The organism is Pseudoalteromonas sp. BZB3, from assembly GCF_040104455.1.
Lineage (GTDB): Bacteria > Pseudomonadota > Gammaproteobacteria > Enterobacterales > Alteromonadaceae > Pseudoalteromonas.
Map to the genome: position 1 here is coordinate 173,015 of NZ_JBECOS010000008.1, position 115,343 is coordinate 288,357.

At 42.0% G+C, this 115,343-nt stretch carries 110 protein-coding genes, 11 tRNA genes and 1 riboswitch (2 of these 122 running past the window's edge); of the genes, 68 read left to right on the forward strand and 53 right to left on the reverse strand.

Features of this window, described 5'->3' with window-relative positions; translation table 11 throughout:
• The 19 genes from fabV to ung all read left to right on the forward strand — a co-directional run.
• Window positions 1-283: the 3' end of an enoyl-ACP reductase FabV gene (gene fabV, locus ABMY35_RS06480; RefSeq protein WP_349285499.1), read on the forward strand. It extends 908 nt beyond the left edge of the window; the window shows 283 of its 1,191 coding nt (coding positions 909-1,191); its start codon lies off the left edge, out of view; the stop codon is at window positions 281-283.
• 390 nt (window positions 284-673) lie between these two features.
• Window positions 674-2,017, forward strand: a complete 1,344-nt coding sequence (locus tag ABMY35_RS06485; protein WP_349285500.1) for a Na(+)-translocating NADH-quinone reductase subunit A — start codon at window positions 674-676, stop codon at window positions 2,015-2,017.
• Window positions 2,018-2,021: 4 nt separating this feature from the next.
• Window positions 2,022-3,221 carry an NADH:ubiquinone reductase (Na(+)-transporting) subunit B gene (locus ABMY35_RS06490; RefSeq protein ID WP_138629530.1) on the forward strand — a complete coding sequence of 400 codons (1,200 nt, stop codon included), beginning with the start codon at window positions 2,022-2,024 and terminating at the stop codon, window positions 3,219-3,221.
• Window positions 3,214-3,960 carry a Na(+)-translocating NADH-quinone reductase subunit C gene (locus ABMY35_RS06495; RefSeq protein ID WP_349285501.1) on the forward strand — a complete coding sequence of 249 codons (747 nt, stop codon included), beginning with the start codon at window positions 3,214-3,216 and terminating at the stop codon, window positions 3,958-3,960. The genes ABMY35_RS06490 and ABMY35_RS06495 overlap by 8 nt, the downstream gene beginning before the upstream one ends.
• A complete protein-coding gene (locus ABMY35_RS06500) occupies window positions 3,960-4,592 on the forward strand; it encodes an NADH:ubiquinone reductase (Na(+)-transporting) subunit D (RefSeq protein WP_349285502.1) in 633 nt (210 codons plus the stop codon). Before ABMY35_RS06495 ends, ABMY35_RS06500 begins: the two co-directional genes overlap by 1 nt.
• Before the next feature lie 10 nt (window positions 4,593-4,602).
• Window positions 4,603-5,211, forward strand: a complete 609-nt coding sequence (gene nqrE, locus ABMY35_RS06505; protein WP_349285503.1) for an NADH:ubiquinone reductase (Na(+)-transporting) subunit E — start codon at window positions 4,603-4,605, stop codon at window positions 5,209-5,211.
• Between the two features lie 17 nt (window positions 5,212-5,228).
• The gene (nqrF, locus tag ABMY35_RS06510) at window positions 5,229-6,455 is read left to right on the forward strand and encodes an NADH:ubiquinone reductase (Na(+)-transporting) subunit F (RefSeq protein ID WP_130254698.1); all 1,227 of its coding nucleotides are present in this window, start codon (window positions 5,229-5,231) and stop codon (window positions 6,453-6,455) included.
• A 92-nt stretch (window positions 6,456-6,547) separates the two neighbouring features.
• Window positions 6,548-7,564 carry an FAD:protein FMN transferase gene (locus ABMY35_RS06515; RefSeq protein WP_349285504.1) on the forward strand — a complete coding sequence of 339 codons (1,017 nt, stop codon included), beginning with the start codon at window positions 6,548-6,550 and terminating at the stop codon, window positions 7,562-7,564.
• 122 nt (window positions 7,565-7,686) lie between these two features.
• Window positions 7,687-7,899 carry a (Na+)-NQR maturation NqrM gene (gene nqrM, locus ABMY35_RS06520; RefSeq protein ID WP_058030883.1) on the forward strand — a complete coding sequence of 71 codons (213 nt, stop codon included), beginning with the start codon at window positions 7,687-7,689 and terminating at the stop codon, window positions 7,897-7,899.
• Window positions 7,900-7,966: 67 nt separating this feature from the next.
• Window positions 7,967-8,569, forward strand: coding sequence for a histidine phosphatase family protein (locus ABMY35_RS06525; RefSeq protein WP_349285505.1), 603 nt, complete (start codon window positions 7,967-7,969; stop codon window positions 8,567-8,569).
• A riboswitch (cobalamin riboswitch) is annotated at window positions 8,559-8,703 on the forward strand. Its footprint overlaps the gene before it by 11 nt.
• 85 nt (window positions 8,704-8,788) lie before the next feature.
• Window positions 8,789-9,604, forward strand: a complete 816-nt coding sequence (locus tag ABMY35_RS06530) for an ABC transporter ATP-binding protein (protein ID WP_349285506.1) — start codon at window positions 8,789-8,791, stop codon at window positions 9,602-9,604.
• Window positions 9,601-10,590, forward strand: a complete 990-nt coding sequence (locus tag ABMY35_RS06535) for an iron ABC transporter permease (protein ID WP_349285507.1) — start codon at window positions 9,601-9,603, stop codon at window positions 10,588-10,590. Before ABMY35_RS06530 ends, ABMY35_RS06535 begins: the two co-directional genes overlap by 4 nt.
• A 3-nt stretch (window positions 10,591-10,593) precedes the next feature.
• Entirely contained in the window at window positions 10,594-11,655 is a 1,062-nt protein-coding gene (cobT, locus tag ABMY35_RS06540; RefSeq protein WP_349285508.1) for a nicotinate-nucleotide--dimethylbenzimidazole phosphoribosyltransferase, read from the forward strand.
• Window position 11,656: 1 nt separating this feature from the next.
• On the forward strand, window positions 11,657-12,430 hold the full coding sequence (locus ABMY35_RS06545) for an adenosylcobinamide-GDP ribazoletransferase (protein ID WP_349285509.1): 774 nt from the start codon (window positions 11,657-11,659) through the stop codon (window positions 12,428-12,430).
• A gap of 19 nt (window positions 12,431-12,449) precedes the next feature.
• Window positions 12,450-12,983: a bifunctional adenosylcobinamide kinase/adenosylcobinamide-phosphate guanylyltransferase gene (gene cobU / locus ABMY35_RS06550; RefSeq protein WP_349285510.1), complete on the forward strand. Its 534-nt coding sequence runs from the start codon at window positions 12,450-12,452 to the stop codon at window positions 12,981-12,983.
• A 9-nt stretch (window positions 12,984-12,992) separates the two neighbouring features.
• Window positions 12,993-14,465, forward strand: a complete 1,473-nt coding sequence (locus ABMY35_RS06555) for a cobyric acid synthase (RefSeq protein WP_349285511.1) — start codon at window positions 12,993-12,995, stop codon at window positions 14,463-14,465.
• A gap of 10 nt (window positions 14,466-14,475) precedes the next feature.
• On the forward strand, window positions 14,476-15,069 hold the full coding sequence (gene cobO / locus ABMY35_RS06560) for a cob(I)yrinic acid a,c-diamide adenosyltransferase (protein ID WP_349285512.1): 594 nt from the start codon (window positions 14,476-14,478) through the stop codon (window positions 15,067-15,069).
• Window positions 15,069-15,953 (forward strand): cobalamin-binding protein, encoded by an 885-nt coding sequence (locus tag ABMY35_RS06565; RefSeq protein ID WP_349285513.1) that lies wholly within the window; start codon window positions 15,069-15,071, stop codon window positions 15,951-15,953. The genes cobO and ABMY35_RS06565 overlap by 1 nt, the downstream gene beginning before the upstream one ends.
• Window positions 15,953-16,612 (forward strand): uracil-DNA glycosylase, encoded by a 660-nt coding sequence (gene ung, locus ABMY35_RS06570; RefSeq protein WP_349285514.1) that lies wholly within the window; start codon window positions 15,953-15,955, stop codon window positions 16,610-16,612. Before ABMY35_RS06565 ends, ung begins: the two co-directional genes overlap by 1 nt.
• A 45-nt stretch (window positions 16,613-16,657) precedes the next feature.
• On the opposite strand, the gene ABMY35_RS06575 is transcribed toward ung, so the two are convergent.
• Window positions 16,658-16,849: a DUF3545 family protein gene (locus tag ABMY35_RS06575; RefSeq protein WP_130254710.1), complete on the reverse strand. Its 192-nt coding sequence runs from the start codon at window positions 16,847-16,849 to the stop codon at window positions 16,658-16,660.
• A 235-nt stretch (window positions 16,850-17,084) separates the two neighbouring features.
• Window positions 17,085-18,035, reverse strand: a complete 951-nt coding sequence (tal, locus tag ABMY35_RS06580; RefSeq protein WP_349285515.1) for a transaldolase — start codon at window positions 18,033-18,035, stop codon at window positions 17,085-17,087.
• A gap of 246 nt (window positions 18,036-18,281) precedes the next feature.
• Between tal and yaaA the strand changes: the two genes are divergently transcribed.
• Both yaaA and ABMY35_RS06590 read left to right on the forward strand, forming a co-directional pair.
• A complete protein-coding gene (gene yaaA, locus ABMY35_RS06585) occupies window positions 18,282-19,061 on the forward strand; it encodes a peroxide stress protein YaaA (RefSeq protein WP_349285516.1) in 780 nt (259 codons plus the stop codon).
• 96 nt (window positions 19,062-19,157) lie between these two features.
• Window positions 19,158-20,324: an MFS transporter gene (locus ABMY35_RS06590; protein WP_349285517.1), complete on the forward strand. Its 1,167-nt coding sequence runs from the start codon at window positions 19,158-19,160 to the stop codon at window positions 20,322-20,324.
• A 49-nt stretch (window positions 20,325-20,373) separates the two neighbouring features.
• Here the strand turns inward: ABMY35_RS06590 and srmB are convergent, their stop codons facing one another.
• Window positions 20,374-21,606, reverse strand: coding sequence for an ATP-dependent RNA helicase SrmB (gene srmB / locus ABMY35_RS06595; RefSeq protein ID WP_058030869.1), 1,233 nt, complete (start codon window positions 21,604-21,606; stop codon window positions 20,374-20,376).
• Between the two features lie 68 nt (window positions 21,607-21,674).
• Here srmB and ABMY35_RS06600 point away from each other — a divergent pair, with 68 nt between their 5' ends.
• The gene (locus ABMY35_RS06600) at window positions 21,675-22,385 is read left to right on the forward strand and encodes a methyltransferase (RefSeq protein WP_349285518.1); all 711 of its coding nucleotides are present in this window, start codon (window positions 21,675-21,677) and stop codon (window positions 22,383-22,385) included.
• A 123-nt stretch (window positions 22,386-22,508) separates the two neighbouring features.
• Window positions 22,509-23,072, forward strand: coding sequence for a phosphoribosyltransferase family protein (locus ABMY35_RS06605; protein WP_058030867.1), 564 nt, complete (start codon window positions 22,509-22,511; stop codon window positions 23,070-23,072).
• A 71-nt stretch (window positions 23,073-23,143) separates the two neighbouring features.
• Here the strand turns inward: ABMY35_RS06605 and ABMY35_RS06610 are convergent, their stop codons facing one another.
• Window positions 23,144-23,755 carry a TIGR04211 family SH3 domain-containing protein gene (locus ABMY35_RS06610; RefSeq protein WP_349285519.1) on the reverse strand — a complete coding sequence of 204 codons (612 nt, stop codon included), beginning with the start codon at window positions 23,753-23,755 and terminating at the stop codon, window positions 23,144-23,146.
• A gap of 164 nt (window positions 23,756-23,919) precedes the next feature.
• Between ABMY35_RS06610 and ABMY35_RS06615 the strand changes: the two genes are divergently transcribed.
• The 3 genes from ABMY35_RS06615 to ABMY35_RS06625 are packed head-to-tail and all read left to right on the forward strand — an operon-like array spanning window position 23,920 to window position 27,016.
• Window positions 23,920-25,440 carry a CYTH domain-containing protein gene (locus ABMY35_RS06615; RefSeq protein ID WP_349285520.1) on the forward strand — a complete coding sequence of 507 codons (1,521 nt, stop codon included), beginning with the start codon at window positions 23,920-23,922 and terminating at the stop codon, window positions 25,438-25,440.
• Window positions 25,441-25,442: 2 nt separating this feature from the next.
• Window positions 25,443-26,117 (forward strand): hypothetical protein, encoded by a 675-nt coding sequence (locus tag ABMY35_RS06620; RefSeq protein WP_349285521.1) that lies wholly within the window; start codon window positions 25,443-25,445, stop codon window positions 26,115-26,117.
• A 53-nt stretch (window positions 26,118-26,170) separates the two neighbouring features.
• Entirely contained in the window at window positions 26,171-27,016 is an 846-nt protein-coding gene (locus ABMY35_RS06625) for an HDOD domain-containing protein (protein WP_349285522.1), read from the forward strand.
• Window positions 27,017-27,078: 62 nt separating this feature from the next.
• On the opposite strand, the gene metK is transcribed toward ABMY35_RS06625, so the two are convergent.
• A complete protein-coding gene (metK, locus tag ABMY35_RS06630) occupies window positions 27,079-28,266 on the reverse strand; it encodes a methionine adenosyltransferase (RefSeq protein ID WP_349285523.1) in 1,188 nt (395 codons plus the stop codon).
• A 263-nt stretch (window positions 28,267-28,529) separates the two neighbouring features.
• Between metK and tkt the strand changes: the two genes are divergently transcribed.
• The 4 genes from tkt to ABMY35_RS06650 all read left to right on the forward strand — a co-directional run bounded on the left by tkt (window position 28,530) and on the right by ABMY35_RS06650 (window position 33,556).
• Window positions 28,530-30,524 (forward strand): transketolase, encoded by a 1,995-nt coding sequence (gene tkt / locus ABMY35_RS06635; RefSeq protein ID WP_349285524.1) that lies wholly within the window; start codon window positions 28,530-28,532, stop codon window positions 30,522-30,524.
• A gap of 254 nt (window positions 30,525-30,778) precedes the next feature.
• Window positions 30,779-32,470, forward strand: a complete 1,692-nt coding sequence (locus ABMY35_RS06640) for an LruC domain-containing protein (RefSeq protein ID WP_349285525.1) — start codon at window positions 30,779-30,781, stop codon at window positions 32,468-32,470.
• Between the two features lie 9 nt (window positions 32,471-32,479).
• Entirely contained in the window at window positions 32,480-32,959 is a 480-nt protein-coding gene (locus tag ABMY35_RS06645) for a hypothetical protein (RefSeq protein ID WP_349285526.1), read from the forward strand.
• Between the two features lie 147 nt (window positions 32,960-33,106).
• On the forward strand, window positions 33,107-33,556 hold the full coding sequence (locus ABMY35_RS06650; protein WP_349285527.1) for a GNAT family N-acetyltransferase: 450 nt from the start codon (window positions 33,107-33,109) through the stop codon (window positions 33,554-33,556).
• Here the strand turns inward: ABMY35_RS06650 and ABMY35_RS06655 are convergent.
• A complete protein-coding gene (locus ABMY35_RS06655; RefSeq protein ID WP_349285528.1) occupies window positions 33,553-34,428 on the reverse strand; it encodes an AraC family transcriptional regulator in 876 nt (291 codons plus the stop codon). The two genes, ABMY35_RS06650 and ABMY35_RS06655, sit on opposite strands and share 4 nt — an antisense overlap.
• Before the next feature lie 163 nt (window positions 34,429-34,591).
• On the opposite strand from ABMY35_RS06655, the gene ABMY35_RS06660 reads away from it, so the two are divergent.
• Window positions 34,592-35,746 (forward strand): iron-containing alcohol dehydrogenase, encoded by a 1,155-nt coding sequence (locus ABMY35_RS06660; RefSeq protein ID WP_349285529.1) that lies wholly within the window; start codon window positions 34,592-34,594, stop codon window positions 35,744-35,746.
• A 73-nt stretch (window positions 35,747-35,819) separates the two neighbouring features.
• Here ABMY35_RS06660 and rdgC read toward each other — a convergent pair whose 3' ends face one another.
• Window positions 35,820-36,731 (reverse strand): recombination-associated protein RdgC, encoded by a 912-nt coding sequence (gene rdgC, locus ABMY35_RS06665; RefSeq protein WP_349285530.1) that lies wholly within the window; start codon window positions 36,729-36,731, stop codon window positions 35,820-35,822.
• A 115-nt stretch (window positions 36,732-36,846) separates the two neighbouring features.
• Window positions 36,847-38,610 (reverse strand): HAMP domain-containing sensor histidine kinase, encoded by a 1,764-nt coding sequence (locus ABMY35_RS06670; protein ID WP_138480262.1) that lies wholly within the window; start codon window positions 38,608-38,610, stop codon window positions 36,847-36,849.
• A 224-nt stretch (window positions 38,611-38,834) separates the two neighbouring features.
• Between ABMY35_RS06670 and ABMY35_RS06675 the strand changes: the two genes are divergently transcribed.
• The 14 genes from ABMY35_RS06675 to ABMY35_RS06740 all read left to right on the forward strand — a co-directional run bounded on the left by ABMY35_RS06675 (window position 38,835) and on the right by ABMY35_RS06740 (window position 54,777).
• On the forward strand, window positions 38,835-39,200 hold the full coding sequence (locus ABMY35_RS06675; RefSeq protein ID WP_349285531.1) for a response regulator: 366 nt from the start codon (window positions 38,835-38,837) through the stop codon (window positions 39,198-39,200).
• A gap of 309 nt (window positions 39,201-39,509) precedes the next feature.
• Complete coding sequence (thrA, locus tag ABMY35_RS06680) at window positions 39,510-41,924, forward strand: bifunctional aspartate kinase/homoserine dehydrogenase I (RefSeq protein ID WP_349285532.1); 2,415 nt, start codon at window positions 39,510-39,512, stop codon at window positions 41,922-41,924.
• Between the two features lie 9 nt (window positions 41,925-41,933).
• The gene (thrB, locus tag ABMY35_RS06685) at window positions 41,934-42,872 is read left to right on the forward strand and encodes a homoserine kinase (protein WP_349285533.1); all 939 of its coding nucleotides are present in this window, start codon (window positions 41,934-41,936) and stop codon (window positions 42,870-42,872) included.
• Between the two features lie 3 nt (window positions 42,873-42,875).
• On the forward strand, window positions 42,876-44,159 hold the full coding sequence (gene thrC, locus ABMY35_RS06690) for a threonine synthase (RefSeq protein WP_349285534.1): 1,284 nt from the start codon (window positions 42,876-42,878) through the stop codon (window positions 44,157-44,159).
• A gap of 253 nt (window positions 44,160-44,412) precedes the next feature.
• On the forward strand, window positions 44,413-45,669 hold the full coding sequence (gene glyA, locus ABMY35_RS06695) for a serine hydroxymethyltransferase (protein WP_058030851.1): 1,257 nt from the start codon (window positions 44,413-44,415) through the stop codon (window positions 45,667-45,669).
• An 84-nt stretch (window positions 45,670-45,753) separates the two neighbouring features.
• A complete protein-coding gene (nrdR, locus tag ABMY35_RS06700) occupies window positions 45,754-46,203 on the forward strand; it encodes a transcriptional regulator NrdR (protein WP_058030850.1) in 450 nt (149 codons plus the stop codon).
• Complete coding sequence (gene ribD / locus ABMY35_RS06705; protein ID WP_349285535.1) at window positions 46,203-47,321, forward strand: bifunctional diaminohydroxyphosphoribosylaminopyrimidine deaminase/5-amino-6-(5-phosphoribosylamino)uracil reductase RibD; 1,119 nt, start codon at window positions 46,203-46,205, stop codon at window positions 47,319-47,321. Before nrdR ends, ribD begins: the two co-directional genes overlap by 1 nt.
• A gap of 5 nt (window positions 47,322-47,326) precedes the next feature.
• A complete protein-coding gene (locus tag ABMY35_RS06710) occupies window positions 47,327-47,983 on the forward strand; it encodes a riboflavin synthase (RefSeq protein ID WP_138480276.1) in 657 nt (218 codons plus the stop codon).
• Between the two features lie 23 nt (window positions 47,984-48,006).
• On the forward strand, window positions 48,007-49,119 hold the full coding sequence (gene ribBA / locus ABMY35_RS06715; RefSeq protein WP_349285536.1) for a bifunctional 3,4-dihydroxy-2-butanone-4-phosphate synthase/GTP cyclohydrolase II: 1,113 nt from the start codon (window positions 48,007-48,009) through the stop codon (window positions 49,117-49,119).
• A gap of 153 nt (window positions 49,120-49,272) precedes the next feature.
• Window positions 49,273-49,737, forward strand: a complete 465-nt coding sequence (gene ribE, locus ABMY35_RS06720) for a 6,7-dimethyl-8-ribityllumazine synthase (protein WP_138480280.1) — start codon at window positions 49,273-49,275, stop codon at window positions 49,735-49,737.
• A gap of 11 nt (window positions 49,738-49,748) precedes the next feature.
• Window positions 49,749-50,159 (forward strand): transcription antitermination factor NusB, encoded by a 411-nt coding sequence (gene nusB / locus ABMY35_RS06725; protein ID WP_058030845.1) that lies wholly within the window; start codon window positions 49,749-49,751, stop codon window positions 50,157-50,159.
• A gap of 44 nt (window positions 50,160-50,203) precedes the next feature.
• Window positions 50,204-51,166: a thiamine-phosphate kinase gene (thiL, locus tag ABMY35_RS06730; RefSeq protein WP_349285537.1), complete on the forward strand. Its 963-nt coding sequence runs from the start codon at window positions 50,204-50,206 to the stop codon at window positions 51,164-51,166.
• A gap of 8 nt (window positions 51,167-51,174) precedes the next feature.
• Window positions 51,175-51,660 (forward strand): phosphatidylglycerophosphatase A, encoded by a 486-nt coding sequence (locus tag ABMY35_RS06735; protein ID WP_058030843.1) that lies wholly within the window; start codon window positions 51,175-51,177, stop codon window positions 51,658-51,660.
• 24 nt (window positions 51,661-51,684) lie between these two features.
• On the forward strand, window positions 51,685-54,777 hold the full coding sequence (locus tag ABMY35_RS06740; RefSeq protein WP_349285743.1) for a diguanylate cyclase: 3,093 nt from the start codon (window positions 51,685-51,687) through the stop codon (window positions 54,775-54,777).
• An 85-nt stretch (window positions 54,778-54,862) separates the two neighbouring features.
• On the opposite strand, the gene dxs is transcribed toward ABMY35_RS06740, so the two are convergent.
• From dxs to ABMY35_RS06755, 3 genes are all read right to left on the reverse strand, one after another.
• Window positions 54,863-56,722 carry a 1-deoxy-D-xylulose-5-phosphate synthase gene (dxs, locus tag ABMY35_RS06745; RefSeq protein WP_349285538.1) on the reverse strand — a complete coding sequence of 620 codons (1,860 nt, stop codon included), beginning with the start codon at window positions 56,720-56,722 and terminating at the stop codon, window positions 54,863-54,865.
• 104 nt (window positions 56,723-56,826) lie between these two features.
• Window positions 56,827-57,714, reverse strand: coding sequence for a (2E,6E)-farnesyl diphosphate synthase (gene ispA / locus ABMY35_RS06750; RefSeq protein ID WP_138480288.1), 888 nt, complete (start codon window positions 57,712-57,714; stop codon window positions 56,827-56,829).
• Window positions 57,715-57,723: 9 nt separating this feature from the next.
• Window positions 57,724-57,966: an exodeoxyribonuclease VII small subunit gene (locus ABMY35_RS06755; protein WP_138480290.1), complete on the reverse strand. Its 243-nt coding sequence runs from the start codon at window positions 57,964-57,966 to the stop codon at window positions 57,724-57,726.
• Window positions 57,967-58,292: 326 nt separating this feature from the next.
• On the opposite strand from ABMY35_RS06755, the gene pomA reads away from it, so the two are divergent.
• The 3 genes from pomA to ABMY35_RS06770 all read left to right on the forward strand — a co-directional run bounded on the left by pomA (window position 58,293) and on the right by ABMY35_RS06770 (window position 60,711).
• Window positions 58,293-59,060, forward strand: a complete 768-nt coding sequence (pomA, locus tag ABMY35_RS06760; protein WP_349285539.1) for a flagellar motor protein PomA — start codon at window positions 58,293-58,295, stop codon at window positions 59,058-59,060.
• 1 nt (window position 59,061) lies between these two features.
• Window positions 59,062-59,991 carry a flagellar motor protein MotB gene (locus ABMY35_RS06765; RefSeq protein WP_138480292.1) on the forward strand — a complete coding sequence of 310 codons (930 nt, stop codon included), beginning with the start codon at window positions 59,062-59,064 and terminating at the stop codon, window positions 59,989-59,991.
• Window positions 59,992-60,204: 213 nt separating this feature from the next.
• Window positions 60,205-60,711: a hypothetical protein gene (locus tag ABMY35_RS06770; RefSeq protein WP_349285540.1), complete on the forward strand. Its 507-nt coding sequence runs from the start codon at window positions 60,205-60,207 to the stop codon at window positions 60,709-60,711.
• 63 nt (window positions 60,712-60,774) lie between these two features.
• Here ABMY35_RS06770 and ABMY35_RS06775 read toward each other — a convergent pair whose 3' ends face one another.
• From ABMY35_RS06775 to leuS, 15 genes are all read right to left on the reverse strand, one after another.
• Entirely contained in the window at window positions 60,775-61,638 is an 864-nt protein-coding gene (locus ABMY35_RS06775; RefSeq protein ID WP_349285541.1) for a hypothetical protein, read from the reverse strand.
• Window positions 61,639-61,694: 56 nt separating this feature from the next.
• The gene (locus ABMY35_RS06780) at window positions 61,695-62,900 is read right to left on the reverse strand and encodes an aromatic amino acid transport family protein (protein ID WP_349285542.1); all 1,206 of its coding nucleotides are present in this window, start codon (window positions 62,898-62,900) and stop codon (window positions 61,695-61,697) included.
• Window positions 62,901-63,083: 183 nt separating this feature from the next.
• On the reverse strand, window positions 63,084-64,049 hold the full coding sequence (lipA, locus tag ABMY35_RS06785) for a lipoyl synthase (RefSeq protein WP_058030834.1): 966 nt from the start codon (window positions 64,047-64,049) through the stop codon (window positions 63,084-63,086).
• Entirely contained in the window at window positions 64,046-64,699 is a 654-nt protein-coding gene (gene lipB / locus ABMY35_RS06790; protein WP_138480300.1) for a lipoyl(octanoyl) transferase LipB, read from the reverse strand. Before lipB ends, lipA begins: the two co-directional genes overlap by 4 nt.
• Before the next feature lie 9 nt (window positions 64,700-64,708).
• Window positions 64,709-64,987 carry a DUF493 family protein YbeD gene (gene ybeD, locus ABMY35_RS06795; protein ID WP_058030832.1) on the reverse strand — a complete coding sequence of 93 codons (279 nt, stop codon included), beginning with the start codon at window positions 64,985-64,987 and terminating at the stop codon, window positions 64,709-64,711.
• A gap of 133 nt (window positions 64,988-65,120) precedes the next feature.
• Entirely contained in the window at window positions 65,121-66,281 is a 1,161-nt protein-coding gene (locus ABMY35_RS06800; protein WP_349285543.1) for a serine hydrolase, read from the reverse strand.
• Between the two features lie 46 nt (window positions 66,282-66,327).
• Complete coding sequence (locus tag ABMY35_RS06805) at window positions 66,328-67,089, reverse strand: septal ring lytic transglycosylase RlpA family protein (protein ID WP_349285544.1); 762 nt, start codon at window positions 67,087-67,089, stop codon at window positions 66,328-66,330.
• A complete protein-coding gene (gene rodA, locus ABMY35_RS06810; protein ID WP_349285545.1) occupies window positions 67,086-68,192 on the reverse strand; it encodes a rod shape-determining protein RodA in 1,107 nt (368 codons plus the stop codon). Before rodA ends, ABMY35_RS06805 begins: the two co-directional genes overlap by 4 nt.
• Complete coding sequence (mrdA, locus tag ABMY35_RS06815; protein ID WP_349285546.1) at window positions 68,192-70,063, reverse strand: penicillin-binding protein 2; 1,872 nt, start codon at window positions 70,061-70,063, stop codon at window positions 68,192-68,194. The genes rodA and mrdA overlap by 1 nt, the downstream gene beginning before the upstream one ends.
• A 10-nt stretch (window positions 70,064-70,073) precedes the next feature.
• Entirely contained in the window at window positions 70,074-70,544 is a 471-nt protein-coding gene (gene rlmH, locus ABMY35_RS06820; RefSeq protein WP_058030827.1) for a 23S rRNA (pseudouridine(1915)-N(3))-methyltransferase RlmH, read from the reverse strand.
• A 2-nt stretch (window positions 70,545-70,546) separates the two neighbouring features.
• On the reverse strand, window positions 70,547-70,864 hold the full coding sequence (gene rsfS, locus ABMY35_RS06825) for a ribosome silencing factor (RefSeq protein ID WP_058031648.1): 318 nt from the start codon (window positions 70,862-70,864) through the stop codon (window positions 70,547-70,549).
• Between the two features lie 56 nt (window positions 70,865-70,920).
• Entirely contained in the window at window positions 70,921-71,550 is a 630-nt protein-coding gene (gene nadD, locus ABMY35_RS06830; protein ID WP_349285547.1) for a nicotinate-nucleotide adenylyltransferase, read from the reverse strand.
• Between the two features lie 5 nt (window positions 71,551-71,555).
• Entirely contained in the window at window positions 71,556-72,593 is a 1,038-nt protein-coding gene (gene holA, locus ABMY35_RS06835; RefSeq protein WP_349285548.1) for a DNA polymerase III subunit delta, read from the reverse strand.
• Window positions 72,593-73,105, reverse strand: coding sequence for an LPS assembly lipoprotein LptE (gene lptE, locus ABMY35_RS06840; RefSeq protein WP_349285549.1), 513 nt, complete (start codon window positions 73,103-73,105; stop codon window positions 72,593-72,595). Before lptE ends, holA begins: the two co-directional genes overlap by 1 nt.
• A complete protein-coding gene (leuS, locus tag ABMY35_RS06845) occupies window positions 73,089-75,677 on the reverse strand; it encodes a leucine--tRNA ligase (protein ID WP_349285550.1) in 2,589 nt (862 codons plus the stop codon). The genes lptE and leuS overlap by 17 nt, the downstream gene beginning before the upstream one ends.
• A gap of 174 nt (window positions 75,678-75,851) precedes the next feature.
• Between leuS and ABMY35_RS06850 the strand changes: the two genes are divergently transcribed.
• From ABMY35_RS06850 to ABMY35_RS06870, 5 genes are all read left to right on the forward strand, one after another.
• Window positions 75,852-76,310, forward strand: a complete 459-nt coding sequence (locus ABMY35_RS06850; protein ID WP_349285551.1) for a hypothetical protein — start codon at window positions 75,852-75,854, stop codon at window positions 76,308-76,310.
• Between the two features lie 38 nt (window positions 76,311-76,348).
• A complete protein-coding gene (locus ABMY35_RS06855) occupies window positions 76,349-78,760 on the forward strand; it encodes an AAA family ATPase (protein ID WP_349285552.1) in 2,412 nt (803 codons plus the stop codon).
• Window positions 78,761-78,765: 5 nt separating this feature from the next.
• Complete coding sequence (locus tag ABMY35_RS06860; protein WP_349285553.1) at window positions 78,766-79,248, forward strand: FKBP-type peptidyl-prolyl cis-trans isomerase; 483 nt, start codon at window positions 78,766-78,768, stop codon at window positions 79,246-79,248.
• Window positions 79,249-79,318: 70 nt separating this feature from the next.
• Entirely contained in the window at window positions 79,319-79,630 is a 312-nt protein-coding gene (locus ABMY35_RS06865; RefSeq protein WP_349285554.1) for a hypothetical protein, read from the forward strand.
• 325 nt (window positions 79,631-79,955) lie between these two features.
• On the forward strand, window positions 79,956-81,137 hold the full coding sequence (locus tag ABMY35_RS06870) for a DUF5009 domain-containing protein (protein ID WP_349285555.1): 1,182 nt from the start codon (window positions 79,956-79,958) through the stop codon (window positions 81,135-81,137).
• A 106-nt stretch (window positions 81,138-81,243) separates the two neighbouring features.
• Here the strand turns inward: ABMY35_RS06870 and lnt are convergent, their stop codons facing one another.
• From lnt to miaB, 5 genes are read right to left on the reverse strand one after another with little or no spacing between them, the layout of a single operon-like run.
• Window positions 81,244-82,740, reverse strand: coding sequence for an apolipoprotein N-acyltransferase (lnt, locus tag ABMY35_RS06875; RefSeq protein WP_349285556.1), 1,497 nt, complete (start codon window positions 82,738-82,740; stop codon window positions 81,244-81,246).
• 58 nt (window positions 82,741-82,798) lie between these two features.
• Window positions 82,799-83,677: a CNNM family magnesium/cobalt transport protein CorC gene (gene corC / locus ABMY35_RS06880; protein ID WP_349285557.1), complete on the reverse strand. Its 879-nt coding sequence runs from the start codon at window positions 83,675-83,677 to the stop codon at window positions 82,799-82,801.
• A gap of 43 nt (window positions 83,678-83,720) precedes the next feature.
• Window positions 83,721-84,182, reverse strand: coding sequence for an rRNA maturation RNase YbeY (ybeY, locus tag ABMY35_RS06885; protein ID WP_138480338.1), 462 nt, complete (start codon window positions 84,180-84,182; stop codon window positions 83,721-83,723).
• 5 nt (window positions 84,183-84,187) lie between these two features.
• On the reverse strand, window positions 84,188-85,231 hold the full coding sequence (locus ABMY35_RS06890; protein WP_138480340.1) for a PhoH family protein: 1,044 nt from the start codon (window positions 85,229-85,231) through the stop codon (window positions 84,188-84,190).
• Window positions 85,232-85,286: 55 nt separating this feature from the next.
• Entirely contained in the window at window positions 85,287-86,720 is a 1,434-nt protein-coding gene (gene miaB, locus ABMY35_RS06895) for a tRNA (N6-isopentenyl adenosine(37)-C2)-methylthiotransferase MiaB (RefSeq protein WP_058030813.1), read from the reverse strand.
• 234 nt (window positions 86,721-86,954) lie between these two features.
• On the opposite strand from miaB, the gene ABMY35_RS06900 reads away from it, so the two are divergent.
• A complete protein-coding gene (locus ABMY35_RS06900; protein WP_349285558.1) occupies window positions 86,955-88,118 on the forward strand; it encodes an FAD-dependent oxidoreductase in 1,164 nt (387 codons plus the stop codon).
• 148 nt (window positions 88,119-88,266) lie between these two features.
• Here ABMY35_RS06900 and ABMY35_RS06905 read toward each other — a convergent pair.
• From ABMY35_RS06905 to lolB, 17 genes are all read right to left on the reverse strand, one after another.
• Window positions 88,267-88,351: transfer RNA gene (locus ABMY35_RS06905), tRNA-Leu, on the reverse strand.
• A gap of 21 nt (window positions 88,352-88,372) precedes the next feature.
• Window positions 88,373-88,447: transfer RNA gene (locus tag ABMY35_RS06910), tRNA-Gln, on the reverse strand.
• 149 nt (window positions 88,448-88,596) lie between these two features.
• Window positions 88,597-88,681, reverse strand: a tRNA-Leu gene (locus tag ABMY35_RS06915).
• Window positions 88,682-88,760: 79 nt separating this feature from the next.
• Window positions 88,761-88,835: transfer RNA gene (locus ABMY35_RS06920), tRNA-Gln, on the reverse strand.
• Window positions 88,836-88,878: 43 nt separating this feature from the next.
• Window positions 88,879-88,963, reverse strand: a tRNA-Leu gene (locus tag ABMY35_RS06925).
• Window positions 88,964-88,982: 19 nt separating this feature from the next.
• Window positions 88,983-89,059, reverse strand: a tRNA-Met gene (locus ABMY35_RS06930).
• A gap of 3 nt (window positions 89,060-89,062) precedes the next feature.
• Window positions 89,063-89,137: transfer RNA gene (locus ABMY35_RS06935), tRNA-Gln, on the reverse strand.
• A gap of 143 nt (window positions 89,138-89,280) precedes the next feature.
• A tRNA-Leu gene (locus tag ABMY35_RS06940) sits at window positions 89,281-89,365 on the reverse strand.
• 5 nt (window positions 89,366-89,370) lie between these two features.
• A tRNA-Gln gene (locus tag ABMY35_RS06945) sits at window positions 89,371-89,445 on the reverse strand.
• Window positions 89,446-89,587: 142 nt separating this feature from the next.
• Window positions 89,588-89,672: transfer RNA gene (locus ABMY35_RS06950), tRNA-Leu, on the reverse strand.
• A gap of 47 nt (window positions 89,673-89,719) precedes the next feature.
• Window positions 89,720-89,796, reverse strand: a tRNA-Met gene (locus tag ABMY35_RS06955).
• Between the two features lie 224 nt (window positions 89,797-90,020).
• Window positions 90,021-91,112: a redox-regulated ATPase YchF gene (gene ychF / locus ABMY35_RS06960; RefSeq protein ID WP_058030811.1), complete on the reverse strand. Its 1,092-nt coding sequence runs from the start codon at window positions 91,110-91,112 to the stop codon at window positions 90,021-90,023.
• Between the two features lie 43 nt (window positions 91,113-91,155).
• Entirely contained in the window at window positions 91,156-91,740 is a 585-nt protein-coding gene (gene pth / locus ABMY35_RS06965; protein ID WP_349285559.1) for an aminoacyl-tRNA hydrolase, read from the reverse strand.
• Window positions 91,741-91,759: 19 nt separating this feature from the next.
• Entirely contained in the window at window positions 91,760-92,371 is a 612-nt protein-coding gene (locus ABMY35_RS06970; RefSeq protein ID WP_138562647.1) for a 50S ribosomal protein L25/general stress protein Ctc, read from the reverse strand.
• Between the two features lie 149 nt (window positions 92,372-92,520).
• Window positions 92,521-93,468 (reverse strand): ribose-phosphate pyrophosphokinase, encoded by a 948-nt coding sequence (locus ABMY35_RS06975; RefSeq protein WP_058030808.1) that lies wholly within the window; start codon window positions 93,466-93,468, stop codon window positions 92,521-92,523.
• Window positions 93,469-93,551: 83 nt separating this feature from the next.
• Window positions 93,552-94,400, reverse strand: a complete 849-nt coding sequence (ispE, locus tag ABMY35_RS06980; protein WP_349285560.1) for a 4-(cytidine 5'-diphospho)-2-C-methyl-D-erythritol kinase — start codon at window positions 94,398-94,400, stop codon at window positions 93,552-93,554.
• Window positions 94,393-94,986 (reverse strand): lipoprotein insertase outer membrane protein LolB, encoded by a 594-nt coding sequence (lolB, locus tag ABMY35_RS06985; protein WP_349285561.1) that lies wholly within the window; start codon window positions 94,984-94,986, stop codon window positions 94,393-94,395. Before lolB ends, ispE begins: the two co-directional genes overlap by 8 nt.
• An 85-nt stretch (window positions 94,987-95,071) precedes the next feature.
• On the opposite strand from lolB, the gene hemA reads away from it, so the two are divergent.
• The 11 genes from hemA (at window position 95,072) to rlmM (ending at window position 105,225) form a co-directional block, all read left to right on the forward strand.
• Window positions 95,072-96,331, forward strand: coding sequence for a glutamyl-tRNA reductase (hemA, locus tag ABMY35_RS06990; RefSeq protein ID WP_058030805.1), 1,260 nt, complete (start codon window positions 95,072-95,074; stop codon window positions 96,329-96,331).
• A 4-nt stretch (window positions 96,332-96,335) separates the two neighbouring features.
• Window positions 96,336-97,421, forward strand: a complete 1,086-nt coding sequence (gene prfA, locus ABMY35_RS06995; protein ID WP_349285562.1) for a peptide chain release factor 1 — start codon at window positions 96,336-96,338, stop codon at window positions 97,419-97,421.
• Window positions 97,422-97,423: 2 nt separating this feature from the next.
• Window positions 97,424-98,275 (forward strand): peptide chain release factor N(5)-glutamine methyltransferase, encoded by an 852-nt coding sequence (prmC, locus tag ABMY35_RS07000; protein ID WP_349285563.1) that lies wholly within the window; start codon window positions 97,424-97,426, stop codon window positions 98,273-98,275.
• A gap of 31 nt (window positions 98,276-98,306) precedes the next feature.
• Window positions 98,307-99,851 carry a DUF3369 domain-containing protein gene (locus ABMY35_RS07005; protein ID WP_349285564.1) on the forward strand — a complete coding sequence of 515 codons (1,545 nt, stop codon included), beginning with the start codon at window positions 98,307-98,309 and terminating at the stop codon, window positions 99,849-99,851.
• Window positions 99,852-99,864: 13 nt separating this feature from the next.
• Window positions 99,865-100,239 carry a SirB2 family protein gene (locus tag ABMY35_RS07010; protein WP_349285565.1) on the forward strand — a complete coding sequence of 125 codons (375 nt, stop codon included), beginning with the start codon at window positions 99,865-99,867 and terminating at the stop codon, window positions 100,237-100,239.
• Between the two features lie 171 nt (window positions 100,240-100,410).
• Window positions 100,411-101,211, forward strand: a complete 801-nt coding sequence (locus ABMY35_RS07015; protein WP_349285566.1) for a tetratricopeptide repeat protein — start codon at window positions 100,411-100,413, stop codon at window positions 101,209-101,211.
• A 119-nt stretch (window positions 101,212-101,330) separates the two neighbouring features.
• Complete coding sequence (gene kdsA / locus ABMY35_RS07020; protein ID WP_349285567.1) at window positions 101,331-102,185, forward strand: 3-deoxy-8-phosphooctulonate synthase; 855 nt, start codon at window positions 101,331-101,333, stop codon at window positions 102,183-102,185.
• A gap of 51 nt (window positions 102,186-102,236) precedes the next feature.
• Window positions 102,237-103,133 (forward strand): transcriptional regulator GcvA, encoded by an 897-nt coding sequence (locus tag ABMY35_RS07025; protein WP_349285568.1) that lies wholly within the window; start codon window positions 102,237-102,239, stop codon window positions 103,131-103,133.
• The gene (locus ABMY35_RS07030) at window positions 103,130-103,756 is read left to right on the forward strand and encodes an alpha/beta fold hydrolase (protein ID WP_349285569.1); all 627 of its coding nucleotides are present in this window, start codon (window positions 103,130-103,132) and stop codon (window positions 103,754-103,756) included. The genes ABMY35_RS07025 and ABMY35_RS07030 overlap by 4 nt, the downstream gene beginning before the upstream one ends.
• A complete protein-coding gene (locus ABMY35_RS07035) occupies window positions 103,749-104,117 on the forward strand; it encodes a DUF423 domain-containing protein (protein ID WP_349285570.1) in 369 nt (122 codons plus the stop codon). Before ABMY35_RS07030 ends, ABMY35_RS07035 begins: the two co-directional genes overlap by 8 nt.
• A gap of 22 nt (window positions 104,118-104,139) precedes the next feature.
• Window positions 104,140-105,225, forward strand: a complete 1,086-nt coding sequence (gene rlmM, locus ABMY35_RS07040; protein ID WP_349285571.1) for a 23S rRNA (cytidine(2498)-2'-O)-methyltransferase RlmM — start codon at window positions 104,140-104,142, stop codon at window positions 105,223-105,225.
• A gap of 101 nt (window positions 105,226-105,326) precedes the next feature.
• Here the strand turns inward: rlmM and ABMY35_RS07045 are convergent, their stop codons facing one another.
• Window positions 105,327-106,052, reverse strand: coding sequence for a Sir2 family NAD-dependent protein deacetylase (locus ABMY35_RS07045; protein WP_349285572.1), 726 nt, complete (start codon window positions 106,050-106,052; stop codon window positions 105,327-105,329).
• Window positions 106,053-106,063: 11 nt separating this feature from the next.
• Window positions 106,064-108,064 carry a fused MFS/spermidine synthase gene (locus ABMY35_RS07050; RefSeq protein ID WP_349285573.1) on the reverse strand — a complete coding sequence of 667 codons (2,001 nt, stop codon included), beginning with the start codon at window positions 108,062-108,064 and terminating at the stop codon, window positions 106,064-106,066.
• A gap of 210 nt (window positions 108,065-108,274) precedes the next feature.
• Here ABMY35_RS07050 and ABMY35_RS07055 point away from each other — a divergent pair, with 210 nt between their 5' ends.
• Complete coding sequence (locus ABMY35_RS07055; protein ID WP_349285574.1) at window positions 108,275-109,603, forward strand: hypothetical protein; 1,329 nt, start codon at window positions 108,275-108,277, stop codon at window positions 109,601-109,603.
• A gap of 85 nt (window positions 109,604-109,688) precedes the next feature.
• Here the strand turns inward: ABMY35_RS07055 and cysZ are convergent, their stop codons facing one another.
• The 3 genes from cysZ to ABMY35_RS07070 all read right to left on the reverse strand — a co-directional run bounded on the left by cysZ (window position 109,689) and on the right by ABMY35_RS07070 (window position 113,021).
• A complete protein-coding gene (cysZ, locus tag ABMY35_RS07060) occupies window positions 109,689-110,420 on the reverse strand; it encodes a sulfate transporter CysZ (RefSeq protein WP_349285575.1) in 732 nt (243 codons plus the stop codon).
• A gap of 115 nt (window positions 110,421-110,535) precedes the next feature.
• Window positions 110,536-110,832, reverse strand: a complete 297-nt coding sequence (locus ABMY35_RS07065) for a hypothetical protein (protein WP_349285576.1) — start codon at window positions 110,830-110,832, stop codon at window positions 110,536-110,538.
• 116 nt (window positions 110,833-110,948) lie between these two features.
• On the reverse strand, window positions 110,949-113,021 hold the full coding sequence (locus ABMY35_RS07070) for a TonB-dependent receptor (protein ID WP_349285577.1): 2,073 nt from the start codon (window positions 113,019-113,021) through the stop codon (window positions 110,949-110,951).
• Window positions 113,022-113,298: 277 nt separating this feature from the next.
• Here ABMY35_RS07070 and ABMY35_RS07075 point away from each other — a divergent pair, with 277 nt between their 5' ends.
• Complete coding sequence (locus tag ABMY35_RS07075; RefSeq protein WP_349285578.1) at window positions 113,299-114,030, forward strand: RNA methyltransferase; 732 nt, start codon at window positions 113,299-113,301, stop codon at window positions 114,028-114,030.
• A 55-nt stretch (window positions 114,031-114,085) separates the two neighbouring features.
• Window positions 114,086-115,343, forward strand: the 5' end (the start) of a protein-coding gene (locus tag ABMY35_RS07080) for an AAA family ATPase (RefSeq protein WP_349285579.1). The gene runs 2,135 nt beyond the window's last position; only the first 1,258 of its 3,393 coding nucleotides appear in the window; it begins with the start codon at window positions 114,086-114,088; its stop codon lies beyond the right edge, outside the window.

Genomic DNA, 115,343 nt, shown 5'->3' on the forward strand with positions numbered 1-115,343 from the left:
TACAATTGAACAGATCCACGGACTATTCAACGAAAACCTGTACGGTGCAACCCCCCGTTTTGACGATGGTGGTCACCTATTCCAAAACTACAAAGAGCTAGAAGAGGACGTACAAGCGCGTATTCAGCACATTTGGGATACAGTTGATACAGACACCATTGATGAGTTAACAGACTATGTTGGCTACCACAATGAATTCTTGAAGCTATTTGGTTTCGGCGTTGACGGTGTTAACTACGAGCAAGACGTAGACACAGTAGTTGAGATTAACAACTTAGTTTAAACATCTAAACTACCTTAATAACTGGGCTGGCTCTGCCGGCCTTTTTTGCTTTTGCATAGTTCATTTTGCTAACTTCTTAAGCTTCCTTTTTGCTCATCTAAAATGATTCATTGCGTATTTCAGCAACTGGACTTTGGTCTAAATTGAACTAAATTCATTCTATTCTCTCCTCGAAAAGACCTTGTAAATCTGGATTAATTTCATAATTCCACTCGCATAGTGGGGGTTATTAATGTTAAAATCTCACATATATGTGAGGACTCGTCCACAAGGTTTTAGTTATGGATTGTTTTGTCGCTTGGCTTTGCCGAATACAGAATGGTCACTTTCTTGATCTTGGGGCAAAAAAAGATTTTTCAATTTCTTTCCGTTAATGTAATGCAAGTGCGTATGATCAACATAAAAAAAGGTCTGGACTTACCAATAGAGGGCGCACCTCAGCAAGTAATTCATGATGGCGTAGCTGTCAAACGAGTTGCCGTGCTAGGTGAAGAATTTATCGGTATGCGTCCAACCATGCATGTTCGCGTGGATGACCAAGTCAAAAAAGGCCAAGTTCTTTTTGAAGACAAAAAGAACCCAGGCGTCAAGTTCACTGCACCAGCTTCTGGTGTAGTTAAAGAAATTAACCGTGGTGCTAAGCGTGTTCTTCAATCTATCGTGATTGAAGTGCAAGGCAACGAGCAGGTTACTTTTGAAAAGGTGGCGGCTGCTGATTTAAGCAACCTAGACCGTGATAAAGTAAAAGAAGTGCTTGTTGAATCTGGTCAATGGCCAGCGCTACGTGCTCGTCCATTCAGCCGAGTGGCAGCACTAGATGCAACTGCAAGTTCAATCTTTGTGACTGCAATCGACACAAACCCATTAGCTGCAGATCCTGCTGTGATCATTGCTGAAAACGTTGAAGCGTTTGAAGCGGGTCTTGCTGTAGTATCTCGTTTAACTGATGGTAAAGTGTTCGTATGTAAGCAAGCAGGTAGCAATGTACCAAGTTCTTCACTTTCTCAAGTTGAAGTTCATGAGTTCGGTGGTAAACACCCTGCAGGTTTAGTAGGTACTCACATCCATCACCTAGATCCAGTATCTGAAAACAAGCAGGTATGGCATTTAGGTTACCAAGATGTGATTGCATTCGGTAAGTTATTCCTTACTGGTGAAATCTACTCTGACCGTGTGGTTGCTTTAGCGGGTCCTCGCGTTAAGAATCCTCGCTTAGTTAAAACACAAGTTGGCGCTTCTCTAACTGATTTAGTTGCAGGCGAGCTTGAAGACGGTGATAACCGAGTCATTTCTGGCTCTGTGTTAGCTGGTAAAACAGCAACCGGCCCTCACGCTTTCCTAGGTCGCTACCATACTCAAGTATCAGTATTACTTGAAGGTCGCGAGAAAGAACTATTTGGTTGGATTGCACCAGGTAGCAACAAATTCTCTGTAACACGTACATTTATCTCACACTTAGCACCGAGCCGTTTGTTCAATATGACAACGTCTACAGGTGGTTCTAAGCGTGCAATGGTACCAATCGGTAACTATGAGCGTGTTATGCCACTCGACATTCTACCTACACCACTACTTCGTGACTTAATTGCACGTGATTTAGATAGTGCGATTGCGTTAGGTGCATTAGAGCTAGATGAAGAAGATTTAGCACTGTGTACTTTCGTATGTCCAGGTAAGTATGAGTACGGCGCAATCTTACGTGATTGCCTGACTACTATCGAGAAGGAAGGTTAATCCCATGGCCTTAAAGAAATTTCTAGAAGATATCGAGCCGCATTTTGAACCTGGCGGTAAACATGAAAAGTGGTATGCCCTGTATGAAGCAGTCGCAACCGTTTTCTATACTCCAGGTTATGTAAACAAAGGTGGCACGCACGTTCGTGACAACATCGACCTAAAACGTATTATGATTTTAGTGTGGATGGCGACATTCCCTGCAATGTTCTTTGGTATGTTCAACATCGGTCACCAAGCTGCACTAGCAATTGGTAATGGTTTTGAAATTGCTAATACTTGGCAGGCTGCTATTTTCCAAGCATTAGGTGGTGAACTAACAGCACAATCAGGTATTGGTGCTAAGTTCTTCTACGGTGCATGTTTCTTCCTGCCAGTCTATGCGACGGTATTTATCGTTGGTGGTTTCTGGGAAGTCTTATTTGCTTCTATCCGTAAGCACGAAGTTAACGAGGGTTTCTTTGTAACATCTGTATTATTTTCACTGATCCTTCCTTCTACAATTCCATTATGGCAAGCCGCGTTAGGTATTACTTTTGGTGTTGTAGTTGCAAAAGAAGTATTCGGTGGTACAGGTCGTAACTTCCTTAACCCAGCATTAGCAGGCCGTGCGTTCTTATTCTTCGCATACCCAGCTGATATCTCAGGTGATACGGTTTGGACTGCAGTTGATTCATTCACAGGTGCAACAAACCTAGGCCTAGCGGCGCAAGGTGCACTTGATTACAACAACATGGCACTTTGGTGGGATGCTTTCTATGGCTTCGTACAAGGTTCTATGGGTGAGGTTTCAACGCTAGCACTGATGATTGGTGGTTTGTTCCTAATTTATGTTCGTATTGCGTCATGGCGTATCGTGCTAGGTGTATTCCTAGGTATGGTCGTAATGTCTCTACTTCTTAACATGATTGGTTCTGAAACTAACCCTGCATTTGCTATGCCTTGGCACTGGCACTTAGTACTAGGTGGTTTTGCATTCGGTATGTTCTTTATGGCGACTGACCCAGTTTCTGCGTCTTTCACAAATAAAGGTAAATTCGCATACGGTGCACTAATCGGTGTAATGGTTGTTCTGGTGCGTGTAGTTAACCCTGCATACCCAGAAGGTATGATGTTAGCAATTCTATTCGCTAACCTATTTGCACCATTATTCGACCACTTCGTTGTACAGTCTAACGTTAAGAGGAGATTGGCACGTGTCTAGTAACAATGAAACTATTGGCAAAACGCTAGGCGTTGTTGTTGGCCTATGTTTAGTATGTGCAGTTGTTGTTTCTATGGCATCTGTTCAATTACGTCCACTACAACAAGCAAACAAAACTCAAGACGTGCAACGCAATATTCTTGCTGCAGCAGGTATTGAAAGTTCAGCAGATGTTTTCAAAACATTTAACGAAAACATCGAAGCACGCGTTGTTGATATGAAAACGGGTGAGTTTGTTGAGACAGATCCAAACTCTTTCGACTTCGAATCAACTAAGTTCGATGCAAAGCGCAGTGTGAAGCTTGAAAAAGCGCAAGACAAAGCCGGTGTTCAGCGTATGACGACTGAATCTCCAGTTTACTTCGCTAAAGATGCTAGCGGTCAAGTAGACACAATCATTCTACCAATCCAAGGTTACGGCCTTTGGGGTATTATGTATGGTTTCTTAGCACTAGATGCTGATACAAAGACTGTTAAAGCAATCAACTTCTACAAGCACAATGAAACTCCGGGTCTAGGTGGTGAAATCCAAAACCCTCGTTGGACAGCAACTTGGGAAGGCAAGAAACTACCAATTGATATCGTTAAGGGTACAGCTGGTAAGAATGAAAATCTAGTTGATGGTCTTTCTGGTGCGACATTAACATCAGTTGGTGTTGATAACACAGTTGACTTCTGGACGAGCGATAAAGCGTTCGGTCCTTTCCTTGCGAACGTACGTAAAGGAGCATTGAACTAATGGCTAATGCAAAAGAAATGAAAGAAGTCTTGTTTGGCCCTGTTTTTGCGAACAACCCTATTGCACTTCAAGTATTAGGTATCTGTTCTGCACTAGCAGTAACATCAAGCCTTAAAAACGCACTGATCATGTCAATTGCTTTGACATTGGTAACCGCGTTTTCAAGCTTATTTATCTCTATGATCCGTAACCACATTCCATCAAGCGTTCGTATCATTGTTCAGATGACAATCATCGCTTCATTGGTAATCGTGGTAGACCAAACGCTTCAAGCGTTTGTATATGCAACAGCGAAAGAGCTTTCGGTATTCGTTGGTCTAATCATTACTAACTGTATCGTAATGGGTCGCGCAGAAGCATACGCAATGAAGACACCACCACTGATGTCATTCCTTGATGGTATCGGTAACGGTTTAGGTTACTCAGTTGTACTTCTAACTGTTGCATTCATTCGTGAATTAGGTGGTTCAGGTACACTATTTGGTGTTGAAATCTTACCACTTATTTCTGAAGGTGGTTGGTATCAGCCTATGGGTCTACTAATCCTTCCGCCAAGCTCATTCTTCATCATTGGTTTCTTCATTTGGGTACTTCGTACTTATAAGAAAGACCAAGTAGAAGCGAAGGCATAAGGGGAGAGAGATGGAACATTATATTAATTTATTCGTTAAAGCGGTTTTCATTGAAAACTTAGCATTATCTTTCTTCTTTGGTATGTGTACTTTCCTAGCAGTATCTAAGAAAGTGACAACTTCAATGGGTTTAGGTGTTGCGGTTATTTTCGTACTAGGTGTTGCTGTTCCAGTTAACAACCTTGTATATCACGCAGTACTTGCACCTGGTGCACTAGAGTGGTTAGGCTTCCCTGAAGCTGACTTAAGCTTCCTTAAGTTCCTAACTTTCATCGGTGTAATCGCAGCACTTGTACAGATCCTTGAGATGACTCTAGACAAGTTTTTCCCTGCGCTATACAACGCACTAGGCATCTTCTTACCACTAATCACTGTAAACTGTGCGATTTTCGGTGCAGTAGCATTCATGGTTGAGCGTAACCTGAACTTCGGTGAGTCTGTGGTATTTGGTTTAGGCTCAGGTGTAGGTTGGGCACTAGCAATCGTATTACTTGCTGGTATCCGTGAGAAGATGAAGTATTCAGACGTACCAGATGGTCTTCGTGGTTTAGGTATTACCTTCATCACAGTAGGTCTAATGGGTCTTGGCTTCATGTCATTCTCTGGTATTTCACTTTAATTTAGCGAGGAAAAATCATGCTTGAGGTATATTTAGGCGTAGGGATGTTCATCGCTATCGTTGTAATGCTTGTATTGATCATCATTGCAGCGAAGTCGAAGCTTGTACCAAGCGGTGACATCACAATCAGCATTAACGGTGACCCTGAAAAGGCAGTTACTTCAGCACCAGGTGGTAAACTACTAGGTGCACTAGCAGACGCTGGTATCTTCATTTCATCTGCTTGTGGCGGTGGTGGTTCTTGTGGCCAATGTACTGTTCACGTTAAAGCGGGTGGTGGTGATATCCTGCCAACTGAGCTTGACCATATTTCAAAAGGTGAAGCGCGTGAAGGTTGTCGTCTAGCGTGTCAGGTTGCTGTTAAAACTGACATGGAAATCGAAGTAGAAGAAGAAATCTTCGGTGTTAAGAAGTGGGAATGTACAGTTATCTCTAACGATAACAAAGCGACATTCATCAAAGAGCTTAAGCTTGGTATCCCTGATGGTGAGGTTGTACCTTTCCGTGCAGGTGGTTATATCCAAATTGAAGCGCCAGCTCACCACGTTAAATACGCTGACTTCGATATTCCTGAAGAATATCGTGCAGATTGGGAGCGTTTTGGCTTCTTTAATCTTGAGTCTAAAGTTGACGACGAAACGATCCGTGCATACTCAATGGCTAACTACCCAGAAGAGTACGGCATCATCATGCTTAACGTACGTATCGCGACTCCGCCGCCAAATAACCTAAGCCTACCATGTGGTAAGATGTCATCGTTCATCTGGTCACTTAAAGAAGGTGATAAAGTAACTATTTCTGGTCCATTCGGTGAATTCTTCGCGAAAGAAACTGATGCAGAAATGGTATTCGTAGGTGGTGGTGCTGGTATGGCGCCAATGCGTTCACACATCTTCGATCAGCTTAAGCGTCTTAATTCAGACCGTAAGATGTCTTTCTGGTATGGTGCACGTTCTAAGCGTGAGATGTTCTACGTAGAAGATTTCGATGGCCTAGCGGCTGATAACGAAAACTTTGAATGGCACGTAGCTCTTTCAGATCCTCAACCAGAGGATAACTGGGAAGGTTACACGGGCTTCATCCATAATGTTCTTTTAGAAAACTACCTGAAAGACCACGAAGCGCCAGAAGATTGTGAGTTCTACATGTGTGGTCCTCCAATGATGAACGCGGCTGTAATCAACATGCTTAAAGATTTAGGCGTTGAAGACGAAAACATCTTACTAGATGACTTCGGTGGCTAAATCAGCGTTATCTCAGTGAACACTTCACTGAAATAAGATAGACTTAAACCCCAAGCAATAAGCTTGGGGTTTTTTTTGGGATAGAGAAAAGTATGAAGAAACTAGTAGGCATTTTTGTATTACTGACCACGGTTGTTTTGACAGGGTGTTTTGACGACAAACAAGAGATTGAACCTATTGTTATTCAGGGTAAAACAATGGGGACCACTTACACGGTCAAAGCTTTTCCAATTAATGAAAATTTAACTGCTGAGACATTAAAAACAGAAGTTGATAACACTTTAATTGCGGTGAATCAGTCTATGTCACCTTGGGTGAAAAACTCAGAGATTAATCAGTTCAATACGTTGGCAGCAAATACTTTTATGCCTATCAGTGATGACTTTAAGTCAGTTGTGAAAGAGTCAGTTCGTTTAGGCGTTTCAACAACAACACTAGATGTCACCATGGGCCCTCTCATAGATTTATGGGGTTTTGGCCCAGATAAACGCCCAACAAAAACACCTTCACAGTCTCAACTGGATGAAATGAAGGCTCGCATTGGTGTTGATAAGTTGGTGTTAACAGACGAAGGGTTAGCGAAAACTATTGACGGTTTAGAGTTATCTTTTTCAGCGACAGCTAAAGGTTTTGGTATTGATAAAGTTGCTGAGCTTTTAGAAGCCAAAGGGATGATAAATTACATGGTTGAAATTGGTGGTGAGCTTAGAATTGCCGGCACTAAAGCTCAGTCACAACCTTGGCGTATTGCGATTGAACAGCCAGATGCGCCAGCAGGGCAGAGGCAAGTGCATAAAGTTATTGAACCAGGCAATAACGGCATGGCGACTTCAGGTGATTACCGTATTTTCTACGAAATGGATGGTGAGACCTATACGCACTTGATTGATCCAGGCACAGGTAAACCAGTTAAGCACGATTTAGTATCAGTGACCGTCTTACACCCATCAGCAATGACTGCTGATGGCTTAGCAACAGCACTTACTGTCATGGGTACAGAGCGAGCAAAAGCTTACGCAGAAGAGCACAATTTAGCTGTATATTTAATTAGTAAAAGTAAGGAAGGGCTAGTGACCTATTCAAGCCCGGCTTTTGCGCCTTATTTGTAAATAAGGCAATTTTGATTAATTAGTCGAAATAGTACACTAAGCGCGTTATAATAACGGCTGTTTGAATGCCGTCATTTGGTTCAGATATACTGAGCCGTTAAACTGTTTTAAGGGGCCTGTGCATGTCACTATTTTTCCTAACTTTTGGGTTACTTATTTTAATTGTTGCAGCTATGGCTGTCGGTGTAATCGTGCAAAAGAAATCTATGGCAAGCAGCTGTGGCGGTTTAGGCGCGGTTGGTATTGAAAAGTCATGTGATTGCGATGATCCATGTGACCGTCGTAAAAAGCGTATGGCGAAAGAACAAGCTTGGAAAGAGAACCAGATTCTTTAAGATAAACTAAGCAAATCATCTTTAATTAAATGCGAGCTAAGGCTCGCATTTTTGATCTGAGGCTAAAATGACGAAGACATGGTATTTCCTAAGGCACGGTAAACCTGTTACTACTGGCATTCTCACTGGTTCTAAAACTGACGTTGCCGTGTCTGAATTAGGGTTAGCAGCAATGGAGTCTGCTTTACCAAAAACAGTTCAATTTGATGCCTGTATTTCTTCCCCAATGCAGCGTTGTCTGAGCTTTGCGAAAAAGCAATCTATGCAAGCAAGCTTACCACTGGCGATAGCAAAGCAACTTCAAGAAATGGATTTTGGGGATTGGGATGGTCGAACTTATGAATGGCTTTGGGAGAACACACAGAGCCCGAGTGTAGGTGAATTTTGGCAGGCACCTTGGCAACATACGCCGCTAAATGGAGAGTCCCTTTACGCGTTTAGGTCTCGTGTCAGACAATGGTGGGAGGCAGAACTATCCACCCGACATACAACACATAACCTAGTGGTGACCCATGCCGGTGTGATCAAACAAATTTTAGCTGAAGTCCTTAACTTACCATTAGATTCTCTGTCCTCTATCAATAGTTTAGAAGTTGGCTATGCTACATTGGTAAAGATAGAAGTTTACTTTGATGAAGCACATAAGGCGTGGCCTAAAGTTGTGTTTTAGCCATCTAGACTTCATAATACGGTTTTTCTGATTAATCTTGGGAATAAGCTGAAACTGCTTAACTGTCCCCGCAACTGTGAAGTGCATTTAAATGCACGAAGTCAGATACCAAGGTCAGAAAAATCCTCTTGAGCGGGCGTACTCAAGAGCACACAATTTTAACTGTAATTCGGTTAGGACTGTGCGTTCGTGTCTGCCCAAACGTTAGTAAGGGTACGAATGCAATCAGCTTGTCAGCACTCTGAATTTGCTCTGCAAGTTTCAAACTTAAATTTGGTGCTAGATAATCATCAAATATTACAAAACATCTCTTTCGATGTAACTGAAGGGCAGTTTATTGGTTTATTGGGTCCTAATGGGGCTGGTAAGTCATCGCTGCTTCGTTGCATTTACCGTTTTTTTATCTCTTCTAGTGGACAAATAACCCTTTTTAACAAAACGATTTCAAGCTTCTCGCATAACGAATATGCCCAGCAAGTTGCAGTGGTTCTGCAAGAAATGCCTGAGCATTTTAATCTATCGCTTTATGATGTGGTTGCAATGGGTGTAACACCTCATAAAAGTTTATTTTCACCGTTAAATAAAGCCGATCATGAACTAATTGCAAAGTCTATTGAACAGGTTGGTCTGGTACACAAAATCAACGAGGCATTTGCTCACCTTTCTGGTGGTGAAAAACAAAGGGCATTGATCGCGAAAGCCATGGCACAAAAGCCTAGGCTATTGATTATGGATGAGCCAACCAGTCACTTGGATGTGAAATACCAAATACAAATTATGGAGCTTGCCAAAGCAATGGGGATCACAGTGATCGCTTCTTTCCATGATTTAAATCTTGCGGCAGCTATGAGTGATAGCTTGCTGGTACTACAACAGGGTGAGTTATATAAAAGTGGAGCGCCAAGCGATGTGCTAGATGCGCAATTACTCAGTGATGTATTTGATGTCTGTGCTGAGGTCTCGCAAGTACCTTGCCCGTATAGAGACAAAGCCCATATTCCTCATATCCGCTACCACTTTGGATATCAACTATGAAGCCGCTTATTTCGCTGTTAATTTTGCTGATAAGCTGCTTTTTTAGTGCTTTAGTTGCCGTTAAGCATGGCGCGATTGATATTAATGCGAGTGATGTTTGGCAAACATTATTAGCTTATGATGCCAATGCCTTTGAGCAAAAAATTGTTATGGAACTACGTATTCCCAGAGTGATTTTGGCATTTGTTGCTGGCAGTGGCTTGGCATTGGCGGGCATTATTTTGCAAACAGTGACCCGTAACCCTTTGGCAGATCCTTACCTCTTTGGTATTTCATCAGGCGCATCATTTGGCGTCGTGTTACTCATCACATTTACAGGTATCACAGCTGGTTGGGCGATGTCAGGGGCGGCGTTTTTAGGTAGTGCGCTGGCAATGACCCTATTGTTGCTGATTGCCTATGGACAAAGGTCTAGACAGGTAGAAGCGATGTTACTCGCCGGTGTTGCCTTATCTTTCTTATTTAGCGCATTTACCAGCTTGCTGTTGTATTGGAGTGATCCACAAGCTGTGAGTGCCATTATGTTTTGGAACTTAGGCAGCTTTAGTCGCGCTGATTGGCAATGGTTGTGGTTGCCCTGTTCAATTGTATTACTATGTATGGCTTGTATGCTGTTGTTTAGGCGTGGTTTAAACGCACTATTACTGGGTGATGAAAGTGCTGCAACATTAGGTATTCAGGTGGCTAAATTACGTTTAGTCATGTTGCTATTGAGCTCATTGCTGACCGCGGTATTGGTTGCTATGTGTGGTGGCATTGGCTTTGTCGGGTTAATGATCCCGCATTTGGTACGTTTTTTCATTTCACAGGCAACTTCCATTGGTCTGCTGTGTACCGCTTTAAGTGGTGGCTTAATGATGATATGGGTAGATCTATTTGCCCGTACTATTCTTGATAATCAAGAGCTTCCCATTGGTGTTATCACTGCTGCAATAGGCAGTGTGTTCTTTTTAACTTTACTGACTCTCAAACAAAAAAGGCCTTAGCGTATGTTCTCAGTTAAAGCACTTGATACGCGTTCTCGCGAACTTATCGAAAAGAAAATAAACCTGAAAACCAAGCCTTTGGGTGCGTTAGGTGAGCTAGAAACATTGGCTAAACAGCTGGTGACTATTTTCTCTCAGGGTATAGAACCTGAGCAGCTTTCAGCATTTCGACCACAAATCAGCAAACCCACACTAACAGTGTTTGCAGGTGATCACGGTATTGCTGCAAAAGGTGTATCTATAGCACCTAGTGAAGTAACAGGCCAAATGGTAGCGAATTTCGCGTCAGGAGGCGCTGCAATTAATGTTTTCAGCAAACAATTAGGGTGGCAACTCGAGATAGTCGATTGCGGTATTCTAGGTGAACCCGACCAGACCTTAGGTGTTACGTCACAACGTTTGGGGTCAGTTACGCGTTCATTTGATGAGTGTGAAGCGCTAACCCAAGCTCAAGAAGCGCAAGGTTTTGAGTTTGCTAAGAAGCTTGTTCATAAACAATATCAGCAAGGCTGTAATACTTTTGCATTTGGTGAGATGGGCATTGGCAATACCAGTGCAGCATCGGCTATTTTTAGTGCGCTGAGTGGACTCTCTGCTGAATACACGGTTGGGCTTGGCACGGGGGTATCAAACGAAGTGGTAGATAAAAAAGTTGAGCTGATTAATAGCGCGCTTGACTTACACCGAGATAAACTGAATGACCCGCATGCAATCTTACGTTGTTTGGGTGGGTTTGAGATCTGTCAAATGGTCGGCGCCATGTTGGCTGTTGCTGAGTTACAGCAGGTTATTGTTGTTGATGGCTTTATTGCAACGGCAGCGGCATTACTGGCTATTCGTATTGAGCCAAATAGTCAAAGCTATATGGTATTTGCCCATTGCTCTTCTGAGCAAGCACACCTGCAAATGTTAAATTCAATTAATGCTAAGCCTCTTTTAGAGCTTGGTCTTAGATTGGGTGAAGGGACTGGGGCTGCATTGAGCTTACCCTTGCTACAAAGTGCTCTGGCGTTTTACAACGACATGAATAGCTTTGATGACGCGAATGTCACGAAAGTTGTTTGATATGAATAAACAACACTTTTTATTAGCAGTGAGCTTTTTAACTCGCGTGCCTGTACATTTTAAACAAGAGATTGAAGACAATGCACTCAGTGAAGCCAGTGGTTATTTTGCCTTAGTTGGTTTGTTGTTGGGTTTTGCCTTGGCTGTTATCTTTGGTGTTGCGTCTTTGATTTTACCGCCAAGCGTTTGTGTGCTCCTCACCCTCGCTCTGGGTATTTTAATTACTGGCGCATTTCATGAAGATGGTTTTGCCGACGTCTGGGATGGTTTTGGTGGCGGTTGGACTGTCTCGCAAAAGCTGTCGATTATGAAAGACAGCCGGCTAGGTACATATGGTGCCAGTGCACTTATTTTATTACTGTTATTAAAGTTTCAACTACTGAGCCTACTTAGCGATGGCTTTACACAAGTGCTTTGTGCACTGGTATTAGGTCATACTCTGAGCCGTGCAATGGCGACGAGTATCATTGGTAAGCTTGCATATGTGCAAGAAGATGCGCAATCAAAAGTAAAGCCAGTCGCCATGTCGCTCTCTTCTCATGCAAAAGATTTCCTCGCATTAACCTCACTGTGCGTGCTATTTGTGCTGTGGCTTTTTACACCGTTGTCTTTAATGAGTGTGATTATTTTAGTTGCTGTTTTATTTTTAACTCGCCAGCTGTGTATAAGCTGGTTTAAGCAACAGCTAGGTGGGTATACAGGAGATTGCTTAGGCGCCGCGCAACAATACTGTGAAATCATGATTTATTTAACTTTAGTGGCGATCTGGGTGTAGCGGATGCGAGATATTAGCTATGACTCAAAATAATATTCATCTCATTCTAGGTGGCGCGCGCTCTGGCAAAAGCAGTTTCGCTGAACAAACGGCGTTGGATTTATATACTTCAGGCACGGTGAGTAAACTCGTATACATCGCCACGGCAGAAATTAAAGATGCCGAGATGGCTGAGCGCGTATTACATCATCGGGCAACGCGAGATAAGCGCTGGCAAGTGATTGAAGAGTCATGGCACCTAGCCGACACATTACAAAAATTTGGTGGCGACACTTGCGTATTAATCGACTGTTTAACCTTATGGTTAACGCATGGGCTATGTGAAAAGTCAGAGCCTGAACTGCAAGTGCAAAAGCAGCGTTTGCTCGAGGCATTACAGCATACACGAGCATCTGTTTTACTTATAAGCAATGAAGTAGGTCATGGCATAGTGCCACTCGGCGAGTTAAGCCGCGTGTTTGTCGACCAGTCTGGCTGGTTAAATCAAGATATCGCCAAAGTTGCGCAGCGTGTTGACTTTATTATGGCTGGTTGCCCGTTAAGGATTAAATAAGTGACGAAGATGAAAACATTAATGGTACAGGGCACCACATCTGATGCGGGTAAAAGTACCTTGGTTGCGGGTTTATGCCGCTTGCTTGCTAGGGAAGGGATTAATGTTGCGCCGTTTAAACCTCAGAATATGGCACTCAATAGTGCAGTGACGCCATGTGGCGGCGAAATTGGCCGTGCCCAAGCGCTACAAGCTATTGCTGCGAAACAGCCTTTAAGTACTGACTTTAACCCTATTTTACTCAAGCCGAATAGCGACACGGGTGCGCAAGTCATTATTCATGGCCGTGCCATTAGCAATATGGAAGCGGCGGAATACCATGACTATAAAAAAGTCGCAATGCAAGCAGTGCTTGAATCGCATCAAAGATTAGTGTCTGATTTTGATGCCATCATAGTAGAAGGCGCAGGAAGTCCTGCGGAAATCAATCTGCGTGAAAATGATATCGCTAATATGGGGTTTGCTTGTGAAGTAGATTGCCCCGTGATTATCATTGCTGACATTGATAAAGGCGGCGTGTTCGCACACCTTGTCGGTACTTTAATGTTACTCAGTGAATATGAGCAGTCATTAGTGCGAGGCTTTGTGATCAACCGTTTTCGTGGCGATATTGCTTTGTTGCAATCGGGTCTTGATTGGCTCGAAGAAAAAACGGGAAAACCTGTGTTAGGTGTGTTGCCCTACATGCATGGCTTAAACATCGACGCTGAAGATGCCGTCGCAATGGATAATGTCGTGACTAACAAACAACTCATGGTCAGTGTGTTGTTACTGCCGCATATTAGTAATCACACTGACTTTGATAGCCTTCGGTTAAACCCTCAAATTGATTTACGTTATGTAAAACATACTGAGCAAATCGGGCAAACTGATCTGATTATTATCCCGGGCAGTAAAAACGTCATCAACGACTTAGCTTTCTTGCAGACGCAAACATGGCAAACCGAAATACAGCGTCACTTACGTTATGGCGGTAAGGTGCTAGGCGTGTGTGGTGGTTTACAAATGTTAGGCAAACGCATTTGTGACCCTGATGCCATAGAAAGCTCACAATCTGAAATTACAGGATTGGGGTTAGCTGATTTTGAAACAAAGCTTACGCAAACTAAAACCCTGACTCAAGTGCAGGGTAAGTGCGTTATCAATCAGCAAAGCGTGGATATTAAAGGCTATGAGATTCACTGTGGGCAAAGTAGCGGTCCCGCCCTTGAAAAGCCATTTATGTATTTTACCGATCATCCACAAGGTTTCCTGAAAGATGGTTTTGTATCTGATGATAACCAGGTTGTTGGAACTTACTTACATGGTTTGTTTGATGAGCCCAAAGCGGCGGAAGCCATTTTACACTGGGCGAGTAATGGCAGGCTAACAGAAACAAATTTTAGTCTAGATGAGCATCGTGAAAAACAGTTAGAGTGGCTGGCAGATGAATGTGAAGCGCATTTAGATATAAACAAAATTAAAGCATTAATCAATTTATAGGGTGTGAATTATGAGCGAACAAGATAGGCATCAACAGAGGCAACAAAAAGTCAAAGAGAAAGTTGATGAAAAGGTTGCCGCTGCTAATATCGAAAAGGGCATTTTTCAGGTTATTACTGGTAATGGCAAGGGTAAATCGACGTCTGGTTTTGGGGTTGTGACGCGTTGTGTCGGTCATGGTCAAAATGCTGCTGTGGCGCAGTTTATTAAAGGTATGTGGGACTGCGGGGAGCGTAACTTACTTGAAAAAGTAGGTGTCCCTTTTGCAGTAATGAAAACCGGTTTTACCTGGGAAACGCAAAATCGTGAAACAGACACTGCTGCAGCGGTTGAAACTTGGCAGCAAGCCAAAAAGTGGTTAGCAGATGATAGCATAGATTTAGTGTTACTTGACGAGCTGACCTATATGGTGAGCTACGATTATTTAGACTTAGATGAAGTTATCAGCGCTATCGAGAATCGTCCGAAAATGCAGTCTGTGATCGTGACAGGTCGTGGTGCGCACCGTCGTTTAACTGAGCTTGCTGACACGGTGAGTGAAGTGAGAAATGTGAAGCATGCTTTTGAATCCGGTGTCAAAGCACTAAAAGGATTTGACTACTGATGTGGCTAAAAAGGACTTTATTGATCATCTTATTGCTGCTTACAAGTCAATATGTAGCAGCAAATCGATCACAAAATTCGTCACAACCGGATACTCAACATAAAGCGCAACGTATTGTGGCTTTAGCGCCGCACGTTGTTGAAAACTTATTTGCCATAGGCGCAGGCGATAAAATTGTCGGCACCGTTGAGTATGCAGATTACCCAGAGCAAGCACTTGAGATCCCAAGAATTGGCGGCTATCACGGTATTCAACTTGAGAAATTACTGGCCTTAAAACCTGATTTGGTGATCGCGTGGGAAACAGGTAATAAAAAAGCCGATCTTGAAAAGCTCGAGAAGCTAGGTATTAAAGTGGTTTATAGCGAAACCAATGACCTAACTAAAGTACCTGAGCAACTGACAGAGTTTGGTGAGTTAACTGGTCATCAAGTACAGGCAAAACAAGTGGCTAAAGAGTTTGATGCGCGTTTAGCCAAGTTACAAAGCCAATATCAAGATGCGAAGTCGCTGGATGTATTTTATCAACTCTGGCCTGAGCCCATGATGAGTGTGAATAAAAACACCATGATCCATCAGGTATTGTCGATTTGCCAAGTCAATAATGTGTTTGCTCACAGCCGAGCAGATTATCCACAAATTAGTATCGAAAATGTGCTTAGGTTTAAACCTCAAGTAATCGTATTACCTGAAGAGAAAACAAAGAAAGACGTGCAGCATACTAATTGGCAAAACTGGCCTCAGATCCCAGCAGTCGAACATCAGCAGTTTATTAGAGTCAATGCTGATCTATTACACCGATTTAGTGTGCGAGCACTCGATGGGGTTGCTGACTTATGTGGTAAACTGTCGCAATCTCGCCGTTACTATCAAGAGCAATCATAATGAAGACTTGGTCAGACTTTATCGCTGAACAAAGCCAGCAACCCTACCTGAAGGGCACGCTAGAGCACGTCGCTCAAAAGCGCAGCGAAGGCGTGACAGTGTTCCCTCCCGAGCGAAAGGTATTTTCAGCATTTGATGCCACGCCATTTGAACAAGTTAAGGTGGTCATTTTAGGCCAAGATCCTTATCACGGACCTGATCAAGCTCATGGTTTATGTTTTTCAGTATTGCCGGGAATTAAACCGCCTCCGTCATTGGCAAATATGTATAAAGAGCTGGTGCAGGACATAGAAGGGTTTAGTATTCCTGATCATGGTTATTTAATGCCATGGGCAGAGCAAGGTGTGTTATTACTTAATACTGTATTGACGGTTGAACAAGGACAAGCACATTCGCATAAACATCTAGGTTGGGAAAAGTTCACTGATAAGGTGATTGACGAAATTAACCAATATAGAGAAGGCGTGGTGTTTTTATTATGGGGCGCCCATGCACAGAAGAAGGGTAAAAACATAGATAAAACGCGTCATCATGTTTTACATGCGCCGCATCCATCGCCATTGTCAGCTCACAGAGGCTTCTTTGGTTGTCAGCACTTTTCAAAGACAAACGCGTTATTAACCAGTATGGGGAAATCCCCGATTAACTGGCAAGTTTAAACACACTTCCAAAAACGAAAAATGGCTCCCGAAGGAGCCATTTTTTTAGATTAAATCTAGTTCTTCTAGATCTAAGTTGTCTGCAAAATAGTCAAGTTCTTGTAGCTCTTTGCGAAGACGTTGTTTTTCTTTATAGGCTTCAATTTCGCGCCATTTTCGTTTTTGTTTTTTTGAAGAGGTGCGTTTTGTTGTTTCAGGACTTTCTAATACTGCAATGATATCGTCTAGGCTATCCATGATGTTCTCCCATTGATTATTGACCTCAAATGACGGTTTTACGTCAGCTCTGTATATTTGATATACGTTTCGAGCAACTTCGGTATATCATAACTCGCTTAAAAATAAAACAACTATGTGTTGCTTTTGTTACAGTAAAGTAACAGTTTGATGAAGATGAAACGCGGGGGAACCTGGCTTTTAGGCATAAAAAAACGCCACATAATGCGGCGTTTATATTGAATATGTTTATTAATTAGAGTGCTTTAAAACGCGCTTCTAGTGTTTCTTGTGCCTCAGCAAAAGCACGAATACCTTCAGCAAGCTTTTCAGTGGCCATCGCATCTTGATTATGCTGCCAGCGGAATTGCGCTTCGGTTAATGGCGCAGGCTTAGCTTGTACTTCATAGTCGTTATCTAGTAAGTACTCTTGTGCGTCAGTCAGTTCACCAAGCTCTTCAAGCAGTGCAGGGCTAATGGTTAATTTGTCACAACCCGTTAATGCAATGATTTCACCTGTGTTTCTGAAGCTAGCACCCATTACCACAGTGTTATAGCCATGCTGCTTATAGAACGAGTAGATGCTACGAACAGATTGCACACCAGGGTCTTGCAGTGGATCCGTTGGTTTTTCTAAGCCGTTAGCAACATGCCAGTCAAGAATACGACCCACAAACGGTGAGATTAGGAAAACATTGGCATCAGCACATGCACGGGCTTGTGCACTGCTAAATAATAGCGTTAAGTTACACTTAATACCTTCTTTCTCTAACTGTTCAGCCGCTTTAATACCTTCCCAAGTTGATGCAATCTTGATTAAGATTTTGTCTTGGTTGATACCTTGCTCTTTGTACAGTGCAAGTAAGATTTTTGCTTTAGCAATTGTCGCTTCTGTATCAAAAGATAAGCGCGCATCTACTTCAGTTGAGATGTAACCCGGGACAATATTGGCAATCTCTTTACCAATTAATACGGCAAAGTAATCACACGCTAATTCGACTTGTTTGTCTGCGTCAGACTCGTTCGCTTTTGCGTAATCCCAAGCTTGCGTTAAATAGGCTTGATAGGCTGGCATTTCAGCTGCTTTTAAAAGCAGTGAAGGGTTAGTGGTTGCATCTTCTGGTTGATGCTTACGAATGGCTTCAATGTCGCCGGTATCGGCAACGATTGATGAATGCTGTTTTAGCCTATCTAGTGCTGATGTCATTATGTTTCCTCATTCCTCTTACAGCTTATGGGCAAACTCTACTTCTCCTATGTTGCAATAGCGTGAATGGCATGAATAGGTCAATTGTCCTTATTTGACACTCACAAGTTGAGAATTAAAAAATATTCAAAGGAAGAAGAAGAGCACATATCCCGCATTACTTGCTACTTAACAATCTTCACTTGCAGTAACAAAGGGATAGTGTTGAAATTGACACTAATTAATTTTTAAGTCAATAGGTAAGCCATGATCACAGTGATCTCTCCCGCGAAAAACTTAGATTACGATACGCCAGCGCATATCGACACTTTCACGCAGCCTGAGTTACTTGAACACTCAGAAGAGTTAATGACAGTGTGTCGTGAATTATCACCGCAACAAATTGGCAGCTTGATGAAAATTAGTGACAAGCTTTCAGGCTTAAATGCTGCACGTTTTAGTGAGTGGGCACAGCCTTTCACACCTAATAATGCGAAACAGGCGGTACTGGCATTTAATGGCGATGTGTACACTGGCTTAGACGCTGCCTCATTAGATGAAGGCACACTAAGTTATGCGCAATCTCATTTACGTATTCTTTCAGGTTTATATGGCGTACTAAAGCCACTAGATCTGATGCAGGCCTACCGTTTAGAAATGGGTACTAAGCTTGAAAATACCCGAGGTAAAAACCTTTATGAGTTTTGGGGCACAGTGATCGCTGAGAAACTCAATGAAGCGTTAGCGGCTGAAGGAGCGACACAATTAGTGAACCTTGCTTCAAACGAGTATTTTAAAGCTGTTAATAAAAAAGCGCTTAAAGCAGATATCATCACCCCGGTATTTAAAGACTGCAAAAATGGTCAATATAAGGTGATCAGCTTTTATGCGAAGAAGGCCCGCGGCATGATGGCGCGCTACATTATGGAAAACCAAGTGACATCGCTTGAAGCGTTGAAAGCATTTGATGTCGCGGGTTACTATTTTAGTGCAGAAGCAACTCAAAAAGAAAACGAGCCGGTTTTCTTACGCGCTGAACAAAACTAAGTAAGCCACTCATAATGTGTTAATCAGTGCGGGCTAAATACCGTCTGCACTGATCTTCCTACCATCGAATCATCTTCTACACAATTTAGAGTAATAATGAATAAAAACGTCCTTTTCTTGGCTATCTGTCAGGGCTTGATCACCACGGGTAATATCTTATTAGTGACAATTGCTGCGCTTGTGGGTCAAGCATTAAGCCCATCGAGTGCACTTACAACGTTACCGGTAGCAACACAAATGTTGGGATTATTGTTGACTACAGTGCCAGCCTCGTTATTAATGGCTAAAATAGGCCGTAGAAAAGGTTTTAGTTTGGGTAATCTTATTGGGATCAGTGGTACGATCTTAGGGTTTTATTCATTACTGAATAGTCAGTTTTGGCTATTTTCATTAGCTACTTTTTTAATCGGCGTTGGTATTGGCTTCGCAACCCTATATCGTTTTGCAGCCATTGAAGTGAGTGACAATCCTGCTACTGCAATTTCAGCAGTGATGGCCAGCGGTGTCGTGGCGGCAGTATTAGGTCCAAATTTAGCGGTTTGGGTGAATAATCATTACCCTGAAATTAATTATGCCAATGCCTTTGTTGCCTTGATGTGGCTGTATATTTTGGCTTTGTGTTTATTACAGCTTGTGAAGTTTAATGAGCTCAGCCAAGCAAGCTCAGATAAACCACAACGGCCTTTATCTGAGATTATGACACAGCCTAAGTTTTTGCTTGCCGTATTGATTGCGATGATCAGCTACACCACAATGAACTTGTTGATGACCGCCACACCTTTGGCGATGCATCGCCATGGTTATGATCTTGCTGAGTCAGCACTTGTGATTGAATGGCATGTTTTAGGGATGTTTGTACCCTCATTTTTTACCGGTAAGCTAATTAATCGCTTTGGTCAGAGCAACATTATGCAAGCGGGTGTAGTTATTGTACTGCTGTGTTGTTTGGTGAATTTAATGGGGCTGAGCCATTGGCATTTCTTAGTGGCGTTGTGTTTGTTAGGTGTTGGTTGGAACTTTATGTTTATTGCCGCTACTCAAATGGTCAGCGAGAGCTATTTGCCCCATGAGCGGGCTAAGTCACAAGCCAGTAATGAATTCCTTGTTTTTAGTATGGTGACGGTTTCTTCATTGGGCGCAGGCTGGCTTGAGGCTGAAATAGGCTGGCAGTTATTAAATATGCTGACTATCCCTGTGATGCTTTTGGCCGCGGGTATTATCTGGCGATTAAAGCCTAAGTTAAAAGTAGCTTTAGAGACATAAAATGAAAAAGGGTCTGAAAGACCCTTTTAACTTCAACTAAGCTTGATAGTTACTTTTTCTTTTTAACTTTGGCTTTTGCCTTTTTCTTAGCTTTTATTTTAGCCGGATCTTTTTTCTTCTTTGGTAATTTCGCTGGTTTATTCTTCGGTTCTAACCCTTTAATAACACGAGATTTTAGTTGTTGTTCGGTGTAACGCTGAACCTTGCCTAAAATTGCCATATCATGGGCTTCAACTAAAGAGATTGCCGTGCCTTTTTTACCTGCGCGACCTGTACGGCCGATACGGTGTACGTAAATGTCTGCTGTACGCGGCATATCGAAGTTAAATACATGGGTTATGTCTTGAACATCAATACCACGCGCGGCTACATCAGTCGCTACTAGAATACGTGTTCGGCCCGCTTGGAAGTTGGCCATGGCCGTCATACGCTTGTCTTGAGGCATCTCACCACGTAACCAAGTGGTTTTAATATCGTGAGAATAAAGCTCACCAACAAGCTTTTCTAGTCGCTCACGCGTTTTAACGAAGACAATCGCTTTTTGTACTTCCTCTTCGTTCTTAAGTAACTCAACAAGTAGCTTTAGTTTGTGATTATAGTCATCAGCTAGGTGCACCCATTGATGAATTTTTCCTTTCTCTTTGCGTGATGGCTCAGCTTCAAGTAAGGCTGGATCATTAAGAATACGATCGGCGAATAACTCAACACTGTCGCCTTCAAGAGTTGCTGAGAATAAGAAACATTGACGGCGATTTTTTGCTTCATCACAAATACGTAGCATTTCTTTTTTGAAACCCATGTCTAGCATGCGGTCGGCTTCATCAAGAATAAGTAGCTCAACGTTTTCTGCGTGGAAGTTTTCAGTTTCAAGATATTCCATCAAACGACCTGGTGTCGCAATTAAGATATCGTTGTTCTTTTCGAAAATTTCTTTGTGGCTGCCGTAGTTAATACCACCGGTTACGACACCAATTTTAAGATGAGTATTTGCCGCAAGTAACTGACATTGTTCGTGTACTTGGTAAGCAAGTTCACGGGTAGGCGTCATAATTAATACACGTGCAAAGCCCGGATCGCGACGAGGGAAGTCTAACAAGTATTGGATTGCAGGAATTAAAAACGCAGCTGTTTTACCCGTACCTGTTGGTGCTGAGGCAAGAATATCTCGACCCATTAGACCTTCAGGAATAGAAAGTTGTTGAATGCTGGTGGCGGTTTTGAATCCCATTTTATCAATAGCTGAGAGGACTTTACCGTCTAGATCAAATTCAGAAAATTGCATAGTGCATCATAAATAAAGGACAATGTGCTCAATTATACGCGTGATAGTGAATTTGGAAAAGCGAGATTATGGCAGGCTTTGCGTTTAAGCAGTTTTGTATTGAGCAAGAGAACACCGCAATGAAGGTCTCAACCGATGGAATTTTGCTTGGTGCTTGGGTGAATTTGTCTGGGGTAAAAAGCTTGCTAGATGTCGGTGCAGGCACAGGGCTATTGTCTTTGATGTGTAAGCAACGTGCTGAATGTTTATCTGTGACAGCTGTTGAGATTGAGTCTGGTGCGTTTCAAGATTCAAGTTTGAATATTCAAAACAGCCCTTGGCAGGATGGTATTAGTTTACATCAATCTGCTATTCAAGATTTTCAAACTGAAACTAAATTCGATTTGGTGATCAGTAATCCACCTTATTTTAACGATAGTTTAAAAGGTCCATCGGCAGCTCGAAATTTAGCTCGCCATACGGATTCATTGAGCTTCAGTGCGTTACTAAATGAATTTAAGCGTTTATCTCACCCTAGAAGTCGCCTAGCGGTAGTACTACCTTATAAAGAAGGATTAGAGTTTATTGCGCTAGCGCAACAACAAGATTTGCATCTTGTGCGTAAATGCGAGGTGAAAACGACAGAGCGTAAGGCTGCCAGCCGTTTATTACTCGAGTTTGGGTATGCTACAAATAGTGGTCTGATTGAGCCAGAGAATACGGTGTTATGTATTAATGAAAATGGGCAATACAGCGAAGATTTTATTGCACTTTGTCGTGACTTTTACCTAAAAATGTAAAAGTGTTCCTTAATTGGGTAGTTTGCGCATTTTTGATTTATATGCGCTAGAATACAAGGTTATATCCAGCTGTTTATATGTGCTGGATACCTTTTCTTTTTATAAATATTTCACGGGGTTTGTATGTCAGATAAGTGCTATATCACAGCACAGCAGTTGCTTGAGGATTCTTTTCGTTTAGCCGCGCAAGTTTATGATGATGGTTTCCGTCCTGACTTCATCATTGGTATTTGGCGAGGTGGTGCGCCTATCGGTATTGCTGTGCAAGAGTATTATGATTACAAAGGCATAGAGACAGATCACATTGCCGTGCGTACATCTTCTTACTATGGTATCGGCAAACAATCAAAAGAAATTAAAGTACATGGTCTTCATTACATCATCGAAAATGCCAATGCAGATGACTCGTTACTCATTGTGGACGATGTATTTGATTCAGGCCGCAGTATTTTCGCATTAAAAGAAAAGCTTTCTGAGCTAATGCGATTAAACTTGCCTAAAGATATTCGCACAGCTTGCCCTTACTACAAGCCAAAGAATACTAAAGTACCTATGAAGCCTGATTATTTCATTCACGAATCAGATGAGTGGTTAGTGTTCCCACATGAGTTATCAGGTTTAACCCCAGATGAAATTGCAGAGGGTAAATCAGATTTAAGTAATATCAGCGAGTTATTTACTAAATAATCTAGCAGAGAAAAATAAAAAACCGCATTGTGAAATGCGGTTTTTTATTTTGAATATTTATTAAGTTGAAACTAAGCCCAACCGTCGTAACGCTTTCTGCGTGATAAGAATAGAGTTAATACGACACCTATTAATAAACCACCCACACCAACACCACCGCCGTAGGAAAGCATTAAATGTTGTTCTGCTTGTTCAGAAGAAAGCGCTTTTTGTTTTTCATCCGTTACCGCTTTTTCTAAACGCTGAATTGTTTGCTGTAAATTTTCATTTTCAGCTTGTAAATCTTGATTAAGTTGTTGCAAGCGAGGTAAGTCTGTTTGGGCATCATTGAGTGCTTGTTTTGTTTGTTGTAATTGCTGACCTAGCTCATCTAATTGGTGCGCGAGTCCTGGCTGGCTTGAGACAAACTGGGTTTCAACCCATACTTCACGACCTTTATCATCGATGACCTGCTGAAAACCATTTTCATTGCCTGCCATAATGGCGACTTGGCTACCAGCATCTACAGAGCCAACAATACGGTAGTTTTTTCCTGGTCCAGAATGTACATAAACGAATAAACTATCTGAGATATAGGCCGTATTTTCGCTGCTATTACTATTTTCTGTTGTTTGAACATCTTCAGCGAGAGAATAGTGCGAGAAAAGTGCGAAAATTGTAGGCACTAATATACGTTTTAACATCCGTGACCCTTATAGAGAGTTGTTTCTTGAGATAGTATGAATTTCAAGGAGTAATATCAAGTGAAGCGCTAAACTTCCTTGAACTTGCTGCAAAAAGATTGCAAATAACCGCTGCTTTGTATATTTTTACCGTTCTACAATTATATAGGTAATCACTTGCCCTAATGGACACTGAAATAGAACTGAAGTTTTTACTTTCAGATAATGAGGTTCCTCTTATTCCAGGACTCATCATGCAGTTTGCAAAAACTGTAAAAAATAAACCCGCCAAGAATCTAAAAAACGCCTACTTTGATACCCCGAATCGTGAGTTGAGAGCATTAGATATCGGTTTAAGAACACGTTGTTGTGATGAGCAGTGTGAGCAAACGATTAAATTGGCAGGGCAAGTTGTTGGTGGTCTTCATCAACGTCCTGAGTACAACTTACCTATTGATACGCCGCGTCCAAATATTTTGGCATTTAAGCAAGATATTTGGCCACATGGTATGCAGATCACAGCCATTAGTGACAACTTATTTCCAATTTTTAGTACTAACTTTATTCGCCGAACTTGGCTCATTGAAACTGAGCAAGGCTCAAAAATTGAAGTGGTACTTGATAAAGGTGAAATTGTTGCACAGGGTCAGGTTGAAGCCATTTCTGAGTTAGAGATTGAACTCGTTGAAGGTCAGCGAAGCGATCTATTTTTACTTGCTGAGCACCTAATTAGCTTAGGAGGTTTGCGTTTAGGCTTATATTCAAAAGCAGCAAGAGGTTATCGCCTTGCTGATGATAAGCCATTAAAACCCAATAAATATATTGGTGTTGTGAAGTTAAACCGTCACGCAACTCAAGAATATGCACTGGTACAGTGTGTGAATTACGGTATTGAGTTCGTGCAAAAGCATGAGCAGTGCTACTTTAACAAACCAAGTTTAAAGACACTTAAACGTGTTATCGATGGCATCAATCTGATTAAACATGCGTTTAAATTATTTGAGCCAATTGTTGAAGGCAATGCGACTGAGCGCTTGCTTGGTGAAATGGATTGGTTATTGAGTGAGTTAGATTGGGTTGAAGATGCGATCCATTTGAAAACATACACCTCAAAGCGCCATGCTTATTATAAAAAAATCAATAATGCGGATGAGTTAGCAGCACTTATTGATGACTTAAAAGCAGAGCAGCCTAGTATCACTGATATAGAGGACTTATTCCACAGTCCGCGCTATAACAAACTTGTTTTAGCTTTAACACGTTGGTTGGTTGACAAAGGTTGGCGTCAGGAATGGAGCCAGCATGCGGTATCAGCGGCTGAGTTGCCTATTAAAGAGGTGGCTGATGCAGCTTTTGAGAAAGACTGGCAAAAGTTACAATCTGATTTACCTGAAGGCAAAGATTTATGTACGCAAGATTACCTTGCGCTTCGCTCATTGCTAGATTGCGCTTTGCTGAGTGGTAACTGCCTTGGCTCTTTATACGACAAAGACACAAGACAATCATTCCGAACGCCTTGGATTGATATTGCTTATGGGATCTATGAGCTGGAAACGCTGGCTTATTTAAAAACCCTATGTGAGCAGCAAAACCTGCCAGAGCTTGAAGAAATAGAGTTATGGCTTTCTAAAAAAGCAGACTTTCTAGTTCAAGCGATGGAGCAAAGCCGCAGAGCCTCGCTCAATAGCATGCCATATTGGCGTTAATCATGAAAAAGCTCTGTAAATATCTTTTATGGAGCTTGCTCGTACTACCTTCCTTTAAAGCCTATGCCAATTGGAAAAGTTGGTATAGCGAAGACAAACTATCTATTAGCTATCAAAAACAGTCATCTGGATTAATCGAAATTAAAGCGCAAGCCAGTTTTGATAACTTAAATCGTCAAGCCTTTTTAAACCTTTTAAATGATACACAAAATGCATCTGAGTGGCTCAGTAACGTCAGAAGTGTCAGATCTATGCTTTGGCATACTAAAGGTGAAAATATTGTTGTTACTGTTCTAAATGCGCCTTGGCCTGTAAAAGACAGAGTGATGCTCACACATTCATGTCATAGGCTTGTTTCGGAGGCCACATCTAAGTTATTGATCAAATCTATCGATAAATCTAAAAGAACGGAATTTTTACCACTAGAGCAATTTAAGAAGTATATCTTCGTTGCACCCATAGAGGGCAGTTGGTTACTTGAAGAAACTTCAAATACCTTGCTCATAACTCATCAAATTTATGCTGATCCACAAGGTAAAATCCCCACTTGGTTGAGCAACAAAACCGCACTTAAAGGGGTAAAGAAGACCTTTCAAAATATGGCTAAGCAAATCTATAAAAAAGAGTATCAGGCTGACAATAACTTTATCACTTCTTCTTGTTCGACTTTTGAGTAATCACTTTTCCTCTACTACACTCAGCTAACCAAAAGTGAAAAAGTATCCGGCCTATGATCGACATTGATGACAAGGTGTTGGCAGATCTGAAATCTGGTTTTAGTTTGCCTTCAAAGCCTGAAGTACTACAAAACTTACAAAATGAATTGAACAATGATGAGCCAGAGCTTGGGAATATTGCAGAAATCATCAGTGAAGATGTGGGCACTGCGGCTGCGGTCTTAAAAGTCATTAACTCTCCGGCATACGGTATGTCTCGAACCATTACAGATATTCGCCAGGCCGTGATGTTTTTAGGTGTAAATTGCATCACACAATTAGTGACGGGTCACTTGCTTAAAAATGCCTTTAAACAAGAAGATTGTTGTATTTCGTTGCAGCGATTTTGGGATAATGCTACCGATATGTCGCAACTAGCGATAGCTATCGGTAAGCAAATAAAAACCACTGTCCCATTAGAAAACCTACAATTACTGGGTTTATTCCATGACTCAGGGGTACCCGCAATGGCCATGCGCTTTGATAACTATAATGACTTGATGACTCGAGCTTATCAGAGAGGTGAGCAGAGCCTTTTATACTATGAAGAGCAAATATATCCAGTAAGTCACACTATCGTTGGCTATTACCTAGCATCCTCTTGGCACCTTCCTAAGCCTATCTGCCAAATGATTCTACGACATCACGATGAATCATACTTAAAGGAAGAAACAGACCCAACACTCAAAGCGACTTTCGCGGCAATGAAACTAGCAGAGAATTTATCCTTTGAAGCAAAGCATTTTAGACCTTGCGGTGATTGGTTCGCATTTAAAGATTTGGTGTTAGTTGCATTAGAATTGAGCGATGATGATTACACTAATCTTAAAGAAGATGTAGAAGAGTACTTTATTCATTAACTACAGATATTAAAAAAGGCGCTCCTTTTCAGGTAAGCGCCTTTTTTACAGATGACTTAAAATTACAAGCCAGCAGCTGCTCTTAGTGCGTCTGCTTTATCTGTTTTTTCCCAGCTAAATGCTGTGAAAGTGTCATCACCAACCGTCATTTCAAACGGCTCACGACCGAAGTGACCGTACGCAGCAGTCATTTGGTACATAGGGTGAAGTAGGTCTAGCATCTTAGTAATGCCGTAAGGGCGTAGGTCGAAGTGCTCACGAACTAGCTCTACTAGCTTCTCTTCTGATACTTTACCTGTGCCGAATGTATCAATTGTGATTGATGTAGGCTCAGCTACACCGATAGCGTAAGAAACTTGGATTTCACACTTGTCTGCCAGGCCTGCTGCAACAATGTTCTTAGCAACATAACGACCAGCGTATGCTGCACTGCGGTCAACCTTTGATGGATCTTTACCAGAGAAAGCACCACCACCATGACGTGCCATACCACCGTATGTGTCAACGATGATTTTACGGCCTGTTAGACCACAGTCACCTACTGGACCACCGATCACGAAGCGACCTGTTGGGTTGATGAAGTATTTAGTATCTTCAGTTAAGAACTCTGCAGGTAGCGTGTGCTTGATGATGTTTTTCATTACAGCATCAACCAGTGCATCTTGCTCGATGTCAGGGTTATGCTGAGTTGAAAGTACAACAGCATCGATAGCAACAGGCTTGCCGTCTTCATATACGAAAGTTACTTGAGACTTAGCATCTGGACGTAACCAAGGTAGGATACCTGATTTACGTGCTTCAGCTTGACGCTCTACTAACAAGTGTGAGTAGTAAAGAGGCGCAGGCATAAGCGTTGGTGTTTCGTTCGTTGCATAACCAAACATTAGACCTTGGTCACCCGCACCTTGCTCTTCAGGCTTAGAGCGATCTACACCCTGTGCAATCTCAGGAGACTGTTGACCTATAAGGTTCATGATGCCACATGTGTCACCGTCAAAACCTACATCAGAAGACGTGTAACCGATATCTGTGATTACTTTACGCGTGATTGACTCTAGGTCTACCCAAGCATCTGTTGAAATTTCACCAGAGATGATCGCAACGCCTGTTTTAACCATAGTTTCACAAGCAACACGAGCGTGTTTATCTTGGGTAATGATTGCATCTAGTACCGCGTCAGAGATCTGATCAGCGATTTTATCCGGATGACCTTCAGAAACAGACTCAGAAGTAAATAAGTGTTTTGCCATTGTATCTATGCTCACAAATATTGCGCTTCACGAACATCGGGGATAGCGCGAAAAAATAAGAGGCGTATTCTATCTAAAACAATTTAACTTGCCTAGTTTTTTTACGCCTAGACGTCTGAATTAGATTTTTTCAATTGCAGATCTCGAATTAAGCAGGTTTAGCTCTCTTTTTCTCAGGTATTAACGTTGCAGAATGCACCATAAATGAGTCAGAATGAGCGCACTGACATTTCAGCGCAACACTATTAAAGGTAGGAGAATTCATGCCGTCTCGCAAAGAACTTGCAAATGCCATTCGCGTTCTGTCTATGGACGCAGTACAAAAAGCTAAATCGGGCCACCCAGGAGCACCTATGGGTATGGCTGATATCGCAGAAGTACTGTGGCGCGATTATTTAAAGCACAACCCAAGCAATCCTGATTGGGCTGACCGCGATCGATTTATTCTGTCAAATGGTCACGGCTCTATGCTTATTTATTCTTTGTTGCACCTGAGCGGTTATGATCTTTCTATTGATGATCTGAAAAACTTCCGTCAAATGCATTCTAAAACACCGGGCCACCCAGAGTACGGCTATGCACCAGGTGTAGAAACAACAACAGGCCCACTTGGTCAGGGTATTACAAATGCGGTAGGTATGGCGATTGCTGAAAAAGCACTTGCAGCACAATTCAACCGTGACGAATTTGATATTGTAAACCACTTCACTTACACCTTCTTAGGCGATGGCTGTTTAATGGAAGGTATTTCACATGAAGCTTGTTCATTAGCCGGTACACTAGGTCTTGGTAAGCTGATCGCATTCTGGGATGACAACGGCATCTCAATCGATGGTGAGGTAGAAGGCTGGTTCAGTGATGATACACCTAAGCGTTTTGAATCTTACGGCTGGCATGTAATTGCTGATGTAGACGGTCACGATAGCGATGCAATTAAAACGGCAATCGAAGCGGCTCGTGCAGAAACTGACAAGCCAACACTTATTTGCTGTAAGACAGTAATTGGTTATGGCTCACCAAACAAATCAGGTAGCCACGATTGTCACGGTGCACCATTAGGTGATGAAGAAATTAAAGCAGCACGTGAATTCCTTGGTTGGGATCACGATGCGTTTGAAATCCCTGAAGACATCTACGCTAAGTGGGATGCCTCTTCTCGTGGTCAACAAGCACAAAGCCACTGGTTAGTGAAATTCACAGAGTACCAAATGGCGTACCCTGAACTTGCGGCTGAGTTTGAGCGTCGAATGAAAGGCGAACTTCCTGCAAACTGGCAAGCTGAAACTGAAAAATACATTGCAGAACTTCAAGCAAACCCAGCTAATCCTGCGACACGTAAAGCGTCACAAAATGCACTGAATGCATTTGGTCCAATTCTTCCTGAATTTATGGGCGGCTCAGCTGATCTTGCAGGCTCTAACCTGACTCTATGGGAAGGCTCAAAAGGCTTAACGGCTGATGATGCTTCAGGTAACTACATTTTCTACGGTGTACGTGAATTTGGTATGTCGGCAATCATGAATGGTATTGCACTTCACAAAGGCTTCGTACCTTATGGTGCAACTTTCTTAATGTTCATGGAGTACGCGCGTAACGCGGTACGTATGGCAGCATTAATGAAGCAGCCAAGCATCTTTGTTTATACTCACGATTCAATTGGTCTGGGTGAAGATGGTCCGACGCACCAACCGGTTGAGCAAATTGCCAGCATGCGCTTAACACCTAACCTAGTAAACTGGCGTCCATGTGACCAAGTTGAGTCTGCAGTTGCTTGGCAGCAAGCGATTGAACGCAAAGATGGCCCAACATCACTTATCTTTACTCGCCAAGGTTTAGAGCAACAAGCACGTGACGAAGCACAAGTTGCTGCAATTAAGCAAGGTGGTTATGTGCTTAGCTGTGACGGTAACCCTGAGCTTATTTTGATTGCTACAGGTTCAGAAGTACAGTTAGCAGGAGATGCTGCGAAAGAGTTACGCTTACAAGGCAAGAAAGTACGTGTTGTGTCTATGCCTTCTACTGATGTATTTGATGCACAGTCAGCTGAATATAAAGAAAGCGTTTTACCAGCTGCAGTAACACGTCGTGTTGCCGTTGAAGCGGGTATTGCTGACTACTGGTTCAAGTATGTTGGTTTAAACGGCGCGGTGGTTGGTATGTCAACATTTGGTGAGTCAGCACCTGCAGGTGAACTTTTTGAGCACTTCGGCTTCACAGTTGATAATGTGGTCGTACAAGCTAACCGTTTATTTGCTTAATCAATAAAGTAAATTAAATGATTTGAAACCCGCACTTGTTGCGGGTTTTTTATTGAAAAAATTCTTAATATAAACCTTAAAGCTCCCTCCTTTATCTGAAAGTTATTACATCATAGCAATTTCGATTTCGCAAAGTGCGATGCAAATAAGTAAAGTCACCAGCTTACTGATTGCTAACTTATTGAAAAAGTTAAGTTAGGCTGTTGGTATAATTTAAGCTTGTTTCCCCATACTTTTATTTTAGGGAACTAAAGATGAAACAAAAAATATTCAGTGTTCTTATCGGTGTTGCCTCTCTACCCAGTTTTGCAGTTACGGTTGGTGGGATTGATTTTAATTACTTAAACGGGGTCCTACCCACAGACACACTCAGCTATAGCGTAAAAGGTAAGCCTCTCACCAATATTTCCAATGTTGGGTCGCAATTACCTACAGATGTTCTTACCAATATCTACTCAATGTTGCCAGAGGGACAATATGTAAATACAGCGTTTATCGACAGTAATTTGCTTAGCAATATAGTAATTAAAGATGAAAGTGAACTCGATGAGACATTTGTAACTGCCACCGCCAATGTGACATTTTTAAATGAAGGGGCTGGGTATAGAAACACGCTAGGCTATTTTGTCTTTGATGCTGATAATCCGCCCCAGAGTATTGCTGATATATCGCAGCATACGATTATTTTCCCAAATAGCTCAAAGCCTGGTGAGGGGGAAATGTTGCAAGGTGATAGGATGGAACTCGGACTAGATTTGCAACCTGGCCAGGCACTTGGATTCTTTGTTATTCCTAACGGTTGGGGATGGGCAGGCAGTCTAGGTAACATAGTCAATCTAGGACCATGGAATACGCCCTTCTATAGTGTCCCAGCTTTAAACCCTGAAGCAGATGAAATCAATGAACACAATGTGGTGTTTTACGATGCACAAAATGAATTTTTTGTGATCGGATTTGACGATCAACATCGCTCGCAAGGCGATAATGACTTCAATGATTTGTTATTTTCGGTAGAAGTGACACCAAGTTATGCTGTACAAGGCGTAAATGAAAATGGTTCAGTCGATTCAGGTACATACCAGCTGTTGGAACAAACAGATTCGTCAGTCACAAATACCAGCTACTACCCAAGTCAAAGTGGTTATGCGACTTTGGCTTTTGAGGATAAATGGCCAAAAATGGGCGACTATGATTTTAACGATGTTGTTATTAAATATCGCATGTCGCAAACATTTAATAATCAAAATAGAATGATAGAGCTTGTGATTGACTATCAATTAGTTGCCACAGGTGCATCCTTCCATAATGGGTTTGCGATTCACATACCAGACGTCGATACAAGCGCAGTAACCTCTGCAGTTATGACCTATAACGGTGAAGAGATTAGTAATAACTTTTTGGAAGCAACAAATAAGTTAAACATGAAGTTACTCGATGATAATAGTACGTTTGATGAAGCTTATGATGTGGCAAGAGAGCTGGCGAATACGAATTGCCAGTTCTATAGAACCATGCCGAGTTGTATAGAACCCGCGATGGATTTTTTCAAAGTTACTCTTACTTTTGACCCGAGCCAAATGCCTTCGACTGTTTCTCTCCCACCATTTGACCCATATATTTATGCGCTTGATGGACAATATCATGGGCCTTACGGAACGCGTAACTGGGAAGCGCATCTTAAACAGTTTTCCGGTAGTGAATTATTTAATAATGAGCTATTTGGTCAAGTAGATGATGCAAGTCAAACGCCTAACTACTTTATTAATGCCAATCAATTTCCATGGGCACTCAATATCACCAGTGATTGGAAGCACCCAAAAGAAAGTGTTGATATTAGAAATGCTTACCCCAAGTTTGCTGATTGGGTTACTTCTTCGGGTGAACAAGAGAAGTCTTGGTATTTGCTTGAAAATGCAACTAAGACAAAACTTTACGAGCAAGAGTAGGAGACAAGCATGAAAAATTTATTAACATCGACCCTACCAAGTCTTTTTGTGCTAACTGTTTTATCAGCATGCGGAGGTGGCTCTGAAAATACTCAAGAAGCCCCACAAACAAGCGTAAATAATACCACCGCGACCGTTCAAGAAAATAAAGAGCCAAGCACTCAGGATTTAGTTGCTGCCTCAGATTTTGATTTTAGGACTGATATGAAAGTTGAAGTAACTGTGTCCGGATTGAAATCAGAAAGCGGCAAACTTGTCTTTTATCATGGTGTAGGATTTCATGATGAAAAGACTAACATCTATTATCCAGCCTATGAGAATCGATTAACTTCAATGTTTGCTTTGAATGGCTCTAGTCAATCAATGCAGGTAGATGGTAATTGGGAATATTTAACCGTAGAGTGGTTACCGATGGATGCTGGAATAAGTGAAGTCTATAAAGTGATTAAACTCACTGGTGATAGCAGTTACTCTCTAAAGTTTGAGTAGTTTACTTAACTGATATGTAGTGACAAGAAAAGACGACAATGAATGGTCGTCTTTTTTGTGTTTATTTTGGATTCTTTGATAAATATAAAAAATTTATTAAATTAAAAAGTACTTAAGTTTCAATCAAGTTTTGAAAGCGGTGTAGTGATGAAGAAGGATGATATTAAACTGGTTAATACAGTACCAGAACAGTTAGCCATCTTAGAGGGATGGGAGCAGCAAGCTGGTGTAGGTGAATTTATCTTGGCCAACTCCAAAGAGCAGCACTTGGTTAGTATGCAAGAGCCCACAATTCAATACCTGTCAGTTCTTCAAAATGAACGCTTGGTGGGCTTTATTATTCTTGCTTTGGAGCCCAATAACACTATTGAGTTTAGGCGCATAGTGATAGGTCATCGCGGTGCTGGAATAGGGCAGTTGGCTATTCGAGCTATGGAGCAATATTGCCTTGAGCACTTCGCTTGTCAGCGTATTTGGTTAGATGTGTTTGACTTCAATGAGCGAGGGCAACACATCTACAGTAAACTTGGCTATCAAGAATTTAAACGCTGTCAGCATGGAGTGCATCAGTTGCTATTCTTCGAAAAGTATTTTTAATTTGCTTTGGCATAATCACTCGGTGAAATGCCAAAGTAGCGGGTAAATTCGCGACTAAACTGAGTGGCGCTTTCATAACCGACTTGCGCAGCGGCTTGCTTTACTTTGATCCCTTGATCTTGTAATAAGTCTCTCGCTTTAGATAATCTGAGCTTCTTTACGTATTGAATAGGGGAAGATGCGGTTATTTGTTTAAAGTTACGGTGAAACGTAGAGGCGCTCATATTTGCCATACTCGCGAGTTGTTCAACATCTAGCTTGTCATCATAGTGATTATGCAGGTGTTTAAGCGTACGCTCCATTTTAGACATATGCGTATTATGTGAAACTAAATCAAATAAAGGCGACGCTTGTGGGCCTTGTAATACGTGATAAAAAACCTCTCGAACCAAGCCTTTCCCAATAATGTCAGATTGTAACTTTGATCCTAAACAGTCAACTAATCGGGTTAGCGTGCAAGATAAGGCATCTGTATTTTCACTGACAAATAGGCCTTTTGCATTGCTCTTTTTATCGCTGCCATTTAGCTTACCATGTTCATCAAAGACCCTAACTAACTCCCCCAGTACAGACATGTCAAAGTCGATGATTAATGACAATAAAGGATTGTTGTTTGTAAGCTGTGTTTCACATTCTGCAGGTAAAGGCACGGTGAGTACCAAATAATTATCTGGGTTATAGGTATAAATTCGCTCATCGAAAAAGACCCGTTTTTGCCCCTGCAGAACGAAAATAATACCTTGGCTGTAACACAGTGGCGTTCTTTGTGCGCTTTCACTGCTCTTATAGATACCAACGCCGTTAATAAATGTCTGGTTGTAGCCTTCAGAGGGCGCTAATAGTTCGAGTTGTTTAATGAGTGATTGCATCATTCGTCACCAAATTATGTCATGGAGTAAGTATATCAAGGATAAAAGCGTTTTTGAGTTGTTTTCTTATGGGTGAGAGTTTTAGGCATGAAATTGATGGTTTAAGTCATTTTAATAAAGCTGTGAGTTGCTATTCTGTACTTAACAAAACACTTAGGGGCACATTATGCAAAACTTTGATTTTTACAATCCGACTCGAATCGTATTTGGTCAAGATAGACTGGGTGAACTAGATAAACTTATCCCAGCATCGGCAAAAGTACTTGTTTTATATGGTGGTGGTAGTGTTAAGCGCTTTGGCACCCTAGAAAAAGTGGTCAGTAATTTAGGTGAACGCGAAGTAACAGAGTTTGGTGGTATTGAGCCAAACCCACAATTTAAGACTTTAATGAAAGCGGTAAAAGTGGTGAAAGAGAACAACATCGACTTTTTACTGGCTGTTGGTGGTGGCTCAGTGATGGATGGCACAAAATTCATCGCCTTAGCAGCGAATGCTGATAAAGATCATCATACATTATTGTTCCACGGCTTTAATCCTGTGCCAGTTGAAAAAGCGGTGCCACTTGGTTGTATTGCGACTTTGCCTGCGACAGGTTCTGAAATGAATGCATTTTCTGTGGTGACCTACAATGAGCAAAAATACCCAATTACATCGCCACTAGTGTATCCACAGTTTTCAGTGCTAGATCCAGACTTTACTTTCTCTTTACCAAGAGAGCAGGTGGCGAATGGCGTAGCAGATGCATTTGTGCACGTAGTTGAGCAGTACCTGACTCAGCCTGTCGGCGCAAAAGTGCAAGATAGGTTCTCTGAGGGGATTTTAAAAACCTTAATTGAAGATGGCCCGATGACTTATCAAAGTGATGATTTAGCGGCTCGTAAGAACTTTATGTGGTCAGCTACATCTGCTCTGAATGGTATTATCGGTGTTGGTGTACCGCAAGATTGGTCAACTCACATGATTGGTCATGAGTTGACCGCGATGTTCGGTATTGCACATGGTCGTACACTTGCCATTGTTCTTCCAAGCTTATTAAGAGCACGTAAAGCGCAAAAACATGACAAGCTAGTACAATTTGCTGAGCGTGTTTGGGACATCAAAGACGGCACTGAAGACGAGAAAATTAATCAGGCGATAGATAAGACAGAAGCTTTCTTCAACTCGTTAGATATTGTGACTGCACTGTCTCACTACGGTATTGATGATGAAGGCATTGATACGGTAGTAGCTAATATGGAAAAAATGGGATTAACTCAATTAAGTGAAACTGGTGATCTAACGTTAGATGTCGTTAAAGAGATACTGTTAGCAGCGAAGTAAATTTATTTTATAAAAAAGGAGCCGTTTGGCTCCTTTCTCGTTTAAGTATTCATTTTGTAATTTGAATAAAAGATTAAGCTAAATCTTCTTTATCGCCTAACCCTGCAGTAAGCTCTTCAATTAACTCTTTAATTTCTTCTGTGATTAAGATGAAATCGGCATCTAACTTAATGGCCATGTCTTCTTTTGGAATATCGGCATTTTGCTCTTTTAGCGCATCGGCATAGCTTAAGCGTTTTAATGTTCCGTCATTTTGTAAAATAAACTTCACACGTTCACGCCAATCAAGCGCAAGTTTAGTAACACGCTTACCATTTTCTAAGTGAGTTTTAATTTCATCGCTGGCTAAATCATGTTGCTTCAATTTAACTTGCGCACCGTTATCGTCAGGCTCTTGAAGTTCTGCATCTGAGCCAATCGCGAAACCGTCTGGGGCATTAAAGTGAGTTAACCAGTCAGTTAAAAACACATCTAAATCATAGTTAGCAAACGCAGGTACCACAGGCAGTGTGCCTAATGACTTTCTTAGTAGTGCGAGTAACTCTTCGGCCTTATTAAAGCTTGCACTGTTTACAATAACCCAGCCATTTACTTGATCAATAAAAGCAAATTGTAGGCTCGATTTTTTAAACGCTTGAGGAAGCAATGTGCTTAAGATGTTCTCTTTAAGCTCATCTTTTTCTTTTTTCTTAACAGGGCGGTTTTCTTCACGCTCAATTAATTCAATTTTTTCAGCTAACATGTCGTTGATAACTGAAGCTGGAAGCACCTTCTCTTCACGTTTTGCACACACTAAAATGCTTTTTTCAGAGAAGTGCGATAAAGTTTGCCCGTGTTTACCAAATGCTTTAGTCCAGCCAAAGGTATTCATTTCTTGACTGCCACAAGGGCGGAATACGTCTTGCTCTAAGGCTTGTTCAAAGTCTTCTTGGTTATATGAAACGTCTTGTTTGAATCTGTAACAGATCAGGTTGCTGAACCACATATTGTTATTATCCACTGATTTTAATGTTGGTTATGATAGCAATATTTATTTTGCTTGGGGGATAAAATTAAGCCCCGAATAATCAGGGCTTAACTCAATTAAATAAAGCTGTATTTTAATCGAACATATTAGTTGGCTGTTGCAGTGTTTTCGGGAATCGGATCATATAGCTTAAACCTTTACCTTCTTCGCTACTCACTTCGATTTCACCGTTTAAGGTCTGTTTAACTAAATTTAAGGTGATGTGTGTGCCTAAGCCACTGCCACCTTGATCACGCTTAGTGGTAAAGAAAGGGTCGAACAACTTTTCTAGTTGAGTCTGGCTGACACCACGACCATTGTCCTTGTAATGAATAACCACATCGTCGTTATCATTTTTAATTTCAATATTAATCTCACCCTGATCAATACCTTCAAAACCATGAATAAGAGAGTTCATAATCAAGTTGGTAAAAATCTGGCTAATTGCACCCGCAGGCAAGTTCAATTGTAGGTCTTCAGGACATTCAACATTAATCGCATGCTTGGTTTTCTTTAATTTAGGGTGCAACGAGCGAATAACCTCAGCAAGATATTGCTTCAAATTAATATTACGCACAGCCTCACTTGCTTGGTCTACTGCAATCTGCTTGAAGCTCGCGACTAGTTCAGAGGCTCTATCTAAATTGGTAGTCAGTAAGCTGGTGCTTTGCTTAGCGTCGTTAATAAACTCTTCAAGTGCTTTTGGAGAAAGTGTTTTGTCTTTATAAGCGGCTTCAATTTGTTCTAACCGTTCTTGCAAAAATGAGGTTGCTGTAACACCGATACCAACAGGTGTGTTAATATCGTGCGTAATACCAGCAACTAAACCACCAAGTGCGGCCATTTTTTCAGAGCCAACAAGACGTTCTTGGGCCATGTTTAATTCATCTAAGTAACGCTCAAGTTCTTTTTGCTTGGTTAGCAACTCTTGCTCAGTTTGACGACGTAAGTCGATTTCTTCTGTGAGCGTGAGCTTTTGTTTTTCAAGCTCGTATTTTTGCTGCTGCAAATCCATCATAGCCTGGCTGAGGTTAGAGGTTTTTCGAGCGACTTCTTGTTCTAGTTGTAAATTATGTTGATCTAACTTTTCGTTACTGATTAATAATTCTTTTTGCGTGTCATCAAGTTGATTTCGATAGTCACTGACTTTGTCTATCAGTTTATTGAATGCTTCCTCCATGACTTTTAACTCATTGCGTTCCGTTGTACCAATGTCAATGCGTTGGCCGTCAATGTCGTCGTTTAATTCAAATGCTTCTATCTGTTCAGTTAAGTCAGTAAGTGGCTCGGTCAGTAATTTTCTAAACGCGATTAAGAATAAGATGATTAAGAAAGTAGTTTTAACGACTGCATTACCAAGCAAGAAGTAAATCGATAGCATAATGCGGCTGAGTACAACTTCTCGGCTTGAGAAGAGTGTGACATCACCAACTTGTGTAGCTCGACCAGAAAACTCAAAAATTAAGGGAAAAGTATAACCAAACAGTCCTGAGGGCGTATCTTCAATGATGGCTTCTTCTTGAACGAGTTGTTGGCTGTATAACTCATGAATATCTAGAGAACGACCCAGTTGAGAGATAATCTCACCACTGTCGTCACGTACGATAATGCCTTCAATCATAGGGATTGCTAACAAGCCCTCTGCGGTGGTAACCGTTTGCTTGGTGTTTAATTCCCAAATAGCACGCGTTAAACTACGGCTAAAGGTCTTTTGCAACATGGTTAGCTCATTCTGAATATAGTTTTTAGTATTTATATACTCAGTAACAACCTGACCACATGTGACAAGGAAAGTTAACAAAAAGTAAACCGATAGCACATTCGTAAGTAGCTTTTTGGATAGGCTTTTTTGCAGCATGAATGAAGCTAGGCTCCCTGATTTCGTTTAAAGCGATACGTCTGTAGTTAAACTTAGCTAATAAAGGCGTAAAAATAAATATTTATCTGGCATTATTGTTTACATTGCCTTTGTTTGGTTAGATATTATATCGAACTTATTTAGTGCTTTAAGATGAATATGTTATAAGGCATTTTAAATAAGGTGCTAGTAGTAGGTTAATTTCGAGTGAATGAGTTTAAAAGATGAGCTTTACTATTTTGGTCTGTGATGATTCTGTGGTTGCCAGAAAACAAGTGATTCGCTGCTTGTCATCAGCGTTTGATGCAACAATCTTGCAAGCGAAAAATGGTGTAGAAGCGTTAGAGGTTTTAAATAATCACCAGGTTGATTTACTTTGCCTTGATTTAACCATGCCAGAATTAGATGGTGTAGGTGTATTACAAGCCGTGAAATCTCAAGTTATCGAAACTTTTGTTGTAGTCATATCTGCGGATATTCAACCAGAAATGAAAGCGCGAGTGGAGCAACTTGGTGCAATCTCTTTTATCGAAAAGCCCGTTAAATCTGATGTTTTATTAGACGTTTTGCATACTTATGGCCTTAGGTAGCTAGGTTTTTTAGGCTAGCCTTTTTACTTCCTAGTTTTCTCTATTTAACTTATAAAGTTATACTAAGGTCTAATTTTTCCTTTCTTTAAATCAAACTTGAGTTTTTTGCATAATAATTTCATAAAAAGACGGTTGCATGGTGTCTGATTTTCGGGCAGTCTAATAATTATGAAAACAATGAATTTAATTACGACCATTATTACAACCACCATCCTAACTGGATAGTGGCATAGGTCGTTGCGCATTAGAAAAAGGCCTGTGTTCACTACGAACACAGGCCTTTTTTCGTTTTTGGAATGAGGAAAAATTATGCGAGTTTTAAAATTTGGCGGCTCTTCGCTCGCCGACTTTGATTGTCTCAAACGGGTCAAGCAATTGATCGAGTCTCAAGCAGGCGAGCAAGCTTTGGTTGCTCTTTCAGCCCCTGGTGGTATGACAGACCAACTTGTTGAGTTAGCCAAGCTTGCTGAGCAAGGTGCTGATTACAGTGCTCAGTGGCAGGTTTTGCTAAATCGCGCAGACAGTTTGAAGCGTGAAGTCGAGCAGTTAGACTCAGTTGTCGCTCATTGGCCAAGCTTTGCTGAGCTTAGTGATAAGCTAGCTGGGGTTAAATTACTTAAGCACTGCCCTGAGCAAGTTAATGCCTTTGTGATCAGTTTTGGAGAGCGAGTGAGTGTTGCACTTATGGTTGCCATGCTAGGTCATAGGGCTACATACCTAGAAGCAACGGAATGTATCGAGACTCAGGGCGGGTATCTTGATGCTGAGGTCAACTTAGTCGCGAGTGAACAGCGCTTTGCTGAAGTTCTAAAATCGCAATCAGCAGACTTTTATATTATGCCGGGGTTTACTGGGGTTAATAACCAAGGTGAACTAACAACTCTTGGTCGCAACGGCTCAGATTATTCTGCTGCAGTAGCTGCTGCTTGTTTAAAAGCCGAAGTGTGCCAGATTTGGACAGATGTTGATGGCGTTTATAATGCCGATCCGCGTTTTATTAAAAAAGCCAGCAAGGTAGATAGCTTATCTTATAAAGAGGCGATGGAGCTGTCATATTTTGGCGCTAAAGTTTTGCATCCAAAAACGATCTTACCGTGCGCGAAAGTTGGCGTGCCATGTGAAATTAAAAATACCCATAATCCTGATGTGCCAGGTTCTGTGATCTCAAATGAATGCCAGAGCGACGAAACTGTTAAAGCCATTTCATCGCTAGAGAATTTGGCGATGTTGACGGTGTCAGGCCCCGGCATGAAAGGCAAAGTTGGTATGGCTGCACGTGTTTTTAGTGCGCTTGCCAATGATAATGTTTCTATTGTTTTGATCACGCAGTCATCGTGCGAGTTCAGCATCAGTTTCTGTGTGCATGAAGAAGATTTAAATTTAGCTTTAAGTGCCCTAGAGCAAGCATTTGAACTTGAGTCGCAAGCTGGATTAATTGAGCCTGTACAAGTGCAGCGTGAACTTGCCATCGTGACTTTGGTAGGTGATAACATGAAAGCACATAAAGGACTTGCAGCTAAGTTCTTTGATTCTCTGGCACAAGCGCAAGTTAATATCGTAGCGATTGCTCAAGACTCTACTGAAAGTGCGATTTCTGCGGTGGTCGATGGTGCACTGTGCAATGACGCAGTGAAAGTCTGTCACGAAAATTTCTTCACTCATGTGCCTTCAATTGATGTGTTTTTATTAGGCTGTGGTTTAGTCGGTCAAGAACTGGTTAAGCAACTTGAAAAACAACAAGATTGGCTGGCAAAGCGCAATATAAAGCTTAACCTTTATGGTGTGGCTAATTCACGGAAGCTTTTACTTGATGCAAACGGCATCGCATTTGATGCATGGCAAGCTCAGTTAAAACAACAAACATCAGGTTTCGAATTGGCTAAGGTAGAGCAGTTTGTTAGAGAAAATCACCTTATAAACCCTGTGCTGGTGGATTGTAGCTCGTCACAACAACTAGCAGATCAATACTATAACTTTTTAGATGCGGGCTTCCATGTGGTTGCTGCAAATAAAAAAGCCAATACGGGCAGTTTTGACTACTACCAGTCTTTAAAAAGTGCTGCGCAAAAACGCCAGCGCAAATTCTTATATGAAACAAACGTAGGTGCAGGTCTACCGGTGTTAGACAACTTGCAGCTACTTTTTGGTGCCGGCGACGAGTTATTGTCATTTAACGGTATCCTTTCTGGTTCACTCTCATACATGTTCGGTGTACTTGAAGATGGCTTAAGTTTGTCAGAAGCGACTGCAAAAGCGAAAGCGAATGGCTTTACAGAACCCGATCCCCGTGATGATTTATCGGGTACTGATGTTGCGCGTAAGCTTTTGATCATCGCTCGTGAATCAGGCCTTGAATTAGAGTTGTCAGATATTGAAGTTGAAGCGGTTGTTCCTGAGTCATTTGCGCCAGGTACAAGTGTTGATGAGTTTATGGCTAAGCTACCTGAACTTGATGCGTCATTTGCTGACAAAATTCAAAGTGCCGCGAGTGAAGGCAAGGTGTTGCGCTATGTCGGCAGCATCGAAAACGGTAAATGCAAAGTAGGTATAGAAGCGGTTGATAAGCAGCATGCACTTTATGATATCCGTGATGGTGAAAATGCTTTGGCAATTTTAAGCCAATACTATCAACCACGCCCATTTGTTATTCGCGGTTATGGTGCGGGTGCGGAAGTGACATCGGCAGGTGTCTTTGCTGACATTTTAAAAACACAGTCGCGTTAAGGAGTCGTTATGATTAGTTTTTATGCACCAGCGTCTATCGGCAACTTTTGTGTTGGCTTTGATTCATTAGGTGCTGCGCTTGCGCCTATAAATGGTGAGCTACTGGGTGATGTGGTGAATGTTAAAGCGGCAGAGCAAGACACGTTTATTTGCTCTGGTCCTTATGCCGATAAATTACCGGGAGAGGCCCACGAAAACTTGGCCTATCAGTGCTTAGTTCACTTTCGTGAACATGTGGCACCTAGTATGCCGGCGGTCTATCTTGAGCTTGAGAAGCGGTTACCAATTGGTTCAGGTCTAGGCTCGAGCGCCTGCTCTGTAGTGGCAACTTTTGCTGCTTTGAATGAGTTTGCAAAAACGAATCTTAGTCAAGTCGAGCTGATTGAATTAATGGCAGATTTTGAAGCTAAGGTGAGCGGCGCTCGTCACTATGACAACATCACACCTTGTTATTTAGGTGGTTTACAATTGACCGCTGATCTTGTGCCTAACAAAGCCTTATCTGTGCCTGTTAACTCTGAGTGGTACTATGTCGCGGCATACCCGGGCTTTGCGCTAAATACAGCAAAAGCACGTGCAGTACTGCCAAAGCAAAGAAGCAGCTCAGAAACTATTGAATTTGCGCAGCGTTTGTCGAGCTTTTGCCTTCTGATGCAAACTGAGCAATTCGATTTAGCGCTCTCTCTGATGAAAGATGAGATGGCAGAGCCGTATCGATGCTCTTTAATAGCTGGGTTTGCACAAGCTAAAACAGCGTTACCTGAACTTGGTGCTGAGCTTGTGAGTATTTCAGGTGCTGGCCCTACACTCTTTACGATTTGTAAAACAAAGCAAGCGGCAGAGCAGTGCCAAGCTTGGCTAAACGAACACTATATTAATGAACACGGTTTTAGTCATATTTGTAAGCTAGACCAACAAGGCACGCGTGCCATTTCACAAGGAGAATAATCAATGCAACTTGTAAACTTAAAAGATGCCACGCAGCAAGTGTCTTTCACTACGGCAGTTAAAACAGGCCTTGGCCGTAATCAAGGTGTATTTTTTCCAGAGCAACTGAGCAAATTAGAAAATATCGATGCTTTACTTGAAAAGCCATTTGTTGAAAGAAGCGTGGAAGTATTGAGTCACTTAATTGGTGATGAGTTGCCAAAAGATACGTTAGCCGAGATGGTTGAGCGTGCTTTTAATTTTCAGGCGCCGCTTAAGCAAATTGGTGACAAGCAATATTGCTTAGAATTATTCCATGGGCCAACGTTGGCGTTTAAAGATTTTGGCGGCCGTTTTATGGCTGAATGTATTGGTTTATTTAATCAAGGTGAGCGTGTCACAATTTTAACTGCGACCAGCGGTGATACAGGTGCAGCGGTAGCACATGCTTTCTATAACAAGCCAAATGTTGATGTAGTTATACTTTATCCAGAAGGCAAGATCTCGCTCGCTCAACAAAAGCTCTTCACGACGTTAGGTGGAAATATTCATTGTTACGCAGTAGAAGGCAGCTTCGATGATTGCCAAGCATTGGTTAAACAGGCGTTTTTAGATGATGAAATGAAAGAAAAGCTGGGCTTAAATTCTGCCAACTCTATCAATATCAGCCGTCTAGTTGCGCAAGTATGTTATTACTTTGAAGCCGTTGCGCAATTACCTGCAGAGCAAAGGGGTAAAGTGCATGTTTCTGTACCAAGTGGTAATTTTGGAAATGTGTGTGCAGCTATGATAGCCGCAGCGCTGGGTTTACCTATTGCAAACTTGTCTGCAACCACGAATCAAAATGACACTGTACCACGTTACATGGCATCAGGTGAGTGGTCGCCAAATGCCACATTAGAGTCGTTATCAAATGCAATGGATGTGAGTAAACCTAATAACTGGCCTCGCGTTGAGACTATGTTGGAACGCGGTGATTTCGATAAACATGAGTTTTATTCAAGAAGTGTCTCAGAAAGTCGCACGCAAGCGGTAATGAAAGAGATTGCTGCAGCGGGTTACGTGATGGAGCCGCATACCGCCATTGCACTTGAAGGTCTGACTTTAGATAAAGCTGAAGATGCTGTGGGGATCTGTTTGGCTACGGCGCACCCTGCTAAGTTTAAATCTTCGGTAGAAGAGGTGCTTGAGCAAGAGATTGCAATGCCTAGCGTGTTGCAAGATGCCTTAGATAAAAAGTGTTTAGCGGAGCCAATGCAAGCTGATTATATGCAATTGAAAGCGGCTGTTTTTGCTAAATTACTGTAATTATTAATCGCCAAGGGTGAGCCTTTGTAGACTTAAAAAGTTTGCCAAACTCACCCTATATAAATAACACTTATTTATTCCCTTCTTATCCATTTGTTTTTTTAATGTTTAAATAAAAAAATATCATTACATAAACACTGTGAAATAAATTCAATCCCTGTTTAAATATGCTCAAGCCGAAATTATAGGCATCGGACGCATAACTGCGTACAATACAGCTTTTACTACCCTAAACGTGTACCTAGGAGACCCCATGTTAGAACGTAACATGAACATTGCAGATTTTGATCCTGAATTAGCAAATGCGATTGCACTTGAAACGACTCGTCAAGAAGAGCACATCGAGCTTATCGCTTCTGAAAACTACTGTAGCCCACGTGTTTTAGAAGCTCAGGGTTCTCAATTAACTAACAAATATGCTGAAGGTTACCCAGGTAAGCGTTACTACGGTGGTTGTGAGCACGTTGACGTTGTTGAGCAACTGGCTATTGACCGTGCCAACGAGCTTTTCGGTTCTACTTATGCAAACGTACAACCACACGCTGGTTCACAAGCAAACGCGGCAGTATTCCAAGCGCTTCTTCAGCCACACGACACTGTATTAGGTATGAGCCTTGCGCACGGTGGTCATTTAACACACGGTTCTCACGTAAACTTCTCTGGTAAAACGTACAACGCTATCCAGTACGGTCTAAACGAAGAAACAGGTGAGATCGATTACGCACAGGTTGAAGCTTTAGCACTTGAGCACAAGCCAAAAATGATCATCGGTGGTTTCTCAGCATACTCAGGTATCGTTGACTGGGCTAAATTCCGTGAAATCGCTGACAAAGTAGGTGCTTACCTATTAGTTGATATGGCACACGTTGCAGGTCTTGTTGCTGCTGGTGTTTACCCAAGCCCAGTACCTCACGCACACGTTGTAACGACTACGACGCACAAAACTTTAGCGGGTCCTCGTGGTGGTCTTATTATCTCAGCTTGTGATGACGAAGACATCTACAAGAAGCTAAACAGCGCAGTATTCCCTGGTGGTCAAGGTGGTCCTCTATGTCACGTTATCGCTGGTAAAGCGGTAGCCTTCAAAGAAGCACTACAGCCAGAGTTCAAAACTTACCAAGAGCAAGTTGTTAAGAATGCACAGGCAATGGTTGCTGTTCTTCAAGAGCGTGGCTATAAAGTTGTTTCTGGTAAAACAGACAACCACTTATTCCTACTAGACCTAATCGACAAAGACATCACAGGTAAAGATGCTGATGCGGCACTTGGTCGTGCTAACATCACTGTGAACAAAAACTCAGTACCAAACGACCCACGCTCACCGTTTGTAACGTCTGGTCTTCGTATTGGTTCTCCAGCTATCACGCGTCGTGGCTTCAAAGAAGCTGAGTCAGCAGAGCTTGCAGGTTGGATCTGTGACGTACTAGACAACATCAACGATGAGTCAGTACAAGCAGAAGTAAAAGAGAAAGTAAAAGCTATCTGCGCTAAATTACCAGTTTACGCGTAATTTCGCTCACAAAATCAAAGAATTTTGTTATGATTAAGGCCGCATTTGCGGCCTTTTTTATATTTTTTTCACAAGTGATTATCTATGCATTGTCCATTTTGCACCGCTAAAGAAACAAAAGTCATTGATTCCCGTTTAGTCGGCTCAGGCCATCAAGTCCGTCGCCGCAGAGAATGCGTGTTATGTCATGAGCGCTTTACGACGTTTGAAGGTGCCGAATTAGTCATGCCGCGGGTAATTAAACAAGATGGTTCTCGAGAGCCATTCAATGAAGACAAATTACTAAATGGTCTGCACCGCGCGTTAGAGAAACGCCCGGTTAGCACAGAGCAAATTGAAGAAGTCGTACATCAAATTAAATCGCAAATTCGTGCTACGGGTGAGCGTGAAGTGGCAAGCCATATGATTGGTGAATGCATTATGGAAGCGCTGAAAAAGCTCGATAAAGTGGCCTATGTCCGCTTTGCTTCCGTATACCGCTCATTTGAAGATATTAGAGAGTTTGGCGAGGAAATCGCGAGGCTTGGAGATTGATGTTCAGCGAGCAAGATAAAGAGTTTATGCAGCAGGCCATCGCGCTTGCTGCAAAAGGCCGTTTTACCACCTCACCTAACCCAAATGTGGGCTGTGTCATCGTAAAAGACGGCGATATAGTTGGTCAGGGCTATCACCAAAAAGCGGGTGAAGGTCATGCCGAAGTTCACGCATTAAAGATGGCTGGAGACAAGGCAAGAGGCGCAACGGCTTACGTTACCTTGGAGCCATGTAGTCATTATGGTAGAACCCCGCCTTGCGCAAAAGGTTTAATCGATGCTGGAGTTAGCCGCGTTGTTGCCGCTATGGTCGATCCTAACCCAGAAGTTGCAGGTCGCGGTTTACGTATGTTAGAAGAAACAGGTATTGAGACTGCAGCAGGTTTATTTGAGCAAGAAGCAAGAGCACTGAACCCGGGTTTTCTAACTCGAATGGAAACGGGCTTACCTTATATAAGTTGTAAATTGGCTGCGAGTCTAGATGGCAAAACCGCATTAAAAAATGGTGAGAGTAAGTGGATCACCTCAAGTGCAGCCCGTCAAGATGTACAGTTGTTACGTGCTGAACATTGCGCCGTGTTATCGGGTGCCGATACAGTGCTGTTTGATGATGCCAAATTGAATGTACGACTTTCAGCAGAGCAGCTTAAGCTTGCTGAGGGGTTGTCAGTTCGCCAGCCTATTCGAGTGATCATCGATTCTCAAAACCGTTTGTATCCAGATTTAGCATTATTCTCAATTAATAGTCCTATTATAATTTTAAGAACAAAAGCTGATACAACGCACCAGTGGCCAGAACATGTTACAGAGCTGTTGGTTGACTCTATTAATGGTAAGGTTGATATCAAAAAAGCGTTAAAGCAATTAACCGCACATGGTATCAACAGTGTATTCGTTGAAGCAGGCGCGACGCTTGCGGGTAAGTTTCACGAATTAAATCTTATCGATAATTATATTCTTTATTTAGCACCTAAAATCATGGGTCAAGATGCGCGAGGTTTATTTAACGTGCCAGAGTTGACGCAGATAGCAGATGTACAGAGCCTACAATGGCACGATATTAAGCAAGTTGGCGATGATATTCGTTTAACAGCACGCAAAGTAGCGCAAAAAGGTTAAGTTTTATGTTTACAGGTATCATTGAAGCAACCGGTAAGTTGACTGAGTTGACACAAAATCAAGGCGACCTAACGGTTCGTGTAAGTAGCCCAAATTTAGACATGGGCGATGTACAGTTAGGCGATAGCATTGCTACAAATGGTGTGTGTTTAACGGTTGTTGAAAAATTTTCTGATGGTTTTCGTGCCGATGTTTCAAATGAGACCTTGAAATTGACGCAATTTGCTCAATATAAGCTAGGGCAAACAGTTAATTTAGAAAAAGCATTACAGCCTATTTCTCGTTTAGGTGGTCATTTAGTCTCAGGCCACATTGATGGCATTGCGACAGTCGTGGCGATTTCACCTAATGCCCGCGCAACCGAATATTGGTTAGAAGCGCCCAGTGAGCTGATGAAATATATTCCATATAAAGGCTCAGTAGCTATTGATGGTATCAGCTTAACTGTAAATGAAATTAAAGACTGTCAGTTTAAGCTGACAATTGTGCCGCATACAGCACAAGAGACAACCATTGCTGAATTTAAAGTGGGCAGTAAAATTAACTTAGAAGTGGATCAAATCGCACGTTATTTGGAACGCTTAGTACTTGGAGCTCAAGAGCCTGCACAAAGCTCTACTCTCACAATGAACTTATTGGCAAACGCAGGCTTTATTAAGTAGCGAATTAATTAAACAGGTAAATTATGAACTTGAACAGCGCACAAGAGATCATCGAAGACATTAAAGCCGGTAAAATGGTTATCTTGATGGATGATGAAGACCGAGAAAATGAAGGTGACTTAATCATCGCAGCCGAGCATATTTCAGCGGACGCCATAAACTTCATGGCAACCCACGGCCGTGGTTTAATTTGTTTAACCATGACTCAAGAGCGTTGTCAGCAAATTGATTTACCATTAATGGTGAGAAATAACGGCGCGCAATTCTCAACTAACTTCACTATGTCTATTGAAGCAGCAAAAGGTGTCACTACTGGTATTTCTGCCGCTGATCGTGCTCGTACAGTACAGGCAGCAGTGGCTAAAGGTGCAGTGCCAACAGACATCGTGCAGCCAGGTCATATCTTCCCAATTATGGCGCAACCTGGTGGGGTATTAACTCGTGCTGGCCATACAGAAGCAGGCTGTGATTTAGCGCGTTTAGCAGGTTTAGAACCCGCTTCAGTCATTGTTGAGATCTTAAACCCTGACGGTACCATGGCACGTCGCCCTCAGTTAGAAGTGTTTGCCAAAGAGCATGGTTTAAAAATTGGTACTATCGCTGACCTAATTGAATACCGTAACTTAAACGAGACAACTATCGAAAAAGTTGCGCAGTGTAAATTACCAACTGAATATGGTGAATTCGATTTAGTTACATATAAAGACACCATTGATAACCAGCTTCATTATGCTTTGCTCAAAGGTGAAGTTTCAGAAACTGATGCAACGCTAGTGCGTGTTCACTTACAAAGCACTTTTAATGATGTATTACTATCAGACAGAGGCGCTGATAGAAGCTGGAGTTTACATGGTGCGATGAAGCACATCAGCGAAAATAACGGTGTGTTGGTTATTCTGGGTAAACAGGAACAAACTGAAGACATCGAGCACATGGTAAAAGCATTTGCTGCGCAAGATGCGGGCGAAACTGTGAATCAGCGTAAATTCCAAGGTACCTCTCGTACCGTTGGTGTTGGCTCGCAGATCTTAGCTGATTTAGGCATTCAAAAAATGCGCCTAATGAGTATGCCGAAAAAATATCATGCACTTTCAGGTTTCCACCTAGAAGTCATTGAATACGTAGAGCCTAAATAATTGAATGAAAAAGCCCGTTGATGACAGCGGGTTTTGTTATTTGGGGTTAACCAAAACTGTGCTATTATGCGCGCCAATTTGGCAATTGCTTATTGCGTACTCGGCGCACTTTGATTGCAAAGTACGAAACATTAAGAAGATTAGGACCATCTAATGAAGATTATTGAAGGTAACAAATACGCTCCTGGCAAAAAATTTGCCATTGTTATTTCACGTTTTAATGATTTTATCGGTAGCAGCTTACTTGAAGGTGCTGTTGACGAGCTAAAGCGTGTTGGTGGTGTTAAAGAAGAAGACATCACTGTGGTATATGTACCAGGTGCCGTTGAGTTACCATTAGCAGCTAAGCGTTTAGCGATGAAGAAAGAGCACGATGCAATCATTGCATTAGGCGTTATCATCCGTGGTGGTACACCACATTTCGACCTAGTTGCTAACGAGTCAAATAAAGGACTAGCAAGCGTTTCATTAGACTATGATATTCCGGTAGCATTTGGTGTATTAACCACGGAAAGCATTGAGCAAGCCATTGAACGTGCGGGCACTAAGATGGGCAACAAAGGCGGCGAAGCAGCCCTTGGTGCACTAGAAATGGTGAACGTGCTAGAGCAAATTTAAGAGGATCCTCAGTGAAACCAGCAGCAAGACGTAAAGCACGTATATTAGCGCTTCAAGCCGTATACTCTTGGCAATTAAGTGGCAACCCGATTGCCGATATTGAGCAACAAATGTTGATCGAGAATGATGTATCTAAAGTAGACGTAGAATACTTTAAAGATCTTGCTCGCGGTGTTGCAGTAAACGTAAAACAATTAGATGAGCTTGTTAAGCCGCATCTTTCTCGCCCGTTTGAAGACTTAGATGAAGTTGAGCGCGCAGTATTACGTTTAAGTGCATACGAACTTAAGTTCCGTGAAGATGTACCTTACAAAGTAGCAATCAATGAAGGCATTGAGCTTGCGAAAATCTTTGGTGCAGAAGACAGCCATAAGTTTGTGAACGGTGTTTTAGACAAAGCAGTTAAAGCAGTTCGCAAATAAAGGCAAACAATTTGGAGAGCCGGCTTAGGCCGGCTTTTTTATGTATGAAGGAATTTGAGTTAATCAATCGATTTTTCACCGGCCGTGGTATTACTCGACGTGATGTAGACTTAGGCATAGGTGATGATTGCGCCCTAGTTACTATCCCCGAAGGCTGCCAATTAGCGGTCACCACAGATACGCTGGTTGAAGGCGTTCATTTCTTTTCTGATATTTCTCCTAAAGCCTTAGGACACCGAATTTTAGCGGTAAACTTAAGTGATTTGGCTGCAATGGGGGCAGAGCCTGCTTGGATCTCCATCGGCTTGACGCTACCTAATGTTGACGAAACTTGGCTGGAACAGTTCACAGAAGGTATGCACGATATTGCTGAGTATTATAACGTGCAACTGATTGGTGGTGACACCACGCAAGGTCCATTAACGATTACCGTGTGTGCTAAAGGTATCGTACCAAAAGGCAAAGCGTTGACCCGAAGTGGTGCTAAAGTGGGGGATTGGTTATATGTGACTGGCGACCTTGGAGATGCCGCTCTGGCAATTGAGGCACGTAAACAAGGCTGGGAACTCAGCGATACAGATCGCAGTTATGTTCAGAAAAAGTTTGATTTTCCAGCACCGCAAGTTGCAGCAGGTCAGGTTTTACGTGGCTTAGCGAATTCAGCCATTGATATTTCTGACGGTTTACTGGCCGATTTAAATCATATTCTGACCCACTCAGGTGTTGGTGCGACAATCCATGCTGATAAAGTGCCGCTTTCAACTGCGCTGAAAAATTTGCCAGATGAAGAAGTTCGTTTAATGCTGGCAATGGCTTATGGCGATGATTATCAGTTGTTGTTTACTGTGCCTGATAGTAATAGAGTTGCAGTAGAAAAGCGCTTGGCAGAATATGGGGTAAAACCAACCTGCATTGGGCAAATTAACGCAAATGCTGGCGATGTATCGCTACTTTATAAAGATAAACCTTGGCCATTTCCCGCAACTGGCTTTGAACATTTTAGTTAGGAGTCAGTTTGGCTAAGCAGTACAAATTTGATATTCGTAAACCCCACCAGTTTTTTGGTTTAGGTTTTGGTTTAGGACTTGCCCCATTTGCTCCGGGCACATTTGGCACTTTAGGTGCCTTACCACTTATTTTCATTACAGCTAGTTATCCATTATGGCTGCAATGTGTTTTTGCAGTTGTGATCAGTGTATTTGGTATTTGGGTTTGCGGACAAACGGCAAAAGATGTCCAAGTTCATGATCATCCGGCAATTGTGTGGGATGAAGTAGCAGGCTTTTACATTACCATGATAGGCGCAGCATTATCTTGGAAGGCACTCCTAGTTGGCTTTTTATTATTCCGATTTTTCGATATTGCCAAACCAGGTCCAATCAGAATGTTAGACAAAAAGCTGCATGGTGGCTTTGGGATCATGGCTGATGACATTTTAGCGGGTATTTTTTCGTTGATTTGTGTGCAAGCTTTGTTTAAAACTGGTTTCTTAGTAGCTTAATCAATAAAAGATTGTGAGTGTATGATCAAAAAAACCTTGCTAGTGTCTTTGCTGTTTATACTGATGAGTTTTTCAGTATCTGCTGCCATCAATGACTATATTGTGAAGCAATGGAATGTACAAAATGGCTTACCCTCGCAATCAATTAAAAGTTTGGTGCAAGACCAGCAGGGCTATGTATGGCTTGGCACTCAATTTGGCCTCAGTCGATTTGATGGCTATCAATTTCGAAATTTTACAACACAAAACACGCAATTCTTACAAACTAATGCCATTCATAAGCTACTGTTAGATAGACATGGTAAGTTATGGATAGGCACCAAACGCGGTCTACATCGATTAAACCCCCACACGCTTGATGTTCAGTCATTTAATATCAAAGGACCTATCCTAGATATTGTTGAGGACAAGCAAGGCGACATCTGGGTTGCAGGTAATGGCTTATTTTACATCGGCAATGACCAACAAGCACAACGTGCATTTGATTCAGCAGAAGACAATAAAAAGTTTCCTGTTAACCGCATTAATCAGATTGTAGGTAGTGTGTCTAAAATCGCCCAAGGCACCGATGGTCTATGGTTGGTGAATGAGCGTAATCTTTTAAAAATAACCAAATCAGCCACCAATCGTAGGGACGTATTTCGTCTAGAGCTTGGCTTTCGGTTAGCGCTACCAGAGCAATTAGCACAAACTATCGTGCATGATTTGGCATGGATTGAAGGGCGCTTGTATCTTGCCTCTGAACTCGGTGCTTACTTCTTAGATATAGACCAAGTGCTGAGACGTTATACCGAACTTGGCAATGGTGCTGTATATAAGTTTATGTACGACTCAGATACAGGGTTATGGGCATCTACTTCAACTCGTTTGATGTTCAGAGAGGGGATCTCTGATTGGCGTTATGTCGAACCAATTCATGCTGATCAGTCGATTTGGTTTTCAGATATGTTTAAAGACGCAGAAGGAAACATTTGGTTAGCCAGTCTGAACGAGGGGCTTTGGTTTGCGCATACAGGTAATATTGCGCGACACATGATTGATGGTAACAGTCAGCAAGGTATAACGGCAACGACCAAAGATAACCAAGGTCGAACTTGGATGGCATCAAGAAGTGGTGTCGGTTACTTGAATAATGATGATTCATTACAAGTGGTTATTGCCCCTGAAGAATTAAAAAACAGCACAGTATATGAGCTGGAATTTAGTGGTAATAGCTTGTTCATAGGCACTGAACGTGGTGCCATGATTTATGAGCAAGGGGTGCTACAGCTGTTACCGTTTCGAGAGTTACGACAAACGCCAGTATTAGCCATTACACCGTCGCAGCGAGGTGGAATGTGGATAGGTACGGGCAGTGGTATGTACCGTCTTGAGTACTCGGGTTTAACACCATTTGCTTACAATGCATTTTTAGGTAGTCAGTTTGTCACGTATATCAATGATCAGCCGAATGTCGGATTTATAGGCACCAACAAAGGAGCCTATCAATTTAATCAAAAAGGCATTGAAAAGCTTGGTGGGCAAACGTCTCTAGAGTCCGCTTATGTTACCAGTATTTTATACATTCAAGGTGTGGCGACTTTAGTTGGCTCTTGGAATGATGGGTTATTTTATCGAACAGCAAAGGGCGATTGGTATCAGCTTGATGCCTCAAATGGTTTACCTCATGGTTCAATTTCCTCGCTCTACTATGATCAGCAACAGGCGCTTATTTGGGTCAGTACTCGAAAAGGTGTTTACCGCTTACCTGCGGCGCAATTTACCCATCCAATAAACAATTTAAAAGTTGAGCAAGTTATTAGTCAATTTGACCGCCAACTCGATGGCAAAGTCGGTCGTTGCTGTTCTGGTTTCGGTGGTGATGCAGTATTAGAAAAGCAAGGTGCTATTTGGTATCCAAGCTCTCAAGGGGCAGTTGAAATTCCCAAGAATGTTGAACTATTTGGCTCTAAAGACTTATCACCAAAACTGGAAGAGGTGATCACGCAAGAGCGAGTGATAGTCGCAAGTAAATTTGCAGAGCTACTTAAACTTGATACCAGTGAACGAGATATCACGATTAACTACACCGCCATAGACTTTTATGCGCCAGCGAGTATCGAGTTTAGATATCGTTTAACTGGCAAAGAAAACACTGAATGGCGAGAAGTATTTAACCGTCGAGAAGCGATATATACGAACTTAGAGCCGGGTGTATATAACTTTGAATTACAAGTTAAGCGTAAAGGTGAAGGCTGGCAACAAGCTCGAAGCATTACACAGCGTATTGAGATCCCTAGACGTTTTGATGAAACGGTGTACTTTAGACTGTTAATTACGCTAGGGTTTGTTCTACTGTTTTATGTATTCTTTTGGATTTTTAGAGCTCAAGAGCGACGTAAGCAGCAAGCGCTTGAATCTTTAGTGGCAGAGCGCACCATGGCACTGCGTCAAGCGAACGACAAGCTTAACCAAGTGAATACTCAGATGAAACTAGTTAGCCATACAGATGAGCTCACAGGCCTCAAAAGCCGTCGTTTCTTATTCGATCAACTCCCTAAAGATGTCGAACACTACCAACGTAACTCAAAGTCATTACAGCAACAGAATAAGCGCCTGGTATTGCTTATTATCAATGTCGATAATTTTAGTAAAGTGAATGATGCCTATGGTCCGATTGGCGGTGATAGTTGTTTACAGCAACTTGCTACTTTATTGAACACCAGAACGCAAGGCTCAGATTATGTGGCTCGTTGGAGTGGTGATGAGTTCTTATTGTTGCTTCGCGACTTTAAGCGTGACGCAATTGAAACTTATATAAAAGAACTTTGCCGTGCAATTGCTGAATGTGACTTTCAATTGCCCAATGGTAAGGCGATTAATATGACAGTGTCTATGGGCTGGTCATTTTACCCACTGCCTCTGCTAGGAGGGCAAGTGATAAGTTGGGAGGCCTCTGTGAATTTGGCGGATGTCGCACTTCATCAAGTAAAACAACGTGGCGGTGATGGTGCTGCAACCATTACATTTGATGATCAGTTGGATGCGTTTGAATTTGAGCAAACAAGTAATGTTGAGTCACAATTACAAACCTTACAGGCAAATGGGCTTGCAGATGTGAAAATTTGGATGCGTTAGCTAGTTGTCAGTACAGGCTGGTCATTAATAACTTTAAAGCATAAAAAAAGGAGCCTTAGCTCCTTTTTTTATGCTTCAGTGCTTATTAGAGTAGCGCTTTGATCCGCTGTTCGAGTGAATCAGCACATAAGCCCATTTCTGCATGCATTTCGTCTTGTGTACCATGCTTGATAAATTCATCAGGTATACCAAATAATGACACTGGTGTGTGAATACCTTGTGCGCCAAGGAACTCCATCACAGCACTGCCAGCACCACCTGCAATGGCGTTATCTTCAAGACAAACAAAGCGATTGTGGGTTTTGCTCAGCTCAACAAGTAACGCTTCATCAAGCGGCTTAACGAATCGCATATCAACGAGAGTTGTATTTAAGTTTTCAGCGGCTTGTTTAGCATTATGAAGTAGTGTGCCGAAACTTAAGATGGCCACTTTCTCACCTTCACGGATCACATTTCCTTTACCAATTTCAAACGCTTGCATCTGCGTTTGTACATCACTGTCACCGGCACTACCACGAGGGTAACGCACCGCAACAGGTTGGTTGCACTGGTAACCTGTGTAAAGCATCTGACGGCATTCGTTGGTATCACTTGGTGCCATGATGATCATATTTGGAATACAACGCATAAAGCTTAAGTCATATGCACCTTGGTGAGTTTCACCATCAGCGCCAACAATACCTGCACGGTCAATTGCAAACAGTACTGGTAAGTTTTGCAGCGCGACATCGTGAATAAGTTGGTCATAAGCACGTTGTAAGAAGCTTGAATAGATCGCAACTACAGGCTTAAGGCCTTCACATGCGAAACCTGCACCTAGAGTAACAGCGTGTTGCTCAGCAATGGCAACGTCAAAGTATTGCTCAGGATACTCTTTCGAAAAACGCACCATACCAGAACCTTCACGCATTGCTGGCGTAATCGCCATAAGCTTAGGATCTTGTGCTGCCATATCACATAACCAATCACCAAATACTTTTGAAAAAGTAGGAGCGCTAGGTTTAGATTTTGGCAGGCTATACACGCTTGGGTCGAATTTAGGCACACCGTGGTAACCAATAGGGTCGGCTTCAGCTGGTTTGTAACCTTTACCTTTTTGCGTTTTGATGTGCAGGATCTGAGGGCCTTTCAGGTTACGCATATTTCTTAGCGTATCAACCAGCATATTGACGTCATGACCATCAATTGGACCAATGTAATTTAAACCAAGCTCTTCGAAGAAAGTGCCAGGAATAACCATGCCCTTTAGATGCTCTTCCATACGGCTGGCAAGCTCTTTCACAGTCGGTACACCAGAAAGAATTTTCTTACTGCCTTCGCGAATATTAGTATAAAAGCTACCAGAAAGAATGCGTGCAAAGTGGTTGTTTAGTGCGCCTACATTTTCAGAAATAGACATCTCATTATCATTTAAGATAATCAGCATGTCGGATTTAATGTCTCCGGCGTGGTTCATGGCTTCGAACGCCATACCAGCCGTGATCGCACCATCACCTATAACTGCAACGGTTTTACGGCCTTTACCTTCTTTCTGTGCCGCGATAGACATACCTAATGCAGCTGAAATCGAGGTACTTGAATGACCTACGCTGAAAGTGTCGTATTCACTTTCTTCACGATAAGGGAAAGGGTGCAACCCATCTTTTTGACGGATCGTGTGCATAGCATCACGACGTCCCGTTAAGATTTTATGCGGGTAAGCTTGATGGCCCACATCCCAGATTAATCTATCTTCAGGTGTGTCATACACGTAATGTAAAGCCACAGTCAATTCGACGGTGCCTAAACCTGAAGCCAAGTGACCACTGCTCTGCGAAACCGAATTAAGTAAGTAATCTCTTAATTCGTCGCTCAGCTTACCCAGTTGGGGCTGTGGTAATTGACGTAATTGCGCCGGTTCATCAACCAAGGCGAGTAATGGGTACTTGCTACTGTCCAGTTTCATTCTTTCAACATGTGTCCTACGCAAACCTTGTCCGATTATATACAAAGGTTTACTTAATTTTTATAAATTTGTTCTGTTCGTCATCAATACGTCGTGATTGAGTATTAGTGATCACGCTCAATTATATATTTCGCAAGCTCTGCCAATACATCGGTATTATGAGGTATTGTATCAAGTGCAGACAGAGCATCTTTGACCAATAGATGCGCTTTTTGTTTTGCACCATCTAGTCCAAGCAAAGCCGGATAAGTCGACTTGTGGTTATCTAAGTCTGAGCCTTGCGGCTTGCCTAATACGGCGGTATCGCCTTCGATATCTAAAATATCATCTTGTACCTGAAAAGCGAGGCCAAGATTTTTACCGTATATATCGAGGGCAGTAATAATTTCTGTCTCGACATCCGTAGCGCACAGCGCGCCTAACTTAATTGCACAATTTAACAATGCGCCGGTTTTAAGTCGATGAATACGTTCAAGCTCTGCAAGGGTAATTGACTTTTCTGTCGCTGAAATATCAAGGGCTTGTCCGCCAACCATGCCCTGCAAACCAGATGCAACGGCAAGCGTATTAATCATCTTGATTTGTTGCTTTGCCGATACTGAAAATTCATGTTCACTTAAAAATTCAAACGCTAAGGTTTGTAGCGCATCGCCTGCTAAAATGGCCTGTGCTTCATCATAAGCAATATGACAAGTCGGTTTGCCTCGACGCAAGTCATCATCGTCCATAGCCGGTAAGTCATCATGGACCAATGAGTAGCTATGAATACATTCAATTGCAGCTGCAGCGACATCAAGGTCTGTTTCTTTAGCACCTAACAGTTTGCCTACAGTGTAAACCAAAAAGGGCCTTAATCTTTTACCGCCATTATTGATGCTGTAAAAAGTTGCTGATTTTACGGTTTCATCGGTATCTAATGCCAAAGAGAAGTAATTACTGATGTAACTGTCTAAACGGTTTTGTGCCGTATTTATATGCTCGAATAAATTCACTGCGGGGTCTTAATCTAATTGATTTGGCATTGGTGTTACTGGTGTCTCAGGGTCATTGCCCATCAGGATTGAGACTTTTTGCTCAGCACTGCTTAACTTTTCATTAGACGCATTGGCTAATTGAACACCACGTTCAAATTGCTTTAAAGATTGTTCTAAAGTCAGACTACCTTGTTCCATAGCCTGTACAATGCCTTCTAGTTCGGCCATTGCTTCTTCAAAACTTAGATTTTCAGGTTTTTTTGCAGCCATAGTACATCTTGCCCAGCAATTTATTTTAAAGGTAGCAATTTTAGGAGGATTAGCGACTCAGGTCAAAGCTTGTTACTGGCAATCGTGGCGGATCAGTTTATTTTTTGCCTTATGTGGGCTTTAATCGAATTTTAACAACGTAATTGAGTTAAGATATTCAAGAAGTTGCCGATAAAAGTCTTACTGAAATCTAGGCTTTTCACTGTAACATAGGCACAAGGTTTGCAAATATTCGAATTAAGCATGATATTTGTAGTTGCCACTCAAAAAATTGACTTCGAGTGTCATAATAAAAAAGTAATGATAAGTATTCTCTGGAGGGGATAGTGGATTTAGCAACCGTTATCGGAATAGTAGGTGCAATAGGTTTGGTCATCATGGCGATGTTCATGAGTAGTAATGGTGACTTGGCCATGTTTGGTGATGGCCCATCTACCGTCATTGTATTCGGTGGCTCTATTTTCATCGTACTCTCGAACTTCACCATGGGCCAGTTCTTAGGCATTGGTAAAGTTGTTGGCAAAGCCTTTATGTTCAAGATTGAATCTCCAGAAGAGCTCATTGAGAAAGCCGTTGAATTGGCTGACTCGGCTCGTAAAGGTGGCTTTTTGGCTTTGGAAGAAGCAGAAATACCCAATGCCTTTATGCGTAAGGGCGTTGATATGTTAGTAGATGGTCATGATGCTGATGTTGTACGCGCTACTTTATTAAAAGACATTTCACTCACTACCTCTCGACACGAATTAGGCGCTAACTTATTTAAATCTTTGGCAGACATCGCCCCTGCGATGGGTATGATCGGAACGCTAATTGGTCTAGTCGCCATGTTATCAAACATGGATGACCCAAAAGCGATTGGTCCTGCAATGGCTGTAGCACTACTTACAACGTTATATGGTGCGTTCCTTGCGAACGTAGTTGCCATTCCTATTCAGGCGAAACTTGAATTGCGTAAAGATGAAGAAGAACAAAATCAACGCTTAATCTTGGATGCAATTTTGGGTATTCAAGATGGTCAAAACCCGAAAGTAATCGAAGGTATTCTGAAGAACTACCTACCTGAGTCGAAACGCGGCAGCGACAAGGAGGAGTAGTATGTCAGACGAACAAGAATGTAAATGTCCCCCCCCCGGGCTACCCGCTTGGATGGGAACATTTGCTGATCTAATGTCACTCTTGATGTGTTTCTTCGTTCTGCTGTTGGCTTTCTCTGAAATGGACGTGTTGAAATTCAAACAAATAGCAGGTTCGATGAAGTTTGCTTTTGGTGTGCAAAATAAAATCGAAGTAAAAGACATTCCCAAGGGTACCAGTGTGATAGCTATGGAGTTCACACCTGGTAAACCAGAGCCGACTCCTATCGAGACTATCCAACAGCAGACGGTAGAGATGACGCAGCAAATGTTGGAGTTCCAGGCAGGTGATGAGGCTTCTGCAGGTGGTCGTCAAGAGCAACGCGGTAATAAACGTGGTGGCGAATCGCAAAGTACTTCACAAGAGCAATCTATGGAGCAGGCCATTTCGGCAGCCGATCAAGAGCAAGTGAATGAATTGGTGAAGAAAATTGCCCAGCAAATGGAAAAGCAAATTATGGATGGTGCAATAGAGCTTGAGTCTCTTGGACAACAGATCATTATTCGCATTCAAGAAAATGGTGCTTTCCCTTCTGGTAGTGCATTTTTACAGCCAAAGTTTAAGCCGATCATTCGTGAAATCGCTGAGCTATTAAAAGATGTGCCAGGAGAAATTACTGTATCAGGTCATACTGATGATTTTCAGGTGACCAATGAGCTTTATTCTAATAATTGGGATTTATCTGCAACCCGAGCAGTTGCCGTGGCAAGTGAAATGGTGAAAGCCCCTGGGTTTGATAAAAATAGAATGGTCGTTGTTGGCCACGCAGATACACGCCCGCTAGTGCCGAATGAGAATGACACAGATAGACGCCGTAATCGCCGTGTTGAAATCTCTATTTTACAAGGTAAAGCGAAAGAATCTGATCCTATCGAACTGCGTGGCAATTAATTTTTTCATTCTTTAGTATTGTATTTCTTGATAGATGATTGGAATTCAGCTAATTTGAATATGAATCATTTATCAAGGAGAAATACGATGTCTATTCTAAGTAAATACGCTTACATGCCAGGAAATAATGGCGACGGTGCTGATGATAATGATGAGCCACCAAAGTCAGAAGAAAAATCGTTAGATTAATCATCTCAAGATTAACCTTTCAATATGTCATTCGATTTAAACAGCACTTACTTTAATCAATTTTTGTTATTAGTAAGAGACCATGCGACGTTACTGACGTTTATTTCGGTTGCTCTGTTTGCATTATTAAGAGATGACAAAGCCCTTAGATATGCGGCACTGTGTGCCGCATTTTATGTGATTGGCTATTTTTCTTTCCCTTTGATCAAAAAAGTTGATGCCGATCTATATGTCATTCGTTACATTTATTGGGCGTTGAGTGACATCGTTTTTATGGCCATTTTGGCTGTCTGGGCATTGAAAGACAAAGTGTATTTATGGCAAAGCGTATTGGCACAACTCATTGTACTTCCTGCGCCTATCATGCAGTTATTTAGATTGGTAGATAGGCACTATCTCGATTTAAGTTACTCTACCTACCTTTATAAAAGTATTTTACCTTTAGTGAATATTCTCACCGTCATCCTGTGCTTTCTGCCCGTGATGTATCTTTTAAAAAATCGAGTAAACCAACTACAAGTAAAGGGATAGTGTTTCACCATTTTAAGCGTCTAGTTAATCCCTTAAACCGGTATAGATATTACTACCCTTAGATTAATTTATATCAATATCAGTGATTGCAACATTAATCCCAGTATCTGAACCTGCAGAGGTTTGAGCAGCTAACTTAACAAATGTTTTATTTCCCTGGGCGTTTGGAATAACAATATCTGTCAAAGCAAACTCACAGTTTTGTATTAACCTTTCTTGGGGTAATTTGGCACTTAAGCACATTGTTTTAGTAATGTTATTACTGCGTACCTCTTCACAATAGGCAGGGTTTAAACTGATGCTTAACTGTTCATCAACCTCAATTAAAGAAAGTAAAATAGTAAAGTCAGTATCATTGCATGCTAATGGTACGACTCTTTGATTATTTGATAAGTCACCTTGTAAAAACCTCTGCTCATCTGAATTTTGGTACCAGACGGTCAGTGTACTTTGCAATAGGTTTGTGGACATTGAGTTGGGACTGCCTTTAGCACGCCAATCATTTAAAGAGTTCACTTCAGGCAGAGCAAATGAGACGCTAAGTTCTGGTATATATTTGAATTGTTGACCAACTTTAATTGTATTATTCTCAGCGCCTTGCCATGTATCTGTAACGTCTGCACCAAAAATATTCGCTACTTGTTCACACAGTGGTTCAGAGCCTTTGTATGATGTCTCTGCTAGGCTACTTGAGCGGTTTGTAAAGTAAGTTACTTGTGGCTTAGTTTGGAGCGTATCCCCCTCTATTTGCCAATAAGCAATGTTTGTTTCTTGCTTATTCAAATGCCTTTGCGCTGAGAAATTACTGCCACATTGTGTGCTCTCATTGACGGTAGGCGCAGTATTATCTTTTGATAGTGGTTCGCTGCCCCCGCCACCGCACGCGGTTAAAAAAGAGCAGGAAAGCAAGATTAGGGGGTATTTCATAAGACTTCCTTGAATTTGGGTTATCAGGCTTGCACGATAACCCAAACTTTTTACCATTAACCTAGCGCAGGAATAACGCCAAACATTTGCAAGCCTTGTGCAGCTATTATGACAACCCCACAACAAGCTGCAAGGCTTAACCCAAATCGACCGCCTCTAACTTGATAACCTTGTTCATTAGTTTGTTGTGCTCTCTGAACCCAAACCATTGCAACAGGCAAAAATATCGCTAAAACAACCAGTGCAATTGCCGCATACCCTAATGCGGTAATAAACCCTTGTGGATAGAATAAAGCGAAGCCAAGCGGGGGCACAAAGGTAATTAATGCCGTCTTCAATCGGGCGCTTTTGTTATCACCTTGTTTGAAAGCATCAGCAAAGAAGTCAAATAATCCAAGACTTACACCTAAGAAAGAGGTCGCCAATGCTAAATCTGCAAAAATCGTGATCGACGTACTGACCTGTGTGCTGTTTACTAAACTAGAGACGCTGCCAATGAAGCCTTGTAGGCCTTCAGACTGTAAAAGTTGTGACTGGCTCATCATACCTTGGCTGATCAATTGCCAGAAGACATAAATAATTAAAGGCACGGAGGCACCGAAAATCATAACTTTTCTGAGTGAATGAATGTCAACACCAACGTATTTTACAATTGATGGAATTGAACCATGAAAACCAAATGAAGTGAAAATCACAGGTATGGCTGAAATGAGAAGCCCTTGCTCTAGCGGCATTTCGAGCAAGTGTTGACTTTGAACATAAGGGGTCAGAACAAAGAATAGAGTGCCCAGCACGATTACTTTAATGGCAAATAAAACACGGTTTAGTTTATCAACCGTTGAGGTACCCATGGTGACAATGGCTGCGACCAGTACAGCCACGAGTATAGAGCCGACTTGCGGGGCCACATCGACATCAAGCGCTGCATTTATTTTTGACTGTAATTGCGCGCCTCCACCTGCGATATATGCTGCACATAGCGCATAAAACAGAAAGACCATTGCAAAATTAGCGATATATTGCCCACGTTTGCCCAGTAGTGTCTTGGCAAGCGTATTGAGTGTGGCATCGGAGCTGGCGAATTGATGAAGCTCTAGCATTAATAACGCGGTATAGGTCATTAATAGCCAAGTTAATAAAATCAGGATTAAAGATGCACTAAAGCCAATACCTGCAGAAGCGATAGGCAGTGCTAACATGCCCGCGCCTATGGTTGTGCCTGCGACAATTAGCATACTGCCGAGGGTTTTATTCTTTATCACATTATGCCCCTTTAAGTGTGAGAGAGCAGGCAAGATATAACGCAGAGCAAAAAATTGAAACTCCTTTGTTATAAATCAAGATACGTGTTTGTAATATATGTTTTACATTTTGATGCACAGAATTGAGATTTAGACATAAAAAAACGCGATGACTCTGCATCGCGTTTTTTTAAAAAGTGGTGATTACTTCACTTCTTTACCTGCAGCTTGTTGGTCAGCATGATAACTAGAGCGAACAAACGGGCCACACGCTGCGTGGGTGAAGCCAATTTCGTCAGCGTAATCTTTTAATGCATCAAACTCTGCTGGTGGCACATAGCGTTTAACCGGTAAGTGGTGTTTTGAAGGTTGTAAATATTGACCTACAGTTAGCATGTCAACATTGTGCTCACGAAGGTCACGCAATACCTCTTCGATTTCAGACATTTCTTCGCCTAAACCCACCATTAAGCCCGACTTAGTTTTAACATTCGGGTGTGCTTCTTTGAAACGACGAAGCAGTTCTAAAGACCATTTATAATCCGCACCTGGGCGAGCTAGCTTATACAGGCGAGGCGCAGTCTCTAAGTTGTGGTTGAATACGTCAGGTGGCGTTTCAGTTAAGATCTCTAGTGCTTTTTCCATACGACCACGAAAATCTGGTACTAAGATTTCAATGGTGATCTCAGGATTGTGCTTACGAATAGCTTTAATACAATCAGCAAAATGTTGTGCACCACCATCACGTAAGTCATCACGGTCTACAGACGTGATAACCACATACTTAAGCTTCATGTCTTTGATAGTTAAAGCGAGTTTTTCAGGCTCTTGTGCGTCTGGCTTTAACGGACGGCCGTGCGCTACATCACAAAAAGGGCAACGACGAGTACAAATAGCACCTAAGATCATGAATGTCGCTGTGCCGTGGTTAAAGCACTCAGATAGGTTAGGGCATGATGCCTCTTCACATACTGAGTGTAACCCGTGGTTTCGCATTGCTTGCTTGATGCCCTCAATACGCTCACTTGATTTCGGTAAACGGATTTTAAGCCATTCAGGTTTTCTTAGCATTTCATCGCGTTCAGTTGGCATTACCTTAACTGGGATCAATGCCATTTTCTCAGCATCGCGAAGCTTTACCCCTGGCTCCATTTTTACTGGTTTACTCATTCGTTCTCGAACCCTTCTTTGTGTTCAACATGCTCAGCGTTAAGACGTTTGAGCATATGTTTAACAAGACCTTGCGCAACTTCATCAAGTTGCGACGGGCCATTTAATTCACTTGTTTGCACCATGTTCATACCCGCATAGCCGCAAGGGTTTATGCGCATAAATGGGCTCATATCCATGTTTACATTCAGTGCAAGACCATGAAACGAGCAGCCGCGGCGAACGCGCAGGCCTAAGGATGCAATTTTACTGTCGTCGACATAGACTCCTGGCGCATCAGGTTTGGCATAGGCATTAATGTCATACTCTTGCAGCATGTCGACAATGCACTCTTCTAGCCAAGTTACTAGCTCTCTTACGCCGATTTTAAGACGACGGAGATTAAACAGTACATACATCATTTGCTGACCAGGACCGTGATAAGTCACTTGACCACCGCGGTCAACTTGAATAACAGGAATGTCGCCGGGTGCTAAAACATGCTCTGCTTTACCTGCTTGCCCCTGAGTAAAGACAGGCTCATGTTCAACAAACCAGATCTCATCGGGACTGTTATCGTCTCGGGTATCAGTGAAGTCTTGCATTTTTTGCCAAATTGGCTGGTAACTTTGCAAGCCTAACTGGCGAACTATCACGGTACTTTGAGTCATGGTTAGCCTTTACAGTACGTAACGTACGTCTTCGATATTGCCAATTTCGGTATAGATTTGCTCAATATGCTCTTTTGAAGTGACGGTCGCGACCAGTGTTACCGACTCGTAAGTGCCTTTACTACTCGGTTTTACTTTAGGCGCATAGTCACCCGGCGCAATTGTTTGCAACTTTGCAAGGATCTGATCAGTCAGATTTACATTTGCTAGGCCCATAATTTTAAACGTGAATGGGCAAGGGAACTCTAAGTATTCGTCAAACTTAGTATTTTTAACTGGTTGAACCATGAAGGTGTCCTCATCGCAAATGGTGTGGTGTGTTTTTATTTCACACACGCTCAATAATGGCGGGCATTCTATCATTTTTGCGGCAAAAAAAAACGCCTCACTCAGGAGGCGTTGACGACTAATAAATCAATTATTACATGATCTGTAAACGTAAATAGTCATAGATCTTGCTGAAGAAGCTACCTTCTTCTATTTCTTCAAGCGTAACTAATGGATACTGAGAGATTTCTTCACCATCGAGCTCAAGGAATAGTGTGCCTACCTTTGTTCCTTTGGCTAATGGCGCTTCTAAAGTTTTATCTAATTCAAAGTTCGCTTTTAAATTTTTGCGTTGACCACGAGGGATGGTAACGGGTGTGTCTTCTAGAATACCTAAAGAAACCGTCTCTTTATTACCCATCCAAATACGCTGATCTGCAAAGCTATCGCCCGCTTTATATGGTGTGATTGTTTCGAAGAAACGGAAGCCATAGTTGAGTAGTTTTTTGCTTTCGACTTTACGAGCACGCTCACTGTCTGTACCCATCACAACTGCAATTAAGCGCATATCGTCTTTAGTTGCTGATGTCACTAGGCTGTAGCCAGCCTCTGATGTGTGGCCTGTTTTAATGCCATCAACGTCAAGGCTTGCATCCCACAGTAGTGAGTTACGGTTATACTGCTTAATACCATTAAAGGTAAAAGACTTTTCTTTGTAAAGTGCATACTCTTCGGGTACGTCACGAATAAGCGCGGCACCTAGCGTCGCCATATCACGAGGCGTTGTGTAATGCTCGTCCGTATCAAGGCCATGACTGTTAATAAAATGCGTGTTAGTCATGCCTAGCTTTTCAGCGTGTGCATTCATAAGATCAGCAAATGCACTTTCACTGCCAGCAATGTGTTCAGCCATTGCCACACATGCATCATTGCCTGATTGAATAATAATACCGTGGTTAAGATCGTCGACACTGACTTGCTTGCCGACTTCAATGAACATGACCGATGAGCCAGGGAAATTCTTCGCCCATGCTTTTTCACTGATGGTAACCATATCAGTTGGTGAGATATTACCAGCTTCAATTTCGACACCAATCACGTAACTGGTCATCATTTTGGTTAGGCTAGCAGGTGCCAGCTTTGTATCTGCTTCACCTTCCGCAATGACTTTGCCAGTTGTGTAATCCACCAAGAAATAACCTTTCGCATTGATCTGAGGTGCAGAAGGTAGGATCTGTGCGGAAGCTGAAAAAATAGTTGCTGAGCATACCAGCCCGCAAATTTTGGTAAGTAGTTTGGTTTTTAGTAAAGTCATTATGTTCTTTTATCGATAAAATTAAAATTAGTCAGCTTTTTCTATTCTAAAGTCGTTGTTCACTGTAAAGCAAGAAAGCCTGGCGAAATTCACCTGCCTGTAAGTTTTCTAGCAGGGATTGAGCATGAGTATCATCTTCTAGCGGGCCTAAGCGAAGTTTATGTAAACCACCTTCTTCTGCAATGTTGGTATCAATTGCAAATTGACCTGCGAGTTTATTTGCCAAGTGTTCAATATTGGTTTTATTACTACTCGCAGCGACTTGAATATAGGTTAATCTTGGCGCAATGCGATCGAGTGTAATCGCTTCAATCTGAACCTTTGCTGTACCTTGGTTATGGTAGCCTAGCTTATAGGCCGCGGCATAAGATAAGTCGATGATCCTGTCATCGTGGAATGGTCCACGATCATTGACTCTGACAATAGCCGATTTGCCATTTTCTAAATTGGTTACTTTAACAAAGCTCGGAAGTGGTAGAGTTTTGTGGGCTGCAGTCATATCATACATGTTAAAGATCTCACCGTTAGAGGTGTAGTACCCATGGAACTTCTGCCCATACCATGAAGCGGTACCTTGCGCTTTGTAGCCTTTTTCATCTGACATAGGGTGATATTGCTTACCGAGCACCACATAAGGGCGTCCGGCGCTGACACTTTTTGGCTCAACTTTTACTTTCGCATCACGCATTTCATACTCAGTTGGAATGCGCATAGGTGCAGTGTCTTGGCGTGTGTGATAGCGAGAGCTACACCCACTCACAAAAATGACAACAAGGGCTAGCAAGTAAGCCTTATACAACTTAGTCATGATTTAAGTAACATCCTCTTGTCTGTCGCAATTGACATAATGATACCGAACCCTGCCATCAGCGTAACCATGGATGTGCCACCATAGCTAATAAGGGGAAGGGGGACACCTACAACCGGTAATAGGCCCGATACCATGCCAATATTTACAAATACATATACAAAGAAAGTCAGTGTTAAAGCGCCAGCTAATAGTTTACTAAAGGCATCTTGAGCACGTACTGCAATCAATAAACCTCTGCCTATGATAAATAAATAGACGCTGAGTAATAACACCACGCCCATTAAACCAAATTCTTCGCTCAATACCGAGAAGATAAAATCTGTGTGTCGCTCAGGTAAAAACTCTAATTGTGATTGCGTGCCATGCAACCAACCTTTGCCCTCGACACCGCCTGAACCTATGGCGATTTTCGATTGAATAATGTGGTAGCCAGCACCTAGAGGATCGCTTTCAGGATCAAGTAGTGTCATAACGCGCTGTTTTTGGTAAGCGCGCATACCGTAATGCCAAAAAGCGAATACAGCGGGGACCATTAATAACAGCGCACCACCAATGAGGCGCCAGCTTAACCCCGCTAGAAACAAAACGAAAATGCCAGAACTGGCAATAAGCAGTGAGGTGCCTAAATCCGGTTGTTCTTTAATTAAGAAGGTGGGCACACACAATAATATAAAACCGATAAACAAATTAATAAACTTTGGGGGCATGCGGTGTTGAGAGATATACCAAGCAACCATCATAGGCACAGCTAGCTTCATGACTTCTGATGGTTGAAAGTTAGTCACGCCAAGGTTTAACCAACGTTTTGCACCATTAATAGTAATACCAAAGAAAAACACCGCAACCAGCATAGCCAAACCCACTAAATAAAGTGGGATCACTAGGCGCTTTAGAGTGATAGGAGGAACTTGAGCAAACACCAATAATGCGATGACCGCGCCACCCATGCGCACACTATGTCTTAACATCATATCCATGTTTTGACCGCTTGCACTATACACAATTGCCAAGCTGCCAAACATCATACAAACAAGTGCTAATAGCAAAGGCACATCTAAATGTATTTTCTGCCATAGCGTGCGTTTATGACCGAGCATCATTAATTGGCTCCTTGCTTAAGAGGGTTTGCAGTAAAGTAATAATCCATTAATTGACGTGCAATAGGGGCTGCGATTTTACTACCGCCACCTTGGTTCTCCACTACCACAGTTACAACAACACGCGGGTCATTATAGGGCGCAAAGCCTGTGTAAATTGCATTGTCTCTATGACGCTCGTCTAGCTTTTCTGCATCATATTTCTCACCTTGCGCGATGCTGACAATTTGCGCAGTACCAGTTTTACCTGCAGGGTCATAATCCGCCCCTTTAAATGCTTTATGCGCAGTACCTGTGACCTTAGTTACAGTGTTGTGCATGGCTTCAAGGGCGACGCGCCAATGGTCATGATTTTTGAGCACAATGGGCGGGCGCTCTTCGGTGTACATAGGCGTGATTTCATCAAACTGTTTTTTTACTTGTACCAGGTGCGGTTGGTAATGTTCGCCTTTGTTAACCATGATGGTTACAGCGTTGGCTATTTGCATTGGCGTCGCAGTCCAATAACCTTGTCCAATCCCGACTGAGATGGTATCGCCTGGCCACCAGTTTTCTTTAAAACGTTCTTTTTTCCAAGCTACGGTTGGCAGAATAGCTGTTGTTTCTTCATGAATATCAATACCAGATAAATCACCAAAGCCAAACTTATTCATGAAATTACTGATCTTTGTGATACCAGATTTATAGGCAATATCGTAATAAAAAGTATCACATGACTCTTCTATTGCTTTGTATACATCAACCCAGCCATGGCCCCAACGCTGCCAGTCTCGCCACTTATGTTCAACATTCGGAATTTGAAAAAAGCCTGGGTCCCACATGCGAGTTTGCTCAGTGATAATGCCTTCTTCCAAGCCAAGAATAGCTAAATGTGGTTTGACCGTCGAGGCTGGCGCATAGCGGCCTTGAGTTGTTCTGTTAATTAAAGGCCTATCTGGGTTTAACAAGGCGCGATAGTCTTTACCACTGATCCCGTGAACAAATAGGTTTGGGTCGTAACTGGGGTTTGAATACAGTGCTAGAATACCGCCGTCTTTAGGATCCATAACAACGATCGCGCCACGCATACCTTCAAGGGCTTTTTTCGCCACTTGCTGTAAGCCTATATCTAACGTAAGAACTAAATCTTGCCCTGGTGTGGGCGCATCGACGCTTAAAGTACGGAGCACTCTGCCTCGGTTATTCACTTCAACACGTTGTGAACCAACGATGCCGTGCAGTTCTTTTTCGTAGAATTTTTCTATGCCAAGCTTACCAATGTCATGGGTTGCACGATAATTTTTGACTTCACCTGCGAGCTCTAAAGCCGTGAGCTCTTTTTTATTTAATTTGGCAACATAACCAAGTGCATGGGTGAGTGTCTCACCGTAGGGGTAATATCTGGCAAGGCGAGCTTCAATATTAAAGCCTGGAAATTTATGTTGATTCACTGAAAATAAGGCAACTTCTTGCTCATTTAAACGCGCTTTAATAACACGGCTTTTAAAGCGCTGCTTACGGCGAATATTCTTTAAAAAGCTTTCTTGGTCTTCTACAGAAATATTTAATAAAGCGCCGACTTCAGCAAGTTGCTTAGCGATATCATCAACTTGCTCAGGGATCACTTCTAAATTATAAACAGGGCGGTTCTCTGCCAATAACACCCCATTTCGGTCGTAGATTAAGCCTCGGTTTGGTGCGACGGGGATTACTTTAATACGATTATCATTAGAGCGTGTTTTATAGGTGTCATGCTCTGTGACTTGTAGCTTATAGGCGTTACTGAGTAGCAAGCCTATAAGGAGAGTAACAAACACAAAACCAACAAATGCGCGACGAGCAAACAAATTTGCTTCAGCTGAATGGTCACGAATTGTTGGTCTTTTGTTTATCATCTGAGTTGTATTATTCTCTGTGGTATGGGTGGTTGTTATTTAAACTCCACCCGCGATACAAGCTTTCAGCGACAATAATACGCACAAGTGGGTGCGGTAACGTCAATGCCGATAGCGACCACTTTTGTTCAGAAGCAGCAATACACTCAGGCGCAAGGCCTTCAGGACCGCCAATTAATAAGCTGACATCTCGACCATCAAGTTGCCACTTTTGCATATGATTTGCGAGTTGATGGGTATCCCAAGGTTTACCTGTTACTTCTAGCGTCACAATTCGGTTGCCTTTTGGAATAGCGGCTAAGGTTTTTTCACCTTCCAACTGTAAAATACGCTTGATATCGGCATTCTTACCACGCTTTCCAGCTGGGATCTCAACAAGTTCCAACGCCATATCTTTTGGAAAACGACGCTGATACTCTTTAAAGCCAGTCTCAACCCAAGCTGGCATCTTTGTGCCGACAGCAACCAATTGAATTTTCAAAATTAGCCCCAGAGTTTCTCTAAGTCATATAAGTCACGAGTTTGATCTTGCATAACGTGCACAACCACATCGCCTAAATCAACCAGTACCCACTCACCCACATCTTGTCCTTCAATGCCTAATAGGTCTTCACCAGCATGACGCGTTTCTTTAGCAACGTGTTCAGCAATAGACTGTACGTGACGTTTTGAGTTACCTGAGCAAATGACCAAATAATCCGTTACAGAGCTCACTTCTTTTACATCTAACTTAACAATGTCACGGGCTTTCATGTCGTCAACTTTGTCTAATGCAAAGTCTAATAATTGTTCAGAATTCAAATCTTGTATCTCTATGCTCAAAAAATAAGGCGCGTATAGTAGCACAGCACATTGGTTTATTCAGCATAGAGCTGATGAGTACGAATGTAATCTATGACCGAAGACGCGAGAAATTGTTCCATAGGTTTTTGATTATTTATTAGTTTTCTAATATCGCTCGATGCGGCATCAAAACTAGGACCGGTTAAAAAATGACAATGACCTGCTTTTTTCGTGAGTAACAGCTCGTTTGTCTCAACTTTAGCTTGTTTCACGTAGTCAGCAAGCGCTGGGTTTGGTGCATAAATTTCGCCAGGGCGCTGATAAACCACGATGTGGCAAAGCTGTGTAATGGCTTGCCATTCATACCAAGACGTTAAACTATTGAAGGAATCCATACCCATTAAAAAAATGATGGATGAATTAGGTTGCTCGCCTCGGTATTCCTGTAGCGTTAACAGTGAATAAGAAGGCCCTTGTCGCTCAAGCTCTCTTTTATCAATAGTGAACGCTCTATTACCTTGAGTTGCTAATTCGAGCATGTTGAGACGGTGTGTGTCAGTGATCTTAGGTTGTGCTTTATGCACAGGTATGGCGCAGGGCAAGAATCGTAATTCAGACAACCCTAGCTCAGTAACGCATTGCTCGGCCATGTTTAAATGTCCTAAATGGACAGGATCAAAAGTACCACCAAAAAGTGCAATCATATTGTTTAATCAGTGTGGTTGATGGGCAGACCAATAGGAATGTGATAGCAAAAACTCAGTGCACAATGCAGTAAGGCTTGATAAGGCGCAGTGAGTTCTCCGCGTTTATAGCCACTGTCTATTTGTGCCAACAATAGACCGATTTGCTCGAGCTGATGCAGAGGCAATCTATCAAGTGCTTGCTGAGTCAAAGGCTGCTGGTTTTTCCAAATATTGTGCTGTTTATAGAGCGCAGTAATATTTTGACCTTGTTGTAAGCCTTGCTTAATTGATACTAAGGTTTGCTGCTGCTTATTCAGCGCCCAAACCAGGGTATTCGGCTCAGTGTTATCTTCAGCTAACTTAACCATCACTTTAGTGATTTTCTTTGCCTGACCTGCAAGCGTTGCATTAGTCAGGTCAAAAATATCAAATTTACTTTGATTAAGTAGCCCCGCCAAGATTTGCTCATCATTGACGGTTTGTGAAGGATAAAGCAGCGCCAGTTTTTCTAACTCTTGATGTGTTGCGAGTAGGTTACCCTCTGTGGCCAGCAAAAGTTGCTTTTTAGCATCTTGTGTTAGAGCGACTTTTAACTGCTTGGCTTGCGAATCAAGCCAGCGCTGCAAGTGTTGACCAGTCAATTCATAACAAGGCACATATACGCCTTGCTTTTCTAAGCCTTTAAACCAAGCACCGCGTTGGATCTCTTGGCTGGCTTTTTGACCTTTCACAATTAACACGACATCAGGGTTCGGTTGAGCAGTCAGTTGCTTAAACGCATCACTCCCGGCTGTACCGGGTTTTTGCTGGTTTAAGTCAAATTCAATGAGTGTGCGTGCGCTAAATAGCGACATACTATTGTATTGAGCAAGTAATTCTTGCCAATCAAAGCCTGGCAACAAACTAAACTTAATAACTTCGTCGAAGCCTTGTTGTTTTGCCGCTTGCTTTATTTGCTGCACACATTGTGCTTCTTGAAAAGGTTCTTCACCTAAAACTAAATAGAATGGGGCTAGGCCTTTTCGTAAAGTATCTGGAAGTTGGTTAGCGTAACAGCGCATTAGAGTTGTGACAGCTCTCGGACAATACGTTTACTTGCCTGTTTGCGCAGCTCGTTAAGAATAATATCAAGCTCTTTGGCTTTTGCGAGTGCGTTGTCAGGATCATCTTGATAATTGCGGTAAATCTCAAACCCTTTATCTACAGGCTCAAGACCTGGACGTGTCACTCTATATGAAACAGAATAAGCCAGTTCGTATTGCGCAACTTGACCATTTCTAAACAAGCTTAACGTTTGGCGTGTTAGAGAGTCTCGATACAGATGAAGCTCAGGCACTTGTTTGCTTCTGTTGTCACTAATGGTGACTTGAGATGCGACGAGATCTTTGCGAAGTAATGAAAACAGCTCAGACTTGCTATCATCACCCGACAGGTGAAGTACTTGTAATTCTTTTGGTAAATATGAGGCTTGCTTTAAATGAAAGCCACAACCAGATAACAAAACACAGGCTAGCAAAAATGCTAGCCCATGCTTAATTGAACGCGATAAACGCATCTTAGTTTGCAACCACATTAAGTAGTTTACCTGGTACGTAAATCACTTTACGGATTTCTTTGCCTTCGATGAATTTAGATACATTCTCTTCAGCAAATGCAAGCGCTTCAACTTGTTCTTTCGTTGAGTCGGCAGCAACCGTTAACTTAGCACGCAGTTTACCGTTAACTTGTACCACGATAAGTTTTTCGTCTTCAACAAGTGCAGCTTGGTCAACCACAGGCCATGTAGCATCTAACACGTCACCTTCGTGACCTAAGTCTTGCCATAATTGATGACACATATGCGGTGCAATCGGTGCAAGCATAATTACGATGGCGTTAAGTGCTTCGTTTGCTAACGCAATATCTTGTGCATCTTTAAGCGGTGCTTTTGCAAGCTTGTTCGATAGCTCCATGATAGCAGCAATCGCAGTATTAAACGTTTGGCGACGCTCAACATCATCTGTTACTTTTGCAATGGTTTTGTGGATTTCACGACGTAGCACTTTCTGGTTGCTGTTTAGCGCATTTACATCAAGCTCAGCTGTGCCTGCTGCATTGACGTCTACTGCGTATTTCCAAATACGTTTAAGGAAGCGAAGTGACCCTTCAACACCCGAGTCAGACCATTCTAGAGTTTGCTCTGGTGGCGCTGTGAACATCATGAATAAACGAACAGTATCTGCGCCGTACTGCTTGATAACAGTTTGTGGATCAATACCATTGTTCTTTGATTTAGACATTTTAGACATACCAGCAGACTCTACTGGTTGACCGTCGTCTTTGTGCCACGCTTTAGTGATACGACCTTTATCGTCAGTTTCAGTTTCAACGTCAGTTGGTGAAATCCAAACATCACCGCCTTTTTCGTCTTTACGGAAATAAGTTTCAGCTAATACCATGCCCTGACATAGTAGACGCTCGAACGGCTCATCTGAGTTCACTAAACCACAGTCACGTAAGAGTTTGTGGAAGAAACGCGAATAAAGTAGGTGAAGGATCGCGTGCTCGATACCACCAATATATTGGTTTACCGGTAGCCAGTAATTCGCTGCATCTGGCTCTAACATACCTTCGTCATAACGTGGACTACAGTAACGTGCGTAGTACCATGAAGATTCCATGAAGGTATCAAACGTATCTGTTTCGTGGAATGCAGGTTCTCCGTTCACAGTGGTTTTAGCCCACTCAGGATCTGCTTTAATTGGCGAAGTTACACCGTTCATTACCACGTCTTCTGGCAGGCGAACTGGTAGCATATCTTCAGTTGCAGCAAGCTCTGAACCATCTTCTTTATTTAGCATTGGGATTGGTGAGCCCCAGTAACGCTGGCGGCTAACACCCCAGTCACGTAGACGGAAGTTAACTTTACGCTTACCTGCGCCAATGCCTTCAAGTTTGTCAGCAATGGCGTTGAATGCTGCTTTAAACTCAAGACCGTCAAATTCGCCAGAATTAATTAGTGTGCCTTTTTCAGTAAATGCTTCTTTTGAAAGGTCAGCTACAAGCTCAGAACCTTCTGCAGGTGCAATAACTTGTTTGATCTTTAGACCGTAAGCTGTCGCAAACTCGTAGTCACGTTGGTCATGACCTGGTACTGCCATAACCGCACCTGAACCATAGTCCATTAGTACAAAGTTGGCAGCCCATACAGGTACTTCTTCACCAGTTAATGGGTGAATTGCTTTAAAGCCCGTGTCTATGCCTTTTTTGTCCATGGTTGCCATATCAGCTTCAGCAACCTTAGTGTTCTTACATTCTTCAACAAATGCAGCAACGTCTGGGTTGTTCTTAGCTGCTTCTAACGCAATCGGGTGACCTGCAGCAACACCAACGTAAGTCACACCCATGAAAGTGTCAGGGCGAGTAGTGTAAACTGTGAAAGTTTCACCATTATCAGCACGTTTGAAGTCAATCTCTAAACCTTCAGAGCGACCAATCCAGTTACGCTGCATGGTTTTAACTTGCTCAGGCCAGTGCTCAAGTTTGTCTAAATCATCTAGTAGCTCTTGAGCGTAATCAGTAATTTTGATGAACCATTGAGGAATTTCTTTTTGCTCTACAAGTGCGCCAGAACGCCAACCGCGACCGTCAATCACCTGCTCGTTAGCCAGTACGGTTTGGTCAACTGGATCCCAGTTTACGGTAGACATTTTCTTGTAAACTAAGCCTTTGTCGTAAAGCTTAGTGAAGAACCACTGTTCCCATTTGTAATATTCTGGGTGACATGTTGCGATTTCACGATCCCAGTCATAACCAAAACCAAGCTGTTTTAGCTGACCGCGCATGTAATCAATGTTTTCGTATGTCCACTTAGCAGGCGCTGTGTTGTTTTTGATAGCCGCGTTTTCTGCAGGTAGACCAAACGCATCCCAACCCATAGGTTGCATAACGTTTTTGCCTTGTAAGCGCTGGAAACGAGATACCACATCACCAATGGTGTAGTTACGCACGTGACCCATATGCAGTCGACCACTTGGGTAAGGGAACATAGAGAGACAGTAATACTTCTCTTTGCTCTCGTCTTCTACGACTTTAAACGTCTTGTTTTCTTCCCAATACTGTTGGACTTTTGACTCAATGTCTTGCGGGTTATATTGCTCTTGCATCTATGTTTCCAGACTTCTTGCAAATTAATAAAAAATTGTCCGATAGCATACCCCAAAAACTGAGCGAATCACAGCCATAGAGGTGCATTTTGTGGTGCTTACAAGGCAGCAAAATATCACTTTTTTACCACTAGACTATAGTTATAGAAAGTTTACTGAAAAATGGAGTCTGCCATGGCGGAGTATAAAAAGTGGTTAGATGATTTTGCGCATTGGCTGAAAGATATAAAAGAGCATGAGCTTGAAGACTTAATTAATACATTTATTGAAAGTCAGGGTAAGCTAAAAGAGCTCGGCGAAGAGAAGGTAAAAAACTATAGTCACTATCTCAAGCGTGATTTACAACATTTAGAAGATGACTATAAAGACACTGATGATATTGCTTGGCAAGAATTAAAGGCGGGTGTGCTATTTGAGTTGGCACAACTTGAAGACCGCACACAGCTAGAATGGCATGCGCTACTAAAAGATTTTGAGCATGATGGGGTTTACAAAGCGGGTGAATGGATAGCCATGGGGCAATTAGTATGTAAAAATTGTCATCATACTACAGATGTACTTTATGCCTCTGAAATTAAAGCATGTAGCCAATGTGAGCATCAAGAATTCAGCCGAAAAGCATTGTCTCCATAGTCTAGCCAATTGGGTTAGATAATAAAAAGAAGTTAGGAATGACAAATAAGATAGCACCTTTACCTATTGAGGCCTTAGCGCCAACTATTTCTCTTGCGCATGTTGAGTCATGCATGCGCAACCCTTATCCTGAAGCGTTGACATTTATTGGTCAGCAACGCGCCCAAAGTGCTTTAGATTTCTCACTAGGTATGGACTTACCTGGTTATAACACTTTTGTAATGGGCGAAGCGGCATTAGGCCGTTTTACCATGGTAAAAGACAAGTTAGAAGCACACAGTAAAACCAAGCCAACGCCAAATGAGTGGTTGTACGTCAATAACTACGACGATCACCGTAAACCTATCGCGCTATTTATGCAGCCAGGTCAAAGCAAAGAGCTTGCTGATGACATGGATGAGTTTTTAGATGAAGTCGCTGATACTTTTCCTGCAGCATTCGATAACCCGGGTTATCAACGCAAAAAGAAGTCCATCGATAAAGAATTCGATAACAAATATGACGCTGCCATTACCGCAGTGGCAGAGCTTGCCGCTAAAAAAAGTGTGGCGCTGATAGAAGAAAGTAATCAGGTGGCCTTTGCACCAGTGATCGATGGCAAACAATTAGATGATGCAGAATTTGCTGCACTCGATGAAAAAGTGCAAGAACACTTTTTTGATGCCATAGATAAGTTAGAAGATGACCTTATAGAAGCCTTAATTGAGCTACCACGTTGGAAACGTGAATCATCTGAAAAGCTGAGAAACTTAAAGAAGCAAACGGTTGAAACCGCCACTAAGCCTTTACTAAAGAAACTAGAACTTAAGTATGCCAGCCACATTGGTGTCATTCGTTATCTGAAAGATGTCCGAATTGAAATTGTTGATGCGGTGCTAGAGTGGCTTGATGACAGCGGCAGCGAGGAGAATAAAGACGAGTTTGATCACCGCGGCATGCTGAATGATTTCTTTGCCCCGAATATTCTGGTTGAATATAAAGATGGAGAGGCTGCACCTGTGGTGTACGAACCAAACCCAACTTTTGGCAATATTTTTGGCAAGGTTGAATACGCCACTTCACAAGGCAACTTAATCACGAGTTATCGCTCAATCCAACCTGGGGCGCTACATAAGGCCAATGGTGGTTATCTGATCATGGATGCCGACAAAGTCTTGGCTAACTCGCAAGTGTGGGATGGCCTAAAGTTGTCGCTTAAAACCCATCAAATAAAGAATGATTTGCCATATCAAGATAGCTCAGTAGGTAGCAGTTTTACGCTTCGTCCTCAGTTAATTCCACTTGATGTGAAGATTATTTTATTGGGTTCACGTGATTTATATTATGCCATCAGTGATTACGATGAGGAGTTTGCAGAGCTATTCAGAGTATTGGCTGATTTTGATTACTACCTACCAAGTAGCGATAAACTTCAATATCAGTTCATTACTAAAGTGCTTGAATACTGCGATAAAACTTTAAACTGTGGTATTACAGCGTGCGGTCTTGCCCGTTTGCTTAAGTTTAGCTATCGCCAAGCAGAACACCATACTAAGCTGTCAGCACGATTTGCGGATGTACTCGAGTTAGTTGCAGAAGCAAGCTTTTATGCAAAACAAGATAATGTGACAGAGGTTACCGCAGAGCATATAGATGAAGCCATTGCAGGTAAGCAGTATCGTACCGGTCAACTTAGCGAAAATATGCTGAGTGATATTAAAGAAGGTCACACATTGATCGAAACTGACGGTGAAGCGATTGCTAAAATCAATGGTCTCACGGTATTACATATTGGTGATACGGCATTTGGTACGCCAGCGCGTATTACGGCTACGGTATATGCTGGTTCAGATGGCGTCATTGACGTCGAACGTGAAGCTGACTTAGGCAAGTCAATTCACTCTAAAGGTGTCATGTTATTAACGGGCTATCTAGGTAATAAGTATGCACAAAACTTTAGCTTAACACTCAGTGCCAATATCGCGATTGAACAAAGTTATGGCTATATCGATGGCGATAGTGCTTCGCTTGCTGAATTATGTGGCTTAATCTCAGCTATCACTCAACTACCTATTAATCAGTCGTTAGCGTTGACAGGTTCTATTAACCAGCATGGTGAAGTGCAGGCGATTGGTGGCGTAAACGAAAAAATTGAAGGCTTCTTTAAGCTTTGTAAAATGCGTGGGTTAACTGGTCAGCAAGGCGTGATCATTCCTCAGTCTAACCGCGTTAACTTAGTTTTAGATGACGAAGTGTTACAAGAAGTAGAGCGTGGTCGTTTCCATATTTATGCAGTTTCAAACGTGGATGAAGCATTGAGCTTATTGATGAATCATGACGCTGGAGAGCTAGTCGACGGGGAATACCCTGAGGGCTCTATTAATGCGCTAACACTGGCTCGATTAAAGCAAATTGCTGATGTGGTCAGTGGCGATAATGAAAAAGAAGAAACAGAACAAGATAAGGAGTAAGTAGCGTGTCTACAACCAATGTTATTTTAGTGATTGTCATTGTGATTTTGGTGGCACTATTTTCTCGTGCGTCGCAAAAGAATAAAGCGGCTGCAGGAGAGAATCGTATTAAAGCGGCTGAGTTTTTGGCAAAAAATGCAAAAAAAGATACTGTGGTCACAACTGATTCTGGCTTACAGTATGAAGTGCTTACACAGGGGGAGGGAGATGCAAAGCCTTCTGCCACCAGTAAAGTAAAAGTACATTACCATGGCACACTTGCTGATGGCACCGTATTTGATAGCTCAGTAGAGCGAAATAGCCCGATCAGCTTTGGCTTAAACCAGGTAATTCCAGGTTGGACTGAAGGTGTACAGCTAATGACTGAAGGCAGTAAGTTTAAGTTTTATATCAGTCCTGAGTTAGGTTATGGAGACCGTGCAGCCGGTAAGATCCCAGCAGGCTCATTGTTGATTTTTGAAGTTGAGCTTTTAAAAATAGAGTCATAACGTTAGTATTAATTTAGAAACGCAGAAGGGGGCTAAGCCTCCTTTTTTATACATAATGTAAGGAGAGAATATGTATATGGGTCTTGTTATCACTGCATTAATGGTACTTTTTGTTTATTTCAGAGCTAAGCATGTCAATGAAATTAAAGTATATGTTGGCGAAACCTACCCCGATATCTTGGCTAGATTATCAAAAGACAAAATGAAAATAGGGGTCAATAACTTGTTTGTGATTGCCCTTGAAGAGTCCCTGAAATTTGGAGAGTTAAGTAAAACTCAGGATAAGCGATTGCATGTATTAACCAAAAGAATGCGTGATTTTGATACGCGTTTTATGGCGGTCTCAGTTATCGTCATGATCAGTTATATTTTTTTGGCCTAATTTAAATATTACTGAATGAAAATCTATCATGCATACTCACAATGTAGTGACTGAATAAAAAGATAAATCTCATTTTTCATCATAAGAAAATGAGATTTATCTGTATTCATTGAATCTTATTCTATCTAATACTCTACTCAAGTGCTTATTGATTAGGTTTTCTGTTATTGTGCCATTTACTCTCCATAGGTACTTGAAAAGCCTTCAACTAATTTATCAAACGATTCATCATTTTCGGTTTATTTTATTTGCGATTTGTAGTGTTTAATTGCAGCTTTGTTTTGCTTTAGGTAGCTTTGAGCGGCTATTGATAAGAGAGAAATAAATGACCGAGTACAGTTTACCCAACCGTCGCATTCTGGCTATCGATGTTTTCCGTGGTTTGACGATCCTTACCATGGTATTTGTCAACGAACTTGCCGCAATTAAAAATATTCCTCCTTGGATGACGCATATGCCTGCCGATGCAAACGCCATGACTTTTGTAGATTTAGTATTCCCAGCATTTTTATTTATTGTGGGTATGTCTATTCCATTTTCAACACAAGCAAAAGCTGCAAAAGGGGCGAGCTCAAAACGTTTATTGATTGATGCAGCCTTCAGAGCGCTTGGATTAATCGTAATCGGCTTGTTTATGGTGAACACCATATATGGTTATGACGAAAGCAAAATGCTGATATCTATGCCGCTTTGGACTTTGTTGATGTATGCCAGTGTACTACTCATATGGAGTCACTATCCAAAACACCTTTCAAGTGTATTAGTCAAAGGCTGTAAATATTTAGGCATACTTGGCCTTATTGTGCTGGCGTATATTTATGAAGGCCCTTACGGTGGTATGACACCTCAGTGGTGGGGGATCCTAGGCTTAATTGGCTGGGCGTTTATTTTTAGTGTGGCAGTTTATTTATTTACTAAACAAGATGTCATTAAATTAATTGCAGCCAGTCTTGCATTTGTCGCGTTATATTTTGTTATAGAACACTTAAGCGGTATTAACGGTGTGCTTGACCGGCTTGTCGAAGATAACCGAAACCATACCCATGCGACGATAGTGTTAGCAGGTGTGGTGATGAGCTTAATTTTTTATCACACTAAATTAAGTGACAAAAAGTGGTTCAACTATTTTGCTTTTGTATTTGTTAGTGGTGCACTTACCTTGTTGAGCTGGTGGCATTGGCCAGTTTCAAAGATATGGGCAACGCCAAGTTGGGCATTCATGAGTATCTTCTTCTGTGCACTGATCTTTGGAGCTATTTATTACATCGTTGAGTTAAAGGCACAGACTGGTTGGTGCAAGGTATTTGAACCAGCGGCAAATAACCCATTATTAATCTATATCTTGCCCTATATTTTAATTGCAGCACTACAGTTGCTATCAATTCCTGCAAGACCTGAGTTCATGAGTAGTGGCGCTATGGGGATTCTATGGAGCCTAGGGTTTGCAGTGATGATGATGTTTGCTGTGACTGGCTTAAACAAGCTTGGTGTGAGATTAAAGCTTTAAAGCTCTTGCGAAGCCCTAACTCAAAGGCGGCTCATTAGCCGCCTTTATTATGTGATACTAACCCTCTTAATTAAACGATCTATTTTGAGGAATAGTATGATGTACTTTAGAAAAAGTTCCTTTCAAGTTTGTTTGCTATGCTTGTTTTCAAACGTGGTAAAAAGACACAAGTAGATAAAAACCCGACCAAAATCCAGATAGGTAAATGGCCATATTTACTAAAAGGGCTCAATCCTTTAATAAGCTGTAAGTCAGTTTTGAGTATCGTCGCTTCAAATTGCGGTATTGTTTGCTCAGTTTGAGAGATGGGGTCATAAACGCCAGTAATACCGTTATTGGTCACGCGAACAAGCGGTCTTTGCAGTTCTAGAGCACGCATTCTAGCAATTTGCATATGCTGATGGGGGCCGTGAGAATCGCCAAACCAAGCGTCATTACTTACCGTAAAGAGAATATCAGATTGCTCTGTGAAGTTGTCTCTAACCAAATCGCTAAATACGATTTCGTAGCAAATAGCTGGCAGAATATGTAGGCCGTTAGCAATGAGGTTGTTTTGCACACGCACACCTCGAGAAAATGAAGACATAGCGAGGTTAAACAAAGGGGCTAACGGTCTGAGAATATCTTCAAATGGCACAAACTCACCAATAGGCAGAAGCTGATGCTTTTGGTACCTATTTGAATGTAAGTAATTGTAGTGACCATCACTTGAGTCTGAGTATTTCTTACCTAACACAACAAGCGTGTTGTAGACAGCTTTGGTATCAAATTGGTAATCAGGAATACCTGTAATGACTGCGGTATTGTTAAAGGCGGCAGCCTTGTCTAGGCCCTCTAAGAATGGTGCTGCCATATCCTCTATTTCAGGAATAGCAGCTTCAGGCCAGACGACTAGGTCTGTGTCATGCCATTCAACCCGGGTCATATCTCGGTATTTTGACATGGTTGGCCAAAACTGTTCTGGCTCCCAGCGTAAACTTTGTTGAATGTTGCCTTGTACAAGCAAAGTTGAAATGCGCTTATCAGAGTGCGAAGTAGAAACTGTGAAGCTACTAATAAGATATAAACAGATCAGTGTGACAATTGCTGAAAGCGAAAAAGAAGCATGTTTTGCTTTAATGCTGTAATAAATGCTACTAGCAAGAAATACTGCCAGTAAAGTTAAGCCAAACTCGCCAATTAAAGGCGCAAAGGCGTTAAGTGTGGAATCAGTAAATGCATAACCAAAACTGAGCCATGGAAAGCCAGTCAATAACTTGCCACGAAGAAACTCTGCAATGGCAAAGCCGACTATTAACAATGCGATCCTTTGCCACGCGCTTTGGCTGAATCTAGCTGCAAATGCAAAGGCCAGCGCAGGGTAAATTGCTAAATAGGCACAGAGCAACCCCATCAGTAACAAAGAAACTGGTAAAGGTAATCCACCGAATTGAGCTATAGAGACATGCACCCAGCTTATACCAAGTGCAAACCAGCCAAAACCAAAAGCAAAGCCATATTTAGCCGCGCTTCGGGTAGACTGTTTATCGGTTACATAACAAGCCGCAACGAGTGAAAAAATAGCGATGGGCCATAGGTTAAACGGTGCATAGCTAAAAGTCATGGCAAGGCCTGCAAAAAATGCAAGCCAAGCATGTTTGTTAGAAAAGAGGGAAAACAGCTTACTCAACGTGATCTTCGGTAATTTCAGTCTTTGGTACTGTTACTTGGAGTTGAATAATACGACGATTATCAGAGTTAGTGACTTTAAACTGTAGCGGTTCGATGTCGATTGTTTCACCACGACTCGGCATATGACCAAAGGCATGAAGAATAATACCGCCAATGGTATCGGCTTCTTGTGTATCGTAATCAGTATTAAAAAACGAATTAAATTCATCAAGAGGCGTTAATGCTTGTACAGTGAATACATGCTTTGACAACTGTCGAATATCGTCGTGCTCTTCATCGTCATCATGCTCATCTTCAATTTCGCCAACGATGGTTTCTAAAATGTCTTCGATGGTTACTAAACCTGATACGCCGCCATACTCATCGATAACAATAGCCATATGGTAACGCTTTTGTCGAAACTCATTAAGCAAGGTGTCAACACGTTTACTCTCAGGTACCACGATAGCAGGGCGAAGATATTCTCTTAATGCCGGTAAGGCATCAGATTTATCCAAAATCAGCGGCAATAAGTCTTTAGCCAGTAAAATACCTTCAACATGGTCTTTGTCTTCACAGATCACTGGAAAGCGAGAGTGTGATGATTCAACCATAATCGGTAGTTGATGCTCTAGAGACTCATCTACATCTAAAGTAATCATTTGTGAGCGAGGGATCATGATATCTCGAACTTTAAGTTCAGAGACGCTTAGTACGCCTTCCATCATGTCTTTGGTCTCAGGGTCGATGAGAGCACGCTCTTGCGCATCAGCGATGACTTCAACCAGCTCTTCTTTATTTTGGGGTTCTCCTTGCAGCATCTGGGTAATGCGTCCTAGCCAGCTTTTGCCAGCAGAACCCTGACTACTTTGCGAGTTATCGTCGCTCATTTCTTTTTATATCTCCAATTAAATAAAATTCTGTTAGTCGAACTTAGTAAGCATCATCACGATATGGATCGTCTATGCCCAATTCGGCTAATAATGTTTTTTCGATGCCTTCCATCTCAATGGCGTCTTGTTCATTTATATGGTCAAATCCAAGTAAATGCAAGCAGCCATGAATTGTCATATGAGCAAAGTGCTCATGAAAGCTTTTTTCTTGCTCTATAGACTCTGCTTTCACAACTTGTGGGCAAATAATTAAGTCGCCAACAAGAGGAAGTTCAATGCCTGGAGGCGCATCAAATGGAAAAGATAGCACATTAGTTGGCTTGTCTTTGCCACGATACTGGCTGTTAAGCTCTTGGCTTTCAGCTTCATCAGCAATACGAATCGTTAATTCTGCATGTTCACGATACGCAGATAGGGCTTTGTCAGCCCATAATTCAAACTGTTCATGTGAAGGTAAATCTTCAAACTCACAGGCAATTTGTAAATCTAATTCAACGCTCATGTTCGTTACTCAGCTTGATTCGCTTTAGCTTCTTTACGAAGGCGTTCTTTTTCGGCCTTTTCTTTTCGCTCAGATTCTTCTTTCTTCTCGTATGCTTCAACAATACGTGCCACAACTGGGTGGCGAACAACATCATGTGACTTGAAGAAATTAAATGAAATCTCATCGACATCACTCAGTACTTCAATAGCATGACGAAGACCAGAGCGCGCACCACGAGGTAAATCAACTTGCGTAATGTCACCTGTGATCACCGCTTTTGAATTAAAGCCGATACGCGTTAAGAACATTTTCATTTGTTCTGTGGTGGTGTTTTGGCTTTCATCTAGAATGATAAAGGCATCATTAAGCGTTCGACCACGCATATAGGCAAGCGGCGCAACTTCTATGACATTTTTTTCTATTAAGCGTTCAACTTTTTCAAAGCCAAGCATTTCAAATAATGCGTCATAGAGTGGACGCAGGTATGGGTCAATTTTTTGTGTTAAATCGCCAGGTAAGAAACCAAGTTTTTCACCCGCTTCAACCGCAGGGCGAGTTAATAAGATGCGACGAATTTCTTGACGTTCTAGTGCATCTACAGCAGCGGCAACTGCAAGGTAGGTTTTACCAGTACCAGCAGGACCAATACCAAAACTGATATCATGACGAAGAATATTAGCCACATACTGACTCTGATTCGGATTACGAGGCTTAATCACACCACGGCGGGTTTTAATATAAACCTCTTCATTCCATACACTCGGTGCATCTTGCTCTAGACAATTAGCTTCAGTGATCGCTAAGTGTACGTTATCAGGTTCAATTTCATTTACTTCGCCACGAACAGGCTGAGTATCAATGTATAAACCTTTTATGATATCGGTAGCAGCTTTAGCTTGAACAGGTTGTCCAGTCACTTTAAACCAGTTGTCTCTGTGTGTGATTTCAACCCCAAGGCGACGTTCTATTTGTTTTAAATTCTCGTCAAAAGGGCCGCAAAGTGATGAAAGGCGAACGTTGTCGGCGGGCTCTAAATAAAACTCAATATTCTTTAGTTGACTGCTCAAAATTGCTTCCTGTAACAACCGCGCCAGCAAAAGTGCTGGCGCAATCTGTATTTAACTAAGGTGTAAAGGTTGCAACACCTAACTCATCGGCTTCGGGTTCCGACGGCGCACGATTTAAAATATCGGCAGGTGCAACATCTTTCCTTAAATTCATTTCTGATTCTGTACGAATTAGCTCACCACGTAAAGAGTTAGGTAAAGCTTCGGTAATACGTACATCAACGAACTGACCGATCACTGAATGCGGACCTTCAAAGTTCACAACACGGTTGTTTTCGGTACGACCGCGCAGTTCCATTGGGTTTTTCTTCGATGGACCTTCAACCAAAATACGCTGCTCAGTATCAAACATCTTACGACTGATGTCTTGAGACATCTGGTTGATACGGTTTTGAAGAATGTATAGACGCTCTTTCTTCTCTTGTTCAGAAACATCATCAGGCAAATCTGCCGCAGGGGTACCTGGGCGCGCTGAATAGATAAAGCTGAAGCTCATATCAAAACCAATGTCATTGATCAGATTCATTGTTGCTTCAAAGTCAGCACTCGTTTCACCCGGGAAACCAATGATGAAGTCTGAAGACATTGACAGGTTAGGGCGGATCTTACGAAGCTTACGAATGGTTGATTTGTATTCTAAGGCTGTGTGACCACGTTTCATAAGGTTAAGAACACGGTCTGAGCCACTTTGTACCGGTAAGTGTAAGTGGTCTACCAGCTCTGGTACATCAGCGTAAGCTTCAATAATGTCAGGCGTGAATTCAACAGGGTGAGATGTGGTGTATCGAATACGGTCAATACCATCAATGGCAGCAACGTAACGAAGTAGATCTGAGAAGTAACAGATTTCACCGTCGTGCATTTCACCGCGGAATGCATTTACGTTTTGGCCAAGTAGGTTAACTTCACGAACACCTTGCTCAGCAAGTTGTGCAACTTCTAGTAATACGTCATCTAACGGACGGCTTACTTCTTCACCACGCGTGTAAGGTACAACACAGAAAGTACAGTATTTAGAACAGCCTTCCATAATTGAAACGAATGCCGTAGGGCCTTCTGCTTTAGGCTCTGGTAGACGGTCAAACTTTTCAATTTCAGGGAATGAAATATCAACAACCGCACCTTGCTTGCTTTGTACTTGCTTGATCATCTCAGGTAAACGGTGCAATGTTTGCGGGCCAAATACGATATCAACAAACGGTGCGCGTTGACGAATCGTGTCACCTTCTTGTGAAGCTACACAACCACCCACACCAATAACTAGATCTGGGTTGTCATCTTTTAATAACTTCCAGCGACCCAGTTGATGGAACACTTTTTCTTGTGCTTTTTCACGAATTGAACAGGTGTTGAGTAAGATTACATCAGCTTGTTCAGCTTCTTCGGTTACTTCATAACCATTGGTTGCATCTAACAGGTCAGCCATCTTCTGCGAGTCGTACTCGTTCATCTGACAACCCCAGGTTTTAATATGCAATTTTTTACTCATTGAAATATTGCCTCGTTTTCAATTCGGACTCTGATTTAGGCCACTTGCTTAGACCTAAAAAGTATACGCACAACTTAAAGGACGCGTATTTTATATGACCAAGCACATCTAGCCAAGTATAGTTTTTAACTTTGCAAAGCGTGATCAAATTGAAACGTATTTTGCGCATTACAGTCAGACAAATTAGTATTGCTTGCGGTACAATGCTGGCATTGTTTTTAAGAGGCAAAATAGATGAAAAACAAGGTGGTTATAGTCGGTGGCGGCATGGTCGGTGCAGCTACAGCAATTAAGCTAGCAAAACAGGGCGCGTCGGTAACAGTTTTGGAGCAACAGTGTATCGACCCTCTTGCGGTGCTTGCGAGTGAAAAAATTGATATTCGAATCTCTGCCATTAACCGCTTTTCAGAAGCTTTACTTGATGACTTAGGGGCAATGCCTTTACTCAGAGAAAATAGAATTGCCCCTTATACCCAACTAGAAGCCTATGAGTCAGTACAAAACTCACTGTTATTTGATAGTGAAGAAGTTGGCACAAGTCACCTTGGGCATCTTATCGAAAACAGCTTAACGCAAGCTAGTTTATGGGCGCAATTTGAGCAATGGCAAATACAAGTTGAGCAAGTTGATGGTTTACCAGTGAGCATAGCGCAATCTGATGATACCGTTACACTGCACTATAAAAACAAAAGTCATACCGCCGATTTACTTGTTGCCGCTGATGGTGGTCGCTCACAGGTAAGGCATTTAGTTGGAATAGGTGTTACAGGCTGGCAATATCAACAAAGTTGTATGGGTGTACTAATCAAAATTGATGCTCCGCAGCAAACAAAAACATGGCAGCAATTTAAACAGACTGGCCCAATTGCGTTTCTGCCTATGCACGCACCGTATGCCAATTTAATTTGGTATCATGATAGCGCTGAGCTTGCTCGATTGAAGCAACTATCAAATGAACAATTAAAAGCTGAAATTCAGTCAAACTTCTTTGCGTTGCCTGGCGATTTTAGTGTTGAAGAAAAGGCGGTGTTTCCGCTTGCTAGGCAACATGCTAATACTTATTCACAAGGTAGAGTTGTACTTGTGGGGGATGCAGCCCATTCGATCAACCCATTAGCAGGTCAGGGGGTTAACCTAGGCTTTAAAGACGTCGCTGCCCTAGCCGAAGCATTAGAATCGACAGACGATTTTGGCTGTCCTTTAGCTTTGCATAAATATGAAAAAAAACGTCGTTTAGATAATTTGACGATGATGAGCATGATGGATGCGTGTTACTTTGGTTTCTCGAATGACATAAAACCATTAAAGCACCTGCGCAATTTAGCATTAAAAGTGGCTGACAATGCAGGTGTGCTGAAGAAGCAAGTGCTAAAGCATGCGATGGGCGGTGATTTTTAATCAGTAAATTTCTTTGATTGAAGCGGATTAAGGTTCGCTTTTTTTGTGCGTGTAAAAAAGTATGCGAGAAAAATGATATAAAACTTAGACTGGGAAATTATAGATGATTTATTTATAGGGTAGGGTTGTTAGATAATTTTAGAAAACATGGTGCGGAAGGAGAGACTTGAACTCTCACATCCGAAGATACTGGAACCTAAATCCAGCGCGTCTACCAATTCCGCCACTTCCGCAATGTTTTTCTCATAAGAGATTGGCTGGAGTACCAGGATTTGAACCTGGGAATGGCGGGATCAAAACCCGCTGCCTTACCGCTTGGCGATACTCCAACAAAATTTTAACTTTCTGTTGGTCTCTGGACTTAAATCTGGGGATGAATGAGTGAGGGATCAAAACCTCTCTCTTCTGTCCTTACCGCTTGGCGATACTCCAACATCAAGGATAAGCTAAGTTATTTTAGTTCAAACTTAAAAGAACATGGTGCGGAAGGAGAGACTTGAACTCTCACATCCTAAGATACTGGAACCTAAATCCAGCGCGTCTACCAATTCCGCCACTTCCGCAATATTATCTGGAGTATTTTGGAACCTAAATCCAGCGTCTATTTCAAGACACCTGCAAATTCCTCAACTTCAGAAAAGTTGGCTGGAGTACCAGGATTTGAACCTGGGAATGGCGGGATCAAAACCCGCTGCCTTACCGCTTGGCGATACTCCAACTAAAGGTAGTAAAAGCTTTTTTAGTTCAAACTTTAAGAACATGGTGCGGAAGGAGAGACTTGAACTCTCACATCCGAAGATACTGGAACCTAAATCCAGCGCGTCTACCAATTCCGCCACTTCCGCATATTTTCTTTAAAGAAAATGGTGGCTATGCCCTGATTTGAACAGGGGACCCCATCATTATGAGTGATGTGCTCTAACCAGCTGAGCTACATAGCCATTTGGCTGGAGTACCAGGATTTGAACCTGGGAATGGCGGGATCAAAACCCGCTGCCTTACCGCTTGGCGATACTCCAACGAAAACCTCAAATCTTTTTTGAACCAGGATTTGAATCTGGGGGGATAAATGAGTGAGGTATCAAAACCTCTCTCTTATGCCCTTACCGCTTGGCGATACTCCAACTAAGGTAGTTGATTGTTTTAGTTCTAATCGAGAACATGGTGCGGAAGGAGAGACTTGAACTCTCACATCCGAAGATACTGGAACCTAAATCCAGCGCGTCTACCAATTCCGCCACTTCCGCAATGTTGGCTGGAGTACCAGGATTTGAACCTGGGAATGGCGGGATCAAAACCCGCTGCCTTACCGCTTGGCGATACTCCAACGAAAACTTCAAATCTTTGTTGAACCAGGATTTGAATCTGGGGGATAAATGAGTGAGGGGTCAAAACCTCTCTCTTCTGCCCTTACCGCTTGGCGATACTCCAACTAAGGTAGTTGATTGTTTTAGTTCTAATCAAGAACATGGTGCGGAAGGAGAGACTTGAACTCTCACATCCGAAGATACTGGAACCTAAATCCAGCGCGTCTACCAATTCCGCCACTTCCGCACTACAAGGTAGTTAGTTTTATAGTTGCTAATCAACTCTAAAAAGCATGGTGGCTATGCCCTGATTTGAACAGGGGACCCCATCATTATGAGTGATGTGCTCTAACCAGCTGAGCTACATAGCCATCTCTTTTTAGTGTGTCACCATCGCTGGTGCGGGGCGTATTATGCTGATATGCTCCAAACTCGTCAACACCTTTTTTGCAAAAAAGTTGTCATTAAAGTTCTTTTGCAGATTAATTGCGCGAAATGGCTGAATATGAACCATAAAAAGATAAAAAGTGAGCTGTTTTTAGAAAATAAAAAAGGAGACATCAAGTCTCCTTTTCAAAACACTCAGTTAAAGCGATTAAACGTTGAATAGGAAGTTCATCACGTCGCCATCTTTAACAATGTATTCTTTACCTTCTTGGCGCATTTTACCTGCGTCTTTCGCACCGCTTTCGCCTTTGAATTCGATGTAATCATCAAAACCAATTGTTTGCGCACGAATAAAGCCACGTTCGAAGTCTGTGTGGATTTTACCTGCAGCTTGTGGCGCAGTTGCACCTACAGGGATAGTCCATGCACGTACTTCTTTTACACCAGCAGTGAAGTAAGTCTGTAATTTAAGTAGCTCGTAACCACCACGGATCACAAGGTTAAGACCTGGCTCTTCAAGACCAAGATCAGCCATAAACTCTAACTTATCTTCTTCTTCTAGCTCTGAAAGCTCAGATTCAATTGCAGCACACACAGGGATCACAACAGCATCTTCGTTTGCAGCAATTTCACGAACTTGCTCTAAGAATGGGTTATTTTCAAAACCATCTTCAGTAACGTTCGCAATATACATGGTAGGCTTAATTGTTAAGAAGTTAAGCGGCTTAATAGCAGCTAGTTCTTCTTTACTAAGCTCTAAAGAACGCAGTGTTAAGCCTTCATCTAAATGGGCTTTCACTTTTTCTAGTACTTCATTCTGGAATTTTGCTTCTTTATCACCGCCTTTCGCTTTTTTAGCATTACGTTGAGCAGCGCGATCTGCAGCTTCCATATCTGCTAAAACAAGTTCAGTGTTGATAACATCAATATCATCAGCCGGATTTACTTGGCCAGACACGTGAACAATGTTTTCATCTTCAAAACAACGAACAACATGACCAATGGCATCTGTTTCACGAATATTAGCAAGGAATTGGTTACCTAAACCTTCACCTTTTGACGCGCCTTTTACAAGACCTGCAATATCAACGAACTCCATGGTTGTTGCGATTGTTTTTTGAGGATTAACAATCTCAGCCAGTTGGTCTAAACGCGGATCTGGCACGGCAACAACGCCTGTGTTTGGTTCGATTGTACAAAACGGAAAGTTTGCGGCTTCAATTCCCGCTTTAGTTAATGCATTAAATAGGGTTGATTTACCAACGTTAGGTAAACCTACAATGCCACATTTAAAACCCATAATTTTGAACCTTCAGTTAATCAAATTGTTGCCGTAAGCGATTTTACGGCTTAAATGAATGTAGTCTGTTTTGTGCTTTTAACACACCGTCTTTTGCTAAAACTTCCATACAGCGAACAGCTTCATCAACCACAGCGTCGATTTTTTCTTGGTCAGCTTGAGGTGCTTTACCTAAAACCCAGCCTGTTACTTTATCTCTGTGACCAGGGTGACCAATACCAACACGTAAACGCATAAATTCTTTGTTATTGCCCATTTTAGCAATAATGTCTTTCAAGCCATTGTGACCACCGTGACCACCGCCTTTTTTAATTTTGGCGATCCCCGGTTCCATGTCCATTTCGTCATGGGCAACTAAAATATTTTCAGCTGGGATTTTATAAAAATTAGCAAGGCTTGATACCGCTTTACCACTTAAGTTCATATAAGTTGTAGGAATAAGCAGTTTGAATTCTTGGTTGTTGATTATCACTTTGCCAGTCAGGCCGTGATGTTTTGAATCAGGTTTGAGGATGCAATTGTAGCGTTTTGCCAGTTCTTCGATGAACCACGCACCGGCATTATGACGGGTTTGAGCATATTCGGGGCCTGGATTAGCCAGGCCCACAAGCATTTGAATAGTATTCAAGGTGCTAACACCTTAGAAATTATTCTGCAGCTTCTTCAGCTTCTTCAGAAGCAGCGCCTTTAGGAGCGTTTAAAGTAACAACTGCTTGGTCGTGGTCTGCACCTTTAGCTAGTTCTACTGAAACAACACCTGCAGGAAGAGCTACGTCAGAAAGGTGTACAGTTGCACCTACTTCTAATGCTGCTACGTCTACTTCTACGAACTCAGGAAGTTGAGCTGGTAAACAAGTGATTTCGATTTCTGTTACGTGGTGAGCAACAGTGTTACCGCCTTTAGTTGCAGCTTCTTCGTTGATGAAGTGTACAGGAACCTTAGTGTGGATCTTGTGAGCAGCATCAACACGTTGGAAGTCTAAGTGAGTTACTTTAGGCTTGAACGGGTGACGTTGGATGTCTTTAAGGATCGCTTCAACAGACTCACCACCGATGTTTAGTGTAAGGATGTGAGTGTAGAAACCTTCATCTTCTTGCGCTTTGATTACTTTGTTGTGGTCAAGCGTTAAAGCAACTGCATCTTTACCAGCACCGTAAAGGATTGCTGGTACTTTATCAGCGTGACGTAGGCGGCGGCTCGCACCAGTACCTAAAACTTCACGTACTTCTGCTTCTAAAGTGTATAATTCGTTAGACATGGATGTCTCCAAAATAAAAGTTAAATTAGTAATTAGAGGACTCGCGACCAAATCCTCTACCTTAAAAAGGCGCGCTACTATACCACCGTTGGACGGTAAATTAAACAAAAAAAGCACCCGAAGGTGCTTTTTGTTAAAGTAGGCGTCGCTTAATGTGTAAACATTGCCGAGATTGACTCTTCGTTGCTGATGCGGCGAATCGTTTCAGCCAACATATCTGCAAGGGTCAATACTTTAATTTTATCGATTGAACGAAGCTCATCACTTAACGTGATTGAGTCAGTTACGATAACTTCATCAATAACAGAGTTGCGAAGGTTTTCTGCAGCAGCACCAGAAAGTACAGGGTGTGTTGCATAAGCAAATACGCGTTTAGCGCCATGCTCTTTAAGTGCCTCTGCTGCTTTACATAATGTACCACCTGTGTCGATCATGTCGTCAACGATGATACAGTCACGGCCTTCTACATCACCAATGATGTGCATTACTTGAGATACGTTTGCTTTCGGACGACGTTTGTCGATGATAGCCAGGTCAGTATCGTTCAGTAGTTTTGCAATTGCACGAGCACGTACAACACCACCAATGTCTGGAGATACGACTACAACATCGTCAAATTCACGAGACTTCATGTCGTCAAGTAGTACAGGGCTACCAAACACGTTGTCTACAGGCACATCGAAGAAACCTTGAATTTGTTCTGCGTGCAGGTCTACAGTCAATACGCGGTCAACACCAACGCTTGAAAGGAAGTCTGCTACTACTTTAGCTGTGATTGGTACACGAGCTGAGCGAACACGACGGTCTTGACGCGCATAACCGAAGTAAGGGATAACAGCTGTAATACGACCTGCTGATGCACGACGCAAAGCGTCAACCATCACGATTAGTTCCATTAAGTTGTCGTTTGTAGGGGCACAGGTTGATTGAATAATGAAAACATCCGATCCACGTACATTTTCATTGATTTGAACACTGATCTCGCCGTCACTAAAACGACCAACAACAGCATCACCTAACTCGATGAATAAACGTTTCGCAATTTTTTGAGCTAACTCAGGCGTTGCGTTACCAGCGAAGAGCTTCATGTCAGGCACGGTAGGGTTCCTCAGGCACTGAAATTTTTTGGACTAACATGCAATGACGTTGTCAAAACAGGCTAACTTAAACAATTTTACTTCTACTCTTTAAGCCATGACGCTAACTGGCGATGGGCCAGTGATACAGCATGGCTTGGGGCGATAAACCCTTGCCAAGCATTGGGTAATTCAGAGAGTACACGCCGTGCGCTTTGCTCAGAGTCTAGCTCGACAAAACAGCACGCTCCCGTCCCAGTCATTCTTGACGGGCCGTATTTTAGCAACCACTGCAGGGTCTTTTCAACCTCGGGGTAGAGCTTTTTAACCAGAGCTTCACAATCGTTGCTGGTATTTTCCATAAACCACTGACTGGTGAGTTTAGGTGTATTTCTTGGTAAGTCAGGGTGAGTGAAGACTTTTGCTGTACTAATGTGAACATTGGGGAACACCACACAATACCATTTATGTTCAATCTCAACCGCATTGAGTTTTTCACCAACGCCTTGTGCTACGGCAGTTTTACCATTAATGAATACAGGCACATCCGCACCAAGTGTTAAGCCTATCTCTGACAAGGTGTTTAGATCTAAGTGACATTGCCATAATGAATTTAATGCTAATAAAGCCGTTGCTGCATCGGATGAACCACCACCAACACCACCGCCCATGGGCAAACATTTTTTTAAATTAATGGTCACACCTTGGTTTGTTTGCTTGTATGGCAACAAAGCGTGAGCCGCTTTAAAGATAAGGTTGTCTTCGGTTTTGATATTATTGGTATCACCAATGATACTAATTTGATTATCATCCGTTAAGTTGAACTCTAATTCGTCACCAAAATCTAAAAAGGTAAACAAACTCTCTAATTCATGATAGCCGTCTTCCCGTTGGTTATTGATATGTAAAAACAGATTAAGTTTTGCTGGAGCCGTTAGAGTCAAATTATTCATTATTAAACTGCCATGAATTGAGTTGAATTTTTATTCTTAATTTATCTTGGGTAAGTGAAATACGTTTTGGTACCCAAAATCCATCAACCCTTTGATAGCTTTGATAGTTGATAAACCATGTTTTGCCTTGTTCATCTGTCCACTTTGCAGACTTAAGGCGTGATTGAGGGTCGTACTGGTTATTATCACTACGAATGGCACCGGTTAACCAAAGTGGTGCTTTTTCAAAAGGTAATTGAAAACCACTCAAGCGAGCAATCAGTTCACTGCTGCTTTGATCAATATATTGCTCATCTTGATAGGCCATTTCACTGTGATTTTCATGCTCGACTAATTCGAGTAATTGTGTGCCAATAAAGCTAGATAAAATTAGATGTTGATGACTTTCTTTAAGTTGCCAATTAAAGTTAACAGATTGTCGATCATTGGGCGCAATAAAGGCGACTTTACCACTGGCTTTCCAGTTTTTTTGTGCCTCTAATTGCGACCGCCAATCTGTCTGTAGCGCGTCTTGCTCAGTTATTCGTTGGGCACAGCCACTGATAAATAAAAAAAACATGAGCAAAATCAAATGAATTTGTTTCAAATGTTGTTCCTTCCTTTCCATATTTGCAGGATGTTTGATAAAATTCTCGGCTTTCTAGCAGGGCTCGAGCAATTTATTGGTAGCTATGACCATTATCGCACTTGGTATTAATCACAAAACAGCATCAGTTGAATTACGCGAAAAAGTGGCGTTCTCACCTGAGCAATTATCAAACGCATTGTCGCAATTGGCGAGCTCTGAGCAGTTTAAAGAGACCGTGATTGTCTCGACCTGTAACCGAACTGAACTGTATTGTAGCCTTGAGCATAGCAATTCCCAAGCGCTTCTCAAATGGTTAGCTGATTTTCACTGTATCGACACTGAACAACTTGAAGATAATGTCTACATTCATCAAAACCAAGACGCCATAAATCATTTAATGCGCGTAGCCTGTGGTTTGGATTCTTTAGTGTTAGGCGAGCCACAGATCCTTGGCCAGATCAAACAGTCTTATAACAGTGCAAAGCAGCACGACTGTGTGTTACCTACTTTTGAGCGTTTATTTCAAAAAACCTTTTCAGTCGCCAAGCAAGTAAGAACTGAAACGGATATTGGTGCCAGTGCAGTATCTGTTGCCTATGCAGCAGTTAACTTAGCTAAACACATTTATGGCCAATTAGATAAAACCAAAGTGCTGCTAATTGGTGCAGGTGAGACTATTGAGTTGGTAGCCAGACACTTATATCAACAGCACCCAAAAGCCATCACGGTTGCAAATAGAACAATAGAGCGTGCCAAAAACTTAGCTGAAGAAGTTGAAGCTGATGTGATTTCATTGGCGCAATTGCCAGAAAAACTGCATGACGCTGATATTGTCATCAGTTCAACGGCTAGTACGTTGCCTATCATCGGTAAAGGTATGGTTGAGCAAGCACTCAAACAGCGCCGTTATAAGCCAATGTTGTTCGTTGATATTGCCGTGCCGCGAGATATTGAAAGCCAGGTAGGCGAGTTAGATGCGGCTTACCTTTACTCAGTTGATGACTTACAAGCCATCGTCAACGAAAACATGGCAAGCCGTGAGCAAGCGGCAGAGCAAGCGCAAGAAATCATACTGCAAAAAACCCATGAATTTGCCAAGTGGCAACGTTCACAAGGGTCAATTGATGTTATTCGACAATATCGAGACTCGGCGCAAGAAGTAAAAACAGAATTAGTAGAAAAGGCTGTAAATCAGCTACAATCAGGCAAATCAGCCGAAAAAGTGTTGCTTGAATTGGCTAACAAGCTCACAAATCGTTTAACTCACGCACCAACACGGGCAATACAGGCCGCGGCGCAAGAGGGTGATATCGATAAATTGGCCGTGCTTAAACAAACATTAGGAATCGAGCAGGAAAAGTAAATTAATGAAAGAGTCTGTATATCGTAAATTAGAGACCTTAGCCGAGCGCTATGAAGAAGTGCAAGCGATGCTAAGTGATCCAGAAGTTATTGGCGATCAAAATCGTTTCCGTGCCTTATCAAAAGAATACTCAGAACTTGAAGACGTAGTTAAAGCGTTTGCTTCTTATCAGCAAGCCCAAGACGATGTGGCGACAGCTGAAGAAATGCTGAAAGACTCAGATCCTGATATGCGTGAGATGGCGCAAGAAGAATATAAAGAGGCAAAAGCAGCCATTGTTGCCCTAGAAGACGAACTGCAAATTTTGATGCTGCCAAAAGATCCTAAAGATAACAACAATGTTTATCTCGAAGTTCGCGCAGGTACCGGTGGTGATGAAGCAGCAATTTTTGCGGGTGATTTATTCCGTATGTACAGCCGCTACGCTGAAACTCAAAAGTGGAAAGTTGAGGTTGTCAGCACCAACGAAGGCGAGCACGGTGGTTATAAAGAAGTTATCGCTCACATCAGTGGTGAAGGTGTATATGGCAAGTTGAAGTTCGAATCAGGTGCGCATCGTGTTCAACGTGTTCCTGAAACTGAATCTCAAGGTCGTGTTCACACGTCTGCATGTACGGTTGCAGTAATGGCTGAAATACCTGAAGCCGAAGCAATCCAAATTAACCCTGCAGATTTAAAAGTAGATACCTTCCGTGCATCGGGTGCCGGTGGTCAGCATGTTAACAAAACAGACTCTGCAATTCGTATAACGCACATTCCAACAGGTGTGGTTGTCGAATGCCAGGATGAGCGCTCTCAGCACAAAAACCGTGCTAAAGCACTTTCTGTACTAGGAGCACGTTTACAACAAGCTGAAGATGAAAAGCGTCAAGCAGCCGAGGCATCTGAGCGTCGTAATCTAGTAGGAAGTGGTGACCGTTCAGAGCGTATTCGCACTTACAACTATCCTCAAGGTCGTATTACTGATCACCGTATTAACTTAACACTTTACCGTCTAAATGAGATTGTAGCCGGTGAACTTGGAGCCGTGATTGATCCATTACTACTCGAACACCAAGCTGACTTATTAGCAGCAATGGGTGACGATTAATCGTGGTCAACCTAACAGTCGCCCAAGCACTCGCTTGGGCAACCCAAATTCTTCAAAATACCTCTGACTCACCTAAACTTGATGCTGAAGTTTTATTGCTTCATGTACTTGATAAACCTAAAAGCTATTTATTTACTTGGCCTGAAGCTGAGCTAACAGAAGTGCAATTAAGTACATTTAAGAAGCTGATTGCAGAGCGAGAAACAGGGCATCCTGTTGCTCATTTAGTCGGTGTGCGCGAGTTTTGGAGTTTAGAACTCGAAGTCAATAACTCGACGTTAATTCCTAGACCTGATACCGAAACCCTAGTTGAAAAAGCGCTTAACTTAGATTTGCCTACCAATGCAAAAATGCTTGATTTGGGGACTGGGACAGGCGCCATAGCGTTATCGCTGGCATCAGAGCAGCCTGACTGGCAGGTCACTGCGGTCGATTATTCTGAGCAAGCCGTTTCGCTTGCAAAGCGAAATCAACAAAAACTTGCTTTAAATAATGTCACTGTTTTACAAAGCGATTGGTTTAGCTCAGTATCAAATCAGCAATTTGACCTCATTGTCAGTAATCCGCCGTATATTGATGAACTTGATGAGCATTTAAACCAAGGTGATGTGCGTTTTGAACCAAAAAGTGCACTAGTTGCACCAGATAATGGTATGGCTGATATTAAGCTAATCATTGAGCAAGCGCGGCAATATCTGGCACCGAACGGATATTTGCTTATTGAGCATGGTTATCAACAAGCGCTGTTATTACAAGAGTTTTTTGCACAAATGGCGTATAGCAATATACTTACTATAAAAGATATGGCAGGCTGTGATCGAGTAACCATGGCCCAGTGGCAAGGCAAGCGATAAAAACGCCCTGTGTATTAATAGGACCCCGCGTATGGATGATTTTTTGTTTTCAGATGAGCCGAACGATGTAGTTGAGCCCGACAGCAATGGCGTTTGGAAAGTAATTGTTGTCGATGATGAACCTGAAGTTCATGCGGTCACTAAGCTTGCATTAAGTGATTTTGAGTTTCAAAAGAAGCGTTTAGAGTTTATTAGTGCATATTCTGGTGAAGAAGCGCGTAAGGTGATCCAAGCACACCCAGATGCAGCCATTGTTTTACTTGATGTGGTGATGGAAACCGACGATGCGGGTTTACAAGTTGCTAAGTTCATTCGAGAAACCGCAAAAAACAATCATATTCGTATCATTTTAAGAACCGGTCAACCGGGGCAAGCGCCGGAAAGACAAGTCATAGTTAACTATGATATTAACGACTATAAGTCTAAAACAGAACTGACAGCACAAAAGCTTTTTACAGTTGTGATGTCGAGTCTGCGCTCTTATCGCGACATTTTAGCCATTGAGCAATCACGTCAAGGTTTAGAAAAGATTATTTGCGCTTCACGAGACATCTTTTCATCACACTCCTTAGAGCATTTTATTAAGGGCGTGGTTCAGCAGTTAACCTCTTTGTTAGGTACTGTCGATGAAGCGATTTACGCAACGTCTTTGGTTGCAAGTAATGACTCAAATCATAATGCTGAACAGCTGGTTGTTTTCACAGGCCGTGGTGAGTTTGAATCTTGTGAAGGTAAACCTATTTCTGAAGTGCTAACTCAGGACCAGCTCCAAGCTTGCTCTACTGCTTTGCAAGAAAAAAGCATAGTTTATAAAGATAATTATTTGTTCGCCTACTGCACCAGTGAGTTTAATCATAGCTCAATGTTATTTGTGTCAGGTATTCCTGATTTTCTGACCGATACACAAAAGCACTTAATCGAAATATTTTCACAAAATGTGCAACTTGCTTATGAGAATGTGCAACTTCAGGCTGAGATCGAAGATACCCAACAAGAGCTTGTTTACAGATTGAGTGAAGCGTTAGAGCTGCGCTCTACTGAAACAGGTAATCATGTAAAACGGGTCGCGCATATTTGTTATGCCCTAGCCGAAGGGTACGGTTTGCCAAAACGTGATGCTGAGTTAGTGCGTATGGCCTCGCCACTTCATGATGTAGGCAAAGTCGGCATTCCTGATGCGATTTTAAATAAGCCAGAAAAGCTTGAAGAGCAAGAATGGCAATTAATGCAAACTCACGCTGAAAAAGGTTATGAGATTTTAAAGGATTCACGCCGTGAAATTGTGAATGCTGGTGCGGTCATAGCCAAAGATCACCATGAAAAATGGGATGGCTCAGGCTACCCAGCCGGTAAACAAGGTGAGAGTATTCATATTTATGGACGAATTGTTGCACTCGCAGATGTCTATGATGCACTTCGACATAAGCGTTGCTACAAGCCTGCCTGGGAATTAGAGCCCGTTATGGCCGAGATTAATAGCCAAAAAGGTAAGCATTTTGATCCTAAACTCGTGGATGTATTTAATAGCATTATCGACGATTTAGAGGCGATTTTAGTGAAGTATCCAGATAAGTAGAGTAGTTAATTAAATGGAATATATTGCAATCAAACATACTCATGTGATGTTCGCACTGTTGAGTATTATTTTGTTCTACACGAGAACAGTATCTCGTTTTATGTCGGGGAAACTTGCCAGTAATAAACTCGTTTTTATTGGTAGTCACATTATAGACACTTTATTATTGGTTTCTGCTGTCGCGCTGTTAGTTGTTGCGAGTATGAACCCATTGCAACAACCATGGCTGACTGAAAAAATTGTTTTAGTTTTTGCTTATATTGGTTTAGGGTTTGTGGTTGCTAAATCGACACAGTTTAAAACGCAGGTTATCGCACTGACAGCAGCTACTATCTCGCTACTTCTCATTGGTTATTTAGCGGGTAGTAAAGCGTCATTTTTACTTTAAGTTTCTTTGAGTAGGCTTTGCCTACTCAACCTCTCCTCATTTTTACCCCATATAACTCTTTCTAAATCAATTAACAAAAACTACTTCTATAAGGCGCTACATTAATTCCTATAAAAAATGTTAGACTAGCCGATTAATAAGTAAGAGTAATAGTTAAGGTCGTTGGTATTTATGACTGATATCTGGTTCGATGAACAAGACAGTAGTGCAGACTACATACCACAGCATACATTATTTAGATGCATCGACGCTGAGCGTCAGTGGGATGCGCAGATAAATCTAGAAGAGAGTTACTGCCAGCTTGCAGAACTTGAATTAGCTGTTGATCAATTATGTCGCGAACATACCGAAACACATACGTTGATCGATGTTCTTTTAGATGCGTTTTATACTCGTTGGTTATTCAGTGGCAGCAATCAAAGCGAAGTTGAGTACAAGTTAAATAGTGTCAATCATGTATTGAAAATGCGAACTGGCAATGCCACTTCTCTTGCTTTGATTTTGACGCATTTACTGCAACGTGCACAGCTTGATGTGAACATGGCATTTCACCAAGGCGATATCATGGTTCATATCGCTTTAAGTGCTGAAGAAGGGTATATCGTAGAGCCATGTGGTGGCAACCAAACTTGGTATATCAATCCCGAAAACGACAGTAAAGACGAAGAGCCTTACGAATTATTATTAGGTGATGAAGCATTTAAGCTATATCTCGCTCAGCAAAAATGGGCGTTTATCACTGCAGATAAGTTTGGTCATGCATTAAGTTGCGTTGAACAGTTGATGGACTTACTCGGTGATGATCCATATGAACGCCGTGATAGAGGGTATCTACTCAATCAGATAAATTGCCCTAAATTAGCTAAAGCTGATTTACAGTTTTTCGTTGATGAGTGCCCGGACGATCCAACGATTGAGATTATTCAGCATCAAATTGAAGAGTTACAAGACTACAATCATGTAGTCCACTAATAAGAACAAATAGCGGGCTTTAATATTTATGCCAAGTTTAGTATGGCGTTAAATCATGCTCTACAGGCTCCTGAATAGACATCTATTAGATTTCTATTATTAAAAGAATTAGGAAAATTATGAACACGCAAATCGTAAAAGTTGCAGATATTGAAGTGGCAAACGACAAACCGTTTGTATTATTTGGCGGTATGAATGTATTGGAATCGCGTGATCTTGCAATGCAAATTGCTGAGCACTATGTTGAAGTAACCAGCAAGCTAAACATCCCTTATGTATTTAAGGCATCTTTTGATAAAGCAAATCGCTCTTCAATCAACTCTTACCGTGGTCCAGGCATGGAAGAAGGTCTAAAGATTTTCGAAGAGATTAAAAAGACCTTCAATGTCCCTGTGATCACCGATGTGCACGAACCATTTCAAGCAGCTCCGGTTGCGGAAGTGGCTGATATTATCCAACTTCCAGCGTTTTTAGCACGTCAAACAGATTTAGTTGTGGCGATGGCAAAAACTGGCGCTGTGATTAATGTGAAAAAACCGCAATTCTTAGCGCCACATGAAATGCGTCATATCATCAAAAAGCTGAATGATGCGGGCAACGACCAAGTTATTTTATGTGAGCGTGGTAGTAGTTTTGGTTATAACAACCTAGTGGTTGATATGCTGGGCATGGATGACATGAAGCACATGGCGCCTGTAATGTTCGATGCAACACACGCGTTACAACGTCCTGGTGGTCGTTCTGATTCTGCCGATGGTCGTCGTGCTCAAGCAACCGAGCTTGCACGCAGTGGTATGGCGCTCGGTTTAGCTGGTTTATTTATTGAATCACACCCAAATCCAAACGAAGCAAAGTGTGACGGCCCTTGTGCATTACCACTGGCTAAGTTAGAGGGCTACTTAAAGCAAATGAAAGCGGTGGACGATTTAGTGAAAAGCTTCGAACCACTAGATACAAGCGCAGCCGACTTATAATAATTATAAAGAGCAGCAAATTTGCTGCTCTTTAGTTTGGTTTAAAGAATTATGTCTAGAAGACTCCCGCCATTAAACGCCCTAAAAGCTTTTGAAGCTGCGGCACGTAATTTGAGCTTTACCAAAGCCGCAGAAGAATTGTATGTCACACAAGCTGCTGTCAGTCATCAAATTAAAACCCTTGAAGAGCACCTTGGGTTAAAACTCTTCTTGCGTAAAAACCGCTCCTTACTTCTGACTGAAGAAGGACAGGGTTATTACTTAGACATAAAAGAAATTTTTAATCAGTTGGTCGATGCCACCGATAGGTTATTAGCGCGTGGCGCAAAAGGGTCATTAACGGTATGTTTAACACCAAGCTTTGCCATTCAATGGTTGGTACCTCGATTAAGTAAGTTTCACGAGCTGCACCCTGAAATTGATGTGCGAATAAAAGCCCAAGACGATGAAGAAAACTCGTTAACCGATGACGTAGACGTGGCTATTTACTATGGCCGTGGTAACTGGAACGGGGTAGAGGCCTATCAGCTTCACAAAGAGTATTTGGTGCCTTTATGTAGCCCTTTTCTTCTAACAGGCCCGAAACCACTCCATACACCATCAGATTTAAGTCAGCATACCTTGTTACATGACACCTCTCGTCGAACTTGGAAAGCGTGGATGAAAACTGCCGGTGTAAGGGATGTTCCTGTGAATCAAGGACCTATCTTTAGTCACTCATCCATGGTGTTACAGGCTGCGATCCACGGCCAAGGCGTTGCACTGGGTAACAGTGTATTAGCAAAACCTGATTTAGATGCGGGCCGCTTAGTCATTCCTTTCAGCCATAGTTTAGAAAGTAAAAACGCGTTTTATCTTGTAGTGAGAGAGGCGCAAGCTGAGCTGGGTAAAATCGTTTCGTTTAAAGAGTGGATGCTCAGTATGGTAGAGCAAGAGGAACAAGAATGATCCAATGGATTAAAGCTGATAACCCCAAAGCACAATTTATTTTTGCCCATGGGGCGGGGGCAGGCAGTGACTCTGAGTTTATGCAAGATATGGCTAATAAGCTGGCTGAGCATGGCATTCAAGTTGGCTTATTCGATTTCGAATATATGCAAGTTGCCAAACAAACCGGTAAGCGCCGTCCACCGGATAGAGCGCCTAAGTTACTCGCCTATTTCAACAAAGTACTAGCATCAATCGATACGGATCTACCTCTATTTATTGGTGGCAAATCAATGGGCGGTAGAATGGCCTCATTATTAGTGACTGAGCACTCTTTACCTGTAAAAGGCGTGATTGCTATGGGTTATCCGTTCCACCCACCAGGCAAACCTGAAAAACTGAGAACGGATCATTTTGCTGATATTCCTTGCCCATTCTTAGTATTACAAGGTGAACGAGATACCTTTGGTACACAAGCTGAACTGGCTGAAATGTCATTTGCTAAAGCGCCAACTTTTCAATTTTTTCCCGATGGCGATCATTCACTAAAACCGCGTAAGAAAAGTGGCTTTAGCGAAGAAGCACATCGTTTGGCTGCAACAAAAACTACTGTGGAATTTATAGAGCAACACCTGAATGACTAAACTATTTTTATTGATAGGCAGCTCATATTGCATGTTATCAGTGGTGTTAGGTGCTTTTGCCGCTCATGGTTTGAAAAAACATGCTTCCGAGTATGCGGTAGGTATTTTTAAAACAGCAGCTGAATACCAAATGTTTCATGGCTTGGCTTTGATTTTAGTGGCGATGCTGATTAAGCAAGGTTTAAAACTTAATGCATCAGGCTGGTTATTTACCCTTGGCACCATTTTATTCAGTGGCAGCTTATATTTGCTGGCGCTGACCGAATGGCGCTTTTTAGGCCCGATCACGCCAATTGGCGGCGTGTGCTTTATTTTAGGTTGGTTGCTTTTGATGATTAAAGCAGCCAAACATAAATTTTAATTAAAGAGATTTGAGAACACCTATGTCGAGTGTTGTGATTTATTGTCGTAGTGGCTTTGAAAGTGATGCCGCAGCTGAAATTAACCATCATGCAGCCTTACAAGGCGTTGCAGGCTATGTAAAAGCCAAGCCAAATACCGGTTATGTGAGTTTTGAAACCTATGCAGCAAGCGATGCAGAATTGCTCATTAAGAAAATCGACTTTCAAAGCTTGGTATTCGCAAGACAGTGGTTTGCAGGTGTCTTTGTCAGCAAGATGTCGATAGAAGATCGTGTCAGCGAAGTAAAAGCCGTAGTGGCTGACTTCCCATTATGTGGCGAGTTGCGTGTAGAAACCCCAGATACTAATGAAGGCAAAGAGCTTTCAAAATTCTGTAAGAAGTTTTCAACGCCGCTTGCGAAAAGTCTAGAAAAGCAAAATAAGCTGACTCGTGCAGTAAAGAAGAACCGCCCAGTATTACATGTGATGTTTTTAGCAAACAATACGGCATTTGTGGGTTACTCTTTCCCAAATAATAACTCGCCTTTCTTTATGGGGATTCCGCGTCTGCGTATGCCTAGTGATGCGCCGAGCCGCTCTACGTTGAAACTAGACGAAGCCTTTCACGTTTTTGTGCCGCCAGAAGAAATGGAACAACGTGTACAGCCAGGTATGCGTGCCGTGGATTTAGGTGCGTGCCCGGGCGGTTGGACCTACCAACTTGTTCGTCGAGGCATGTTTGTCGCTGCCATAGATAACGGGCCGATGAATCAGAATTTAATGGATTCAGGTCAGGTGAAGCACTTCAGAGAGGATGGCTTTAAGTACTTACCAGAAAAGCGCAATAACACTTGGTTAGTATGCGATATGGTAGAAAAACCGAAGAAAGTGACAAACCTAATGTTAGATTGGATGGTGAATGGCTTTGCTAGCGAGTTAATTTTTAACTTAAAGCTACCCATGAAGAAACGCTTTGAAGAGGTGTATCAGTGCCTAGAGCTAATTCGAGAAGAGTTACCTAAGTACGAGATTGAGTATACTTTGCAAGCCAAACATTTATACCATGACCGTGAAGAGATCACGGTACAAGTGCAAATACACAAGATCCCTCAAAAACTGTTCAGCTAACGTTTAATGCAGTTTTTATAAAAATAATAAAGCCCTGACTTATTCAAGTTCAGGGCTTTTTTTGTATTTAATGTAATAGTTTAATTTGAGGTCAGGTTATTTTAGCGCGAGATATAATCTTGCGCTGTAATAGCAAAGTACTCAACCTGAGAATGTAAAATATGAGTAGGGTTCGGATCGACTACTTCCACCTGAATGTTGTTGTGGCGGGCAATCTCTAATGCCATATTGGTGATATTGACGCTAAACGAGGTCCCCATGAATACCATTTTCTCAGCGTCTAGCATCTGCTGTTGCGCTCGGCTGATTTCATATAACTCAGTGTAGTATTCATCAAATAGCAGTACATATGGCTTTAATGATTCATTTAATATTGGCCCATTTTTACCTATTTTAAATAATTCAAGCAGCGAACTTTCGAGGTTTGTTTCATCCACCTCATCCCAAGGGGCTCTAATACGTTCAACATCATCGCCTTGATGATGGAATAAAGTGACTTCATCCAATCGACCGTGAATTGAAATGTAATCAGGATTACCGGCTTTACCGTCTAAGCCATCGATGTTTTGTGTGATCAAGGTTTTGTCAGCAAGCCAATGATGCACTTTATTAGGCCCGTGGTGGCGGTAAGTGGCAAAACGGTTGTAATACCATTTTAAAAACTCACCAGGGTTGTGCATATACATATCGCGCGTCGCCATTTGCTGTGGCGTATAGTTACGGCTACCAATCGTCCAAAAGCCATCTTCCCCACGAAAGGTAGGAATGCCACTTTCAGCACTGACGCCTGCGCCTGTGATATATAAAGTTTTGTCAGTCTTCGTCATTTGGTTTGCTCCTAAAGTGCTGACATTAAGTTACTGTAATCATCGCGCCAAATAAATGTTGGCTTTTGATTTGGCCAAGGGCTTTGAAGATGCTTAAAGCTTTCAATTGCCTGCTCATCAAAGGTTAAAGTGACCCAGTGTGTGTTGTGCTCATGCGCTTGCTTGGCTTTTGTTTCAAAGAAATGTACTTTAAGTTTCAGCTCGTCAGCAAGGCCGCGCATGAGGGGCGTGAGATCTAAATGACTATTAGAGATATGTATTGCTAAAACACCATTTTCCTTAAGCTGTGATAAATATAGTTGCATGGCTTCAAGCGTTAACAAGTGCATAGGAATGGCATCGCCACTGAACGCATCTAGGACAAGGGCGTCAAATCTGTTTACTTGGCCTTGCTCTTTTTGCTTTTGAAGTTGTACACGACCATCACCAACCACATATTCAACCTGTGCTTTACTTTTATTTAAGTAGCTAAAATGGCTTTGCGCCGTTGCCACAACATTAGGGTTTAGCTCGTAAAATGTATAGTTATCACGATGCTTACCGTATGCTGCCAGCGTACCTGCACCTAAGCCGATAAAGCCCACTTGCGCACCGTTGGCTTGACTGTTGAGTAGTTGAGCCACCGCTGTTTCAAAGCGGTAGTAACTTTGTGGTTGACCTTGTAAGTAAGTCGGTTCAATGATCTCAGTACCGTGAGAGGTGGTACCATCAATTAAGCGACGCTCCATTTGCCCATTGACAGAAACTTCTTTGACCGACAATAAGCCATAAAAGTTACGCAATCTCAATGTGTCATGGTTGGTAAATTGGCTGTTTAGCCAGATAAAAGTCGGGGCAAGTAATACTAGTACCCCGCTAGCGACAAGCACCATGTTACGGCTTTTTGCAAACTGCTCTGTACTTATTAAAGAATAAATGAAAAGCGCCAATACAAGCCCTAAAGCCAGAGGATACTCATAAAACAAAGTAAAAACCTTTGGCGCGATGAAAGTAACCGCTGCTGTGCCTAAAGCCCCACCTAAAGACATCATTAAATAAAACTGTGTCAGTTTAGACTGATGCGGTTTGGTCTTCTCAAGCTCGCCATGACAGATCATACAGGCACTGAATAACACGGTTGAATAGAGCACAATTTGACTGAGTAAATCGAGTTGGCTGTCAATAAAGAACAGCATCAATCCAATAAAACTACTGAATGCGAACACCGCCAGCCAAAACCAGCGTTGGTAAATTTTAGCTGAGTGAAAACATAGAATAAACGTCAGTAAATAGAGTGATAAAGGCAGCAACCATAAAAAAGGAATAGGCGATACATTCTGTGTCATCGCGCTGGTGGTTGCCGTTAGCATGATCACACCACTGGCACTGAGCAATAGCCACAAAGGCAGACGCTTATCCAGTGTCGAAGTACTTTCATTTGTTTGCGCCTGAGTGTAATTGTTTTGTTTAAGTGCTAAGCCAATAAAACCTGTAAATAATAAGACAAACACGCCATAAACAAGGCTCCAAGCCCAAGATTGTGCAGACAGTGTTAACCAAGGTTCAAATACAAACGGGTAACTGAGTAGTGCTAAAAAAGAGCCTATGTTTGAGTAACTATAGAGTTTGTACACTTTGCTGTTGAGCGATTGAGATTGCCAACTTTGTAATAGTGGCGAAGTTGCAGCAAGCACAAAATAAGGTAGACCTACGCTCTGAGCAAGTTTAAGTAACAAAGCGAACTCTGGAGAAGCTTGTTCCTTAATATCACTATCAGATAGACCTAAAGGTATAGCGAGTAAGCTAATGAGTAAGAGGCTCAAATGCACAATTTGCTGTTTTTTTATATCAAGAAATTTAACCAGCAAGTGTGCATAACAATAGCCTGCGAGTAAAAAAGTTTGAAAAAACAGTAAGCAGGTTGTCCAAACTTGTGCGCCACCACCAAACACGGGCAGCAAAGATTTAGCTAACAAGGGCTGAACTTGAAACAGCAAGAACGCACTTATGAATATCACTATAGTGGCTAGCATGCAGAGCCTTTTCTCTTTGGAAAATTAATTATTGCGCACTTTAGAGTGTTGTATTCATAGATGCAAATAGAGTTTAACTGCTTATAACCCGAGCAATGTTAATTGTCTTTTATAAATGATATTTAATCTCATTTTCTTAAACAGGTACTTCAATATGTATATGATATAAGGTAACATTTGCGTTGTTATATTATCTCTCTGGTGTTTTAAATGAAATTAAAATTATTAAGCAGTGCAATCTTATTAGCCATGCTAAGTGGCTGTGGTAATAGCAGTAAAGTTGAAGAAATCACGCCGACTGAACAAGTCGATCAGGGTTCTGGTGAAGGTTCGGGCGAAGGCTCTGGTAGCGATCATGACCATGAAATTGAGTATCCACTAGGACGACTTGCTGTTTCATTTGCTGATGAAAGTGATGTATCAGTTTATGACCTTACAAACAATGAACTATTAGAAACAGTTACTTTAACTAACCCTGTTTCTGCACTTTATGCGAGCCCAGAAGGTCGCTATGTGGTTGCTATTCAGCGTGATCATAACCATGTTGAATTTATTGATGGCGGAATTTTCTTAGAAGCCCATGATGACCACTTCCATCTAGAACAAGAAGATGTTCAGGCGGTGAACTTTGAATTAACAGAAACAAAGCCAACACATTATGTACCAGGTGGTGAGCATGCATTGGTATTCTTTGACGGTGATAAAGACACTCAAGCAGATGCAGGTTTTGCTTTAATTTCAGATGAAGGCATTACTGAAGCAAAAATTGATGCTCATCATGAATTTAATACTTTCATGCATGGTACCGGTGAAATTCGTGGTGAGTATGTGATTTCAACACTACGTGATGCTGATGCCGAAGGCACGTTACCAGATCAAATAGCACTATTTGAACTGCATGATGATCACTTCCATCAAGAGCAAGAATTCGAACATAAGTGCCCAGGGCTTCATGGTAGCGTTCAAACAGAAGAGTTTGTTGCTTTCGGTTGTACTGATGGCATCGTTGCGATTGAAGAAGAATCAGAAGTATTTACTTCAAAACATATTGCATATCCAGAAGGTTTTCCAGAAGGTGTTCGTATAGGTAAATTTATTGGTCACCCTGAAAACCACACGGTCATTGGTTTATCTCGCGTAGGGCCATACTCTGTTAACTTAGAGACTGGTGAAATCAAAGCTTTTGCATGGCAACCAGAAGGTGTTGAAAAGTATCTTGCATACGCAGGTAATGCAAAGACAGGCAACGCATTAGTGCTAGATGATCAAGGTTACTTAAATGTTTTCCATGGCGAGCATGACTGGGAAAATGAAGCGCGTATTCAAGTTTTAGAAGAAATTGAAGAAGGTGCCACGGCTAAGATCATTGCAAACATGGCGCATCACATTGTTTACGTCGCTTATGGTGAGCACTTATACGCAGTAGACACTGAAGCAAAAACAAGCACTGAAATTCAGCACTTTGATAAGCCAATCGCGAACCTTACTTGGGTAGGTGCGTTTGAAGCTGAAGAACATGATCACGAGCATGACCACTAAGTAAATCTTATTGTTTAACAGACTCCCACTAAAAATGGCAACCAATAGGTCGCCATTTTTTTATCGAAGTTTAAAGGACAGAGAGTTAAACTTCGCGATAGTTCTTACGATAATTTTCAACCCATAGCTTGGTTGCGCCACATACTGCAACAGGCATTACGATCAAGTTTACGAAAGGAATCGAGGTTAAAACAAATACTGCAAAACCAAACCCGTACGATAACCCCTGTTCGTTTTTTAGGTCGTCTTTCATTTGCTTGAAATGAATCTTGTGATTGTCAAACGGGTAGTCGTTGTACTGTACGTTGTACATCCAACAGGTAAATAGCACCCACATGATTTGCCCGAATACAGGGAGTATCCAAAGTAAAATAAAGAAACCGATTGCCCTAGGAAGATAGTAACAAAGCTTAGTCCACTCTCGTCCAAGCATACGAGGTACGTCTTTTAAGGTATCTGACAGCTTATCGTCATTGATAGGTTGGCCTGTTAAATAGAACTCAACTTTTTCACTAAGCAAACCATTAAAAGGTGCAGCAATGAAATTGGTTATTACAGTGAAAACCATGGAGTAGGAGAATAAGATCACCAAGATAGCAATCGGCCACATCAGCCATTCAAGCCAACTCAACCAAGATGGCAGCAAGTTGTTGATGTATTCAAAGCCTTGAACTAGCCAATCGTATAAAAAGAATAAAGAACCGCCGAATAGCAAAACGTTAATAAACAATGGAATAAATACAAAGCGTTTTAATCCTTTTTGAGTTATTAACGAAAACCCAGCAATGAAATACTCAATACCTTTGCTTAACTGCACAACTAGCCTCAACAATTATATGTACACGTTTTTAGTATAAAGTGTTCCAGAGACAGCGACTAGCGCTTATAGTAACAAACTATGTCAAAGTGGAAGCTTGCGATCAGCAATAAGGTTATTTAGGCAATTCAACGTTGTAACGTTTCGCATACCATAAAAAGAAGGGCAGCTCGATGACTGAGAAGCTTACCAAGGTAAACCATACCCAGCTAACTTCAGTGAAAACTAAAGTGAAAGTCTGAGATGAGCCCATATATACAGAGCCGACGACAAACAAAGAAATCACTGATGCAATTAAATCTTGTAGAGAGATCTTCTTAAGGTCATTGCCCGCATATTTTGGGTTTGCATAAAAATAGGCAACAAACAGCACAATAAAATTAACCGCGATAATTGCAAATTCTGGAGTCATAGTTGATAAACTGTTTAATAAAAACGCGAATAGTGTAGCGTTATGCGGATCTACTGTCCAAATAAAAGAAAGGAAAAAGGCGAGTAAAGCAGCCCGCCTTTGTGTTAGCTCAAGCTTTAGAAAGTATAAGTCGCTGAAATACCGAAAGTGCGCGGGTCAATAATACCGGCGTTGCCATATGGGTCACGGGCATTTGCAGGGGAACGGTGAGTTACTGCTTGTCTATCTAACGCATTATTCACGAACACGTTGAAAAGCCAATTCTCCAATTCATAGTTGGCATGTACTCGAACCAAAGAGTAGTTACCCGCTTTCTTTTCTGGTTCATTCATAAATGTCCCAAAAAACTCATCAACATAATTACCAGAAAGACCGACATTGAAGGCATCATTAACCCAATACTTTACACCTGCATTGGCGGTGATTTTGGGTGCTGAGTTGAGCTCTTTGCCATTTAAGTATTTGAAGGTTTCAGTGCCATCTTTTATTTCAGTCTCAAGAAGGCCTAGACCACCGGTCACTTGTACATTGTCAGAGAGCATTGCAGACACTTCTAACTCAAGTCCATAAGTATCAACACGCGCTAGGTTATCAATATTTCTGTTAGGGCCTACAGCTTGATAGCCCTGGTAGGCATTAAAGAACACATTGGCACTGAAGTTAACATTGCCATCATTCAGTGAGCTTCTTAGGCCAGCTTCGTAGGTGTTCACATATTCAGCATCGTAATAATAGTACTGCTGCGTCATCCAGTTAAAAGCACCACCGGCAGAGTTATAGCCTCGGCGTGCACTGATGTTTGCGGTATGTTGTTCATTTATCTTGTATTGCAGAACAACTTTAGGTAAGCGAATAGTATTTTCTTGATCAAGTATAGAGCGAGAGCGGTGAACCAGTTGTTCACCTTCCATCGCATTTTCTATGTAATCACGGAACTGTGATTCTTGTTCTACACGTAGACCTGAGATCACACTGAATTGCTCATTGATGTTGTAACTGACTTCACCATAGATTGCGCGTGAGTCACTACTGTCGTTACCTTGATATAAGAAGCCTGTATGGCTTTGATAATCCTGCTCTCGCTCAAAATAGGCCAGGCCAATAAAACCCTTAAGCGCTGCATCATCTAAACCAAAGTTGTACTTACCATCAAAAGTCACGTTCTTTTCATTCATAATGAGAAGCTGATTTCTCGCTTCAACTAATTCGTATGAATTAAAGCCCCACCTGTGATCCATATATGCCCACAACACATCGACGCTGCTGTTTTTATCAATTGTGTAGTCGACATTTAATTTTGTTGTGCGTGTATCTGTGTCCATATTTCTTTCGAAATTTGGTACGTAGGCCCAAGGATCGTCATTTCTAAAATAACGACGGCCTGAGTTGCCTTCTTCACTGTTGCTGTCAAAACTTAACATAGTAGAAAACCCTTCAAGGGCTTTTGGCTTCCACAATAGCTTAGTGCCATAACGTGTGGTTTTGAGTTTGTCTAAATCAAATTCAGGGTCGTGGGTTGGGTGAATGATGCTGTTATCATAATCATTACCTTGAAGACCTTGCGCTGTGAACCTAAATGCTAATTCATCTTCAATAATAGGGCCTGATGCCATCACAGAAGTATCAATATAATCACTTTGATTACGGTATCCAAGTCTACCTGCAGCTTCCCAATCAAAACTTGGATCTTTGGTTTTGATGAAGATCATGCCACCAATGCTGTTTCGGCCATTAGTCGTTGATTGAGGGCCTCGAAATACTTCGATTTGTTCTACGTCCCAGATACCAGAGTCACCGGTTAAGTCAGCCATATAAGGTTGGTAAATGCCATCAACTAAAATTGAAACACGGCCCTTAGCACCCCCTGTTACACCATTAAAGCCTGCGGCAGCACCATTACCGGATACACCACGAATGTCAGGTAAAGCGCCTGGTTTAACAACCACATTGGCAATTTCAGAGACTGCTGAAGTAACGCTTAAATGAGTCAATGTTTTAAGTAGTTCTTCATTGATTACTGACACAGAAGAAGCGGTATCTTTTAAAGTTCGTTCGGCTTTTTCACCCATGATAACAATGGTTTCCATTGATTCATGAGTTGTGTTGTCATCTTCAGCGAATGCAGCTGTATTTAAAAACGCACAAGATAGTGAAGCTGCAATTAAGTGCTTGGTAAAATTCTTAGACATTATGAGATCCTCTCAATAATTTTTGGATATAGGTCGGCTTTCCTACCGATACTTGGTATGGATGCGCATGCCGAGCTCGTCGAGTTGACTGTTGAATATATAAGTGCAGAGAATTCAACGGCGGGGATTATAGGTACAAGGTTGTTAAATGTAAATGCAAATAGTTATCAATGTCAATGTTTTAAATCAAAACAAGCAGTTCTGACGCTGGACGGTCGCAATCTGTTTGTGTTTATAAATATCAGGTATAATCGCCAAGGTCTTTTGTGGGGTAACTATGATTTCTAAAAACCAACTAAAATTATTGCGTGCATTGGCGCAGAAAAAATATCGCAAACAACATAATTGCTATTTAGTGCAAGGAGAAAAAAATATTCTTGAGTTGTTTGCTGCCAATGTGCCAGTAAAACAGTTATTTGCCTCACCTGTATTTATTGCAGCCCATAACGATAAAATTCTTGCCGATGACATTGTCGAAGCCGATGAAGAGAGTTTAAGTAAAGCGAGCACTTTAGTGAGTAACAATGCGGCCATTGCCATTGTCACTATGCCAGAGCCAAGCTGCATAGACGTATCAGGCCTCGTACTAGTGCTAGATGGGGTATCAGACCCAGGAAACCTAGGCACCATTATTCGCGTGGCTGACTGGTATGGTTTGAAGCAAATCGTGGTTAGCCAAGATTGTGCTGACCATTTTAATCCTAAGGTGATTAGTGCGACCATGGGCTCGTTTGTTCGTGTGAATGTGATCCGCACTGACTTGGCGGAATTTTTAGCGGACTATGACGGCGATATTTATGGCGCCTACCTGGGTGGTCAAAGTGTTCATAAAACTCAGTTTGCTACAAAAGGGGTGTTGGTAATGGGCAGCGAATCTCATGGTATTCGTGAACAAGTTGCGCCGTACGTCAACCAAAAGATCACCATTCCTGCTTTTGGTGGGGCAGAGTCGCTCAATGTGGCTATGGCGACTGGTATCATCCTAGATAACATTAAGCGCCAAGCTTAATCTTTGAAGATTATTTTGTTATTGTTTTCAATTAACTAAAGTAACCCTAAAAATCATGCGGCTGACCCATATTAAGCTTGCAGGCTTTAAATCATTTGTTGAGCCCAGCAAGATCCCATTCCCAGATCAGATGACCTGTGTGGTCGGCCCCAATGGCTGTGGTAAGTCTAATGTGATTGATGCGGTACGCTGGGTGTTGGGTGAAAGCTCAGCCAAGAACCTGCGTGGCGATGCCATGACAGACGTGATTTTTAACGGCTCAACACATCGTAAACCAGTCTCTCAAGCTTCCGTAGAACTCTTCTTTGATAACACTTCAGGTGTATTGCAAGGCAGTCTTGCAAATCGAAATCAAATCGCGATTAAGCGTTTAGTAACCCGAGATGGCCAGTCATTGTATTTTCTCAATGGCAGCAAATGTCGTAAACGCGATATTACCGACATTTTCTTAGGCACAGGCCTTGGTCCGCGTAGTTATGCGATTATCGAACAGGGTATGATCTCTCGCTTAATTGAAAGCCGCCCACAAGAGCTCAGAGTGTTTTTAGAAGAAGCCGCCGGTGTTTCTAAATACAAAGAGCGACGCCGCGAAACGCAAACCCGTATTCAAAGTACACGTGATAACTTAGAGCGCTTGCTAGACATGCGCCAAGAGCTAAAAAATCAGCTTGATAAACTCTCGGTGCAAGCAGAGCAAGCGAAGCAATATCGTGAACTAAAGCGAGATGAGCGTTTGCTCAAAGGTCAAGTTGCAGTTATTAAATGGCAAAAGCTAAACGCACAACAACAGCAAAAAGCCGCCGAAATCGCTGAGCTTGAAAAACAAATCCGCTTTTTTAGTGACGCTCATCAAGGTCATGCAGATGTGCTTTCAGCACTAGAAGCAAAGCTTGAGCAAGACACTCATAAACTAGAAGACACACAACAACAAAAGCATCGCACTCATACCGAGATAATTCGCTTTGAGCAACAAAAACTCAGTGCACAGCAACAAAAGACGCAACTACAAGCTGACATAGATAAACAAAAGCAAGCATTTAAAGAAGCACAAGATGCACTGCAAACCCTGCAGCATGCGCAAACTGAGTTTACCGAGCAACAGCAAGTGGCAGAGCAAGGGCTTGAACAAGCGAAAGAGACGTTATTAAAAGCACAAAATACATTTGAATCGTCACAAGCTACACATAAAGCACAACAAGCGAAGTTAAATGCAGGTCAGCATGAAATATCTGAGCAGCGCCAAACTTTGCAACAGGAAGAACAAAATCTTAAGCAAGCAGAGTTATCGCTGACTCATTTGCAGGCAAATATAG

Excerpts from the sequence above, each read along its gene's own strand:
- ABMY35_RS06485 (WP_349285500.1), top strand. The coding sequence starts at position 674 with ATGATCAACATAAAAAAAGGTCTGGACTTACCAATAGAGGGCGCACCT.
- ABMY35_RS06490 (WP_138629530.1), top strand. The coding sequence starts at position 2,022 with ATGGCCTTAAAGAAATTTCTAGAAGATATCGAGCCGCATTTTGAACCT.
- ABMY35_RS06500 (WP_349285502.1), top strand. The coding sequence starts at position 3,960 with ATGGCTAATGCAAAAGAAATGAAAGAAGTCTTGTTTGGCCCTGTTTTT.
- nqrE (WP_349285503.1), top strand. The coding sequence starts at position 4,603 with ATGGAACATTATATTAATTTATTCGTTAAAGCGGTTTTCATTGAAAAC.
- nqrF (WP_130254698.1), top strand. The coding sequence starts at position 5,229 with ATGCTTGAGGTATATTTAGGCGTAGGGATGTTCATCGCTATCGTTGTA.
- ABMY35_RS06515 (WP_349285504.1), top strand. The coding sequence starts at position 6,548 with ATGAAGAAACTAGTAGGCATTTTTGTATTACTGACCACGGTTGTTTTG.
- nqrM (WP_058030883.1), top strand. The coding sequence starts at position 7,687 with ATGTCACTATTTTTCCTAACTTTTGGGTTACTTATTTTAATTGTTGCA.
- ABMY35_RS06525 (WP_349285505.1), top strand. The coding sequence starts at position 7,967 with ATGACGAAGACATGGTATTTCCTAAGGCACGGTAAACCTGTTACTACT.
- ABMY35_RS06530 (WP_349285506.1), top strand. The coding sequence starts at position 8,789 with ATGCAATCAGCTTGTCAGCACTCTGAATTTGCTCTGCAAGTTTCAAAC.
- ABMY35_RS06535 (WP_349285507.1), top strand. The coding sequence starts at position 9,601 with ATGAAGCCGCTTATTTCGCTGTTAATTTTGCTGATAAGCTGCTTTTTT.
- cobT (WP_349285508.1), top strand. The coding sequence starts at position 10,594 with ATGTTCTCAGTTAAAGCACTTGATACGCGTTCTCGCGAACTTATCGAA.
- ABMY35_RS06545 (WP_349285509.1), top strand. The coding sequence starts at position 11,657 with ATGAATAAACAACACTTTTTATTAGCAGTGAGCTTTTTAACTCGCGTG.
- cobU (WP_349285510.1), top strand. The coding sequence starts at position 12,450 with ATGACTCAAAATAATATTCATCTCATTCTAGGTGGCGCGCGCTCTGGC.
- ABMY35_RS06555 (WP_349285511.1), top strand. The coding sequence starts at position 12,993 with ATGAAAACATTAATGGTACAGGGCACCACATCTGATGCGGGTAAAAGT.
- cobO (WP_349285512.1), top strand. The coding sequence starts at position 14,476 with ATGAGCGAACAAGATAGGCATCAACAGAGGCAACAAAAAGTCAAAGAG.
- ABMY35_RS06565 (WP_349285513.1), top strand. The coding sequence starts at position 15,069 with ATGTGGCTAAAAAGGACTTTATTGATCATCTTATTGCTGCTTACAAGT.
- ung (WP_349285514.1), top strand. The coding sequence starts at position 15,953 with ATGAAGACTTGGTCAGACTTTATCGCTGAACAAAGCCAGCAACCCTAC.
- ABMY35_RS06575 (WP_130254710.1), bottom strand. The coding sequence starts at position 16,849 with ATGGATAGCCTAGACGATATCATTGCAGTATTAGAAAGTCCTGAAACA.
- tal (WP_349285515.1), bottom strand. The coding sequence starts at position 18,035 with ATGACATCAGCACTAGATAGGCTAAAACAGCATTCATCAATCGTTGCC.
- yaaA (WP_349285516.1), top strand. The coding sequence starts at position 18,282 with ATGATCACAGTGATCTCTCCCGCGAAAAACTTAGATTACGATACGCCA.
- ABMY35_RS06590 (WP_349285517.1), top strand. The coding sequence starts at position 19,158 with ATGAATAAAAACGTCCTTTTCTTGGCTATCTGTCAGGGCTTGATCACC.
- srmB (WP_058030869.1), bottom strand. The coding sequence starts at position 21,606 with ATGCAATTTTCTGAATTTGATCTAGACGGTAAAGTCCTCTCAGCTATT.
- ABMY35_RS06600 (WP_349285518.1), top strand. The coding sequence starts at position 21,675 with ATGGCAGGCTTTGCGTTTAAGCAGTTTTGTATTGAGCAAGAGAACACC.
- ABMY35_RS06605 (WP_058030867.1), top strand. The coding sequence starts at position 22,509 with ATGTCAGATAAGTGCTATATCACAGCACAGCAGTTGCTTGAGGATTCT.
- ABMY35_RS06610 (WP_349285519.1), bottom strand. The coding sequence starts at position 23,755 with ATGTTAAAACGTATATTAGTGCCTACAATTTTCGCACTTTTCTCGCAC.
- ABMY35_RS06615 (WP_349285520.1), top strand. The coding sequence starts at position 23,920 with ATGGACACTGAAATAGAACTGAAGTTTTTACTTTCAGATAATGAGGTT.
- ABMY35_RS06620 (WP_349285521.1), top strand. The coding sequence starts at position 25,443 with ATGAAAAAGCTCTGTAAATATCTTTTATGGAGCTTGCTCGTACTACCT.
- ABMY35_RS06625 (WP_349285522.1), top strand. The coding sequence starts at position 26,171 with ATGATCGACATTGATGACAAGGTGTTGGCAGATCTGAAATCTGGTTTT.
- metK (WP_349285523.1), bottom strand. The coding sequence starts at position 28,266 with ATGGCAAAACACTTATTTACTTCTGAGTCTGTTTCTGAAGGTCATCCG.
- tkt (WP_349285524.1), top strand. The coding sequence starts at position 28,530 with ATGCCGTCTCGCAAAGAACTTGCAAATGCCATTCGCGTTCTGTCTATG.
- ABMY35_RS06640 (WP_349285525.1), top strand. The coding sequence starts at position 30,779 with ATGAAACAAAAAATATTCAGTGTTCTTATCGGTGTTGCCTCTCTACCC.
- ABMY35_RS06645 (WP_349285526.1), top strand. The coding sequence starts at position 32,480 with ATGAAAAATTTATTAACATCGACCCTACCAAGTCTTTTTGTGCTAACT.
- ABMY35_RS06650 (WP_349285527.1), top strand. The coding sequence starts at position 33,107 with ATGAAGAAGGATGATATTAAACTGGTTAATACAGTACCAGAACAGTTA.
- ABMY35_RS06655 (WP_349285528.1), bottom strand. The coding sequence starts at position 34,428 with ATGATGCAATCACTCATTAAACAACTCGAACTATTAGCGCCCTCTGAA.
- ABMY35_RS06660 (WP_349285529.1), top strand. The coding sequence starts at position 34,592 with ATGCAAAACTTTGATTTTTACAATCCGACTCGAATCGTATTTGGTCAA.
- rdgC (WP_349285530.1), bottom strand. The coding sequence starts at position 36,731 with ATGTGGTTCAGCAACCTGATCTGTTACAGATTCAAACAAGACGTTTCA.
- ABMY35_RS06670 (WP_138480262.1), bottom strand. The coding sequence starts at position 38,610 with ATGCTGCAAAAAAGCCTATCCAAAAAGCTACTTACGAATGTGCTATCG.
- ABMY35_RS06675 (WP_349285531.1), top strand. The coding sequence starts at position 38,835 with ATGAGCTTTACTATTTTGGTCTGTGATGATTCTGTGGTTGCCAGAAAA.
- thrA (WP_349285532.1), top strand. The coding sequence starts at position 39,510 with ATGCGAGTTTTAAAATTTGGCGGCTCTTCGCTCGCCGACTTTGATTGT.
- thrB (WP_349285533.1), top strand. The coding sequence starts at position 41,934 with ATGATTAGTTTTTATGCACCAGCGTCTATCGGCAACTTTTGTGTTGGC.
- thrC (WP_349285534.1), top strand. The coding sequence starts at position 42,876 with ATGCAACTTGTAAACTTAAAAGATGCCACGCAGCAAGTGTCTTTCACT.
- glyA (WP_058030851.1), top strand. The coding sequence starts at position 44,413 with ATGTTAGAACGTAACATGAACATTGCAGATTTTGATCCTGAATTAGCA.
- nrdR (WP_058030850.1), top strand. The coding sequence starts at position 45,754 with ATGCATTGTCCATTTTGCACCGCTAAAGAAACAAAAGTCATTGATTCC.
- ribD (WP_349285535.1), top strand. The coding sequence starts at position 46,203 with ATGTTCAGCGAGCAAGATAAAGAGTTTATGCAGCAGGCCATCGCGCTT.
- ABMY35_RS06710 (WP_138480276.1), top strand. The coding sequence starts at position 47,327 with ATGTTTACAGGTATCATTGAAGCAACCGGTAAGTTGACTGAGTTGACA.
- ribBA (WP_349285536.1), top strand. The coding sequence starts at position 48,007 with ATGAACTTGAACAGCGCACAAGAGATCATCGAAGACATTAAAGCCGGT.
- ribE (WP_138480280.1), top strand. The coding sequence starts at position 49,273 with ATGAAGATTATTGAAGGTAACAAATACGCTCCTGGCAAAAAATTTGCC.
- thiL (WP_349285537.1), top strand. The coding sequence starts at position 50,204 with ATGAAGGAATTTGAGTTAATCAATCGATTTTTCACCGGCCGTGGTATT.
- dxs (WP_349285538.1), bottom strand. The coding sequence starts at position 56,722 with ATGAAACTGGACAGTAGCAAGTACCCATTACTCGCCTTGGTTGATGAA.
- ABMY35_RS06755 (WP_138480290.1), bottom strand. The coding sequence starts at position 57,966 with ATGGCTGCAAAAAAACCTGAAAATCTAAGTTTTGAAGAAGCAATGGCC.
- ABMY35_RS06765 (WP_138480292.1), top strand. The coding sequence starts at position 59,062 with ATGTCAGACGAACAAGAATGTAAATGTCCCCCCCCCGGGCTACCCGCT.
- ABMY35_RS06770 (WP_349285540.1), top strand. The coding sequence starts at position 60,205 with ATGTCATTCGATTTAAACAGCACTTACTTTAATCAATTTTTGTTATTA.
- ABMY35_RS06775 (WP_349285541.1), bottom strand. The coding sequence starts at position 61,638 with ATGAAATACCCCCTAATCTTGCTTTCCTGCTCTTTTTTAACCGCGTGC.
- lipA (WP_058030834.1), bottom strand. The coding sequence starts at position 64,049 with ATGAGTAAACCAGTAAAAATGGAGCCAGGGGTAAAGCTTCGCGATGCT.
- lipB (WP_138480300.1), bottom strand. The coding sequence starts at position 64,699 with ATGACTCAAAGTACCGTGATAGTTCGCCAGTTAGGCTTGCAAAGTTAC.
- ybeD (WP_058030832.1), bottom strand. The coding sequence starts at position 64,987 with ATGGTTCAACCAGTTAAAAATACTAAGTTTGACGAATACTTAGAGTTC.
- ABMY35_RS06800 (WP_349285543.1), bottom strand. The coding sequence starts at position 66,281 with ATGACTTTACTAAAAACCAAACTACTTACCAAAATTTGCGGGCTGGTA.
- ABMY35_RS06805 (WP_349285544.1), bottom strand. The coding sequence starts at position 67,089 with ATGACTAAGTTGTATAAGGCTTACTTGCTAGCCCTTGTTGTCATTTTT.
- rodA (WP_349285545.1), bottom strand. The coding sequence starts at position 68,192 with ATGATGCTCGGTCATAAACGCACGCTATGGCAGAAAATACATTTAGAT.
- mrdA (WP_349285546.1), bottom strand. The coding sequence starts at position 70,063 with ATGATAAACAAAAGACCAACAATTCGTGACCATTCAGCTGAAGCAAAT.
- nadD (WP_349285547.1), bottom strand. The coding sequence starts at position 71,550 with ATGATTGCACTTTTTGGTGGTACTTTTGATCCTGTCCATTTAGGACAT.
- holA (WP_349285548.1), bottom strand. The coding sequence starts at position 72,593 with ATGCGCTGTTACGCTAACCAACTTCCAGATACTTTACGAAAAGGCCTA.
- lptE (WP_349285549.1), bottom strand. The coding sequence starts at position 73,105 with ATGTGGTTGCAAACTAAGATGCGTTTATCGCGTTCAATTAAGCATGGG.
- leuS (WP_349285550.1), bottom strand. The coding sequence starts at position 75,677 with ATGCAAGAGCAATATAACCCGCAAGACATTGAGTCAAAAGTCCAACAG.
- ABMY35_RS06850 (WP_349285551.1), top strand. The coding sequence starts at position 75,852 with ATGGCGGAGTATAAAAAGTGGTTAGATGATTTTGCGCATTGGCTGAAA.
- ABMY35_RS06855 (WP_349285552.1), top strand. The coding sequence starts at position 76,349 with ATGACAAATAAGATAGCACCTTTACCTATTGAGGCCTTAGCGCCAACT.
- ABMY35_RS06865 (WP_349285554.1), top strand. The coding sequence starts at position 79,319 with ATGTATATGGGTCTTGTTATCACTGCATTAATGGTACTTTTTGTTTAT.
- ABMY35_RS06870 (WP_349285555.1), top strand. The coding sequence starts at position 79,956 with ATGACCGAGTACAGTTTACCCAACCGTCGCATTCTGGCTATCGATGTT.
- lnt (WP_349285556.1), bottom strand. The coding sequence starts at position 82,740 with ATGACTTTTAGCTATGCACCGTTTAACCTATGGCCCATCGCTATTTTT.
- corC (WP_349285557.1), bottom strand. The coding sequence starts at position 83,677 with ATGAGCGACGATAACTCGCAAAGTAGTCAGGGTTCTGCTGGCAAAAGC.
- ybeY (WP_138480338.1), bottom strand. The coding sequence starts at position 84,182 with ATGAGCGTTGAATTAGATTTACAAATTGCCTGTGAGTTTGAAGATTTA.
- miaB (WP_058030813.1), bottom strand. The coding sequence starts at position 86,720 with ATGAGTAAAAAATTGCATATTAAAACCTGGGGTTGTCAGATGAACGAG.
- ABMY35_RS06900 (WP_349285558.1), top strand. The coding sequence starts at position 86,955 with ATGAAAAACAAGGTGGTTATAGTCGGTGGCGGCATGGTCGGTGCAGCT.
- ychF (WP_058030811.1), bottom strand. The coding sequence starts at position 91,112 with ATGGGTTTTAAATGTGGCATTGTAGGTTTACCTAACGTTGGTAAATCA.
- ABMY35_RS06970 (WP_138562647.1), bottom strand. The coding sequence starts at position 92,371 with ATGTCTAACGAATTATACACTTTAGAAGCAGAAGTACGTGAAGTTTTA.
- ispE (WP_349285560.1), bottom strand. The coding sequence starts at position 94,400 with ATGAATAATTTGACTCTAACGGCTCCAGCAAAACTTAATCTGTTTTTA.
- hemA (WP_058030805.1), top strand. The coding sequence starts at position 95,072 with ATGACCATTATCGCACTTGGTATTAATCACAAAACAGCATCAGTTGAA.
- prfA (WP_349285562.1), top strand. The coding sequence starts at position 96,336 with ATGAAAGAGTCTGTATATCGTAAATTAGAGACCTTAGCCGAGCGCTAT.
- ABMY35_RS07005 (WP_349285564.1), top strand. The coding sequence starts at position 98,307 with ATGGATGATTTTTTGTTTTCAGATGAGCCGAACGATGTAGTTGAGCCC.
- ABMY35_RS07010 (WP_349285565.1), top strand. The coding sequence starts at position 99,865 with ATGGAATATATTGCAATCAAACATACTCATGTGATGTTCGCACTGTTG.
- ABMY35_RS07015 (WP_349285566.1), top strand. The coding sequence starts at position 100,411 with ATGACTGATATCTGGTTCGATGAACAAGACAGTAGTGCAGACTACATA.
- kdsA (WP_349285567.1), top strand. The coding sequence starts at position 101,331 with ATGAACACGCAAATCGTAAAAGTTGCAGATATTGAAGTGGCAAACGAC.
- ABMY35_RS07025 (WP_349285568.1), top strand. The coding sequence starts at position 102,237 with ATGTCTAGAAGACTCCCGCCATTAAACGCCCTAAAAGCTTTTGAAGCT.
- ABMY35_RS07030 (WP_349285569.1), top strand. The coding sequence starts at position 103,130 with ATGATCCAATGGATTAAAGCTGATAACCCCAAAGCACAATTTATTTTT.
- ABMY35_RS07035 (WP_349285570.1), top strand. The coding sequence starts at position 103,749 with ATGACTAAACTATTTTTATTGATAGGCAGCTCATATTGCATGTTATCA.
- rlmM (WP_349285571.1), top strand. The coding sequence starts at position 104,140 with ATGTCGAGTGTTGTGATTTATTGTCGTAGTGGCTTTGAAAGTGATGCC.
- ABMY35_RS07045 (WP_349285572.1), bottom strand. The coding sequence starts at position 106,052 with ATGACGAAGACTGACAAAACTTTATATATCACAGGCGCAGGCGTCAGT.
- ABMY35_RS07050 (WP_349285573.1), bottom strand. The coding sequence starts at position 108,064 with ATGCTAGCCACTATAGTGATATTCATAAGTGCGTTCTTGCTGTTTCAA.
- ABMY35_RS07055 (WP_349285574.1), top strand. The coding sequence starts at position 108,275 with ATGAAATTAAAATTATTAAGCAGTGCAATCTTATTAGCCATGCTAAGT.
- ABMY35_RS07065 (WP_349285576.1), bottom strand. The coding sequence starts at position 110,832 with ATGACTCCAGAATTTGCAATTATCGCGGTTAATTTTATTGTGCTGTTT.
- ABMY35_RS07070 (WP_349285577.1), bottom strand. The coding sequence starts at position 113,021 with ATGTCTAAGAATTTTACCAAGCACTTAATTGCAGCTTCACTATCTTGT.
- ABMY35_RS07075 (WP_349285578.1), top strand. The coding sequence starts at position 113,299 with ATGATTTCTAAAAACCAACTAAAATTATTGCGTGCATTGGCGCAGAAA.